We start from the raw sequence: 115,343 nt of genomic DNA on the forward strand, positions 1-115,343 counted from the left end.
GGCCCAGGGCTTCATGCTCAACTTCGAGTCTGGCTACACCGATGGCACCGTGGGTTTCGGCCTGGATGCGCTGGGCATGCTCGGCATCAAGCTCGACTCCAGCCCCGACCGCACCGACACCGGCCTGCTGCCGACGCACGATGACGGCAAGGCCGCCGACGAGTACTCCAAACTCGGCCTGACCGGCAAGGTGAAGGTGTCGCAGACCGAACTGAAGATCGGCACTCTGATCCCCGAACTGCCGACCCTGCAGCCCAACGATGGGCGCATCCTGCCGCAAACCTTCGAAGGCGGCCTGCTGACTTCGAAGGAGGTCAAGGGCCTGACCTTCACCGGAGGCCGACTGGACAAGGCCAAGGACCGCAACGACACCAACTGGGAAGACCTGGCCCTGAACAACAAGAACGGCCGCTTCGGTGGCTCGTTCAACGCCGACAACCTGGACCTGGCCGGCCTCGACTACCAGTTCACCGATCGCATCACCGGCAGCTACCACTTTGCCCAGCTCGACGATATCTACCGCCAGCACTTCATCGGCATGGTCGCCACCCAGCCATGGGGCCCCGGCACCTTGGGCGCCGACCTGCGCCTGGCTGTGAGTGACGACGCCGGCGCCGCCAAGGCCGGCAACATCGACAACACCACCGTCAATGGCATGCTCAGCTACGCCCTGGGCGGGCACAAGGTCAGCGCCGCCTGGCAGCAATTGTCAGGCGACAGCGCCTTCCCGTACGTCGATGGTGCCGACCCGTACCTGGTCAACTTCGTCCAGATCAACGACTTCGCAGGCGCCGACGAGCGCTCCTGGCAGGCACGCTACGACTACAACTTCGCCGCGCTCGGCGTGCCCGGCCTGACCTTCATGACCCGCTACATCAGCGGCGACAACGTCAGCCGCGCCGCCGGTGGCGAGGGCAAGGAGTGGGAACGCGATACCGAAATGAAGTACGTGGTACAAAGCGGCCCGTTGAAGAACGTCGCCGTGCGCCTGCGCAACGCCACCTTCCGCTCCAACTTCGCCCGCGACGCGGACGAGGTGCGGCTGCTGGTGAGCTACAGCGTGGCGCTGTGGTAACCCCATAGCGATAACTTGATAACAACAACGCTCACGGAGAAAGACGATGACCTACTCACTGCGCCGCCTCGTCCTCGCTACCGGCTGCCTGCTGTTGGCCGGCAACGCCCTCGCTGCCGAACCGAAACGCCCCGAATGCATTGCCCCCGCCTCGCCCGGCGGCGGCTTCGACCTGACCTGCAAACTGGTGCAGAGCGCCCTGGTGCAGGAAAAAATCCTCACCAAGCCGATGCGCGTCACCTACATGCCCGGCGGTGTTGGTGCGGTGGCCTACAACGCCGTGGTCGCCCAGCGCCCGGCCGATGCCGGCACCCTGGTGGCCTGGTCCAGCGGTTCGCTGCTGAACCTGGCCCAGGGCAAGTTCGGCCGCTTCGACGAGAACGCGGTGAAATGGCTGGCCGCCGTCGGCACCAGCTACGGCGCCATCGCAGTGAAAAGCGACTCGCCCTACAAAACCCTCGACGACTTGGTCGCGGCGTTGAAGAAAGACCCGAGCAAGGTGGTGATCGGCTCCGGCGGTACCGTCGGCAGCCAGGACTGGATGCAGACCGCCCTGATTGCCAAGGCCGCCGGCATCAACCCGCGTGACCTGCGCTACGTCGCCCTGGAAGGTGGCGGCGAGATCGCCACGGCGTTGCTGGGCGGGCATATCCAGGTAGGCTCGACCGACATCTCCGACTCCATGCCGCACATTCAGAGCGGCAACATGCGCATCCTCGCGGTGTTCTCGGAAAAGCGCCTGGACGAGCCCGAGATGAAAGACATCCCCACCGCCAAGGAACAGGGTTACGACATCGTCTGGCCAGTGGTACGCGGCTTCTACCTGGGGCCAAAGGTGAGCGACGAGGAATACGCCTGGTGGAAGCAGTCATTCGACAAGATGCTGGCTTCGGAAGACTTCGCCAAGTTGCGTGACCAGCGCGAACTGTTCCCGTTCGCCATGACCGGTGCAGAGCTGGACGGCTATGTGAAGAAGCAAGTGGCTGATTACAAGACACTGGCCAGGGAGTTTGGCCTGATCCAGTAACACTGGCCGGAGTTACCACAATCCCTGCGGGAGCGGCCTTGTGTCGCGATAGGCCGCACAGCGGCCCCTGTCTCAGCCGATGCGATGCTTCAGACAGATCGCAGTGGCAGGTTTTGCGGCCGCTTCGCGCCCGATCGCGACGCAAGGCCGCTCCCACAGGATTTGCATCTCGCTTGCGTGATCCCAACGAGGATTCCTTCATGATCCTGCAACGCATCTTCGCCCTGGCCCTGCTGGCGGTGTGCTCCGCCCTGGCCGTGATGGCCTGGCCTTACCAGGCGGCGTTTTCCTATGAACCGGTGGGCCCGCGCGCCTACCCGCTGTTGACGCTCGGCCTGCTCGGCCTGGGCCTGCTGTACCTGGTGTTCCGCCCCACCCCCATCGTGCGCAAGGACGATGAACCGGAACTGGACCGCGAGACCCTGATCAAGATCGCCGCCTGCGTCGGCCTGCTGATCGTGTTCGCCAGCACCTTCGAAGCCCTGGGCTTCATCCTCAGCGCCATCCTGGTCGGCGTGCCCATGGCCCGCCTGTACGGCGGCCGCTGGCTGCACAGCGCCATCGTGGTGGCGGGCATGAGCCTGTTTCTCTACTGGCTGTTCGACCGCGTGATGGACGTGCCCCTGCCCCTTGGCCTGCTGAGCGTACTGGAGAACTGACACATGGATACCTTGAGCTACCTGGGCCAGGGCTTCGGCGTCGCCCTGTCCCCCTACAACCTGGTCACCGCCCTCACCGGCACGCTGATCGGTACCGTGGTCGGCCTGCTGCCGGGCCTGGGCCCGATCAACGGCGTGGCCTTGCTGATCCCCATCGCCTTCGCCCTCGGCCTGCCGCCGGAATCGGCGCTGATCCTGCTGGCAGCGGTGTACCTGGGCTGCGAGTACGGCGGACGTATCAGTTCGATCCTGCTGAACATCCCCGGCGAAGCCTCGACCGTGATGACCACTCTCGATGGCTACCCGATGGCCCGCAATGGTCTGGCTGGCGTAGCGCTGTCGCTGTCGGCCTGGAGTTCGTTCATCGGTGCGCTGATCGCCACCTGCGGCATGGTGCTGTTCGCACCGCTGCTGGCGAAATGGGCAATCGCCTTCGGCCCGGCGGAGTACTTCGTGCTGATGGTGTTCGCCATCGTCGCCCTCGGCGGCATGGCCGGCGACAAGCCGCTGAAAACCTTCATTGCCGCTTTGATCGGCCTGTTCCTGTCGGCAGTCGGCATCGATGCCAACAGTGGCGTGTACCGCTTCACCGGCGACAGCGTGCACCTGGCCGACGGCATCCAGTTCGTGGTACTGGTGCTGGGCCTGTTCTCCATCAGCGAAATCCTCCTGCTGCTGGAAAAGACCCACCATGGCCACCAGGCAGTCAAAGCCACCGGCCGCATGCTGTTCAACTTCAAGGAAGCGGCCTCGGTGTTCGTGGTCAACATCCGCTGCGGCCTGCTTGGCTTCATCATGGGTGTGCTGCCTGGTGCCGGTGCAACACTGGCGAGCGCCGTGGCCTACATGACCGAAAAACGCCTGGCGGGCGACAAGGGCAAGTTCGGCAAGGGCGACGCCCGCGGCCTGGCCGCACCGGAAACCGCCATCGGCGCCTCCTGCTGTGGCGCCCTGGTACCGATGCTGACCCTGGGCGTACCTGGCTCGGGCACCACCGCGGTGATGATCGGCGCGCTGACCTTGTACAACATCACCCCAGGCCCGCTGTTGTTCGAACAGCAGCCAGACATCGTCTGGGGCCTGATCGCCTCGCTGTTCGTCGCCAACATCATGCTGGTGATCCTCAACATCCCGATGATCCGCATCTTCACCCGCATCCTCGCCGTGCCAAACTGGGCGCTGGTACCGGTGATCGCCATCATCACCGCGATCGGCGTTTACGCCGTGCATGCCACTACCTTCGACCTGTTCCTGATGGTCGGTATCGGCATCATGGGCTATATCCTGCGCAAGCTGGACTTCCCGCTGTCGCCGATCCTGCTCGGTTTCATCCTCGGTGGGTTGATGGAGCAGAACCTGCGCCGGGCGCTGTCGATCTCCAACGGCGAACTGGGCATCCTCTGGTCGAGCCCGATCAGCATGTCGGTATGGGTACTGACCATTTGCATGCTGACCCTGCCGCTTCTGCGCATCTGGCGCAAACGCAGCCTGCAGCGCCGGGCGATGGCCGATGCCTGATCGCTCGTTGCCGTTGTTTGTCGCGACCGGGCTGGTCGGCCTTGCTGGCGGTTTTGCCGCCAGCAAGGTCGGCTGGCCTTTGCCGTGGATGGTCGGCTCGTTGCTGGCGATCATCCTGGTGCGCTGCCTGACACCCTGGCAGCTGCCGGAAATCCCCAATGGCCGCAAATGCGGGCAATGCATCATCGGTGTCGGCATTGGCCTGCACTTCACCCCGGCGGTGATCGAGCAGGTGGCCAGCCATTTCGCACTGATCTTCTTCGGCGCGCTGTTCACCACCTTGTCCAGCGTGATCAGCGTATGGCTGCTGCGGCGCACCGGTGAAGACCGTGCCACGGCGTTCTTCGCCAGCATGCCGGGCGGTTCGGGGGAGATGGTCAACCTTGGCGCCCGCAATGGCGCAGTGCTCAGCCAGGTGGCGGCGGCGCAAAGCCTGCGCGTACTGGCGGTGGTACTGTGCGTGCCGGCGCTGTTCAAGTTCCTGCTGGGCGACGGGGTACCGCTGAATCACACCGGCAGTGTGAGCTGGGGCTGGCTGGCGCTGATTGCACCGCTGGGCGTTGCCGTCGCCCTGCTGTGGCAGCGCTTGCGCCAGCCCAACCCGTGGTTGTTCGGGCCATTGTTGGTCGCAGCCACCGTGAGCCTGGCCGGCGACCTGCAGATAACCCTGCCCAATGGCGCCAGCCAGATCGGCCAGTGGTTGATCGGCAGCGGCCTGGCCTGCCACTTCAACCGCGCGTTCTTCCGCCGCGCACCGTCGTTCCTGGGCCGCACCCTGGTGGCCACGGCGTTGTGCATGGCGATTGCCGGCAGTGCCGCATGGGTGCTGAGCATGATGACCGCGCTGGATCTGCGTTCGCTGACATTGGGGATGATGCCGGGCGGAATTGCCGAGATGAGCCTGACGGCGGAGACCCTGCAGCTGTCGGTGCCGCTGGTGACGGCGCTGCAGGTGATGCGCTTGTTGTTTGTGCTGTTTCTGGCAGAGCCGTTGTTCCGGGTGTGGAACGCAACCCCGGAATGACTGTGACGGCCTCTTCGCGGGTAAACCCGCTCCCACAGGGACCACACAAGCCCTGAGGGGAGTGCAGTACCTGTGGGAGCGGGTTCACCCGCGAAGAAGGCAACGCGACATTTCAGGCCTTTACAAGGGTGGCAATGCCCAGTTGATCGGCGCCAGCCCGCGCTGCTCGAGGAAACTGTTGGCCCGGCTGAAATGCCCGCACCCCAGGAACCCACGGTAAGCCGACAATGGTGATGGATGCACCGATTTCAGCACCAGGTGCTTGGTCCCGTCTATCAGCTTCTGCTTGCTTTGCGCATGCGAGCCCCACAGCAGGAACACCACGTTCGGGCACTGCTCGCTAACCACCTGGATGACCCGGTCGGTAAAGAACTCCCAGCCCTTCTTGGCATGCGACGCGGCATTGGCGCGCTCCACGGTCATGGTCGTGTTGAGCAACAGCACGCCCTGCTCGGCCCAGCTCTGCAGGTAGCCATGACTGGCAATCGGGATGTTCAGGTCGCGCTGCAGCTCCTTGTAGATGTTGACCAGCGACGGTGGCGTGGCCACGCCCGGCTGCACCGAGAAGCACAGACCATGCGCCTGGCCCGGCCCGTGGTAAGGGTCCTGGCCAAGGATGACCACCTTCACCTGGTCCAGCGGCGTCGAGTTGAGTGCGTTGAAGATCAACGGCCCTGGCGGGTAGATCTCTTTGCCGGCGGCGTACTCGCTGCGCAGGAACTCGCGCAACTGATGCATGTAGGGCTGGTCGAATTCCGCGCGCAAGGCGGCCTTCCAGCTGGGTTCGAGTTTGATGCGATCGTCGTCAGTCATGGGGCCTTCCATAAACAATGGCGCGACACTAGGTAAGCCCTTCCCGCTTGTCAAACGATCCGACCGACGACCGGCATGTTCGGCCAGGCAAGCCATACTTGGGCGATGACTTGCGCGAGGTAGTCCATGGCCATTCATTGCGAGGTACTCACCGGCGCCGATGGCGCCCGCATCGGCATCGCCACCCTGGATGCGCCCAAGGCGCTCAATGCGCTGAGCCTGCCGATGATCGAAGTATTGGGCGAACAGTTGCACGCCTGGGCCCGCGACCCGGGAATCGTCTGCGTGCTGCTGCGCGGCAACGGTGCCAAGGCCTTCTGTGCCGGCGGTGATGTGCGTGCGCTGGTACAAGCCTGCCGCGACCACCCTGGTAGCGTGCCCCCGCTGGCCGCCACCTTCTTCGCCGCCGAATATCGTCTGGACTTTGCCCTGCACACCTATCCCAAGCCGCTGCTGTGCTGGGGGCACGGGCATGTGCTGGGCGGCGGCATGGGCCTGCTGCAGGGCGCCAATGTGCGTATTGTCACCCCCAGCAGTCGGCTGGCCATGCCGGAAATCAGCATCGGCCTGTATCCGGATGTGGGCGCCAGCTGGTTCCTTGCCCGCCTGCCGGGCAAGCTGGGATTGTTCCTCGGCCTGACGGGTGCGCCGATCAATGCCCACGACGCCCTGGACCTGGGCCTGGCCGACCGATTTCTGGGCGAGTACCAGCAAGAGGCGCTGATCGAGGAACTGCTGCAACTGAACTGGCAGGAACAGACCGCCCTGCAACTGAACAGCCTGCTCAAGGCCGAACAGCACCGCGTCTGCGCCGAGTTGCCCGAGGCCCAGTGGCTACCAAGGCGACAGGTGATCGATCAGTTGCTCGACGTGGCCGACGCAGCTGCCGCCTGGCGTGCGCTGGAGGGGCTCAAGCATCACGGCGACCCGCTGCTGGCAGATGCCGGCCAACGGTTGCATGAAGGTTGCCCGCTGACCGCACACCTGGTGTGGGAACAGATCCGTCGGGCACGGCACCTGTCGTTGGCGCAGGTGTTCCAGATGGAATACAACATGAGCCTGAACTGCTGCCGCCACCCGGAATTCAGCGAAGGCGTGCGTGCGCGCCTGCTGGACAAGGACAACCAGCCGCACTGGCACTGGCCCGATGTGGCGCAAGTGCCGGCGGCGGTGGTGGAGGCGCATTTTGCCAAGGTGTGGGAGGGGCGGCATCCGCTGGCGGATCTCGGGTAGCTTCGAGAAGTTGGGGCTGCATTGCAGCCCATCGCGACACAAGGCCGCGCCACAGGTACAGCGATGGTTTCCAATGCTGCGCCGTACCTGTGGGAGCGGCCTTGCGTCGCGAAAGGGGCGCAACGCGCCCCCGGTTTTCAATTCACCTACCGCTGCCAGTTCCCCCCTTGCCCGTGCCCACGCCGCCCATCCCCGCGTCGGTCACCATCCCCCCGCCCGCTGGAGTGCCAACGGTCATTCTGCTGATAGCGCTGGCTGCCATCGCGATAATCATGACGATCCCGGTCGCGCCCATAGTCATACCGCTGGCGGTTGCCATAGTCGTTGCGTGGGTTGCCATACCATTGCTTCATCCCCGGCTGTGGATGAGACCGGTAGTGAGGCGCGGGCGCCGAGCGGTAGTAGTAGCGTGGCGCAGGCTGATAATAATAACGGGGCTGCGGCGCTACGTAATAGCGGTCATAACGGTAATAATCCGGTGACACATAACGGTCGGAGTAGTAGTGGTCCGATCGGTAATAGCCCCCGCTCTCGTAGTACGGAACGCAGGCGGAAGTCATCAGCCCCAGCAGGGCGATCAACAGGATTCGATAGGACATGGCGGCCTCCTGGACCGCTGGAGTGCCCGAACAGCGGCGCTGGCGAGCGTCGATGCGAAATGCGATCATCGACACTGAATAAGACAGTGCCGCCAAGGTGCAGTGCCATTTCTGCAACAATTTGATACAGGTGAATGGCAGCCATGCCCGACAACCAGCACTGCCCCGCTTGTGGCGCCCTCAACCAGTGCAGCTTGGCAGATCCGCGCCGAGCCACCCAGGCCTGCTGGTGTTACAGCGTGACCATCGACCCTGCCGTGCTCGAAGCCCTGCCCGCCGAGCTGCGCGACAAAGCCTGCCTGTGCCCGCGCTGCGCCGCCGTCGAAGAACAACTTCGCTCCCCCGCTTCCGACTGACCGTTTGCCATGCGCCTCGACCGTTTCCTCGCCAACCTGCCCAGCCACAACCGCCAGCAAGTCCGTCTGATGCTGGCGCAACGCCGTGTGCGGGTGGATGGCCAAGTGGTCAGCGACCCACTGGCCGAAGTGCGCGAATTCAGCCGCGTGGAGCTGGACGACCAGCTGCTGCAGGCTGGCCGCCCGGCACGCTACCTGATGTTGCACAAGCCGGCAGGCTGCGTCAGCGCCACCCAGGACCCGCAACACCGCACCGTGCTCGACCTGCTGCCAGCCGGTTTGCGTGAGGACCTGCACATTGCCGGGCGGCTGGACTTCAACACTACGGGCTTGATGATCCTGACCAACGATGGCCAATGGTCACGCCGGCTTACCCAGCCCGCGACCAAGCTGCCCAAGCACTACCTGGTGCAAACCGAGGACGAGATTGGCGAGCACTATGTGGCCAAGTTCCTCGAGGGCTTCTACTTCGCTTTCGAAGACCTCACCACCCTGCCCGCCCAGCTGAACATCCTCGGGCCGCGCCAGGCACGGCTGTCGATCATCGAAGGGCGCTATCACCAGGTGAAGCGCATGTTCGGCCATTTCGACAACAAGGTGGTGGGGTTGCATCGGGAGAGCATGGGGGCGATCCGGCTTGACCCGGGGTTAGCGCCTGGGGCGTTTCGTGAGCTGACGGCGGATGAAATAGCGACGGTCTAATCAGCCTGTACCGGCCTCTTCGCGGGCACGCCCGCTCCCACAGGTACACCACAGGCCTCCGGGCTGGTGTGATCCCTGTGGGAGCGGGCGAGCCCGCGAAGAGGCCGGACCAGACAGATCAGGGGTCGTCATACGACCGCTCAGCGACAAAAGTCACATTTTCCCCCGAACGGCACTTGCGGGATTCCCGACCCACTGCTTGAATCCAAATCGTCAGTCTGCATGTGACTACCAAGTCACGACCGCAGTCGAAGACACTTTTTGCCGGCCACCCAGGGCCTCGATGCCTTGGGGCACGGCGAATTGCCCGCCAAAAACAATACCGTCGACGCACGTGCCAAGGATCGACACAGGGCCCCCCGGTTTCTCTTCAGGCAAATGCCTACCTGTCATAAAGAACGTGCACCCTAGGTGACGCGAATACCCTTTTTGCGCCAGGAGTCGATGACATGAGGCCAGAAATCGCTGTACTTGATATCCAAGGTCAGTATCGGGTTTACACGGAGTTCTATCGCGCGGATGCGGCCGAGAATACGATCATCCTGATCAATGGCTCGCTTGCCACCACGGCCTCGTTCGCCCAGACGGTACGTAACCTGCACCCGCAGTTCAACGTTGTACTGTTCGACCAGCCATACGCTGGCAAATCCAAGCCGCACAATCGCCAGGAACGCTTTATCAGCAAGGAGACCGAAGCGCATATTCTCCTCGAGCTGATCGAGCACTTCCAGGCAGACCACGTGATGTCGTTCTCGTGGGGTGGCGCAAGTACGCTGCTGGCGCTGGCGCACCAGCCGCGGGGCGTGAAGAAGGCAGTGGTGAGTTCGTTCTCACCGGTGATCAACGAACCGATGCGCGACTACCTGGACCGTGGTTGCCAGTACCTGGCCGCCTGCGACCGTTATCAGGTCGGCAATTTGATCAACGACACCATCGGCAAACACCTGCCGTCACTGTTCAAGCGCTTCAACTACCGCCATGTCAGCAGCCTGGACAGCCACGAGTATGCGCAGATGCACTTCCACATCAACGAGGTGCTGCAACATGACCTGGGGCGGGCGCTGGATGGTGCACGCAATATCGACATCCCGGTACTTTTCATCAATGGTGACCGCGACGAGTACACCACGGTCGAAGATGCGCGGCAGTTCAGCAAGCACGTGGGCCGAAGCCACTTCAGCGTGATCCGCGATGCAGGCCACTTCCTGGATATGGAACACAAGGCCGCTTGCGAGGACACTCGCAGTGTCATGCTGGGGTTCCTGAAGCCAACCGTGCGTGAACCTCGTCAACGTTACCAGCCTATAAAACAGGGGCAGCATGCATTGGCCATCTGAGCAACTCGGCGTCCTGTGGCTCAAACCCGCAAACCATGGGGCGCCGACAAGCTTTTTAATAACTTGGGCTTCTAATTCGTTGAGGGTTCTGGTAAAAAGTGCTGCGCAAACGCGGGTATAGTTTAGTGGTAAAACGAAAGCTTCCCAAGCTTTAGTTGAGGGTTCGATTCCCTCTACCCGCTCCACATCGCATTCCCGCATGGCGTTCCAGCAACGTCATCGCTGTCAAAAGGAGCCCAGGCTCCTTTTTTCGTTTCTCCCCCCTCCCTTTGACCTGCCCCATGGCCATTTGCCTGCCGATCCGCTTCAATGCGTGGATGGATTCGTGAAGCATTTCGAAAGGACGACGCATGTTTCTCTCCCGCTGGCTACCGGGCCTTGCCAACCTGCTGCACTACCGCCGCGAGTGGTTCCACGCCGACCTGCAGGCCGGCCTCTCGGTGGCGGCGATCCAGATTCCCATTGCCATCGCCTACGCGCAGATCGTCGGCCTGCCGCCGCAGTACGGCCTGTATGCCTGTGTGCTGCCGATGATGGTCTATGCCCTGATCGGAAGCTCGCGCCAGCTGATGGTCGGCCCAGACGCCGCTACCTGCGCGATGATCGCCGGCGCCGTGGCGCCGTTGGCCATGGGCGAGCCGCACCGGATTGCTGAGCTGTCGGTGATCGTCACCTTGCTGGTCGGGGTAATGCTGATCGCGGCTGGGGTAGCCCGGGCCGGGTTCATCGCCAGCTTCTTCTCGCGGCCGATCCTGATCGGTTATCTCAACGGTATCGGCCTGAGCCTGATCGCCGGGCAGTTGTCCAAGGTGGTGGGGTTCAAGATCGAGGGCGACGGTTTCATCCTCAGCCTGATCAACTTCTTCCAGCGCCTGGGCGAAATCCACTGGGTGACGCTGCTCATCGGCATCGCCGCACTGGGCCTGCTGATCTGGCTGCCACGACGCTACCCCAAGCTGCCTGCGGCGCTAACTGTAGTGGCGCTGTTCATGCTGCTGGTCGGCCTGCTCGGCCTTGACCGCTTTGGCGTCGCCATTCTCGGCCCGGTACCTGCCGGCATCCCGCAGCTGGCCTGGCCACACAGTAACCTGGCAGAAATGAAAAGCCTGCTGCGCGACGCCCTGGGTATCGCCACCGTCAGCTTCTGCAGCGCCATGCTCACCGCACGCAGCTTTGCCGCCCGGCACGGCTACGCGATCAACGCCAACCACGAATTCGTCGCCCTGGGCGTAAGCAACCTGGCTGCCGGGGTTTCCCAGGGCTTTGCCATCAGCGGCGCAGACTCGCGCACTGCGGTCAACGACATGGTCGGTGGCAAGAGCCAACTGGTGGGCATCATCGCAGCACTGGTCATCGCCCTGATCCTGTTGTTCTTCACCGCGCCGATGGCGTGGATCCCGCAGGCCGCGCTGGGTGCCGTGCTGCTGATGGCAGGCTGGGGGCTGATCGACATCAAGTCGCTGAAGCATATCCGCCGCCTGAGCCGCTTCGAGTTCTGGCTTTGCCTGCTGACCACGGTCGGTGTGCTGAGCCTGGGCGTGCTGCCCGGCATCGTGTTTGCCGTGACCCTGGCGATCCTGCGCCTGCTGTACAGCATCTATCAGCCCACCGACGCAGTGCTGGGCTGGCTGCCGGGCACCGAAGGCCAGGTGGACATCCGCAAACACAAGGATGCCCGCACCGTGCCAGGCCTGGTGGTGTACCGCTTCGACGACGCGATCCTGTTCTTCAACGCCGACTACTTCAAGATGCGCCTGCTCGAAGCGGTGCAGAGCCAGGAACGGCCCAGGGCCGTGCTGTTCGATGCCGAGGCGGTGACCAGCATCGACGTCAGCGGCATCGCCGCCCTGCGCGAAGTGCGCGACACCCTGGCCGCCCAGGGCATCTTCTTCGCCATCGCCCGTGCCCGCGGCACCTTCCTGCGCATGCTGGTGCGCTCGGGGATGGCCCGGGAGATGGAAGACAAACTGCTGTTCGGCTCGGTGCGGGCGGGCATTCGCGCCTATCGGGTTTGGCGTAACAGGAGTCGCGTTGGGCAACAGGCTGAACAAGGTTGAAGCGTTGCGTCGCTGCTACTGGCCATATCGCAGGCAAGCGGGCTCCCATAGGTACTGCACTGCTCTCAATGCCTGTGACGAACATGTGGGAGATTCTATGGTTTTAGGGAAGTTTTTTAAGCGGCTTTTGACCGATACTCATCTCCGCTTTTCAGTAGGGCAAATACTACTCGCGCCAATTTGCGTGCGAGCATGACAAGCGATGCTGTCGTGCTAAAACCACGTGCCAGGCGCTCTTCGTAGTACGATTTCCATACTGCCGTGCGGCATGCCGACATGGCTGCGTTGTGAAGGAGGCGTCGAGCTTCGGGGTCTCCTCGCTTCGTGAGCTTGGATTGCCCTTTTTTCTGCCCCGACTGCGCAATCCTCAGATCCATACCCAAAAAGGCGATAAACGCATCACCCCCGCTGAAGTTGCCACGCTGAAACGTCGCAGTCAGGCGTGCAGCCGTTAGAAAACCAATCCCCTCGACCTTCATGCAGCGCTTTACCTGAGGCATCAGTCCGGCCTTTTCCAGCAGACCCTTGATCATCTTCTCCACCAGCAGCTCAAGCCGCTGCATCGCACGCAGATGTGTCTTGAAGGCGGCTCTAAGTAGCGGTTCATTAGCCCATCCCTGAGACAGGCTGGTTCGTGCCTGGACCAGTCCCGCACGTCGCCGAAACAGGCTCAGAAGTTGTCGATAGATAGCCGGTGGCGGCGCCCAAGGCGTAAGGTCCTGTCCTTCGTTCTTCAGATAGCGGGCCAACAGCTGGGCATCAATTGCATCTGTCTTAGCGCGTACGTTGACGCCTTTGCGGTAATGGCTCAGGGCGTAACCATCTACCACGTAGATCGTATGCCCAAACTCAAAGGCCAGATCCGTAAACAGAACGTGATAGATGTTGGTCGCCTCGATGGCCACGGACATCGCACCCGAGAGGCCTTTGAGCCATTTCTTAATAGCTGCTTTGGTATTGGGGATTGCTATGAGCTCTGCTGATTCATCGTCCCAGATGACCAGTTCCGCTTTGGCCACATCCACGCCAATCAGCCGCTTTGAATCAGCAACCACCATTGCCATGAGCAACTCTCCTCGATAGTGTTGAAGCACTTGAAGGGTCACCCAGAGGCGCTGGCTTGTGTCTTTCGTCGGTCTGAGCCCGGAAGCATTCTTTATCGGCGCTTGGGTGAAAAGGGAGGAGGGGCGAGATCTCCCACGGTCTGTACTGCGCTAACAGTCAGAAGCTGGCTTTGTCCCTCCTCCTCCCTTCAAGTCTAACCATACAAGCTGGCTTGCCGGCGATAGGGCCAGTGCAGCCTGCACAAAGCAGTTGTCTGGACACCAACCCTCGCACGCCTTGCATGACATGCTAAAGTCGCCCCCGTTCCCGCTCCACCCAACGGACCCCAGCATGCCCGCACTAGACGCCACTCTCACCCCCTGGCCGGAACTCGCCGCCCGCCACCCTTGCGACGCCCTGCTGCTGGGCAACGGCGCCAGCCGCGTGCTGTGGAAGCCGTTCGGCTACTTCTCGCTGTTCGAGGAAGCGCAACGTGCCGGGCGCAAGAAAGGCCTGGCCGTCAGCGACCAGGCACTGTTCAAGTCACTGGGTACGGAACTGTTCGAGCCGGTGCTCAGCGCCCTCAACACCACCGTGCGCACCAACGCCGCGCTGGCCATCAACTCCACCGCGCCGCTGAACCGCTACTACTCGATCAAGGAAGCGCTGATCCACGCCGTACGCACGGTGCACCTGCCGTGGCCACTCATGCCGGCCACGACCCTGGCAACCCTCAACCAGGCCCTGCGCGGCTACCGCAGCGTCTACACCAGCAACTACGACCTGCTGCTACCGTGGGCCGTGCAACACGCCCCGCAGGGTTTCGCCGAACTGTTCGACGAGCAAGGCTTCTTCGACGTGCGCCGCACCAACGGCGAAGGCACGCGGGTGCTGCACCTGCATGGCGGCCTGCACCTGCTCAAGCTGCCCGACGGTACCACCCGCCAACGCAGTGCCGACAGCGCCGAACTGCTTGATGGTTTTGCCGTGAACATCCCGGGCGAAGTGCCGCTGTTCGTCAACGAAGACCGCAGCGACGAGAAGCTGCGCGCCATCCGCAACTCTGACTACCTGGGCTGGTGCCTGGGGCAACTGGCGCGGGAAAGCCAGGGGCTATGCCTGTTCGGGCTGCACCTGGACAGCAGTGACCAGCATCTGCTCGAAGCCATCCGACAGGCCCGACCGACGCATCTGTCGATTGCCATAAGGCCGTTGAGCGAGGCATCGGTGATCAACCAGAAGCAGCATTTTGTCGACAGGTTCGGGGATATGCCGGGGACAATGCTGCACTTCTTTGATGCCAGTACGCATCCGTTGGGACAGGCAGAACTGGCTATCGAGGCGCCAGCTCGCACCTGATCGCTCAACGCAGTCAGTTGCAGGAGCTGCCTGGCGTCGTAACGTCAGAGCAACCCATCCGCACGCAACAACGTCTCCAGGCAATGCTCCTGCACCCCGTAAAAGGCCTTGAGCTGCCCGATCTTCTCCAGCAACGCGCCGTTGTCCCCTGCCTGGCGCCGCTTCACCGCAAGAATCATCTTGTTCTTGTTGGTGTGCTCCAGCGAGATGAACTCGAACACCTTGGTCTCGTACCCGCAGGCTTCGAGGTACAGCGCGCGCAGGCTGTCGGTCAGCATTTCGGCCTGCTGGCCCATGTGCAGGCCGTACTGCAGCATCGGTTGCAACAACCCCGGGCTGTGCAGTTGCGGGCGGATCTGCTTGTGGCAACACGGCGAGCACATGATGATCGCGGCGTTGCAGCGAATGCCGGTGTGGATGGCGTAGTCGGTGGCGATGTCGCAGGCATGCAGGGCAATCATCACTTCGATGGCCTCGGGCACCACGCTACGCACGTCACCACACTGGAACTCCAGGCCCGGGTGCTCCAGGCGCAAGGCGGCGGCGTTGCACAGGTCGACCATGTCCTGGCGCAGCTCGACGCCGGTTACCTGCGCTTCGCGGCCCAGGCTATTGCGCAGGTAGTCGTGCATGGCAAAGGTCAGGTAGCCCTTGCCTGAGCCGAAGTCGGCCACCCGTAGCGCCTGCTCCGCCGGCACCGGTGCACTGGCCAGGGCGTGGTCGAAGACTTCGATGAACTTGTTGATCTGCTTCCACTTGCGCGACATCGACGGTATCAGCGCGCCTTGTGCGTCAGTAACCCCGAGGTCACGCAGGAACGGCCGTGAAAGCTCCAGATAGCGCTTCTTCTCGCGGTCATGGCCGCTGCTGCTGGCAGCTTCGCGTGGCGCCTGTGCGCCGTGGCGCTGGAGCATGGGCTTGCCCTTCTTGCTGAAGGTCAACTGCACTTCACCGTCGGCATCGAACAGGTGCGCGTTGCGGAAGCTGTCCGGTAGCAGCTCGGCGACCAGCGCCTGGGCCTGCTCCAGCGCCAGATTGCGGGTGATGTCACGGGTCTGGTGGCGATAGACCAGCGACAGGCACGGCTGGCCCTTGACCTGCAGCGGCTTAGCAATGATCCGTTGCAAGGTCTGGTCGGCACCGACATGGCGCGCCAATACCAGTTTGACCAGGGTATTGCCATGCAGGGCGGCGTTCAGCAGGTCGAGAAACTGGGTGCGCGCATCCGGCGCGGATGGGGCAGAAGAACTGGCGGACATGGAAAAACGGTGCCTCGGGTAGCGGGGAGCGCATGGCGCAATGCACGCATTCTACAGGGTGGCTAACTTCCTGTGGGAGATCGCCCAGTCCTTTGGGCTGCGCTGTCGCGTAGGGAACCGAATTCGCAAGCGGTACGCGTACCCTGTGGGAGCGGCTTTAGCCGCGAAGAATCCAACGCGGTGCATGGCCCCGGCTGCGCCGGTGTTCGCGGCTAAAGCCGCTCCTACAGGGGGGCGCGTCAAGCCATCGGGGTTCGGCTCAATCGAGAATCACCAACCGGTTGGGCAACTCGTTACGTGCATGGGTAGGCGGCACATGTTCGCTGAGCAGTTCGCCGCATGCCTCGATGCACTCGACAAACCCCTGCAAGGTGCGGCCCTGGCGTACCTGTTCGGCAAGGCGGGCGACGATGGCCGCGCGGGCGGTGGCATCGAGATGGCGCTCAATACCGCGGTCGACCAGGATCTCCACATGCCGCTCTGCCTCGCTGACGAAGATCAGTACGCCCGTGGCACCAGCAGTGCGCTGCAGGTTCTGTTCGCGAAACTGCTGGCGGGCCAGGCGCGAAGCACGCCAGCGGCGCAGGGCCCGGGGGATCAGCCAGCCGGCCAGGCGCGGGCTGCGCAGCAGCAGGCACAAGCCTACGAACAGCAGCACATTGGCCACCAGCAAGCCACGCACTCCGGGCCAACCCAGCAGCCAGTGCAACAGGGCCGGCACGGCCAGCGCCAGCACGGCGGCCCAGAACAACGGCCAGTAGGCATAATCGTCGGCCCGGCGGGCCAGCACCGTCACCAGTTCGGCATCGGTGCGCCGTTCGGCACGGGCAATGGCTTCGGCGATCTGGCGCTGATGGTATTCGTCGAGGGGGGTCATGCCGTCGGTCTCTTGAGCGTTCTTATAGTTGTTGTCCCGGCATTCGGGGCTTCGTCCGCAGGCGACATATTCAGGCATAATCCGCCGCTGGAAGAAATGCCTGCGAATCGTACAACAATAGCCGCCTGAAAACTTCGGCCGCGCGCGTATCACCGTGGATACGGCACAGGCCTCACAACGGAATTGATGATGAAACTGTCTTTGCTGGGCCTGGCCATGGGCCTTGCCAGTCAGGCGGCACTCGCCGCCCCCTCCGCCCCGCCCCTGCAGGACAAGCAGGCGTTCATCGACCATCTGATCAGCCAGATGACCGAAGCCGAGAAGATCGGCCAACTGCGCCTGATCAGTATCGGGCCGGAAATGCCCAAGGATAAGATCCGCGAGGAAATTGCCGCCGGGCGCATCGGCGGTACCTTCAACTCACGCACGGCCCCCGAGAACCGCCCCATGCAGGACGCGGCGATGCGTAGCCGGCTGAAGATTCCGATGTTCTTCGCCTACGACACCGTCCACGGCGAACGCACCATTTTCCCGATCGGCCTGGGCATGGCCGCGACCTGGGACATGGACGCCGTCGCCAAGGTCGGCCGCACCGCCGCCATCGAAGCCGCGGCCGACGCCCTGGACATGACCTTCGCACCGATGGTCGACATCGCCCGCGACCCGCGCTGGGGCCGCACCAGTGAGGGCTTCGGCGAAGACACCTACCTGACCTCTAAGATCGGCCAGGTGATGGTCCGCTCGTTCCAGGGCAGCAGCCCGGCCAACCCCGACAGCATCATGGCCATCGTCAAGCACTTCGCCCTGTATGGCGCGGTGGAAGGCGGGCGCGACTACAACACGGTCGATATGAGCCTGCCGAAAATGTACAACGACTACCTGCCACCCTACCGCGCCGCGCTCGACGCTGGTGCCGGCGGGGTGATGGTGGCGCTGAACTCGATCAACGGCGTGCCGGCCACCTCCAATACCTGGCTGATGAACGACCTGCTACGCAAGGAGTGGAGCTTCAAGGGCGTGACCATCAGCGACCACGGTGCCATCCAGGAACTGATCCGCCATGGCGTCGCCCGCGACGGGCGCGAAGCCGCCAAACTGGCGATCAAGGCCGGCATCGACATGAGCATGAACGACACCCTGTACGGCGAAGAGCTGCCAGGCCTGCTGAAGTCTGGCGAAGTGACCCAGGCCGAACTGGACCAGGCAGTGCGCGAAGTGCTGGGTGCCAAGTACGACATGGGCCTGTTCAAGGACCCGTACGTGCGCATCGGCAAGGCCGAAACCGACCTGAAGGACTACTACGGCAACGACCGCCTACACCGCGATGCCGCGCGTGACGTGGCGCGCCGCAGCCTGGTACTGCTGGAAAACCACAACCAGACCCTGCCGCTGAAAAAGGCCGGCACCATCGCCCTGGTCGGCCCGCTGGCCGATGCGCCGATCGACATGATGGGCAGCTGGGCTGCCGACGGCAAACCGGTGCACTCGGTGACCGTGCGCGAAGGCCTGCGCCGCGCCGTGGAGGGCAAGGCCAAGCTGGTCTACGCCAAAGGCTCCAATGTCACCGGCGACAAGGCGATGTTCGATTACCTGAACTTCCTCAACTTCGATGCTCCGGAAATCGTCGACGACCCGCGCCCGCCCGCGGTGCTGATCGACGAGGCGGTGAAGGCGGCGAAGCAGTCCGATGTGGTGGTGGCAGTGGTCGGCGAATCCCGCGGCATGTCCCACGAGTCGTCGAGCCGTACCACCCTGGAAATCCCGGCCAGCCAGCGGGAGCTGATCAAGGCCCTGAAGGCCACCGGCAAGCCGCTGGTGCTGGTGCTGATGAACGGCCGCCCACTGTCGATTGCCTGGGAACGCGAGCAGGCCGACGCCATTCTGGAAACCTGGTTCGCCGGTACCGAAGGCGGCAACGCGATTGCCGACGTACTGTTCGGCGATTACAACCCGTCCGGCAAGCTGGCCATCACCTTCCCGCGTTCGGTCGGGCAAATCCCGATGTACTACAACCACACCCGTATTGGCCGGCCGTTCACACCGGGCAAGCCGGGCAACTACACCTCGCAGTACTTCGAGGAGCCGAATGGCCCGCTGTACCCGTTCGGCTATGGCCTGAGCTACAGCAGCTTCGAGCTGTCGGGGCTGAAGCTGTCGAACAAGGACCTCAAGCGTGGCGACACGCTGGAAGCCAAGGTGACGGTGAAGAACACCGGCAAGGTGGCAGGCGAGACCGTGGTGCAGTTGTACCTGCAGGATGTATCGGCATCGATGAGCCGCCCGGTGAAGGAACTGAAGAACTTCCAGAAGCTGATGCTCAAGCCTGGCGAGTCGCGCACGTTGAGCTTCCGCATCAGCGAAGAAGACCTGAAGTTCTACAATGGCCAACTGCAGCGGGTTGCCGAGCCAGGGGAATTCAATGTCCAGGTCGGGCTGGATTCCCAGGCGGTGCAGCAACAGAGCTTTGAACTGCTGTAACTGACAGGTTATGCCTGTACCGGCCCATTCGCGGGCTTGCCCGCTCCCACAGGTACTCCGCAAGCAGATGGCCTGCGCGATACCTGTGGGAGCGGGCAAGCCCGCGAAGAGGCCGGCCCTGATCTCCCATTCAATCCGGATCCGCCCCATGCCCTTTTCCGTTCGCGCCCTGCGTCTGGGGCTGATCTCCCTGCTGATCGTGCTGGGCACCGCCCTCAGCGCCGGCTGGGCCATGCACCAGGCCAAGCGCCAGGCCATGGAAGCCGACGCCCAGCGTGCCAGCCAGCAGTTGGGCCTGTATGCCAATGCCCTGCACACGCTGATCGACCGCTACCGCGCCCTGCCCGCCGTGCTGGCGCTGGACCCGGAACTGATCGCCGCCCTGCGCGGCCCGGTCAGCGAACCGATGCAGGACGCCCTGAACCGCAAGCTCGAACGCATCAACGGCGCTGCCAACTCCTCCACCCTCGAACTGCTCGACCGCACCGGCCTGGCCATCGCCGCCAGCAACTGGCGGCTGCCCAGCAGCTATGTGGGCTCCAACTACGGTTTCCGCCCCTACTTCAAGCAAACCCGCAGCCAAGGCAGTGGCCGCTTCTACGCAGTCGGTGTGACCAGTGGCGTGCCGGGCTACTTCCTCGCCAGCGCGGTGAACGACGAGCATGGCCGCTTCCTCGGCGCCATGGTGGTGAAGCTGGAGTTCCCCGAGCTGGAACGCGAGTGGCGCCAGGGCAGCGACATCCTGCTGGTCAGCGATGCCCGTGGCATCACCTTCATCGCCAACCAGGACGGCTGGCGCTACCGCGAGCTGCAGCCGCTCAATGGTGCCGACCGTGCCGAACTGGCCGAAACCCGTCAGTACGACAAGCAACCGCTGGTGCCGCTGCAGCACCAGGTGCTGACCCGCTTTGCCGCCAACAGCACCCTCAGCCGCGTGCAAGGCCCGGAGGGTAGCGCCGAGTACCTGTGGGAAAGCCTGCCGCTGGAAAGTGAAAACTGGACCTTGCATCTGCTGCGCAAGCCGCAGGTGGCCGCCGACGGTCGCAATGCCGCCCTCGGCGCCGCCGCCGTATGGCTGAGCCTGGTGTTCGCTGCGCTGTTCGTCAGCCAGCGCCTGCGCCTTGCCCGCCTGCGCCAGCGTAGCCGGGAGGAGCTCAAGCGCCAGGTCGAGGAACGCACCCGTGAGCTGCGCACCGCCCAGGAGGGGCTGGTGCAATCGGCCAAGCTGGCGGCGCTTGGGCAGATGTCGGCGGCCATGGCCCATGAAATCAACCAGCCGCTGACCACCCAGCGCATGCAACTGGAAACCCTGCGTCTGCTGCTCGACCATGGCCGATATGACGAAGCACGCCAGGCACTGGAGCCGCTGGAGCAGATGCTCACGCGCATGGCCGCGCTCACCAGTCACCTGAAAACCTTCGCCCGCAACAGCCCGGTCGGCCTGCGCGAACGCCTCGACCTGGCCACCGTGGTCGACCAGGCACTGCACCTGCTGGAGGCGCGTATTCGCAGCGAAGAAGTGGAGGTAGCCCTGTACCTGGCGCGCCCGGCCTGGGTGCGCGGCGATGCCATTCGCCTGGAGCAGGTGCTGATCAACCTGCTGCGCAATGCCCTCGACGCCATGGCCGACAAGCGCTACAAACGCCTGGAGATCCGCATCGAGCCCGACGGCGAGCTATGGCGCCTGAGCGTGCTGGATTCGGGTGGCGGCATTGCCGAGGCCAACCTGGCCAAGGTCTTCGATCCATTCTTCACCACCAAGCCGGTGGGTGAAGGCCTTGGGCTGGGGCTAGCCATTTCCTACGGCATCGTCCACGAGGCCGGCGGCAAGCTGCAGGCCGAAAACCTGCCTGGCGGCGCGCGCCTGAGCCTTACCCTGCCCCGTGACCTGGAGCCTGCATGTTGAATTCAGTGATCGTCGTCGATGATGAAGCCAGTATCCGCACGGCGGTCGAACAATGGCTGAGCCTGTCGGGCTTCAGCGTGCAACTGTTCGCCCGCGCCGAAGAATGCCTGGCACACCTGCCACGGCACTTTCCCGGGGTGATCATCAGCGATGTACGCATGCCGGGCATGGATGGCCTGCAGTTGCTCGAACGCCTGCAGGCGGACGACCCCGACTTGCCGGTGATCCTGCTGACCGGCCACGGCGATGTGCCCATGGCAGTGGAAGCCATGCGCAGCGGGGCCTACGACTTCCTGGAAAAGCCCTTTACCCCGCAGCACCTGCTGGGCAGCCTGCGCAGGGCCCTGGAAAAGCGCCAGCTGGTCTTGGAAAACCGCCGGCTGCACGAGCAGGCCGATCTCAAGTCACGCCTGGAAGGCACACTGCTGGGTATGTCCCAGGGCCTGCAACAGCTGCGTCGGCAAGTGCTGGACCTGGCCAGCCTGCCGGTCAATGTGCTGATCCGAGGCGAAACCGGCAGTGGCAAAGAGCGCGTGGCCCGCTGCCTGCACGATTTTGGCCCACGCGCCGGCAAGCCGTTCGTCGCCCTCAACTGTGCAGCCATCCCCGAGTCGCTGTTCGAGGCCGAGCTGTTCGGCCATGAAAGCGGCGCTTTTACCGGTGCCCAAGGCAAGCGCATCGGCAAGCTGGAGTACGCCAACGGTGGCACGGTGTTCCTCGACGAAATCGAAAGCATGCCACTGGCCCAACAGGCCAAGCTGCTGCGGGTGATCCAGGAACAGAAGCTGGAACGCCTGGGGGCCAACCAGAGCATCAGCGTCGACCTGCGCATCATTGCCGCGACCAAGCCCGACCTGCTCGAAGAAGCCCGCGCCGGGCGCTTCCGCGAAGACCTTGCCTATCGCCTGAACGTGGCCGAGTTGCGCCTGGCGCCGTTGCGTGAACGGCGTGAGGACATTCCACTGCTGTTCGAGCACTTTGCCCGTGCCGCCGGCGAAAAGCTTGGTCGCGCAGCCCCGCCACTGTCGGGCGCGCAACTGGCGCAGCTGCTGTCGCATGACTGGCCGGGCAACGTGCGTGAACTGGCCAATGCGGCGGAACGCCATGCGTTGGGGCTGGGCTCACCGAACATCGAGGTGGCGCCTGCCGGGCAGTCGCTGAGCGAACAGATGGAAGCGTTTGAGGCGCAATGCCTGCGCGCGGCGCTGCGCCAGCACGGGGGCGAAATCAAGGCGGTGATGGAGGCCTTGCAGCTGCCGCGGCGCACGCTGAACGAAAAGATGCAGCGGCATGGGTTGGTGCGCGAGGACTTCATCGAGCGGGAATGAGCGGAAATCCGCCTATCGTGCGCGCTCACTAAGCAAATAACCGCTCATTAGCAGGATTCTTTTGGGACTGCGTTGCAGCCCTTCGCGGGCACGCCCGCTCCCACAGGTACAGCACAGATTCCAAGACCTGTGCTTTACCTGTGGGAGCGGGCGTGCCCGCGAAGCAGGCGACTCAATAGCCGACAGTGAAACGCTGCCGCGAATGCGCCGGCTTTTCCAGTTCGTCGAGCATGGCAATCGCGTAATCGGCAAAGGTGATCCAGCTCTTGCCCTCCGCGCCGATCAACAGATGATCCTTGCCCAGCTTGTAATGCCCGCTGCGCTCACCTTCAACGAACTCCGCCGACGGCGACAGGAAGGTCCAGTCCAGGTTCGGCTCCCGTTGTAACGCTTCCAGGAAACGCACTCCGGCAGTGGCCTCGGCCTTGTATGCCTCGGGGAAGTCCGGGCTGTCGATCACCCGATGCCCAGACGGCAGCAAAAGGCTACCGGCCCCACCCACCACCAGCAGGCGCCTGACCCCGGCCCGTTTGACTGGCTCGATGATGGCGTGTGGCTCGATGGTCGAGAAATGCGCCGCACTCAGCACCGCATCCACACCCGCGACCGCCGCTTGCAGGGCTGCGCTGTCCTTGGCATCCAGCGCCTTGACGGTCACCCCCTCCCGCCCCTGCAACCGCGACGGGTCGCGGGCGATGGCCAGCACACTGTGGCCACGGCGCAGGGCCTCTTCCAGCAACTGGCTGCCAGCGCGGCCGGTGGCACCGATGATTGCAATCTTGCTCATGGGATACTCTCCATCAGTTGAACGGAACTACCACTTCATCTCGCCCTTGGCGACCTTGGCCCCCAGCTCCAGCGAGCTTTCATCGGCCAGGCTCGGGTAACGTCGCTTCATCGCCGCGATCAACGCACCGGCGTCTTTCGCCTGGGCGGTCTCGGCATCGAAATCACGAATGTAGTTCGCCGTGAAACGCACGGCCTGCAGCGAGCGGCTGCTGTCCCCCAGGTAATGCCCGGGTATGACCGTGCGCGGCGCCAGCGCTTCGATGTGCGCCAGGGTGCCGAGCCAGTCGGCGTGGGACTTGGCCGTTTGCGTGTCGGCCATCCATACATGAATGTTCTCCGACACCACCACGCCACCGACCACCGCCTTGATCGACGGGATCCACACAAAACTGCGGTCAGGTTGCGGGCCGTCCAGGCCGACCACCTCAAGGTCCTGCCCTTCCACCGTCAGGCGGTTGCCTTCGAGCACCTGTGGCAGCACCAGCCGCGCCGGCTTGTCCGCGCCCATCTGCGGGCCCCAGTAGGCCAGCTTGGCATCCTTGGTCTGGCGGATATGGGCAACCGTGGCGGCCGACGCCAGCACCTTGGCGTCCGGGAAGGCCTGGGTCAGGGTATCCAGGCCGAAATAGTAGTCCGGGTCGCCATGGCTGATGTAGATAGTGGTCAGCTGCTTGCCGCCTGCCCGCAGGCGCTGCACCAGTTGCTCGGCCTGGGCCTTGCCGAACTGGGCATCGACGAGGATGGCGTCGTGCTCGCCGCTGACGATCACCGAACTGACCGGGAAGATCGCCTCATGCCCGGGGTTGTAAACCTCCAGCCGCAAGGGGTCGGCAGCCAGCGCCGGGCCGGCCAGGGTCACACAGGCCAGCAGCAGGCCACGCAAGGGAGTGAAAAGAGACATCGCAAACGCCCGTCAAATGAACAATGCCCAACAGCTTAGTTGCCCAATCCGTGACAAAAAATGCGATGCTCGAACATAGTTTGTTTCTGAAACCGGGCAAATCATGGACCGTCTCAACGCCATGCGCGTTTTCGTCACCGTCGTCGACCTGGGCAGCCAGTCGGCGGCGGCGGATCATCTGCAACTGTCGCGGCCGGTGGTATCGCGCTACCTGGCAGAGCTGGAAGACTGGGTTGGCGCACGGCTGATGCAGCGCACCACACGCAAGCTCAGCCTCACCGCCGCCGGACAGGAAACCCTGCCCCGCTGCCGGCAATTGCTGGAATTGGCTGGCGACCTGCAGGCCGCGGTGCAGCAGCCGGATGACGCGCCCAAGGGCGCGCTGCGCATCAGCGTCAGCACCTCATTCGGCCAGGCCCAACTGGTGGATGCTGTGGCCGATTACGTCCGACGCTACCCTGGGGTGAAGGTGGAACTGCAGATGCTCGATCGCACGGTCAACCTGGTAGACGAGCGCATCGACCTGGCCATCCGCACCAGCAATGACCTGGACCCCAACCTTATTGCCCGGCGCCTGAGCGTATGCCGCTCGGCAGTGTGTGCGGCACCGGCCTACCTGCGCGAGCACGGCACGCCGCAACGGGTCGAGGAACTGAGCCGGCACAACTGCCTGACACATGCCTACTTCGGCCACAGCCTGTGGCATTTCGAGGTAGCCGGCCAGCAAGTCGCCGTGCCAGTGGCGGGGAACATCAGTGCCAACGAGGCGATGACACTGCAGAAGGCGGCGCTGGCCGGCGCAGGTATCGCCATGCTGCCGACCTACCAGGCAGCGCAGGCCCTGCGCCGGGGTGAACTGGTGCGCCTGCTGCCCGAAGCCAGCCCGCGCGAACTGAACCTGAATGCGGTGTACACCTCACGCAAGCACATGCCGGCGACCTTGCGCAGCATGCTGGATTTTCTTGTGCAGCGGTTCAAGGACGAACCGGAGTGGGATCAGGACTTGTAAAGCCGCTCCTACAGGAATGGCATTGTCACTCCTCGACGCTCATGTACTCCTTGGCCCAGCGGATGTAGTCCTCGGGCTGGGTGTAGGTGTGCGAGAGTTCGGTGGCGCTGAGGTTTTCCGACTTGTTCTGCTGGCCGCGCTGCAGCCGCAGGCAATCGTAGGTGGCCTTGATCGCGGCAAAGTAGGCCGCGTGACCATCGACCACGATGCGCACGCCCAGGCGTGCCAGGCGCTCGTCGTCACGCAGGTTCGGGTTGCCGTAGGTCACCAGCATCAGTGGCACCGTCAGGTGCTCGGCAATCTGCTCGAGTTGCTCGAAGTCCTTCACCCCCACCATGCAGATGCCATCGGCTCCGGCCTTCTGGTAGCTCTGGGTACGCACGATGATTTCTTCGGTGGTGAGCACGCCAGCGTTGGTCCGGGCAATGATCGACAGCGACGAATCGACCCGTGCCTCCAGCGCCGCACGGATCTTGCCGACGCCCTCTTCAACCGGGATCAGGTCGGTGGACTTGCGCCCGAACTGGGCAGGTAGCAGGGTGTCCTCGATGGTCAGGGCAGCCACGCCGGCGCGCTCCAGTTCGATGACCGTACGCATGACGTTCAGCGCGTTGCCATAGCCGTGGTCGGCGTCAGCCAGCACCGGCAGTTGTGCCACGCGACCAATACGGGTGGCCTGCTCGACGAACTCGCTGAGGGTGATCAGGGCGAAGTCCGGTGCAGCCAGTACCTGCAGCGAAGCGACGGAGCCACCGAGGATGCCGACCTCGAAGCCCAGGTCTGCGGCAATGCGTGCCGACATCGGGTCGAACACCGATGCGGTGTGATAACAGGAACCTGAAGCGAGCAGCTCGCGGAAGGCAAAACGCAGATCTTGATGGGAAGCCTTGGGCATGATCACTCCGCAAAATAAGTTGAAATTCGAACGGTAACTACCGACCCCTGTAATCGGGTCTACCTGGCCTGTTCCAACCGTCGCCATCTGGGCGGTCATGCTCGACATGCAGGCAGAGGAATAAAAGGTGTGGGAGACAGCGGCGCAAAAACCTGCGGCATAATGTTGCACCAAGCTGGTGCAAACCCCCGATTTTCGGCCTCTGTGGCATACCAACGATATCACGCAGCCATGCAGCACTGAATGAATGCGCCAATGCCGATCTTGCATAGGGGATGCAGATAGTGGATAGGAAGCTACCTAACTCAGGTTACAATTCGGGGACTTCATGCTGGCCTCTTCGCGGGTAAACCCGCTCCCACAGGGACCGCGCCGTCCTCAGGAGCGACACCGGACCTGTGGGAGCGGGTTTACCCGCGAAGAAGGCCGCCACCGTCATACAAGGTATCCCCGTGACCGCCGCCCTGCCCCCCACCACCCTGCGCAACGTGCTCACCGCCCTGATGCTGGCGATCTTCCTCGGCGCCCTGGACCAGACCATCGTTGCCGTCTCGCTGCCGGCGATCTCGGCGCAGTTCAACGATGTCGGCCTGCTGGCCTGGGTCATCTCCGGCTACATGGTGGCGATGACTGTCGCCGTGCCGATCTACGGCAAGCTGGGCGACCTGTACGGAAGGCGCCGGATGATCCTCACCGGCATCAGCCTGTTCACCCTGGCCTCGATCGCCTGCGCCCTGGCCCAGGACATGCAACAGCTGGTGCTGGCCCGGGTACTGCAGGGCATTGGTGCCGGTGGCATGGTCTCGGTGAGCCAGGCGATCATCGGCGACTTCGTCCCCCCACGGGAGCGCGGCCGCTACCAGGGATACTTCAGCAGCATGTACGCGGTGGCCAGTGTCGCCGGCCCGGTGCTGGGCGGTTGGTTGACCGAATACCTGTCATGGCGCTGGGTGTTCTGGATCAACCTGCCACTGGGGCTGGTTGCACTGTGGGCGATCCGCCGCGCCCTCGGCGGCATGCCGGTGCAGCGCCGCGAGGCGCAGGTGGATTACCTGGGTGCCGTTTTGCTGATTCTCGGCCTGGGTAGCCTGTTGCTGGGCATTACCCTGGTCGGCCAGGGCCACGCCTGGGTCGACCCGGCTGTGCTGGCCTTGTTCGCCTGCGCCGCGCTGGGCTTGATGCTGTTCATTGCCCATGAGCGCCGCTGCCCGGAGCCGCTGCTGCCGCTCGGCCTGTTCGGCAATCGCGTGGCGGTGCTGTGCTGGGGCGTGATCTTCTTCGCAAGCTTCCAGTCGATCTCCCTGACCATGCTCATGCCGTTGCGCTACCAGGGCATCACCGGTGCCGGCGCCGACAGTGCTGCCCTGCACCTCCTGCCGCTGGTGATGGGGCTGCCCATGGGTGCCTTCACCGGCGGGCGCATGACCAGCCTGACCGGGCGCTACAAGCCGCAGATCCTGGCCGGCGCACTGCTGATGCCACTGGCCATTTTCGCCATGGCGCTGACCCCGCCGCAGTCGGTCTTGCTCAGTGCACTGTTCATGCTGCTGACCGGCATCGCTTGCGGGCTGCAGTTCCCGACCTCGCTGGTAGGCACGCAAAGCGCGGTGGACAGCAAGGACATCGGCGTGGCCACCAGCACCACCAACCTGTTCCGCTCGCTGGGTGGGGCCATGGGAGTGGCGTGCATGTCCAGCCTGCTGCTGGCGCTGCTGCACCAGGGCGGGTTCGAGTCGCTGGGTAATCCGTTGCTGGGGAGCCTGAAGGCCGGAGAAGTGGACCTGGTGACACAGGGGCGGTTGCTGGAGACGTTCCAGCATTTGCTGCTGGGGAGTGCCGGGGTAGCTGTGCTGGGACTGTTTGCAGCGCTTGCATTGCCCGACCGGCAACTGCGTGGACGCTGAAGTCGGCCGCACCGTTGTGTGGGCTGCTGCCTTGCTGCAAACCTGCATCTTGTGCGATCCCTGTGGGAGCGGGTTCACCCGCGAAGAAGGCAGCGCGGTGAATGGCACCGGCTTCGCCGGTGTTCGCGGGTAAACCCGCTCCCACAGAGATCTCGGCGCGCCGGCAGAACCTGCACAGCTGAGCATTCCGAGAGCATTAATCCCCCCTTAACACAAAGGGGTAACACTCCCTCACAATCCTTAACAAAGTGTCATTTGCGCAGAGCCGGGCTCAAGCGCAGCATATCCAGCCCGGTGTCGACCCATTTTTCGACATCCTTCAACAAATCGACACTGTCAGGCAGCAACAGCCAGCGCCCGATCAGGCCATCGACATAGGCGAACATGGCCACCGCCGCGCGCTCGACATCAAGCTCGCCTGGCAACTGGCCCCGGCGCACGGCATTGGCCAACGCCAGGGTGATGCCCTTGTGGCAATCCAGCACAGCAGCCTGGCGCTGCTGGCGAATTTCACACATGTCATCGGTGAACTCGCACTTGTGATGCAGGATTTCGTTGATACGCCTGGTTCGGGCATCGAGCACCAGCTCGTTGAACACTTGCAGCAACAGCTTGCGCATGCAGCCAAGCGGGTCCACTTCGTCCTCGCTTTCGCTCGCCCGCGCCAGGTGGTCATGGGTTTCATGCAGGCTGTCGAGCAACGCCTGCACCAACTCGGCCTTGTTGTTGAAGTGCCAGTAGATCGCTCCTCGCGTCACACCCGCCAGTTCGGCGATGTCGGCCAGGGTGGTTCGCGCAACCCCGCGTTTGTAGAAGGCCTTTTCCGCCGCCTCGATGATCTGGGCGCGGGTTTCCTGGGCTTCTTCTTTGGTTCGACGGACCATGGCAGTACAAACCTCATCTGCCCCGAACGCGCGGCGCGTGCGGGTAACACTCCGGGGGCACCTCTGCAGGGTGCCTCGCGGGGGAGCTAATCAAGAGCTGTGGCAGTACCCGAGTACAACCCAGCGGTATTTACAAACAACCATGAATGTAAGTATATTCCTTAGCAAGCTATTTATCCACCGGATAGCAATTTTTCCAGATCAAGACTCTTCCATTACTCTTGAGCGTCTCCCAGCTCCAGCGACCCGAGGATCCTCATGCAATTCAAGCCAGCCGTTACCGCTCTGGTTTCCGCCGTCGCCCTGGCAACCCTGCTCAGTGGCTGTAAGAAAGAAGAAGCAGCGCCAGCGGCGCAGGCTCCTCAGGTCGGCGTCGTGACCATCCAGCCCCAAGCCTTCACCCTGACCTCGGAATTGCCGGGGCGTACCACTGCCTACCGCGTCGCCGAAGTGCGCCCGCAGGTCAACGGCATCATCCTCAAGCGCCTGTTCAAGGAAGGCAGTGAGGTCAAGGAAGGCCAGCAGCTGTACCAGATCGACCCTGCCGTGTACGAAGCCAACCTGGCCAATGCCCAGGCCAACCTGCAGGCCACCCGCTCGCTGGCCGAGCGCTACAAGCAGCTGATCGACGAACAGGCTGTCTCCAAGCAGGAATACGACGACGCCAATGCCAAACGATTGCAGGCCGAGGCTTCGCTCAAAAGCGCGCAGATCGACCTGCGCTACACCAAGGTCCTGGCACCGATCAGCGGCCGTATCGGCCGTTCTTCGTTCACCGAAGGTGCACTGGTGAGCAATGGCCAGGCCAACGCCATGGCCACCATCCAGCAACTCGACCCGATCTACGTCGACGTCACCCAGTCCACCGCCGAACTCCTCAAGCTGCGCCGTGACCTGGAAAGCGGCCAGCTGCAGAAGGCCGGCGACAACGCCGCCTCGGTGCAGCTGGTGCTGGAAGACGGCAGCCTGTTCAAGCAGGAAGGCCGCCTGGAGTTCTCCGAAGTCGCGGTCGACGAGACCACCGGCTCGGTCACCCTGCGCGCCCTCTTCCCCAACCCCGACCACACCCTGCTGCCAGGCATGTTCGTGCATGCGCGGCTCAAGGCCGGGGTCAACGCCAACGCCATCCTGGCCCCGCAACAGGGCGTGACCCGCGACCTGAAAGGCGCACCGACCGCGCTGGTGGTCAACCAGGAGAACAAGGTCGAACTGCGCCAGCTCAAGGCCAACCGTACCCTGGGCAGCGATTGGCTGATCGAGGAAGGCCTGAACCCGGGTGACCGCCTGATCACCGAAGGGCTGCAGTACGTGCGCCCGGGCGTCGAGGTCAAGGTCAGCGAAGCCACCAACGTCAAGAAGCCGGCCAGCCCTGTTCAGGCCAACGCGGCGAAAGCAGACGCCAAAGCGGAGTAAACCATGTCGAAGTTCTTTATCGATCGCCCGATCTTCGCCTGGGTGATCGCCTTGGTGATCATGCTGGTCGGCGCCTTGTCGATCCTGAAGCTGCCGATCAACCAGTACCCCAGCATCGCGCCGCCGGCCATCGCCATCGCCGTGACCTACCCGGGCGCCTCGGCGCAAACCGTGCAGGACACCGTGGTACAGGTGATCGAGCAGCAGCTCAACGGTATCGACAACCTGCGTTATGTGTCGTCGGAAAGTAACTCCGACGGCAGCATGACCATTACCGCCACCTTCGAGCAGGGCACCAACCCAGACACCGCGCAGGTGCAGGTGCAGAACAAGCTGAACCTGGCCACCCCGCTGCTGCCGCAGGAAGTGCAGCAGCAAGGTATCCGCGTCACCAAGGCAGTGAAGAACTTCCTGCTGGTGATCGGCCTGGTGTCCGAAGACGGCAGCATGACCAAGGACGACCTGGCCAACTACATCGTCTCCAACATGCAGGACCCGATCTCGCGTACCGCGGGTGTGGGTGACTTCCAGGTGTTCGGTGCGCAGTACGCCATGCGTATCTGGCTCGATCCGGCCAAGCTGAACAAGTTCCAGCTGACCCCGGTCGACGTCAAGACCGCCGTGGCCGCGCAGAACGTGCAGGTATCCTCCGGCCAGCTCGGTGGCCTGCCGGCCATGCCGGGTACCCAGCTGAACGCCACCATCATCGGCAAGACCCGCCTGCAGACTGCCGAGCAGTTCGAGAAGATCCTGCTCAAGGTCAACAGCGACGGTTCGCAGGTGCGTCTGGGTGATGTCGCCCAGGTTGGCCTGGGTGGTGAAAACTATGCCGTCAGCGCCCAGTTCAACGGCAAGCCGGCCTCCGGCCTGGCAGTTAAACTGGCTACCGGTGCCAACGCCCTGGACACCGCCAAGGCCCTGCGCCAGACCATCGCCGACCTGGAACCGTTCTTCCCGCCTGGGGTGAAAGCGGTATTCCCGTATGACACCACCCCGGTGGTCACCGAATCGATCAGTGGCGTTATCCACACCCTGATCGAAGCCGTGGTCCTGGTGTTCCTGGTGATGTACCTGTTCCTGCAGAACTTCCGCGCCACCATCATCACCACCATGACCGTACCGGTTGTGTTGCTGGGTACCTTCGGCATCCTTGCCGCTGCCGGCTTCAGCATCAACACCCTGACCATGTTCGCCATGGTCCTGGCCATCGGCTTGCTGGTGGACGACGCCATCGTCGTGGTGGAGAACGTCGAGCGGGTGATGTCCGAGGAAGGCTTGCCGCCCAAGGAAGCGACCAAGCGCTCGATGGAGCAGATCCAGGGTGCCCTGGTGGGTATCGCCCTGGTGCTGTCGGCAGTACTGCTGCCCATGGCGTTCTTCGGCGGCTCCACGGGTGTGATCTATCGGCAGTTCTCCATCACCATCGTCTCGGCCATGGGCCTGTCGGTGCTGGTGGCGCTCATCTTCACCCCGGCCCTGTGCGCCACCATGCTCAAGCCGCTGAAGAAGGGCGAGCACCATGTGGCCAAGCGTGGCTTCTTTGGCTGGTTCAACCGCAACTTCGACCGCAGCGTAACCGGCTACGAGCGCAGCGTGGGCACCATCCTGCGCAACAAGGTACCGTTCCTGCTGGCCTACGCGCTGATCGTGGTCGGCATGATCTGGCTGTTCGCCCGCATCCCTACCGCGTTCCTGCCGGAAGAAGACCAGGGCGTATTGTTTGCCCAGGTACAGACCCCGGCCGGCTCCAGTGCCGAGCGCACCCAAGTGGTGGTCGACCAGATGCGTGAGTACCTGCTCAGCGAAGAGGCCGACACCGTGGCTTCGGTTTTCACCGTCAACGGCTTCAACTTCGCCGGCCGTGGCCAGAGCTCGGGTATGGCATTCATCATGCTCAAGCCGTGGGATGAACGCTCCAAGGAAAACAGCGTGTTCGCCCTTGCCCAGCGTGCCCAGCAGCACTTCTTCACCTTCCGCGATGCGATGGTGTTCGCCTTTGCCCCGCCTGCGGTGCTCGAACTGGGTAACGCCACCGGCTTCGACGTGTTCCTGCAGGACCGCGGCGGTGTCGGCCATGCCAAGCTGATGGAAGCGCGCAACCAGTTCCTGGCCAAGGCCGCGCAGAGCAAGATCCTCAGCGCCGTGCGCCCGAACGGCCTGAACGACGAGCCGCAGTACCAGCTGACCATTGATGACGAGCGTGCCAGCGCCCTGGGCGTGACCATCGCTGACATCAACAACACCCTGTCGATTGCCTTGGGTGCCAGCTACGTCAACGACTTCATCGACCGTGGCCGGGTCAAGAAGGTGTACATCCAGGGCGAGCCGAACGCGCGGATGAGCCCGGAAGACCTGCAGAAGTGGTACGTGCGCAATGGCGCCGGCGAAATGGTGCCGTTCTCCTCCTTCGCCAAGGGCGAATGGACCTACGGTTCGCCGAAGCTGTCGCGTTACAACGGCGTCGAGGCAATGGAAATCCTCGGTGCTCCGGCCCCGGGCTACAGTACCGGTGAAGCCATGGCCGAGGTCGAGCGCATTGCTGGCGAATTGCCAAGCGGCATCGGCTTCTCCTGGACCGGCATGTCCTACGAGGAAAAACTCTCCGGTTCGCAGATGCCGGCACTGTTCGCCCTCTCGGTACTGTTCGTGTTCCTGTGCCTGGCAGCCCTGTACGAAAGCTGGTCGATCCCGATCGCCGTGGTACTGGTAGTACCGCTGGGTATCATCGGTGCCCTGATCGCCACCAGCATGCGCGGGTTGTCCAACGACGTATACTTCCTGGTCGGCCTGTTGACCACCATCGGCCTGGCGGCGAAAAACGCCATTCTGATCGTCGAGTTCGCCAAGGAACTGCACGAACAAGGCCGCAGCCTGTACGACGCGGCGATCGAGGCGTGCCGCATGCGTCTGCGCCCGATCATCATGACCTCGCTGGCGTTCATCCTCGGCGTGGTACCGTTGACTATCGCCAGCGGCGCCGGCGCCGGCAGCCAGCACGCCATCGGTACTGGTGTGATCGGCGGCATGATCAGTGCGACCGTGCTGGCTATCTTCTGGGTACCACTGTTCTTCGTCGCAGTGTCGTCACTGTTCGGCAGCAAAGAGCCGGAAAAAGACGTCACCCCTGAAACTCCACGTTATGAGGCTGGGCAATGACCAAGTCTTTGTTGTCCCTGGCAGTAACCGCTTTCATTCTTGGCGGCTGCTCGCTGATCCCTGACTACCAGACCCCGGAATCGCCGGTGGCTGCGCAGTGGCCGCAAGGCCCGGCTTACTCGCCGACGCAGTCGGCGGAGGTTGCCGCCGCCGAACAGGGCTGGCGTCAGTTCTTCCACGACCCGGCCCTGCAGCAGCTGATCCAGACCGCGCTGGTGAACAACCGCGACCTGCGCGTTGCCGCGTTGAACATCGACGCCTACCGTGCGCAGTACCGCATCCAGCGTGCCGACCTGTTCCCTGCGGTTTCGGCCAACGGTAGCGGCAGCCGCCAGCGCGTACCGGCGAACATGTCGCAGACGGGCGAAGCGGGCATCACCAGCCAGTACTCGGCCACCCTGGGCGTCAGCGCCTATGAGCTGGACCTGTTCGGCCGCGTGCGCAGCCTGACCGAGCAGGCCCTGGAAACCTACTTGTCCAGCGAGCAGGCGCGTCGCTCCACGCAGATCAGCCTGGTGGCCAGCGTGGCCAACGCCTACTACACCTGGCAGGCCGACCAGGCGCTGTTCAAGCTGACCGAAGAAACGCTGAAGACCTACGAGGAAAGCTACAACCTCACCCGCCGCAGCAACGAAGTCGGCGTAGCCTCGGCGCTGGACGTCAGCCAGGCGCGTACCGCCGTGGAAGGCGCCCGGGTCAAGTACTCGCAGTACCAGCGCCTGGTCGCCCAGGACGTCAACAGCCTGACCGTGCTGCTGGGCACCGGCATTCCCGCCGACCTGGCCAAGCCGCTGGAGCTCAATGCCGACCAACTGGCCGAAGTACCGGCCGGCCTGCCGTCGGACATCCTCCAGCGTCGCCCGGACATCCAGGAAGCCGAGCATCTGCTCAAGGCCGCCAATGCCAACATTGGCGCGGCCCGCGCAGCGTTCTTCCCGAGCATCAGCCTGACCGCCAATGCCGGCAGTCTGAGCCCCGACATGGGCCACCTGTTCTCGGGCGGCCAGGGCACCTGGCTGTTCCAGCCGCAGATAAACCTGCCGATCTTCAACGCCGGCAGCCTGAAGGCCAGCCTGGACTACTCGAAGATTCAGAAGGACATCAACGTCGCCAAGTACGAAAAGACCATCCAGACCGCTTTCCAGGAAGTCTCCGATGGCCTGGCGGCGCGCAAGACCTTCGAAGAGCAGCTGCAGGCGCAACGCGACCTGGTGCAGGCGAACCAGGACTACTACCGCCTGGCCGAACGCCGCTATCGCATCGGTATCGACAGCAACCTGACCTTCCTCGACGCCCAGCGCAACCTGTTCAGCGCCCAGCAGGCACTGATCGGCGACCGCTTGTCGCAGCTGACCAGCGAGGTCAACCTGTACAAGGCGCTTGGCGGTGGCTGGTACGAGCAGACCGGGCAGGCCAACAACCAGCAGGCAGCTGTGGAAGCACCGAAGAGCTGATCAGCCCTGTTACAGCAAAGAGCCCACCTTTAACGGTGGGCTTTTTGTTTGTCGGTTGCCTGTACAGGCCTCTTCGCGGGTAAACCCGCTCCCACAATGTTTTGCATAAATGCTGAAGGCTGTGCAGTACCTGTGGGTGCGGGTTTACCCGCGAAGAGGCCAGTGCAGGAGAACAATTAACCAACCAGAACATTCCGTTCGATTATCGCCCGCTTCCGCTTGTGGCGAATTGCCTCACCCCCGCCACACCCCGCAACATCCTCCCACGCAACGTTGCCCCGGTTCATCCCAAAAGACCCGCACCTGCAGGCCGCATCCTGCAGCGTACCGGCTCGCCCATAAAAACAAGAGATCCACGACAGATTGCAACCCGCACGCCAGCTGCTGCCCGGCCTGTTGGCCATGTCCTGCGCACTCCCAGTGTTCGCCGCCGACCAAGGTGGTTTCCTGGAGGACGCGAAGGCCACCCTCAACCTGCGAAACTTCTACATCAACCGCAACTTCGTCGACCCGGCCCATCCGCAGGCCAAGGCCGAAGAGTGGACGCAGAGCTTCATCCTCGACGCCCGCTCCGGCTTTACCCAGGGCACCGTCGGTTTCGGCGTGGACGTACTGGGCCTATATTCGGTCAAGCTCGATGGCGGCAAAGGCACCACCAATACCCACCTGCTGCCGGTGCACGACGATGGCCGCCCCGCCGATGACTTCGGCCGCCTGGGCGTGGCACTGAAAGCCAAGCTGTCCGAAACCGAGCTGAAAGTGGGCGAGTGGATGCCGGTACTGCCGATCCTGCGCTCGGACGATGGCCGCTCGCTGCCGCAGACCTTCCGCGGCGGCCAGCTGACCTCGAAGGAAATCGCCGGCCTGACCCTGTACGCCGGCCAGTTCCGCGGCAACAGCCCGCGCAACGACGCCAGCATGGAAGACATGTCGATGAACGGCAAGGCAGCGTTCACCTCCGACCGTTTCAACTTTGGCGGCGGCGAATACACCTTCAACGACAAGCGCACCATGATCGGCCTGTGGAATGCCCAGCTCAAGGATATCTACCGCCAGCAGTACCTCAACCTGGTGCACAGCCAACCCTTGGGCGACTGGACCCTGGGCGCCAACCTGGGCTACTTCATCGGCAAGGAAGACGGCGCCGAACGCGCCGGCGAACTGGACAACCGCACGGCCTCGGCCATGCTCTCCGCGCGCTACCAGGGCCACACCTTCTACGTCGGCCTGCAGAAAGTCAGCGGCGACGACGCCTGGATGCGGGTGAACGGCACCAGTGGCGGCACCCTGGCAAACGACAGCTACAACTCCAGCTTCGACAACGCCAAGGAGCGCTCCTGGCAGGTGCGCCATGACTTCAACTTCGCCACCGTCGGCGTGCCAGGCCTGACCCTGATGAACCGCTACATCAAGGGTGACAACGTCACCGCAGGCGGCGTGGACGATGGCAAGGAATGGGCGCGGGAAACCGAATTGGCCTATGTGGTGCAGTCGGGCAGCTTCAAGGACCTGTCGGTGAAGTGGCGCAACTCCACCATGCGCCGGGACTTCAGCACCAACTCGTTCGATGAGAACCGGTTGATCGTGAGTTACCCGCTGAATCTGCTTTGAATTCTTCGCGGCTGCCCCCTGGTCGACCGCGCCAGCAAAGCCCTGCCGCCCACCCCAGAAGGCCTGGTGGTGCTGCAACATGCCCGGCGCCTGGATATACCAGTGCGGGCTGCTGCCATTCGCTGAGCTGATGATGGTGGCGGGGGCGGGCTATCCTGAGCTATATCGGTCGCCTGTACCGGCCCTTTCGCGGGTAAACCCGCTCCCACAGGTCCAGCGCAGCCCTCAGGAGTTGTGGTGACCCTGTGGGAGCGGGTTTACCCGCGAAGAGGCCGGAACAGGCAATACACCTCGATCAGGCAACCAGGGAGGCAAAACAATGAAAACCCTCGTCGACCACCTGAGCCAATACGCCAGCTACCACCGCGACCCACGCAACATCGCCACCCACTTCGTCGGCATCCCGATGATCGTGCTGGCGGTCACTATCCTGCTGTCGCGCCCTGGCTGGGAGGTAGCCGGCATGTGGCTGTCCCCTGCCCTGCCGGCGGCGGCGGCCTCGGTCTGGTTCTACCTGCGCCTGGATCTGCGCTTCGGCCTGGTGATGGGGTTGTTGCTTGGGCTATGCCTGTGGGTCGGCCAGGTGCTGGCGATGCAGACGACAGCGCTGTGGCTCGGCACCGGGCTGGGGGCGTTCGTGGTGGGCTGGATCATCCAGTTCGTCGGCCATTACTACGAAGGCCGCAAGCCGGCGTTTGTCGACGATGTCAGCGGGTTGATCATCGGGCCGTTGTTCGTGGTGGCAGAAGCGGCATTCATGCTCGGCCTGTGCCCGGCCCTGAAACGCGCCGTCGAGGCCAACGCCGGGCCCGTGGTGGCGCGCTCTATGTAGGAGCGGCCTTGTGTCGCGATAGGGCTGCGAAGCGGCCCCGGCAATATTGGCTGCGAAGCTGAAGCCTAGGGGCCGCTGCGCGGCCCATCGCGACGCAAGGCCGCTCCTACAAGGGACCGCGTAGTGGTCAGGTACGCGACTCCACACCCAGCTCATCCCACACCGACTCAGCCATGTGGAAGGTGGCATTGGCCGCCGGAATGCCGCAATAGATCGCGCTCTGCATCAGCACTTCCTTGATTTCGTCGCGGGTCACGCCGTTGTTGGCCGCCGCGCGCAGGTGCAGCTTCAGCTCGTCGTTGCGGTTCATGCCAATCAGCATGGCGATGGTGATCAGGCTACGGGTATGGCGCGGCAGGCCAGGGCGAGTCCAGATGTCACCCCAGGCGTGGCGGGTGATCATCTCCTGGAACTCGCCGTTGAAGTCGTTGAGCTTCTCCAGGCTGCGGTCCACGTGGGCATCGCCAAGCACTGCGCGGCGTACTTGCATGCCGGCGTCGTAACGTTGTTTCTCGTCCATGGCGGTATCCTCAGTGAGCCTGCAGGAAGGCGAGCACTCGGCGGCTGAACGCCTCGCCGATCTCGACGTTGGACAGGTGCGCCGCCGGGAAGTCGACGTACTCGGCACCCGCGATACCGGCCTGCATGAAGCGGCCGTGCTCCGGAGTGGTCACCACGTCCTCGGTACCAGCAACGATCAGCGCCGGCACCTGGATACGGCCCAGTTGCTCGCGGTAATCGGCATCACGCACCGCCGCGCAGTTGCCGGCATAACCTTGCGGGCTGGTTTGCGCCAGCATCTGGCAGATGCGCTGGGCCTGCGCTGGCTGGGCCTGGGCGAAGCCCGGGGTGAACCAGCGGGCGATGGAGGCATCGCGCAGGTCGACCATGGCCTGCTGGCCGCCCTTGAGCACGGTGTCGATACGTGTGTTCCACACCTCGTCGTTGGCGATCTTGGCGGCGGTATTGCACAGGGTCAGGCTGTGCAGGCGCTCGCCTGCGTTGATGCCCAGCCACTGGCCGATCAAGCCGCCCATCGACAGGCCGACGAAGTGCGCCTTGGCGATATCCAGGCCATCGAGCAGGGCCAGCACGTCACGGCCCAGCTGATCGATGCTGTAGGGGCCTTCAGTGACCAGCGACCCACCGTGGCCACGGGTGTCGTAGCGCAGCACGCGCAAGTGCTGGCTCCACAGTGGTATCTGTGTGTCCCACATGCCCAGGTCGGTGCCCAGCGAGTTGGACAGGACCAGCACCGGGGCGTTTTCCGGGCCATCGATCTGGTAATTCAAAACGCCATCGGCCAGTTGCAAGTGCGCCACAGCGGTCTCCTTCAGGCAGTGAAACGTTGATGTTCGGACACGGCGCGCGCCACCCAGACGCGGGCCTGGCCCAGGTAATGGGCAGGGTCGAGCAAGCGATCGAGTTCTTCGGCGGACAGTTCGGCACTGACCTGCGGCTCTTCACCCAGCACGGTGCGCAGGTGGCGCTGTTCGGCCACAGCGCGCTGGCAGCACTGTTCCAGCAGGTGATGGGCGTGGTCGCGGCCCAGGCGCTGGGCGAGGACGATGCTCACCGCTTCGGCCAGCACCAGGCCCTGGGTCAGGTCGAGGTTACGGCGCATGCGCGCGGCATCCACTTCCATGCCCTCGGCAATCACCTGGGCCTGGCGCAGCGCACCAGAGACCAGGCAGCAGATGTCCGGTAGGGTTTCCCATTCGGCATGCCACAGGCCGAGGCTGCGCTCATGCTCCTGGGGCATGGCGGCGAACAGCGTCGAAACCAGCCCCGGCACGCGGGTCGCGGCGCCGATCAGCACCGCGGCGCCGACAGGGTTGCGCTTGTGCGGCATGGTCGAAGACCCACCCTTGCCCGGCGCGGAAGGCTCGAACAGTTCCCCCGCCTCGGTCTGCATCAGCAAGCTGACATCGCGGCCGAACTTGCCCAGGCTACCAGCGACCAGGCCTAGTACCGAGGCAAACTCCACCAGGCGGTCGCGCTGGGTGTGCCAGGGCTGCTCGGGCAGGGTCAGCTTGAGCTGCTCGGCCAGGGCTTCGGCCACCGGCATCGCCTTGCTGCCCAACGCCGCCAGGCTACCCGAGGCGCCGCCGAACTGCAGCACCAGCAAGCGTGGGCGCAGCTCCTGCAAGCGCTGGCGATGACGGGTCAAGGCGCCCAGCACACCGGCCAGTTTCATGCCCAGGGTCACGGGGGTGGCGTGCTGCAGCCAGGTGCGCCCCACCAGCGGCGTGTCGGCGTGCTGCAAGGCCTGACGCGACAGGGTATCGGCCAGCTTGCCGAGGTCGGCTTCGATCAGGTCGAGGGCAGCACGCAGCTGCAGGACCAGGCCAGTGTCCATCGCGTCCTGGCTGGTGGCGCCCAGGTGCACATAGCGCTCGGCTTCGGGCACGCCACTGGCAATCACCTTGCCCAACGCCTTCACCAGCGGGATCGCCGAGTTGCCAGCAGTGGCGATGGCATTGGCCAGCGCGCCAACGTCATAGCGCTCGGCGTGGCACGCCGCCTCGATGGCCGCTACCGCGCTATGCGGGACCAGCCCGGCAGCCGCCTCGGCCCGCGCCAGCGCCGCTTCGAAATCGAGCATGCCCTGCAGGCGGCCACGGTCGGAGAAGATCTCGCGCATGGCCGGTGCGGTGAAGTAGGCGTCGAACAGTAGGTTGGTCATGCCACGTCCTTAATTATCGTGGTGCAGGTACGCGGCCTGCTTCGGCAGGCGCAGGCTGAACAGGAAGGCAATCGCCATCATCGCCGTCACGTACCAGTAGAAAGTGTTTTCCATGCCCAAGGTCTTCAGGCCCAGGGCCACGTACTCGGCCGAACCGCCGAACGCCGCGTTTGCCACTGCATAGGCCAGGCCCACACCCAGTGCGCGCACCTGCGGCGGGAACATCTCGGCCTTCACCAGGCCGCTGATCGAGGTGTAGAAACTGACGATACACAACGCCAGGGAAATCAGCACGAAGGCCATGAAAGGGCTGCTCACGGTCTTCAGCGCCATCAGCAACGGCACGGTGAACAGCGTACCCAGGGCACCGAACAGCATCATCGAGTTACGCCGGCCGATGCGGTCGGAGAGCATGCCGAAGAACGGCTGCAGCACCATGAACAGGAACAGCGCGCCGGTCATCACGTAGCTGGCATTTTTCGCGGTCATGCCAGCGGTGTTGACCAGGTACTTCTGCATGTAGGTGGTGAAGGTGTAGAAGATCAGCGAACCGCCCGCGGTATAGCCAAGCACGGTGATGAAGGCCGCCGCGTGGTCGCGGAACAGGCCCTTGATGGTGCCGGCGTCCTTGTCCTGGCGGGTTTCGGCGCTGCTGGTCTCATGCAGCGAGCGGCGCAGCATCAGCGAGATCAGTGCGGCAATGGCACCGACCACGAACGGAATGCGCCAGCCCCAGGCGCGCAGCTCTTCTTCGGTGAGCAGCTGCTGCAGGATCACCACCACCAGCACCGCCAGCAACTGGCCGCCGATCAGGGTCACGTACTGGAACGAGGCGAAGAAACCGCGCTGGCCGCGCAGGGCTACTTCACTCATGTAAGTGGCAGTGGTGCCGTACTCGCCGCCTACCGACAGGCCCTGGATCAACCGGGCCAGCAATAGCAGCGCCGGGGCCCAGGTGCCGATGCTGGCATAGGTGGGCAGGCAGGCGATCATCAGCGAGCCGAAGCACATCATCAGCACCGAGATCATCAGGGAATTCTTGCGACCATGGCGGTCAGCGAGGCGGCCGAAGATCCAGCCACCGATGGGGCGCATCAGAAAGCCCGCGGCGAACACGCCTGCCGTGTTCAACAACTGCACGGTGGGGTCGTCGGAGGGGAAGAAAGCCGGGGCAAAGTAGATCGCGCAGAAGGCATAGACGTAGAAGTCGAACCATTCCACCAGGTTGCCCGAAGAGGCACCAACGATAGCGAAGATGCGTTTGCTGCGTTCTTCGCCGGTGTAATAGGTTGAGGTCATGGTGAGTTTACTCCTGGAGGGTCGCAGGTAATTCTAGACACACCTGGTAACACACTCGTTCCGCTATCTGGCTGGCAACTGGCCTTGAGTCGCATGTGCCGGCCTCTTCGCGGGTAAACCCGCTCCCACAGGGGATGCGTGGTTCCCTGTGGGAGCGGGTTCACCCGCGAAGAGGCCGGTACAAGTCAAACCCGCTCGATGGCCAGCGCCAAACCTTGGCCTACGCCCACACACATGGTCGCCAGGCCTTTACGCCCACCGCTCTTCTCCAGCTGGTGAAGCGCAGTCAGCACCAGCCGCGCACCGCTCATGCCCAGCGGGTGGCCCAGGGCGATGGCACCGCCGTTGGGGTTCACCTGCGGTGCATCGTCGGCCACACCCAGCTCACGCAGCACCGCCAGACCTTGGCTGGCAAAGGCTTCGTTGAGCTCGATCACATCGAAATCATTCACCGCCACACCCAGGCGCTCGGTCAGCTTGCGCACTGCCGGCACCGGACCAATGCCCATCACTCGCGGTGCAACACCGGCGCTGGCCATGCCCAGTACGCGGGCACGTGGGGTCAGGCCGTGTTTCTTCACAGCCTCGGCCGAAGCCAGGATCAACGCCGCGGCACCGTCGTTCACGCCCGAGGCATTGCCGGCGGTGACGGTCTTGTCCGGGCCGTTGACCGGCTTGAGCTTGGTCAAGGCTTCCAGCGTGGTTTCCGGGCGCAGGTGTTCATCACGCTCGACGATGGTCTCGCCCTTCTTGTGCGCGATTCGCACCGGCACGATCTCTTCGGCGAAGAAGCCGGCGGCCTGGGCCGCAGCTGCCTTCTGCTGGCTGCGCAGGGCGAAGGCGTCCTGGTCGGCACGCGAAACCTGGTAATCGTCAGCCACGTTGTCGGCGGTTTCCGGCATGGAGTCCACACCGTACTGGCTCTTCATCAGCGGGTTGATGAAACGCCAGCCGATGGTGGTGTCTTCGAGCTTCATGTTGCGCGAATAGCCGCTTTCGGCCTTGCCCATGACGAACGGGGCACGCGACATCGACTCGACGCCGCCGGCAATCGCCAGCTCCATTTCGCCGCTGGCAATGGCGCGGAAGGCAGTGCCAATGGCATCCATGCCCGACGCGCACAGGCGGTTCAAGGTGACACCCGGAATGCTCTCCGGCAGGCCGGCCAGCAGCAGCGCCATGCGTGCCACGTTGCGGTTGTCTTCACCAGCCTGGTTGGCGCAGCCGAAGAACACTTCGTCAACCTGATCCCACTGCACGGTCGGGTTGCGCTCGATCAGCGCCTTCAGTGGCACGGCGGCCAGGTCGTCGGCCCGCACGCCGGCCAGGGCGCCACCGAAGCGGCCGATCGGGGTGCGAATGGCGTCACAGATGAATACGTCGCGCATCAGGCTTCTCCTGCGACCTGGCCATGGGCCGCGGCGGTACGGGCTTCGAGGTCACGCAGGGCGGACAGCTCGACTTCGGTCGGTTCGGCGGTGGTCTGCACATCGTCGGCAAAGCGGATCGCCCAGCCAGTGGCGGCGATGATCTGTTCGCGGGTCACACCCGGGTGGATCGCAGTGACGACGAATTCGTGGGTCCCGGCTTCCGGCTCCATGATGCACAGGTCGGTGATAATGCCGACCGGGCCGTCGCCTGGCAGGCCCAGGCGTTTGCGCGAGTCGCCGCCTTCACCGTGGCCAACCGAGGTGATGAAGTCCAGCTTGTCGACAAAGGCACGCGGCGACTGCTTAAGGATGATCAGTACCTGCTTGGCGGAACCAGCGATTTCCGGTGCGCCACCAGCACCTGGCAGGCGGGTTTTCGGGGCGTGGTAATCACCGACGACGGTAGTGTTGATGTTGCCGAAGCGGTCGACCTGGGCGGCGCCGAGGAAGCCGACGTCGATGCGCCCACCTTGCAGCCAGTAGCGGAAGATCTCGCCGGTCGGCACCACGGTGTCAGCGGTTTCGGCCAGCTCGCCGTCGCCGATAGACAGCGGCAGCACGCTTGGCTTGGCGCCGATCGGGCCGGATTCGTAGATCAGCACCACGTCTGGCGAAGATGTCAGGCGCGCCAGGTTGGCAGCCTTGGACGGCAGGCCGATGCCGACGAAGCACACAGCACCGTTGCGCAGGCGACGGGCTGCAGCGACGGTCATCATTTCGGAAGTGGAGTAGCTCATTGTGCGGCCTCCGCAGTGCTGGCCAGCTTGGCCTTGAATTCGTTGAAATCGGCAGTGCCACGGATGTAGGTGTCGATCCAGGCGGTGAACGATTCGCGGCTACGCGCGATCGGGTCCCAGGCCTGGTAGAAGCGGTTGTCACGCTCGTAGTAGCCGTGGGCATAGGACGGGTGCGCACCGCCAGGTACCAGGCATACCGCGCTCAGGGCCCAGGTCGGCAGCACACAGGCGTTCATCGGGGCCTGCAGGTCGTCGACGATTTCCTCGACGGTGACGATGCAGCGCTTGGCGGCCAGGGCGGCTTCCTTCTGCACGCCGAGGATGCCCCACAGCAGCACATTGCCTTTGCGGTCGGCCTTTTGCGCGTGGATCACGGTCACATCCGGGCGCACCGACGGCACAGCTGCCAGCACTTCCCCGGTGAACGGGCAGGTGACGCTCTTGATCAGCGGGTTGACCTTCGGCAGGTCGGAGCCGGCGTAGGCACGCAGCACGGCGAACGGCAGGCCAGAAGCACCGGCGACATAGGCGTTTGCCAGGTCAGCATGGCTGTGTTCTTCGATTTCGATGGCGTGTGGCCACTGCTTCTCGACAGCATCACGCAGGCGGTGCAGCGAACCGACACCTGGGTTACCACCCCAGGAGAAGATCAGCTTGCTGGCGCAGCCGGCGCCGATCAGCTGGTCGTAGATCAGGTCCGGAGTCATGCGCACCAGGGTCAGGTCGCGCTTGCCCTGACGGATGATCTCGTGGCCGGCGGCAGTCGGGATCAGGTGGGTGAAACCTTCGAGGGCGACGGTATCGCCATCCTGGATGAACTGCTTCACGGCTTCGTGAAGCGGGAGAATTGCAGCCATTTGGAGACTCCTGGTCAGGGTGCTTCGGTGAGCTCAGATTAAGGAGACTGGTGGGTGGCTTACAATCCGATAATCGACTATTTGTGCGATTATCGAACCAATTATTGCATCCCTACCTATCTCCCCTCACTGCCTGTACTGGCCTCATTGCGTCAGGTAGCGTCAGCGTGGCTCACCAGCCCTTTCACGATCACACCCACGGTCGCCAGCCCCGCCGGCACCAGCAACGCCGTCAGCACCTGTTCGAAGTTCCAGCCCAGCCCCAGCAGCGTCGCACCACTCCAGGCCCCGAGAATCGCACCGAAGCGGCCGATACCCAGCATCCACGATACCCCTGTGGCGCGGCCCTGTGTCGGATAGAAGCGCGCCGCCAGCGAAGGCATCGCCGATTGGGCGCCGTTCACGCACATGCCGGCAACCAGCACCAGCGTGGCCAATACGGTGATGTTGCCCAGGCTCTGCCCCACGGCGTAGGCGAACACCCCGGCCAGCAGGTAGAAAATGCCGATCACCTTGTGCGGATTGAAGCGGTCCATGGCCCAACCCACACCGACGGCGCTCAGCACGCCACCGAACTGGAACAGTGCGCCGATGAAGGCAGCCTGTTCCATGCTCGCGCCGCTGTCGCGCATCAAGGTTGGCAACCAGCTGGTCAGCAGATAGACGATCACAAGGCCCATGAAATAGGTCAGCCACAACAGCATGGTGCCCATGCCGTAGGTACCGGAGAAGATCAGCGCAAACACGTTGCGCGCAGCCACTGCCTTTTGCTCCGGCACGCTGAAGCTGCCCGCCTCGGCCACCACCTGTGGCGCGATGGGCGACAAGGTCTTGCGCACCTTGTCAGTCCCCCGGTTGCGCACCACCAGGAACCGCGCTGACTCCGGCAGCCACACCATCAGCACCAGCGCCAGCAGCAACGGCAGCACGCCACCGATCACCAGCAGACTGTGCCAGCCGTAGGCCGGGATCATCTTGGCGGAAATGAAACCACCGCCGGCCATGCCCAGGTTGAAGCCGCAGAACATGCTGGTCACCAACAGCGACTTGAGGCGCTCGGGGGTATATTCAGACAATAGCGTGGTGGCGTTGGGCATGCCTGCACCAAGGCCCAGGCCAGTCAGGAAGCGCAACACCAGCAACTGATCGACGTTGGTGGCGTAGGCCGAGGCCAGGCTGAAGCCACCGAATACCAGCACTGCGCCCACCAGCACGCCCTTGCGGCCAAAACGGTCCGCCAGCGGGCCGGAGCCGAGGGCACCGAAAACCATACCGATCAATGCAGCACTCATGACCGGGCCGAGGCTGGCGCGGTCTATCCCCCACTCCTGCGAAAGGGCCGGGGCGATGAAGCCCATGGCGGCGGTGTCCAGGCCATCGAGGAAGACGATCAGGAAGCACAGCAACACCACCCGCCATTGGTAGCGGGACAGCGGCTGCTGATTGATGAACGACTGGACGTCGAGGCTATTGCCGACGTTGGTTTGCGCTTGATTCATTATTGTTTTCCAGAATGAGGGGCACAGCCAGCCCACTGCACGCGATCAAACGGTACAGAGGACGATGATTTGGGGGAATGCGGCCGGCGTCAGCCTGGATATAACGGTACTGCGCGCGGGTGCGGCCGCGGCAGCGAGGGGACAGTATTCATGTTAAGTGCCTCTTATGTTTTTCTTGTTCGGTCGGCACAGCCGACCGTTGCGAGAGACATTAATCAGCGGGCGGAGGCGGCGCAATTCACCGCGAACGACACTGTGCGTTTATCGCACAGGAAAGGGTTTTTCCTGTTCTAAATTTGAAAGTGGCGCGCTGTGCGCCCTGCGGGGCTCAGCCAAACAACTGATGGCAAAGGTCCCGGCTGGCTGCGAGCAGGATCGGCAAGAACCGCTGCTCCAGCTCACTGCGCGTCACCCGCCCGACATGGGTACTCACATTCAATGCCGCCAGCACCTGCCCCGAGGCGTCATACACCGGCACCGCAATCGAGCGCAGCCCCTGCTCCAGCTCCTGGTCTACCACGCACCAGCCCTGGGCACGCACCTGCTGGATACAGGCGAACAGCGACTCGGGGTCGTGCAAGGTACGGCTGGTACGCGCCTTCAGGTCGGCACGCTCCAGGTATTCACGCAGGCTGGTGTCGTCCATGGCCGCCAACAGGATGCGCCCCATCGATGTGCAATAGGCCGGCAGGCGCCCGCCCACCGACAGGTCGACCGAAATCAACCGCTCCACGGTCGCCGAACGGGCTATATAAAGGATGTCGTCACCTTCGAGCGTGGCCATGTTGGCCGCCTCGTGCAGCTGGTCGCTGATGCGGTCCAGGTAAGGCTGGGCGGAAATCGCCAGCGGCGTCGACGACAGGTACGCATGCCCCAGCGTCAGCACTTTGGGCAACAGCGAATAGGTGCGCCCGTCGGTGGTGGCGTAACCCAGCTTCATCAACGTGTGCAGGCAACGGCGTACCGCAGCACGGGGGATTTCGGTGCGGTGGCTGATCTGGGCGATGGTCAGGTGACGCTTGCGTTCCTGAAAGGCCTGGATGACTGCCAGGCCTCGCGCCAGGGAGGTCATGAAGTCCGGGTCGCCGGTAAAGGCCTGGATGCGCTTGGCCGGTGACGCCACGATCGGCGGTGCCAGGGCTGCCGAGGCAGGTCGCCCCTGCTCCAGGTTGACCGACTCTGGATTGACGGAATCGCTGGCCAAGGTTTCGTCACTCATCGCACACCTCAAAAAAAACGCCCACTCGTGCGATTATCGAACAAACGGCCGATAATCGCAATTGACCGCTGACACTTTTACTTATACCTTTCTCATGCCACTTGTGGCTTCTTTGGAGAGACTGGTCAGGTACCCACCGTAGAAGTCCCCAGGCAACGGCCTCGCCTTTTGGCGAGGCCGTTTTTCATTACCCTCCCGCTCGACGGTCCCGCTGCTGCACTGCAACGAACTTTTGTCCGTATTGCCTTTCAAACTTGTACGAAAGGCCCAAACTGTCATCGAATGCATTCCATTACTTGCGTCTTGTGATGTCAGGGTTGGGTAAATTACGATGTTCGGCGAATATCGATTGCTATAATCGATTGCGCAGGCCTCGACGATGCCGTGGCAATGGAACCTTCCGCTGTATCAAACCGTTGCTGCCAGCAAGGCATGTGCACGCTGCACAACGCATAACAACTGTCATCAAACTTAATTCAGGTACTACTGTGACGAAAGATGAACTGCGCGCGGAACTCGAGCGCCAGGCTGAACGTTACAAGGATGTTTATGGTGGCGAAGTCACCACTTACGCCGCACAACCGGATCCGGAACGCAAACCTTGGCGCAAGCGCGCCAGCGTGCGCGACCAGGCCTTCAGCCAGGAACTGGAACGTATGGAAAAGGAACTGCGCAGCGACACTCCCTGACCCGGGACCACGCCAGCGCGTCGTCGCCCGGCCAGCCCGGGCGCGGTCGATCTTTACTGTCCGGCCGAAGGTGAAATGGAATTACACAAATTTCATACGCCCGTTTGAAAAGAAGCGAAGCGGCTTTTTATCCAGCTTTTTGCCGGTTTTCGCCAGCTTTTACGCGCTTTAGCGGATATTTCCCTGCCGGCACGTTGCACCGTGCACATCACGCTCGCGTAAGGAAGATTGCCGTCGGTCTGTCGCAAATGCATCGATTGCCAACGTTTTCTGGCATAATCCCGCCCCCCTAAGATCGCCAGACAACCTTCATGATCGAATTATTCAGCGGACTGGATGCCTGGGTGTTGGTGAGCCTGCTGCTCGCCTTGACCTTCGTGCTCGCCTTCGAGTTCATCAATGGCTTTCATGACACCGCCAACGCGGTAGCTACCGTCATCTATACCAAAGCCATGCCGCCGCACCTCGCCGTGTTCTTCTCCGGCGTGTTCAACTTCCTTGGCGTTCTGCTCGGCGGTGTCGGGGTGGCCTATGCCATCGTGCACCTGCTGCCAGTAGAGTTGCTGATCAATGTGAACACCGGACACGGCCTGGCCATGGTCTTCTCGCTGCTGGCTGCGGCCATCACCTGGAACCTGGGCACCTGGTACTTCGGTATCCCCGCCTCCAGCTCGCACACGCTGATCGGCTCCATCCTCGGCGTCGGCCTGGCCAACGCCCTGATCAACGACATCCCGCTGGGCGACGGTGTCAACTGGCAGAAGGCAATCGACATCGCCATGTCGCTGGTGGTCTCGCCGATGGCCGGCTTCGCCGTTGCCGCTATGGTGCTGATCGGCCTCAAGTGGTGGCGTCCGCTGTCGAAGATGCACAAGACCCCCGAGCAGCGCCGCAAGCTCGACGACAAAAAGCACCCACCGTTCTGGAACCGCCTGGTACTGGTGGTTTCGGCCATGGGCGTGAGCTTCGTGCATGGTTCCAACGACGGCCAGAAAGGCATCGGCCTGATCATGCTGGTGCTGATCGGTATCGTCCCGGCCAAATTCGTCCTCGACCTGAACAGCACCACCTACCAGATCGAGCGTACCCGCGACGCCACCTTGCACATGAGCCAGTTCTACCAGCGCAACGCCGCCACCCTGGGCGAGTTCCTGGCCCTGGGCAAGGCCAAGTCCAGCGACCTGCCGGAGCAGTTCAGCTGCAACCCGCAGCAGACCGAGCCGACCATTGCCGCGCTGCAGTCCTCGCTGCAGGGCGTGACCGACTACCACAGCCTGAGTGCCGACAAGCGTGTCGAAGTGCGCCGCTACCTGCTGTGCCTGGACGACACGGCGAAGAAGGTCGGCAAGCTGCCGGGTCTGGAAGCCCGTGAAAAGGCCGATCTGGAAAAACTGCGCAAAGACCTGACTGCCACTACCGAGTACGCCCCGTTCTGGGTGATCGTGGCCGTCGCCCTGGCCCTGGGCCTGGGTACCATGGTCGGCTGGAAGCGCGTGGTACTGACCGTTGGCGAGAAGATCGGCAAGCAGGGTATGACCTATGCCCAGGGCATGTCGGCACAGATCACCGCGGCTTGTGCCATCGGCATGGCCAACCTCTTCGCCCTGCCGGTATCGACCACCCACGTGCTGTCGTCCGGTGTGGCCGGCACCATGGTCGCCAACAAGAGCGGCCTGCAAGGCGGCACCGTGAAGACCATCCTGCTGGCCTGGGTACTGACCCTGCCTGCGTCGATGGGCCTGGCGGCCGGCCTGTTCTGGCTGGCGTCCAAAGCCATTGGCTGAGTGATACGGTTCTGAAAGAGGCGGCCTTCGGGTCGCCTTTTTTCTGTACCGGCCTCTTCGCGGGTAAACCCGCTCCCACAGGTAATGCACAGCTCTTGATATCTGTGATGAACCTGTGGGAGCGGGTTTACCCGCGAAGGGGCCGGTACAGGCAACCTACCTTTTCTTGCCCCCCAGCAACGACCCCATCAACCCTCGCACCAACTGCCGCCCCAACTGGTTGGCCGCCTGGCGCACCGCCGACTTGATGGCCTGCCCTGCCGCACTTTGCAAGAACTCACCAGCCTTGTCGGCAAAGCTTTCTTCATCCGCCTTGGGTTGCGGCGCGGGCTCCACCGGCTCGCCCTTGCGCTGGGTCAGCATCTCATACGCCGACTCACGGTCCACCGGCTTGTCGTAACGCCCTGCCAGCGGCGAATTGGCAATCAGCACACTGCGCTCAGCCGCGCTCAACGGCCCGATACGCGACTGCGGCGGTGCAATCAGCACACGCTGCACCATCGCTGGCGTGCCCTTCTCTTCCAGTGTCCCCACCAGCGCCTCGCCAATACCCAGTTCGGTCAGCACCGCCAAGGTGTCGAACGCCGGGTTGGGGCGGAAGCCATCAGCCACCGCCCGCAGCGACTTCTGCTCCTTGGCAGTGAACGCCCGCAAGCCATGCTGAATGCGCAAGCCCAACTGGGCCAGCACCGCATCTGGCAAGTCTCCCGGCGACTGGGTGACGAAGTACACACCCACGCCCTTGGAACGAATCAGCCGCACCACCTGCTCCAGACGATCCTGCAATGCCTTGGGTGTATCGTTGAACAACAAGTGCGCTTCATCGAAGAACAACGCCAGCACCGGCTTGTCGGCATCACCACGCTCGGGCAACTGTTCGAACAACTCGGCCAGTAGCCACAACAGGAAGGTCGCGTACACCTTGGGGGCATCGTGAACCAACCGGCTGGCGTCCAGCAGGTGGATACGCCCACGGCCATCCGGGTCTGGCCGCAGGAGGTCCTCAAGCTGCAACCCCGGTTCACCGAACAACGCCTCGGCGCCCTGCTGCTCCAGGGTCGCCAACCGGCGCAACAGCGCCTGAGTGGAGGCCGTGGTCATCAGCGCGCTGTCTTCGCCCAGCAGTTGCGGGTTGTCCTTCAGGTGCGCGAGCAGCGCCTTGAGGTCCTTGAGGTCGAGCAGCAGCAGGCCTTCACGGTCGGCCACCTTGAACGCCGCGTAAAGCGCCGCCTGTTGGCTGTCGGTCAGTTCCAGCAGGTTGCCCAGTAGCAGCGGCCCCATTTCACTGAGGGTGGTACGCAGCGGGTGGCCGGACTGCCCGGCAATGTCCCACAGGCTCACCGGGTAAGCCTGGGGCCTGTGCCCCAGCCAGGGCATGCCGGCGATACGCTCGGCCACCTTCCCCTGCGGCGCACCAGCAGCGCCCAGGCCGCACAGGTCGCCTTTGACATCGGCGGCGAACACCGCAACCCCGGCGTCACTGAACGCTTCCGCCAGATGCTGCAGGGTGACGGTCTTGCCAGTACCCGTAGCGCCCGCAACCAGGCCATGGCGGTTGGCCAACCTCATGGCTTGCCCAACCGGCTGGCCATCCGGACCAGCACCTACAACGATGGTCGAAAATTCCGACATCTCTTAAATCCTCTGCTCAAGCTTTACCGTAATTCGGCCGATACCTGTGGGTGATATTCGCCTTAATAGAGAGGAACAACCGAAAAGGGACTTTTTCGGGATATTGCACTGCTTTGCGACCCCACGCGTGCAAACGCCTGATATGAAACCTTAGCGGAACCGATTACGCCATGAACAAAAGCCTTCGTTTCAGCCACAAGATTCTTTTGGCAGCATCACTGATCGTGATACTCGCCTTCAGCCTTTTCACGCTCTACAACGATTACCTCCAACGTAATGCGATCCGCGAGGACCTCGAGAACTATCTGGCTGAGATGGGCGCTTCCACTTCGACCAATATCCGCAACCTGTTCGAAGGCCGTATCAAGCTGGTGGAAAACCTGGCGCAGAATATTGCCCAGAACCCGGCCAGCGCAGAAACCCTGATGAGCCAGAATGCACTGATCTCGAGCTTTCTCACAGTTTACGTGGGCAAGGTCGACGGTGGCTTCAGCGTGCGTCCTGACACGAAGATGCCAGACGGCTACGACCCACGCATCCGCCCCTGGTACAAGGACGGCATGAACGCCGCAGGCCCGATCCTGACCGAGCCATACATCGACATGGCCACCAACAGGATGGTCATCGGCATCATCAACAAAGTGTCCGGCAGTGTCGGTGTCGTCGGTGGCGACCTGGCCCTGGACGGCCTGGTGCAGATCATCAACTCGCTGAACTTCGGCGGCATGGGCTATGCCTTCCTGGTCAACGATCAAGGCAAGATCCTGGTGCACCCGGACAAAGACCTGGTGATGAAGTCGCTGTCGGACCTGTTCCCGCAGCACACGCCGAAACTGAGCGGTGAGTTGACCGAAGTGCAGAGCGACGGCCAGGCCCGCCTGCTGACCTTCACCCCGATCACCGGCCTGCCGTCGGCCAACTGGTACATCGGCCTGTCGGTGGACAAGGACAAAGCCTTCTCGATGCTGAGCACCTTCCGCACCTCGGCGGTAATCGCCACTCTGGTGGCGGTGGTGATCATCATCGGCCTGCTCGGCCTGCTGATCCGTGTGCTGATGCAGCCGCTGCACACCATGACCCGCGCCATGGAAGACATCGCCGAAGGTGAAGGCGACCTGACCAAGCGCCTGCGTATCCACAACCATGACGAATTCGGCATTTTGGGCAGCGCCTTCAACCGTTTCGTCGAGCGTATTCACAGCTCAATCCGCGAAGTGTCCTCGGCCACCGAGCAGGTCAACGAAGTAGCCCTGCGGGTCATCAGTGCCTCGAACTCGTCGATGACCAACTCCGACGAACAGTCCAACCGCACCAACAGCGTGGCCGCCGCCATCAACGAACTGGGCGCCGCCGCCCAGGAAATTGCCGGCAACGCCGCCCAGGCCTCGCAGCACGCCAGTTCGGCGCGGTTGCTGGCCGAAGAAGGACAGCAGGTGGTGGAACGCAACATTGCAGCAATGAACCGCCTGTCCGACCTGATCGTCACTTCCAGCGCGCACATCGAGACGCTGAACAGCAAGACCGTCAACATCGGTCAGATCCTTGAGGTGATCACCAGCATTTCCCAGCAGACCAACCTGCTGGCGCTGAACGCGGCCATCGAGGCGGCACGCGCCGGTGAAGCCGGGCGTGGTTTTGCGGTTGTCGCCGATGAAGTACGCAACCTGGCGCACCGCACCCAGGAGTCGGCGCAACAGGTGCAGACCATGATCGAGGAACTGCAGGTCGGCGCGCGCGAATCGGTCGAGACCATGGACCAGAGCCAGCGCCACAGCCAGGACAGCATGCAGATTGCCAACCAGGCCGGTGAACGGCTGGACAGCGTTACCGTGCGCATCGGAGAGATCGACGGCATGAACCAGTCGGTAGCCACCGCCACCGAAGAGCAGACCGCCGTGGTCGAAGCGATCAACATGGACATCAACGAAATCAACATGCTCAACCAGGAGGGCGTGGAAAACCTGCAGGCCACCCTGCGCGCCTGCTCCGACCTGGAGCAGCAGGCCGGCCGCCTGAAGCACCTGGTGGGCAGCTTCCGCATCTGATCTCAATCCGCGTCGCCTGCTTCGCAGGCTTGCCCGTTACCACAGGAACTGCACAGACCCTGAAGCCTGTGTAATCCCTGTGGGAACGGGCAAGCCCGCGAAGAAGCCCACACCGATCCCCCGCCCCACCCAACCCCGATCGAACAAACTATCCTTCTGATAGGTCAACCTTTAGGCGCGTCATCGCCGGCCCGTTAACGCCGGATGACAGACCCGAAGACGATCCCGGAGGGATGCTGATCGTGCACATCGCCGACATCACCATGTTCTACGCCCCCGCCAGTGGTGGCGTACGTACCTATCTTGATGCCAAACACCACCGCCTCGACGCCATCCAGGGCGTCCGCCACAGCTTGCTGATACCCGGTGCCAGCGCCCAGCACGCCGATGGCATATACCAGGTGCCCGCACCGCCGCTGCCGTTCGGCAATGGCTACCGCTTCCCGGTACGCCTGGCCCCTTGGTGCAATGTGCTGCGCAGGCTCAAGCCCGACCTGATCGAAGTCGGCGACCCCTACCTGACCGCCTGGGCTGCGCTGGAAGCGCGGCGCAAGCTCGATGTGCCGGTAATCGGCTTCTACCATTCCGACCTGCCGCTGCTGGTCAGCAACCGCATGGGCAACTGGTTCACCCCCAATGTAGAGGCCTATGTCAGCAAGCTGTACGGCAATTTCGACCGGGTCCTGGCCCCCAGCCAGGTCATGGCCGACAAGTTGCGCCGCCTGGGCGTGCGCGATGTGCACGTGCAGCGCCTGGGCGTCGACCTGGCCACCTTCCACCCCAACCAGCGCGACCCGCAGCTGCGTGCCGAACTGGGTATTGCCGAAACCAGTCGCCTGCTGATCTACGCCGGCCGTGGCTCGCGAGAAAAGAACCTGCCGGTGCTGCTCGACTGCATGCAGCACCTGGCCCCCCCCTACCACTTGCTGTTGGTGGGTTCGAACATGCCGGCCAACGTACCGCGGAACGTCAGTGTGATCGATCACTTCTGCCCGGCACCGGAAGTCGCCCGGCTGATGGCCAGCGCCGACCTGCTGGTGCATGCCGGTGACCAGGAAACCTTCGGCCTGGTCATTCTCGAAGCGATGGCCAGCGCCACGCCGGTAGTGGCCGTGCGCGCAGGTGCTTTCGGCGAAATCGTCAACGAACAGTGCGGGCGCTTGTGCCGCCCCAACGATAGCCAAGCCATGGCGACGGCCGTACAAGAGGCGTTCGAAGCCGGTGTGTGCACGCTTGGGGTACAGGCCCGTCGCCATGCCGAGCAGCACTATTCGTGGGACAACGTGGTCACCGGCCTGCTGCAGCACTACCAGGCTGTGCTCGGTCACCAGCCACAGGTACGTGCCCATGGCTGAGCCGCTACCGGCATCGCGCAGCCTGATGCTGGTGCTGCACGATGTCGCGCCCGAGACCTGGCCCGACTACCAGCCTTTCGTCCAGGCCGTCGACGCCATCGGCGGCATCCCAATGACCTGGCTGGTGGTGCCGGACTTTCACCACCGCAACCCGCTGCAACGCTCGCCTACCTTCTGCCGCTTGCTCGAACGGCGCCTGGCCCAGGGCGACGAGCTTGCCCTGCACGGCTTCTACCATGCCGACAGCGGGCCACCACCGCGCACACCCGGCGAATACTTCATGCGCCGCATCTATACCCACGAAGGGGAATTCTACGCCCTTGACCAGCAGCAGGCCCTGCAACGACTGGAGCACGGCCTGGCACTGTTCGCCCGGCAGGGCTGGCCAGTGGCAGGCTTCGTCGCGCCTGCCTGGCTGATGAGCGAAGGCACCCGCCAGGCACTGCGCCGTCTGCCGCTGCGCTACACCAGCACGCCACAGCACCTGTATCGTTTACCGGACTTCACCGCGATCAAGGCCCCAGGGCTTGTCTGGAGTGCACGCAGCGCCTGGCGCCGTGGCCTGTCACGGGTGCTGTGCGACTGGCAATGCCGGCGCTGGCGCGACGCCCAGACCCTGCGCCTGGGCCTGCACCCGGTGGACATGCGCCATCGCGTGTCCCGCGACTATTGGCTGAACACCTTGCACACGCTACTGGCACAGGGCCGCGAGCCGCTGACCAAGTCCACCTGGCTCGACCGCCAGGCCAGCGTATGAACCGCCTGGCCTGGCTGGCCCTGGCACTGCTGAGTGCCGTGCTGGTGCCAGCCCTGCTCGGTGGCAGCGAGCTGTTACCGAGGCTGCAGCGCTTCGCCCCCAGCCTGATGCTGACTCTACTGGGCATGATCCTGCTGTGCTGGGTCATCAACGCCATTCGCCTGCGCCTGCTGCTCGGCCAGCAAGGAGCAAGGCTTGGGCGCCTGCGCAGCCTGGGTGTGGTGATGGCTACCGAGTTCGCCATCTGTACCACCCCCGGCGGCAGCGGCGGCCCCTTGACCCTGATGGCCCTGCTGGCACGCGACCGGATCGGCCCAGCGCGCAGCGGCGCGGTGTTTGCCATGGATCAGCTGAACGATCTGGTGTTCTTTTTCTGCGCGATGCTGGCGATTGCCGGCTATGCACTGTTCCATAGCCTGGGCCGCAGCCAGGAAAGCATGTTGCTGGGCAGCGCGTTGCTGCTGTGCACGGCACTGGCCGGGGTGATCGGCCTGCTGCGCTACCGGCGCACGGTGATGCGCGTGAACGGCAGGTTGCTGCGCCGCCTGGGCATGAGCCGCCAGCGCAAGCGGCGCTGGGCACGCAAACTGCTACGCTTCATCGATGCACTGGCGCAGACCTGGCGCCTGCCCAAGCGTACGCTGACCTTGGTGTTCACCCTGACCTGCGCCCACTGGGGCCTGCGCTACAGCGTGTTGTATCTGGTATTGAGGGGGTTGGGGGTAGACCTGGCGTGGATCCCCAGCTTCCTGGTGCAGATGCTGTCGCTCAGTGCTGGCCAGTTCAGCCTGTTGCCGGGTGGTGCCGGCGCCGCCGAGCTGACTTCGGCCAGCCTGCTGACGCCACTGGTAGGCAGTTCGACCGCTGCTGCGGCGATCCTGATATGGCGGGCGGTCACTTACTACTTTTATCTGCTGGCGGGTGGGCCGGTGTTTGTGTGCCTGCTGGCGCGCCCGCTGCTGGAGCGTTGGCGGCGTCAGGCGGGTTGAGCTGCTGCCAGAGTTCGGCGGCGCCGGGGAAATCGGTGCCATCGGTGTCGGCCAGGGCTTCGGGGTCGTAGCGGGCCAGGCAGCCTTCACCGAGGGTGGGTGGGGGTGAGGCGGTGGGGTTATTGCGGGTCTTGGCCATTGCGTATGCCTCAGGATTGCCGGGGGCGCCTTGCGCCCCTTTCGCGACACAAGGCCGCTCCCACATGGAACGGGGTACACCATACCCTTGTGGGAGCGGCCTTGCGTCGCGAAAGGGCTGCGCAGCAGCCCCAAGATCTCACCGCCAACCCGACTCTGTCAGTCAAACACCACAGTCTTGTTGCCATGCACCAGCACCCGGTCTTCCAGGTGATAACGCAGGCCACGGGCCAGCACCATCTTCTCCACATCACGGCCAAAGCGGACCATGTCGTCGATGCTGTCGGCATGGCTGACACGCACCACGTCCTGCTCGATGATCGGGCCGGCGTCCAGCTCTTCGGTTACGTAGTGGCAAGTCGCTCCGATCAGTTTCACACCACGAAGGGCGGCCTGGTGATACGGCTTGGCGCCGACGAACGACGGCAGGAAGCTGTGGTGGATGTTGATCACCTTTTCAGCATAGTCCTGGCACAGCTGCGGCGGCAGGATCTGCATGTAGCGGGCCAGCACCACCACGTCGGCGGCGTGCTCCTGCACCAGGCGCGAAACTTCGGCAAAGGCCGGTGCCTTGTCTTTGGGGTCGACCGGTACATGGAAGAACGGAATACCGTGCCACTCGACCATGCTGCGCAGGTCGTTGTGGTTGGAGATCACGCAAGGGATCTCGCAGTCCAGTTCATCGGTGTGCCAGCGGTGCAGCAGGTCGGCCAGGCAGTGCGACTCGCGGCTGGCCATCAGCACCACGCGCTTTTTCTGCGCCGAGTCGGTAATGCGCCAGGTCATGGAGAACTCTTCGGCGATCGGCGCGAACGCTTCACGGAAGGCTTCGATACCGAACGGCAGCGATTCGGCGCGGATTTCATGGCGCATGAAGAACCAACCGCTCTGCTCATCAGAGTGGTGGCTGGCTTCGTTGATCCAGCCATTGTACAAGGCCAGGAAATTACTGACTTTCGCCACGATGCCAACACGGTCGGGGCAGGCGATCACCAGACGATAGGTGCGCATGAATGAGACTCCAGAACTTCGCAAAGGCGCTCATTCTAGCGGCCCGCCAGGAAAAACGCAGTAATGATCGTAGCGGCCGTGGCCTGTGTTCCTGACCAGATGCACAGCCGAGATTCTATGACAGACGTGACGAAATGCAGGGTTAATTGTAAATTTTTGTTCACCTAGAGAAATGGTTGTCACAGCTTAGTTAACAGTTAATTGCCCAACAATATGTTTACTTGCGAGTATTGCCTGTCTATTATTGCCCCACACATTTCTGAACACGCATTAAGGAACACTCCATGTCCCTGATCAACGAGTACCGCGCTACCGAAGAAGCCATCAAGGAACTTCAGGCCCGCTTGGCCAACCTGTCGCAGGATGACAAGCTGAAGAAAGAACTGGAGTTCGAAGGCAAACTGCGCACACTGATGGGCGAATACTCCAAGTCGCTGCGCGACGTGATTGCCCTGCTCGACCCAGAGTCGAAACTGAGCAAGGCACCTCGTGGTGCGGTCAAGACTACCGCCACCAAGCGTGCACGCAAGGTCAAGCAATACAAGAACCCGCACAACAATGAAGTGATCGAAACCAAAGGCGGCAACCACAAGACCCTGAAAGAATGGAAAGCCAAGTGGGGTGGCGATGTGGTTGAAAGCTGGGCGACCCTGCTGGACTGATTGTCCGCACACGCCTGCTGCTTATCGCAACAAGAACGCCGGCATATTGCCGGCGTTTTTGTTTGTCCGCGTTTTGTGCCAGCGCTCAGCCAACTGCATACTGTGCCTGCAATTGCCGGGCATGTACCTGCCAGGCATCCAGCACACGCCGCCCGGCATCGTCAGCGCCCTCCCAGGCTTGCTGCCGCGCCTGTTCGAAGTCGCCCAGCGTATTCGGCGCGCCCCACTGCGGGTCGCTCAGGCGTTGCTGGCAGAAGCTGAACCAGCGTTGCCGCTCTTCGCCGCTCAGGGTCTCGGGGAAGTTGCGCGCCCGATAGCGGAACAACAGTTCAGGCAGGCGCGGGTCATCGAACATCCACTGCCCACGGCTCAACTGCGCCGGCTCCAGTGCACGAACTTGCTCGCATAAGCGGCGGTCACGGTCCCCCAGAAAACCGTCATACAATTGTTGTTCCGGGTCTTCACTCGGGGCAAAGTCTTCCTTGCCGTAGATGTGTTCCAGCTTGTCTTGCCATTGCGCCTGTTGCTCGGCCAATTCTTCGCCGCGCAATTGTAACAACGTCAAGTCCAGGCCCAACCGTTGTTGATCGGCCGGGCGCAATACCGAAAGTGGCGCCAGTACCGGGCAGCGATTGATCTGCACCAATTTGAGCGGCACGGGTAATTCGCCTTCGGCCAGTTCTTCATGGCGGGTATACAAACGCTGGCGTAGAACTTCAGCACTTTCCCGTAGTAACGGTAGGGTTTCCTGATGCAGGTCGCACACAATCAGTGCATTGCGATTACGCGGGTGCCAGGCCAGTGGCAATACGACACCAAGGTAATTGCGTGCCGCCGAGAAGCGCCCGGATATATGCACCAGTGGCTGCAACAAACTGATCTGCTCCATCACTTTATGCTTGCTGCGCAACTGAAACAGCCAGTCATACAACTTGGGCTGTTTCTGTCGGATCAGGCGGGCCAGGGCGATGGTTGCCCGCACGTCGGAAAGCGCTTCGTGGGCATGCCCGTGGTCGATGCCATTGGCCTTGCTCAGCAGTTCAAGACGCAGGCTGGTGCGCCCGTCCTGTTGCGGCCACTCGATGCCGTCCGGGCGCAGTGCATAGGCCGTGCGCACGATGTCGATCAGGTCCCAGCGGCTGTTGCCGCCCTGCCACTCTCGGGCATAAGGGTCGAAAAAGTTGCGGTACAGGCTGTAACGGGTCACTTCGTCGTCGAAGCGCAGGGTGTTGTAGCCGGCACCGCAGGTACCAGGGTGCGCGAGTTGCGCATGCACCCGGGTCATGAACTCCGCTTCGCACAAACCCTGCTCGGCCAGCAGGTGCGGGGTGATGCCGGTCACCAGGCAAGCCGCCGGGTGCGGCAGGATATCGTCGGAGGGCCGACAATAAAGGCTTATCGGCTCGTCGATTTCGTTGAGGTCGAAGTCGGTGCGCACGCCGGCCACCTGCAGCGGCCGGTCGCAACGCGGGTTGATGCCGGTGGTTTCGTAGTCGTGCCAGAAAATGCTGGAGGTCACGGGGTCGTCCTGTATCGAGGTCGACCCGATTCTAGCGCGATTCCAGTAGCTGGGCCCGGGGCTCAGCAGGTTCAGGCAGATGCGTTGGCGGGGCGGAAACTGAAATAGTCGCGCAACGAACGGACGAATTCATCGTACTCGCGGGGGGCCTGCAGCAGCATGAAACCGGAATCGTAGTGCCCGGGCGTCTGGTCTTCACGACACCACAGGCAGCTGGCGGTAAGGTTGACGAATTGATGCCCGCCACCAAGCAGCGGCAGGCGTAATTGCAGATCGTAGTCGGGCCCGACCAGCACAGGTAGCTGGCTTATCAGCATCAGCCCGTCTTCAGAGGCGTTACCCAGCTGGCCGATGGCCTGGCCGGTAATGCGATTGAACACCTTGAGAACACAAGGCAGCTGATGGCGTTCGATGTGGCGCTTGTTGAACATGATCGCAAGTGCAGTCCGTATCCGATGCCAGGAATACGTGGAACTGGCGGTTGTTGTAACAACTGAGTTACAGATTAGCGCAGCGCGCGCGGCAAATCCCGTGAAATAAATCACACCTTGGTGTTAACGCCAAGGTGCGGCGGTCACCGGGTTCGCCACGGCGGCTTCGGTGCCGCGCAAATGGCCGAGTTTCTCCAGGGTCTGCAGGCGTGCCTGGGCACGATACGCGTATTCATTGCCCGGGTACTGCTGGATCAGGTACTGGTAGGTCTGCGCCGCATCCACGTACAAGGCCTGGCGCTCCAGGCACTGGCCGCGCAGCAGCGACACCTCGGGGTGGATGAACGGTCGTGCACGGCTGGTGCGGTCGACCTGCGACAGCTCGAGCATGACCCGCGCGCAATCGCCACGGTCGTAGGCACGGTAGGCATTGTTCAGGTGGTGGTCCATGGACCAGCGGGTGCAGCCGACGGCGCTGGCCGCCAGGGCTAAAACGATCAGGGCTCGCATGGGGGTCTCCTTTGATGCCAGTGTATCGGCCTTTGCCGGCAAATCTTCACACCCTTTTGCAAGGATGCCCTGCCCGTTCAAATGCCACCCTGCCTCGGTCGCAGGTAGTGCAACGGAACAATGACTACAGCGAGATTCAGGAGTAGCCTTTCGCTGCGCTTCACTATAGGAGTCTGTGCATGAGCATCCGCCGTACCAAAATCGTCGCCACCCTTGGCCCCGCCAGCAACTCGCCGGAAGTGATCGAACAGCTGATCCTCGCCGGCCTGGACGTGGCACGCCTGAACTTCTCCCACGGCACTCCGGACGAGCACAAGGCCCGCGCGCGCCTGATCCGTGACATCGCCGCCAAGAACGGCCGCCATGTTGCACTGCTGGGCGACCTGCAGGGTCCGAAGATCCGCATCGCCAAGTTCGCCAACAAGCGTATCGAATTGAAGATCGGTGACAAGTTCACCTTCTCCACCGCCCACCCGCTGACCGAAGGCAACCAGGACATCGTCGGTATCGACTACCCCGACCTGGTCAAGGACTGCGGCGTTGGTGACGAACTGCTGCTCGACGATGGCCGCGTGGTGATGCGCGTCGAGACCGCCACCGCAGATGCCCTGCACTGCGTGGTGATCATCGGTGGCCCGCTGTCCGACCACAAAGGCATCAACCGTAAAGGTGGCGGCCTCACCGCACCGGCCCTGACCGAGAAAGACAAGGCCGACATCAAGCTGGCCGCGGAAATGGACCTGGACTACCTGGCCGTGTCCTTCCCGCGTGACGCCAGCGACATGGAATACGCACGCAAGCTGCGTGACGAAGCTGGCGGCAGCGCCTGGCTGGTGGCCAAGATCGAACGCGCCGAAGCGGTGGCCGACGACGAGACCCTCGACAAGCTGATCCTCGCATCCGACGCCGTCATGGTCGCCCGTGGCGACCTGGGCGTGGAAATCGGCGACGCCGAGCTGATCGCTATCCAGAAGAAGATCATCCAGCACGCCCGCCGCAACAACAAGGCGGTGATCGTGGCGACCCAGATGATGGAGTCGATGATCCAGAACCCGATGCCGACCCGTGCCGAAGTGTCCGACGTAGCCAACGCCGTGCTGGACAACACCGACGCGGTGATGCTGTCGGCCGAGAGCGCCGCCGGTGCCTACCCGATCGAAGCTGTCCAGGCCATGGCCCGCATCTGCCTGGGTGCCGAAAAGCACCCGACCAGCCAGAAGTCCAGCCACCGCCTGCACACTACCTTCGAGCGCTGCGACGAGAGCATCGCCCTGGCGGCCATGTACACCGCCAACCACTTCCCAGGCGTGAAGGCGATCATCGCCCTGACCGAGAGTGGCTACACCCCGCTGATCATGTCGCGCCTGCGTTCGCACGTGCCGATCTTCGCCCTGTCGCCGCACCGCGCTACCCAAGCCCGTGCCAACATGTTCCGCGGCGTGTACCCGATCGCCTTCGATCCGGCCTCGCTGCCGGCCGACAAGGTGAGTCAGGCAGCGGTCGACGAACTGCTCAAGCGTGGCCTGGTGGAGCAAGGTGACTGGGTAATCCTGACCAAGGGTGACAGCTACCACACCATCGGTGGCACCAATGGCATGAAGATCCTGCATGTCGGTGATCCGCTGGTCGGTTGATCCCGCCAAGGGGCCGCGCCATGGCCCCGTTCGCGGGCACGCCCGCTCCCACAGGGTTAGCAACAAGCCTGAGGCTAGCGCTGTACCTGTGGGAGCGGGCGTGCCCGCGAATGGGCCGGCACGATCAACACAAATGCCTCAGGCATGCTCGACAAACACATCGGCCAACACCTGCCCCCGTGGCACCCCGGCAATGAACAGCCGCCGGGCAAACCGCTCGACACTCCCCGGCGCCCCGCACACCAGCGCCACCGTCTGCCGCGATGACGGCCGCAACCCGGCCAACGCTTCATCCAGCCGCTCTGCCAGTACCAACTCGACATTCACATCCGCCATCTGGCGCAACGGCTCGACCAGATAATGCCCAACGCCCTCGCGCGCCACATGCATGACCCTGATTTCCCCTTGGTGCCCCTGCCGCAGAGCCTCGCGCAAGATGCCCCACAACGGCGCCAGCCCGGTCCCCGCCGCCAGCAACCACAGCGGCCGCTGCTGCCAGTCCGGGTCGTAGTGCAAGGCCCCACCCCTGAGCTCGCCCAGGCGCAGCACATCACCCAGCTGCAAGCCACGGGCCTTGTCACAAAAGGCGCCGGGGTGCTGGCAGTCGATATGAAACTCGAGGAAATCATCTTCGCCCGGCAGGCTGGCCAAGGAGTAAGGCCGCGCCACCGCGCCATTCCACAGCACCACATGCTGCCCCGCCTGGTAACGCATTGCCCGTTCGGGCCGCAGCCGCACGCGCAGCACATCGCCGAACCAGTCCAGGGCACAGACCTGCGCCGGCAGGCCATCTTGCTGCGGGTCGAACAGCGCCACGCGCAGATCTTCGACTACCCGACACTGACAGGCCAGCCGCCAGCCCTGGGCATGCTTGTCCGGCGCCAGGGCCTCGGGCATGGCATCCAGCGGTTGCCCGCCCAGGCAGTGCACCAGGCAGGCATGGCAACTGCCGGCGCGGCAACTGTAGGGTACGTTCAGCCCGGCCTCGTTCAAGGCATCGAGCAGGTTGCTGCCGGTCGGCACCGCCCAGCGGCGCTCGCCCACGCAAAGTTCGGGCATGGTCGGTCTTTCTCCACATATCACAGTGCACTTTAAGCCAAGCACGCAACGGCAGCAAAAAGGATGCCCAACCACTGCCGACCATGGTCCAGACCGACCGCAGGTGTGCCCGGCACGGATGCGCGCTATACTGCCGCGCCTTTTTCCGTCGGCCTGACCTGCCGGCGCCTTGCAAGGCGCTTCGACACGCTGGTCGGCACCGTCGAGCGCCGTAATGAATGTTCCCGTCTTTAAGAGGAGCGCGCTGCATGACCGTGATCAAGCAAGACGACCTGATTCAGAGCGTCGCCGACGCCCTGCAATTCATCTCGTACTACCACCCCGTCGATTTCATCCAGGCCATGCACGAGGCCTATCTGCGTGAAGAATCGCCTGCTGCGCGCGATTCCATCGCCCAGATCCTGATCAACTCGCGCATGTGCGCCACTGGCCATCGCCCGATCTGCCAAGACACCGGTATCGTCACCGTGTTCATCCGCGTGGGCATGGACGTGCGCTGGGACGGCGCCACCATGAGCGTCGACGACATGATCAACGAAGGTGTGCGTCGCGCCTACAATCTGCCTGAAAACGTCCTGCGCGCTTCGATCCTGGCCGACCCGGCCGGTGCCCGCAAGAACACCAAGGACAACACCCCGGCAGTGATCCACTACTCCATCGTCCCCGGCGACAAGGTCGAGGTCGATGTCGCAGCCAAAGGCGGCGGCTCGGAGAACAAGTCGAAGATGGCCATGCTCAACCCGTCCGACTCGATCGTCGACTGGGTACTGAAGACTGTCCCGACCATGGGCGCTGGCTGGTGCCCGCCTGGCATGCTCGGCATCGGCATCGGCGGTACCGCCGAGAAGGCCGCCGTCATGGCCAAGGAAGTGTTGATGGAGTCCATCGACATCCACGAACTGAAAGCCCGTGGGCCGCAGAACCGTCTGGAAGAAATCCGCCTGGAACTGTTCGAGAAGGTCAACCAGCTGGGCATCGGCGCCCAGGGCCTGGGTGGCCTGACCACCGTGCTCGACGTCAAGATCATGGACTACCCGACCCACGCCGCTTCGCTGCCGGTGTGCATGATCCCCAACTGCGCCGCCACCCGCCACGCCCACTTCGTGCTCGATGGCTCCGGCCCGGCCGAGCTGGAAGCGCCGTCGCTGGACGCCTACCCGGAAATCGTCTGGGAAGCTGGCCCGAGCGCCCGTCGCGTCAACCTCGACGCCATCACCCCGGAAGAAGTCGCGAGCTGGAAGCCGGGCGAAACCATCCTGCTCAACGGCAAGATGCTGACCGGCCGCGATGCCGCGCACAAGCGCATGGTCGAAATGCTCAACCGTGGCGAAGAACTGCCGGTGGACCTGAAAGGCCGCTTCATCTACTACGTTGGCCCGGTCGACCCGGTCGGTGACGAAGTGGTAGGCCCAGCCGGCCCGACCACCGCTACCCGCATGGACAAGTTCACCCGCCAGATCCTCGAGCAGACCGGCCTGCTCGGCATGATCGGCAAGTCCGAGCGCGGCCCTGCCGCCATCGAAGCGATCAAGGACAACAAGGCCGTGTACCTGATGGCCGTCGGCGGTGCTGCCTACCTGGTGGCCCAGGCCATCCGCAAGTCGAAGGTCCTGGCCTTCGCCGAGCTGGGCATGGAAGCGATCTACGAGTTCGAGGTCAAGGACATGCCGGTGACCGTCGCCGTGGACAGCAACGGTGAGTCGGTACACATCACTGGCCCTGCCCTGTGGCAGAGCAAGATTGCCCAGAGCCTGGCAGTCGAAGTGAAGTAAACCTGATGTAACGGCGGCGGCCTCTTCGCGGGCTTGCCCGCTCCCACAGGTAACGCGTAGCCCTCGGGCTTGCGCTGTACCTGAGGGAGCGGGCAAGTCCGCGAAGAGGCCGCCGCTGTTTTCACAGGACTCTGTCAAACTGCTCCGGCCAATCCCTTCGGGTAAACACCTGCCCTTCCCGCCTCACCCGCCGTACTTCCTCAAGGTCCACCTCACAGACCAGCCACTGACTGGTTGCAGGGCTCGATTCTTCACTCAAGGCCACCACCCCATCCCCCGGCATCCCATGATCCGGCGGCACGAACAGCCCTGCCCGGCCGATATTCTCGTCCAGCGCCGGCGACCAGGGCGCCAGCCCGACCGTGGGGCTCTGCAACACCGCAATCTGGTTCTCCAGCGCCCGCGCCTGGGCACCGATACGCACCCGGTGGTAACCCGCCTCGGTGTCGGTACAGCTCGGGGCGAGGATCAGGTCGGCACCACCCTCCGCCAGGCGCCGCGCCAGCATCGGGAATTCGTTGTCGTAGCAGATCAGGATCCCCAGGCGCCCCAGTTCGGTGTCGAACACCTGCAACCCCTGGCCTGCGGCTATATCCCATTGCTCGCGCTCGAAGCGGGTCATCATCAGCTTGTCCTGGTAACCCAGTACACCCTTGGGGCCGAACAGCCAGGCACGGTTGCGGTAGCGCCCATCGCTGTCCAGCACCGGTACGCTACCCGGTTGCAGGTAGATACCCCAGCGCCGGGCAAGGCTCTCGCACAAGGCCCTCCAGGGTTCGATCAGCGGCTGGATACCGGCGATGGAGGCCTTCAGGTCACCCCGCTGCTCGGCACTCAGTTGCCCGCTGAGCACCAGGCCGGCGTACTCCGGCAACAGCAGCAGGAGGGCCCCCGCGTCCACCGCCTCGGCGCACAGGGCTTGCAGATGATCGGCGTAGGCCTCCCAGGTTTCATGCAGCTCGATGGCGTACTGGCAGGCCGCCAGGCGGATCATATCGGCAGTTCCTTGAGCCAGAACGACATCAGCTTGTCGGAGCTTTCCTGTTCGTCCAGGTCGCGCCAGGCGTAGCTGGTGCGCAGCGACGGGTCGTGCAGGAAGCCGCGGTTACGCCAGAAGCCATGCAACGGTTTGTAGTCCGCAGGCCGCCGCGGATGCACACCTGGCCGCTCGACCGCACAGAACGCGCAATAGTCGAACTCGGCCAGCTTGTGTGCGTAGGACTCGCGCTCGATGAAAAAGCGCACCCCCAGGCCCTGGCCACGGTACTCGGGCAGTACCACAGATTCACCGAAGTAATACACGCTGGCCGGGTCGCGCCCCTGGGCCAGGAACGGCTGCTGGAACTCGGGGGCGACGTCCACCAGCGGCAGGCCGGTGGAGGCGCCGACCACCTTGCCGTCGTCCAGCGCCAGCACCACCAGGCTGCGCCCGGAGCGGGCATAAGTGGCCAGGTAGTCGGCCTCGTACTCCGGGGTGCCGTCATAAAGGTAGGGAAACTCGCGAAACACGGTAAGGCGCAGGCGAGCGAGGTCATCGATGTAAGGCGCGATAGCGGCGCCGTGCAACAGGCGTATTTCCATGCTTGGCGGTCGTTTTGTCGATGTGGATGACGCGCTCGGCTAAGCCGGGCTTGAGGGGAAACCCTATCATCCGGAGCGACGACCCGCCTTTTCCCTCCACGACAGGTATTGTTCCATGACCGCTACCGAACTGATAAATGCTTACTACGCCGCCTTCAATGCGGGCGACATGCCGGCCTTTCTCGCCCTGCTCAGCGAGGATGTGATCCACGACATCAACCAGGGCGAGCGGCAGATGGGCAAGGCCCGGTTTGCAGCGTTCATGGACAAGATGAACCGCTGCTACCGCGAGCGCCTGGCCGATATCGTGGTGATGCAGAACGCCGACGGCAGCCGCGCGGCGGCGGAGTTCACCGTGCATGGGGAATATCTGGTCGATGACGAAGGGTTGCCGGCGGCCAACGGGCAGACCTATGTGCTGCCGGCAGGGGCGTTCTTCTATATCCACTGCGGAAAGATTGCCCGGGTGACCAACTACTACAACCTCAATGACTGGGTCGAGCAGGTGGCCTGATCAGGGTGTATTGCTTGTGCTGGCCTATTCGCGGGCTCGCCCGCTCCCACAGGGATCCCGCACGACTTGAGAGCAGTGAGGTACAGGTGGGAGCGGGCATACCCGCGAAGAGGCCCTGTCAGGCAATACGGGTACCAAGCAACTTGAGAAAAGCCGCAAGCCACGCTGGATGCGCCGGCCATGCCGGTGCCGTCACCAGGTTGCCCTCCACATGCGCCTGGTCCACCGCGATATCGATGAACGTCCCGCCCGCCAAGCGCACATCCGGGGCACACGCCGGGTACGCACTGCATTCGCGCCCTTCCAGCACGCCAGCCGCCGCCAGCAACTGGGCGCCATGGCATACCGCCGCGATCGGCTTGCCCGCCTGGTTGAATGCGCGTACCAGCTCCAGCACCTTTTCATCCAGGCGCAGGTACTCTGGCGCACGACCACCAGGGATCAGCAGCGCGTCGTAACTCTCGGGCCGTACACGCACGAAGTCATAATTCAAGGCAAAGTTGTGCCCCGGCTTTTCGCTGTAGGTCTGTTCGCCCTCGAAATCATGAATCGCGGTACGCACCGTCTGCCCCGCGACTTTTTCCGGGCATACCGCATGCACCGTGTGCCCGACCATGCTCAGCGCCTGGAACGGCACCATGACTTCGTAATCTTCGACGTAGTCGCCGACCAACATGAGAATTTTCTTTGCCGTCATCGCACCCACTCCTTCGATTGCCTTGAGCCAATCACTGCACGATAGCTGGTCTCAGTCGCGACGGTCGAGCAAGTTGACCACCAACCGGTCCAGCCACCCCCACAACCGCTGCTTCACCCGGCGCCACAGCGGCCGGGCATTCCAGTGGCCCAGGTCGACCACCTCGCTCAAGGCGAAATCACGCTCGAAACTGGCCTGCACGGCAGCCGTCAGCGGCGGGTCGAGTGCCTCGATATTGGCCTCGAGGTTGAAGCGCAGGTTCCAGTGATCGAAGTTGCATGAGCCGATACTGACCCAGTCGTCGATCAGCACCATCTTCAGGTGCAGGAAACACGGCTGGTACTCATAGATGCGCACCCCGGCGCGCAGCAGACGCGGGTAATAGCGGTGCCCGGCGTAACGTACCGAGGGGTGATCGGTGCGCGGCCCGGTCAGCAGCAGCCGCACATCGACCCCCTTGCCGGCAGCCCGGCGCAGCGACCGGCGCACGCTCCAGGTCGGCAGGAAGTAAGGCGTGGCCAGCCACACTCGCTGCTTGCCGCTGTTGATCGCGCGCACCAGCGAATGCAGGATGTCCTGGTGCTGGCGGGCGTCGGCATAGGCCACCCGGCCCATGCCCTGCCCCTGTGCAGGCACCTTGGGCAGGCGCGGCAGGCCAAAGCCTTCGGCGGGGCGCCAGGCGGTGCGACGGTTGTTGGCGTGCCACTGGCGGTCGAACAGCAACTGCCAGTCGCTTACCACCGGCCCCTGCATCTGCACCATCACCTCGTGCCATTCACTGGTCGCCTCGCCCGGCGTCCAGAACTCGTCGGTGACGCCCGTGCCGCCCACCACTGCCCAGCGTTCGTCCACCAGCAGCAACTTGCGGTGATCGCGGTACAGGTTGCGCAAGCCACGCTTCCAGCGCAGGCGGTTGTACCAGCGCAGGTACACACCTGCGTCCAGCAGGCGCTGACGCAACTTGCTGTTGAAGGCCAGCGAGCCATAGTCGTCGAACAGGCAGCGCACCCGCACGCCACGTCGGGCAGCGTGCTCCAGCGCTTCAACCACCGCATCCGCGCAGTCACCGGCCTCGACCAGATACAGTTCCAGGTCGACCTGGAATTCGGCGCGCATGATCGCCAGGAGCATGCGCGGAAAAAACTCGGGGCCGTCGATCAGCAGTTCGAACTGGTTGCCATCCCGCCAGGGAAAGACCGGCCCCGGCATGTCAGCGGGCGGTGAAGATCAGCACCGCGCTAACCGGCACCGACGGGTTGATGGACTTGAGCCCGGCGAACTTGCGCAGGCGTTGCAGCCCCGGCAGCAGGCCGAAATCCTCGGCGCGCAGCACCAGGGGCTCCAGGGTCACCACCTGGAAGCGTCGCTCGTCCAGGCGGGTGGCCAGCAGCAGGGCGTTGTAGCTGTGGGACTGGCCATGCAGCGTCACGGTCAATGGCAGGCGCAGTTCGATCTGGGCACCGTTGGCCAGGTCGTTGATCGGCCGTAGGTCCAGTTGCGCCTGCACCTTGGCTTCGGCAAAGCGTTCGACCTCGAACAGGTCCTCGCGCATGCGTTCATCACGCAGCGGAATACCGCTGCTCACCGAGTCCATCTCGATGCTCAACCCGGCCACTCCCTTGCGGTCGACCGTGCCATGCAGCACCAGGAAGCGGTGCACTTCGGCGGTGTTACCGTTCTTGCCGGTAATGAACGAAAGGCGCGAAGACTCGCCATCGAGGTGCCAGTTGGCGTGGGCGGGCAGGCAAAAAGCCAGCAACAAGGCGGGCAGCAGGCGGGGCAGCTTGAACATGACAGATCTCGTGAAACCAGGCCGCCAACCTTACCCGCCCGCCTTCACGGCAGCAAGCGGCAGCCCTCGCGCGGGCCTTGCCAAGCAGCCTGATTGCGACGGCCCAGGCCTTCGGCGGTGACCTGCCGCTGTTGGCTGTCTTCCTCCAGCAGGCTCAGCGGCAGCCATTGCTTCACGTAGCCTTGGCAATACGCCGGCTCGAACCCCATGACGAAGCGGCACGAGCAATATTCCTTGGCCGAGTAGGCCGAAAGGATACCAGGGAAGTCCGCCAGGGCCTGGCGCTCATGCCAGGCCCAGTACACCACCCCCAGCAACACCACCAGCAGCACCCGCTTCATGCTCCCTCCCCAGCCAGCGCCGCGAGTATCCGCTTTAGCAGTTCATCGTGCTGGTAGCTGCCGTCGCGGTCATCGGCGTAACGCACGATCACCAGCTTTTGCGCGGGCAGCACGTACAGCGCCTGGCCCCAGTGGCCAAGGGCGGCATAGGTGTCTGCGGGAGCACTCGGCCAAGGCCGGGCAGCGCCGGGCAGCGGCTGGTTGAGCCACCAGTGGCCACCGGGGTTGGCCTCGCCGGGCAGCGCTTCGGCCTCAGCAAACGGCGTGCGGTTGAAGGTCACCCAGGGCTTGGGCAGCAATTGCCGATCCTGCCAACGCCCGTCGCGCTGCATCAGCAGGCCGATGCGCGCCAGGTCGCGAGCGCTGAGGTACAGGTAGGACGAACCCACATAGGTACCCGCGCGGTCCCGCTCCCATACCGCGCTGTCGATCCCCAACGGAATGAACAGCGCATGCCAGGGGTAGTCGTGGTACTGACCGGCATCGAGCATGCCGCGCAACGCGGCGGCCAGCAGGTTGCTGTCGCCACTGGAATAGAGAAACCGCTGGCCCGGGCTGGCCACCGCTTCCCGCGCCGCCGTGTAGGCCGCCATGTCCTCGCGGCCACGGGTATACAGCATGGCCACCACCGAGGACTTGAGCGGGGCGTATTCGTAGTCTTCCTGCCAGTCCAGGCCGCTGGCCCAATGCAGCAGATCGGCCATGCGCACGCCGGGATGGGCGTGCATGGCCGGGTAGAAACGGGTCACCGGGTCCTGCAGCTGGAAGCGGCCTTCGCCCTGGGCTACGCCCAATAGCGTGGCGAGTACGCTCTTGCTGATCGACCAGGTGAGGTGGGCGGTGGCGGCAGTGCTGGGGGCGGCGTAGCGTTCGTGGAGGATGCGGCCGTCGCGGATGATCAGCAGGGCGTCGGTGCGGATGCCGCTGCGTTCGGGGGTGGTGCGTGCGGGGAAGGCGTAGGCGTCGACGGCTTGCCAGTCGAGGGAGGCAGGGTCGTTGTGCCAGTCAGGGTCAGGCCAGACCTCAGCCTTGGCAGGGGCCATGGCCATGCAAAAAAGCAGCAGCAGACCTTTCAGCATCCCAGTAGAGGCTCGCGTTTTATGGGGCTGCCTTGCAGCCCTTCGCGGGCCCGCCCGCTCCCACAGGGATCGCACCATTCATGGGCTAAGCGATATACCTGTGGGAGCGGGCAAGCCCGCGAAGGGCCGCACAGCGGCCCCAGGATTCATCGGATCACACAAACCTATCAGCCATTCATGACAATCCCGCAGCAGCCCAAGCCTTGTTCAGCCGCTTCTCCCGCGCCGCCGCCGCCAGCGCCATCACCCCCTGGTCACGCTGCCAGATCTGCGCCCACTGCGCCGGCCCCGCCGCCAACGCGGCATCGATCTCCCCTCGCAGCGCCTGGAACTGTGCAAACAATCCTCCCAGCAACAAATGGCAACCAACGCTATCGGCGCACTGCCGGCTACCTTCGGCACACCCGGCCAGCAGCCCAAGCAGCTGCAGGCGCAGGGCCTGCGGCCAGGCGCACTCCTGCCCCACGCCATATAACCAGGCCGTCAACGCCGTAAGCACATACAAGTCCTCCAGCGAACGGAACGGCTTCACATAGGCATCCCAACCATCACCGGCCAACAACTCGCACGCCGCGTGCTCCAGCACCAGTCGCCCATGGCCTACTTCCGGCATCAGCGGCAGCGTCGGCAGCGCTTCCAGCGTCACGCCTGGCTCCCCGGGGTAGACCACCGCCAGGTTCAACTGCGGTGCCGCGCCCGTCGCCTCGCAGCGCGCCGCCACCAGCAGCCATTCCGCCTCCAGGCCGGCAGTGACGAAGTCCTTGCTACCGGTCAGCCGCAAGCCGTCCAGGCGCGTGCGCATGTCCGCCGGCCGCACGCTGCGCCGTTCGGTGGCGCACAGGGCGCCGAGGCTGGGTGGAGCACTGGGCCACAGCATGCGCAAGGCGGCCTGGTAGCCGACCAGGAAGGCCAGGCCGGGGGTGGCCATCGCGCGCCCGCCGAGCACCGCCAGTTCGAACGGGGCAACCGGGCCAAGGCGCTCGAGCAGCGCAGCATAGGTTTCGCCCAGAGTGCCCGCCAGCGCTTGGCGAAGCGGGTCGTTGAGTCGTTGCAACCAGGCCATCGGTCGGCTCCTTGCTGAAGGGCTTTCAGTTGTGGCTCAGGGGGTGTCACGCAAGCATCACCAAAGATTCACAGGGGTGACACCCCATCTACCTAGGCTGACTTTGCACAACAAAGCCGACCGGCCGCAACCCTTCATGGCTGGCTTATGGAGACTCGTAATGACTCGGATCGCTCACGCTGGCGACAACAGCACCGAACGCCGTCTGCAAGCCGAACGCCTGGTTGGCGCCACGGCCCTGCAGGAAGCCCAGGCCCTGCGCTACAAAGTGTTCAGCGCCGAATTCAAGGCCAAGCTCAAAGGAGCCGAGCAAGGCCTGGACATGGACGACTACGACGTGCACTGCCGCCACATTGGCGTACGCGACCTGAGCACCGGCGAGCTGGTTGCCACCACCCGCCTGCTCGACCATCAGGCCGCCAGCAGCCTGGGCCGCTTCTATAGCGAAGAAGAATTCAGCCTGCATGGCCTGTTGCAGCTGCAGGGCCCGATCCTGGAGCTGGGCCGAACCTGCGTAGCTCCCGACTACCGCAACGGCGGCACCATCGCCGTGCTCTGGGGCGAACTGGCCGAAGTGCTCAACGAAGGCCGCTACAGCTACCTGATGGGCTGCGCCAGCATCCCCATGCAGGATGGCGGGGTACAGGCCCATGCGGTGATGCAGCGCCTGCGTGACCGCTACCTGTGCACCGAGCACCTGCGCGCCGAGCCGAAGAACCCATTGCCCAACCTGGCACTGCCGAACAACGTCATCGCCGAGATGCCACCGCTGCTCAAGGCGTACATGCGCCTGGGCGCGAAGATCTGCGGCGAGCCGTGCTGGGACGAAGACTTTCAGGTGGCCGACGTGTTCATCCTGCTCAAACGCGACGAACTGTGCCCACGCTACGCCCGCCACTTCAAGGCAGCGGTCTGATGCCGAAGCTGCGGGTAATGGCCCGCCTGACTCGACTGCTGCTGGTACTGCTGCTGGGCATGCTGATGGCTAGCGTGATCGCCCTGGGCGAACGCCTGGGGTTCAAGACGCCCATCGAGCGCCGCCAGCGCTGGACCTGCCTTTTCATGAAGCGCCTGGTCGCGGCCCTGCCCTTCGATGTGCGGGTGATCGGAGAGCTGCCCCAACGGCCAATGCTGTGGGTCAGCAACCACGTGTCCTGGACCGATATCCCGTTGCTTGGCATGCTGCTGCCGCTGTCGTTCCTGTCCAAGGCCGAAGTGCGGCACTGGCCGGTGGCCGGCTGGCTGGCGGAAAAGGCCGGCACCTTGTTCATCCGCCGTGGCGGGGGCGACAGCCAGCGCCTGCGTGAGCAGATCGCCAGGCAACTGGGTCTTTCCCGGCCGCTACTGATCTTCCCGGAGGGCACCACCACCAGTGGCCGTACCCTGCGCACCTTCCATGGTCGCCTGCTGGCAGGTGCCATCGACCGTGGCGTGGCGGTGCAGCCGGTCGCCATCCAGTACCTGCGCGATGGCCAGATCGACCCGATTGCACCGTTTATTGGTGACGATGACCTGGTGTCGCACCTGATGCGCCTGTTTGCCCTGCCGCGGGGCGAGGTATGCATTCACCTGCTGCAGCCGATCGGCAGCGTGGGCAAGGAGCGAGCGGTGCTGGCGTTGCAGGCGCAGCAGGCGATTCACCTGGCGTTGTTCGGGGTTGAAGAGGTTGAGCTGGCGCCACGGCGGCAGGCGCGGGCTGCCTGAGTTTTATGCACTGCCTGTTCTGGCCCTTTCGCGGGTGAACCCGCTCCCACAGGGATGGCGCTCATCCTGAGTTCTGTGGTGTACCTGTGGGAGCGGGTTTACCCGCGAAGAGGCCGGCAATGCCAACCCAGCACTAACTGTCAGACATCCGCCCCGCTGCAGCAAACGCCTGCAACTGTGGATAAAACTCCCTGAAGTCCGCCAGCAATGGCTCATACAGCCGCTCCAGCTCCCCCATCACCCCAACCATGCCCTCCGGCCGCGATAGGCGCCGGGCAATGCCGTTGAACACCTGCTCCAGCGTGGCAAAGTCGCCATACGCACCCAGCCAGTCATCCGCCGCCATGAACGGCGCTATCCGCGCCAGCCGCCCCGGCAACTCGGGCTCCGCAAGCAATACCCGATAAAAATCCCCGGTGAACTGCTCCAGCGGCTGCTCGGCATAATCCTGCCAATGCCGGGCCAGGCAATGGTCGAAAAACACATCCAGAACGATGCCGGCAAAGCGCCGCCGCTCCCGCGGAAAGCGCGCCAGTGCCGCCAGCACCAACGGGTGCTGGTCGGTATAGCTATCGATATGCCGGTGCAACCGGATGGCCGCCTCCAGCGCTGGCGGGAAGCGCCCTTCCAGCGAGCCTTTGACGAAGTCGCCATACAGGCTGCCAAGCAGTTGTTGCGGCGCCGGGCCGCCAAGGTGCAGGTGTGCGAGGTAGTTCATGAGCGCAGTCTAGCACCGCCGGCCCATATATCGTTATAACGCGATATAGCGATTCGTGCTCAGCTCAGAACCTCTTCATATTTGTATATCGGGAAACCACGATTTACATTTCGTCCTATCGCGATATACCGCTACAACGAGCCTCAACCCATGCCTCTCGATCTCGACGAAATCATAAAAGCGCTGGCCCACCCGGTCAGGCGAGAAATCCTCAGCTGGCTGAAGGACCCGGCTACGCAATTCCCCGACCAGTACCACAGCACCGAGAACGGTGTGTGTGCCGGGCAGATCGACCAACGCTGCGGCCTGTCGCAGTCGACCGTCTCCGCCCACCTGGCCACCTTGCAGCGCGCCGGGCTGATCAGCAGCCAGAAGATCGGCCAATGGCATTTCTTCAAACGCAACGAAGCCACCATCCAGGCGTTTCTCGAACAACTGCGCCAAGCACTCTGAACAGGCAGGTAACCGTCATGACCACGCTTTTCGATCCGATCACCCTGGGCGACCTGCAACTGCCCAACCGCATCATCATGGCCCCGCTCACCCGCTGCCGGGCCGACGAAGGCCGCGTGCCCAACGCGCTGATGGCCGAGTATTACGTGCAGCGCGCCAGCGCCGGGCTGATCCTCAGCGAGGCGACCTCGGTCAGCGCCATGGGCGTCGGCTACCCGGATACCCCCGGTATCTGGAACGACGAACAGGTGCGTGGCTGGAACAACGTGACCAAGGCCGTGCATGCCGCCGGCGGGCGCATCTTCCTGCAGCTGTGGCATGTTGGCCGCATCTCCCACCCCAGCTACCTGAACGGCGAGCTGCCGGTGGCCCCCAGCGCGATCCAGCCCAAGGGCCATGTAAGCCTGGTGCGCCCGCTCAGTGACTACCCCACCCCACGTGCGCTGGAAACCGAAGAAATCATCGACATCGTCGAGGCCTACCGCAGCGGTGCCGAGAATGCCAAGGCTGCCGGTTTCGATGGTGTGGAAATCCACGGCGCCAACGGCTACCTGCTCGACCAGTTCCTGCAGAGCAGCACCAACCAGCGCACCGACCGCTACGGTGGTTCGCTGGAAAACCGTGCACGGCTGCTGCTGGAAGTGACCGATGCGGCCATCGAGGTATGGGGCGCAAACCGCGTGGGCGTGCACCTGGCGCCGCGGGCCGATGCCCATGACATGGGCGATGCCGACCGTGCCGAAACATTTACCTACGTGGCCCGTGAGCTGGGCAAGCGTGGTATTGCCTTCATCTGCTCGCGGGAAAAGGAAGCCGATGACAGTATCGGCCCGCTGATCAAGGAAGCGTTCGGGGGCCCGTACATCGTCAATGAGCGCTTTGACAAGGCCAGTGCCAATGCAGCCCTGGCCAATGGCAAGGCCGACGCCGTGGCGTTTGGCGTGCCGTTCATCGCCAACCCTGATCTGCCGGCGCGGCTGGCGGCGGATGCGCCGTTGAACGAGGCGCGGCCGGAGACTTTCTATGGCAAGGGGCCGGTGGGGTACATCGACTATCCGCGGTTGTGATTCAAGGCCATTCGCGGGCACGCCCGCTCTCATCAAACAAAATGCAACCCGCTGTTTTTTAAGCACCTTAGGCTGCCACCAATTGATATCCCAGCTTTCGGGCTTTGCGAAGCAAAGCCCGAAGCTGTCGGTCTTGGCTTTTGGCTTCGAATGCTTCGAGCCCCTGTTCAACATAAGTCTGTTTTTTTGTCAGCAGTGTGTAGACCAGTCGAGCCAGTTGGTGTGCAGTGGCTTTGATGGCGCAACTGGTGTCCATGCGAGTCAATCTGGCTCGATGCGATGCCCCGATGAAACCCTTGTCGTTGCGTGCATTTGAAGCGGCCTGCTTGAGCGCCTGTGCCGCTCGGTTAATGACCTTAGGACCGCCCCCTGATAGCTGGCGGCCGCCTGAGATACGAGTCGGCGGGGCCAACCCTAGCCAGGAGCAAAAGTGCTGGGATGATGGAAATCGTGAGAGATCAGAGCCGATCTCTCCCGCCAGCACCAGGGCGGTGTCCACGCCAATTGTTGGAATAGCGGTCAAATCGACCCCTAGCACCTGCCAGAGGGCTTGGTGTAGCGCTGCCTGTTGAGCGCTCGTCCGGTGTGGGCTTCGCAGCGCTTTCCTGGGTGGTTGTGGTTCATGCTCTAGTACGGGTAGTTGTTCCAATGCCTTTCCGATGACGGCATCGCATTCAGCGATCTGTTGCTCAAGAAAGTCATAGGCTGCGAGCTCCTGCGCCAATGCATGCAGGTGCTCTCGTCGCCAATTGCCATGCAGGCTACGCGCAATGGTGTCTTTACCTGCCTTGATGCGGCCATCGGTCAGCTCAGCCAATCGAACAGGATCTCGCTCACCCGCGATGATTGCTCGCAAAATTCTCATGCCCGTCACGCCTGAAATATCACTGATGACATTGGCCAACTGGATGTTCATTTGGCTCAGTGCCTTCTGTATCCGGTTCAAGGTTTGAGCCTGGTCTTTCACTTTGAAAGCCCGTTGCCTGACCAGTGAGCGAACGCAGCATGTTGGGTCGCTTGGGCGAAAAGCGCCTCGCAAGAGACCATGAGTCATCAGTTGCCAGATCCATTGGCAATCCAGCACGTCAGACTTGCGTCCAGTTATTTGCCGGGTAGCTCGGGCATTAACAAGATAGACCTCGAATCCCCGTTCGCTGAGGATTTCGTAAATCGGAATCCAGTAAACGCCTGTGGACTCCATGGCTACGACCTTGATGGCCAAGCTATCGAGCCAATCGGCCAGCTTGTACAAGTCGTCGGTAAAGGACGTGAATGACTGAACGGCGTTCTCGTACTGGGGATCAACCGCGACAAAGTGTTCTCGACTACCTACATCAATCGCAGCGCAGTCGGGATGAACGATGGTGAAGCGTTGCTTGGAAGGCTTGCGCGCCATGGTGAATACTCGCAGGATAAAGGGCGCGCGGGGCACACGGTGGCGAAAGGGTTCACTCTCTCATACGTGGTCACAGCTGATTCAGCTGATGCCTACAGGGACTTCACGCCGATACCGTGCGGATCACTCTCCCACGCGGGTGTGCTGACACACACCAGTGCTGGCTACGATCTCTGTCCCGCGCGCTCAAACCCTAACAAAGCGAAAGGCGGCTGGCCCTAATAGGCCAGCCGCCTTTTCTTTTTCAAAATGTCAGCGCTGCCACAGATCTGAAGTCATGCGCCTCATGTTTGCTGCGCGACAGCGCAGCCCGGAAGGGCTGGGTGATCTCCCACAAGTACAGCGACAAGCTTGAAGATTGTGCTGACCCTGTGGGAGCGGGCGTGCCCGCGAAGAAGGCTCAGGTGACCTCAGGGCCGGGCATTGATCTGCTGCTGCAGGTTCTGGATCTGGCTCTGCAAGGTATTCAGGTTGCGTGTCGTCTGCGCCCGGAAGGCGTCGAATTCCTGCACCGAAGCACCACTGGACGCCGCCGCGGCCGGGCGGTTGTCGATCTGGCTCTTGAGCACCAGGATGTCCTGCTCCAGGTCCTGGATGGCCGCGCTCGGGTTACCCTGCTTCTTCAGCGCAGCAACCTCGCTGCCCAGGCTCTTGAGCTGCGCATCCAGCTTGGCGCCATCCACCTGTGCGGCCTTCAGCGCAGCAACCTGTTCGTTCAGGCCCTTGAACTGGGTATCCAGCTTGCCACCATCGACCTGGCCCGAGCGCAACGCGGCCAGCTCGCCATTCACCGCCTTCAACTGCGCCTGCAACTGGGTTTGCAGTTGGGTCACGACCTTCTGCTGTTCACGGGTATCAGCCAGTACCTGCTCCAGGCGCTTGCCCAGGTCGCCGGTCTGCCCGGCCACACCCTTCTGCAACTGGCGCAACTGCAGCTTCAACTCCTCGCTGTTGGTAGTCGCGCCGGATTCGCTGGCAGCCACCTTGCCGCTGATCGCTTGCAGGCGCCCGGCAGCCTCTTCGCTGATGCGAGCGAAGCTTTCCTGGGTCGCCACCAGTTGCTGCTCCATCAACGAGATCTGCTGGAAGCTCCACCAGCCAAGGCCCGCCAAGGCGATGAACGAGGCCCCGAGCAATGCCCACAGCGGCGCCGTGCTGGCACCGCGAGCGGCCTTCTGGCGGCTGCGCACCACGTGCGCCGGCATCAGTTCGTCATCGTCATGGGTGCCCGCCCGCAGGCTAGGCACGTCATCGTAGTCATCGTGAGCATGGTTACGCATGGATACATTCAACCGCGGTAGTCGCAAAGAGGCACGAGTATAAACCGCCAGCGCGGCGCGTTGATGACCATTGTCGGCCGGCCGGCTTTACTGCCCCGGCGGCTGGTGCTTCCACCAGGCACAGAATTCATCCAATGCCGTCCACAGGCTGACCTTGGGCTGGTAGTCCAGGTACTGTCGGGCGCGGCTGATATCCAGGGTGAAATCGCGGCTCATCACCTGCATCCCCAGGCGCGACAGGGTCGGTTGCGGGCGTCCCGGCCACAACATGCAGGCCGCCTCGTTCAGCGCGGCCAGGCTGTAGGCCAGGCCGTAGGAACGGTAACGGGTAACCTGCGGCAGCTGCATCTGGCGCATCACGTAGTTGACCACGTCCCACAGCGGCAGCGGCTGGCCGTTGCTGATGTTATAGGCTTGGCCCAGCGCCCGGTCATCGGCGAACAGAGCACTGAGCAGCGCTTCGTTAAGATTGTGCACGCTGGTGAAATCGACTTTGTTCAGGCCGTTGCCGATGATCGCCACGCGCCCCTTGCGCTGCATCTGCATCAGCCGCGGGAAGATACTGGCATCGCCAGCGCCGGTGACGAAGCGTGGGCGCAGCGCCAGCACCTCGAGGCCGAATTCCTGGGCACCGAACACTTTCTGCTCGGCCATGTACTTGGTCTGCCCGTAGTGGTCGTGGAAGCGGCGCGGCACCTGGTCTTCACGGATTTCCAGGCGCGAGCGGCCATTGAAGTAGATCGACGGCGACGACAGGTGTACCAGCCGCCGTACGTGCTCCTTCAAGCAGCCCTCGACCACGTTTTCGGTGACCACCACATTGCCTTGATAGAAGTCCTGGTAGCGCCCCCAGTTGCCCACTGCGCCGGCGCAGTGCACTACCGCCTCGACGCCCTGGCACAGGCGGCGGGCCAGCTCGGCATCCCCCAGGTCGCCGGGGATGAACTGGGCGCCGCGCTTGACCAGGTGCTCGACCCCTTCGGCTCGACGGCCGCTGACCCGCACGTCCAGGCCCTGCTCCAGGGCAAAGCGTGCAAAGCGCCCGCCAATGAAGCCACTCGCGCCGGTGACCAGAATTCGCATGTAAGACTCCGTCTAGATTTCAGATGCAACTGACGCCAGCCGTGGCTACAAGGGCACCAGCCATTGCCTTGCGGTGTGCCGCAGGTGGTCGGTCAGTTGCGCGAGCAGTTGCCCGCCATTGCGCCAATGATGCCAGTACAGCGGCACATCGATGGGGGTATCACTGCAGATTTCCACCAGCTGGCCGCTGGCCAGTTGCTCGCGGGCCTGCAGTTCGGGCACCAGGCCCCACCCCAGGCCGGCTTCGGTCATGCGCAGGAAGCCTTCGGACGACGGGCACAAGTGGTGCAGGAAGCCATCCTCGATGCCCAGCGATGCCAGGTAGCGGTGTTGCAGGAAGTCGTCCGGGCCGTAAACGATCGCCGGGGTACGGGCCAGGCGGCTGGCAGCGAAGCCCTGCGGAAAATGCCGCGCCATGAACCCGGGGCTGGCCAGCGCCCGGTAGCGCATGGCGCCCAGCGGCAGGCTGCGCGCGCCGGCCACCGGCCGCTCGCTGCCACACAGGCAGGCCGCAACTTCGCCCGCACGCATGCGTTTCAGACCCACTTCCTGGTCTTCCACCACCAGGTCGGTCAGCACATTCTGCTGCGCGCAGAAAGTGCCCACTGCCCCGGCCCACCAGGTGGCCAGGCTGTCGGCATTGAGAGCAATGCGCAGGCGCTCCGGCATGCCCTCCTCGTCCAGTGCCGGCACCTGGCGCTGCAGGTCGCGTTCGAGCAGGCGCACCTGCTGCACATGGTTGAGCAACTGGCGGCCGACTTCGGTCGGGCTTGGCGGTGTGGCACGCACCAGCACCGGCTGGCCGACCCGCGCCTCGAGCAGCTTGATGCGCTGGGAAATGGCCGACTGCGACAAGCCCAGCACCTGCGCCGCGCGTTCGAAACCACCCTGCTCGATCACGGCGGCGAGGGCGGCCAGCAGCTTGTAGTCGAACATCGTTTTTCCTAATGACGGATCAGCTCTATTTGTTTTTCTTATACAGCGGGGTTCATCACAATGGCCAGCATCTTTTAGACGCTTTGGAGAGCGCGCCATGTGGCAAAGCTATCTCAACGGCATGCTCGTGGCCTTCGGCCTGATCATGGCCATCGGTGCACAGAACGCTTTCGTCCTCGCCCAGAGCTTGCGCCGCGAGCATCATTTGCCGGTGGCGGCACTGTGCATCGTCTGTGACGCCATCCTGGTGGCGGCCGGAGTGTTCGGCCTGGCCACCGTGCTGGCGCACAACCCGACCTTGCTGGCGATCGCCCGCTGGGGCGGCGCGGTGTTTCTGATCTGGTACGGCGCCAAGGCGTTGCGCAGCGCCTGCTCCAGGCAGAGCCTGCAGCACCAGCAGGGCCAGGGTGCGCGCTCACGCCGCGCGGTGTTGCTCAGTGCACTGGCGGTGACCCTGCTGAACCCGCACGTGTACCTCGACACGGTGCTGCTGATCGGCTCGCTGGGCGCCCAGCAGGCTGCGCCTGGCGCCTACGTGGCCGGCGCTGCCAGTGCCTCGCTGCTGTGGTTCTCGACCCTGGCGATCGGTGCGGCCTGGCTGGCACCGTGGCTGGCCCGGCCGGCGACCTGGCGCATGCTCGACCTGATGGTGGCGGTGATGATGTTCGCGGTGGCGGCGCAGTTGATCTTCAACTGACATCAAGGGCCCTATCGCCGGCAAGCCAGCTCCCACAGAGATGTCACCAGGCCTGAGGGCGGTGATATCCCTGTGGGAGCTGGCTTGCCGGCGATGAGGCCCTTGCAGGCAACAGCTGACGCCACTGGTCGGCACAGCCCAACCGCTCTGGAACCTCTATTCCCTATCTTTGTTGCGTGGTTATGCGCCGGGCCCGGTGCTATGATCCAGCCCTTGCGTCGCAAAGAGTACAAACTCGTCGACGCACATCGGGCCGCCCGTGATCGGCCTTGCGCAAACCGCAAACAGACCTGAATCAGGAGATCCACCATGGCTTTTGAATTGCCGCCGCTGCCGTACGCCCACGATGCCCTGCAGCCGCACATCTCCAAGGAAACCCTGGAGTATCACCACGACAAACACCACAACACCTATGTCGTGAACCTGAACAACCTGGTCCCAGGCACCGAATTCGAAGGCAAGACCCTGGAAGAGATCGTCAAGAGCTCTTCGGGCGGCATCTTCAACAACGCCGCTCAAGTCTGGAACCACACCTTCTACTGGAACTGCCTGGCACCAAACGCCGGTGGCCAGCCGACCGGTGCCCTGGCTGACGCCATCAACGCCGCTTTCGGTTCCTTCGACAAGTTCAAGGAAGAGTTCACCAAGACTTCGGTTGGCACCTTCGGTTCCGGCTGGGGCTGGCTGGTGAAGAAGGCTGACGGTTCCCTGGCCCTGGCCAGCACCATCGGCGCCGGCTGCCCGCTGACCAGCGGCGACACCCCGCTGCTGACCTGCGACGTCTGGGAACACGCCTACTACATCGACTACCGCAACCTGCGTCCGAAGTACGTCGAGGCGTTCTGGAACCTGGTCAACTGGGCCTTCGTCGCCGAACAGTTCGAAGGCAAGACCTTCAAGGCCTGAGTCATCCAGCCTTGAGACACAACCCCGGCGCCACGCCGGGGCTCTTCGAAAATCCGATGCCAGTCCCCTGGTATCGGATTTTTCGGGGCATGCGAGGGGCCAGAACGCCCTGTTTTCAGGAAGCGTACCGATCAAGCCAGCCAAGGCTATCTACGGTGGCACCCGTAGGCCGATACTCACATCCAACCCACCCCGCATACCCGCGCTGCTCCAGCGCCGCCAACAACCCCGCAACATCCATCTGTCCCGTTCCCGGCTGATGCCGCCCCGGACAGTCGGCCACCTGCACATGCACCGTCCGTTCAAAGAACTGCGCCAACACATCGGCAGCATTTCCAGTCAGCAACTGTGCATGATAAAGATCAAGGATCAGCCCAATACCGGGATGCGCCTCCAGTACCTGCTGCGCCTTGCCGAAATCGGACATGTAATACCCCGGCATTGCCTGCGTGCAGATCACCTCGATCAATGGCCGCAGCCCCTGGTCCTCAAAATACTTCACGGCATAGTCCAGGTTGCTCGCATACACCTTGTCGGCGCCATCCTCGTGGGTTACCCCAGACATCAGGTGCACATCCGCACACGCCAGTGCGCGGGCATAGCTGACGGCCTGGCTTAACCCGTCACGGAATTCGAGCTCCTTGCCCGCCACAGCAGCAATGCCCTTGGAAACGCCGGCCGGCGCGGCAAACTGGACCAATGGCAACGCATATTGCGCCAGTTGATCAGCCAACAAACTCGCGTCGAATTCATAGGGTGACGGGAATTCCACCGCGCGAAATCCGGCGGCGGCAGCGGCTTCGATACGCTGCAGAAAAGGCAGTTCAGTGAACTGGAAGCCGAGATGAGCATTGAATTTGAGCATACGTATAGATCCATCCGTGTGTGGTATTTTCCTGTCCCCAGTCCGACCCGAATCTGCTGGATCGACTGAAGTTAACCATTCGGAATACAGCCTGTGATAAAGAAAGATCTCGCCCTGCAGTTGGCCCCTCGCGTCATCGAGATGATCCGCGCCCGGTCGATGAAGGCCGGCGAGCCATTGCGCGAGCAGACCTTCGCCCAAGCCTTCGATGTCTCCCGCTCCCCCATTCGCAGGGTATTTGCCCTGCTCGCCGAGTGGAACATCGCGGTGCAGGAGCCCAATCGCGGCTACTTTCTGAAACAGGACGCCGGGCAGATCCAGGAAACCACTGTACCGCCCACCTGCGACCCATTCGAAGACTTCTACCTGCGCGTGGTGGACGACATCCTCAGCGGGGAAATCCCTGCCGAATTCTTTGAGGCCCAATTACTGCGACGCTACTCCGTGCCCCGCGGGCAAATGCTCAAGGTCCTCAACCGGCTGGCAAGCGAAGCCATGGTCGAGCGCAAGCCCGGGCAAGGCTGGAGCCTTAACGAATTCGTACACAACGCCCAGACCCACATCCAGAGCTACCGCTTCCGCATGGCCATCGAGCCGGCCGCACTGCGCGAACCAGGCTACAAGGTCAACCAGGCCGCATTTGCCAAAGCCCGGGAGCAACAGCAGGCCATGCTCGACGGCGAAATTCACCAGCTCTCACGTGCCCAACTGTTCGAAATTGGCGCCCAGTTTCACGAAATGATCGTGCAGTGCTCGGGCAATCTCTTCTTCATAGATGCCATACGTCGGCAAAACCAGCTCAGACGCTTCATGAGCTACAAAGCCAACGTCGACCGCAGTCCCCTGATGACGCAATGCCTGGAGCACCTGCACCTGCTCGACTTGATCGAGTCCGGTCGGCGTGAAGAAGCCGCTCAGTTTCTCTGGAAACATCTGGACGAAGTCGGCCGGCTCAAGACCCGTCAGGATGCCTTGCTGGAAAGCCAGCAGGCGTAAACCCCTTCCCCCGCCTACCTTTCATTACCCGCGCGTTCAGATCAGGGAAGGCAGCTTAGACATTGCCTTCTTTTAACGCAAGATACAAAACAACCCTGAGATCCAGCGCCAGGATTGAATTTCGCGCCACTTATTGTATTTCATTGCAAGAATAAGCAATTATGCGCGCCGCTCGGACGCACTGTGGCACCGAATCACACAGGGATGATTGCAATGAAACAAGGAACGTTGGCTAACGGGACGGGGGTCTCCAGCCTGCTGTTCGGGGTGTACACGATTCTGCTGGCCCTGCTTGGCCTGACGCTGGCCTGTCAGGGAAGCACGCTGGTCAGTGCCGGCGGCTCGCCTTACTACGCAATGATGGGTACCGCATTGCTGCTGTCAGCCGCACTCATGGGCCTGAAGAAGTCGCTCGGCATCTATCTCTACGGTGCAGCATCCCTGGCCACCTACGGCTGGGCAATCTGGGAATCCGGCTACAACGGCTGGGCCTATATCCCACGTCTGGCATGGCTGGTACTTCTCAGTGTGATCTTTCTGGCCTTCTGGCCTCTTGTCCGGCGGACTTTGCCAAAGTCAACAAGGCACTGTATTTCAGCATCATGGGGGGGATGCCGCTGCTGATGGCGGCCACCATCCTGACACCGCTGTTCTTCCCCAACACCGTTCACCTGGCCGACTCGCCCGCTATCACCGCGCATACACAGCAACCCTTCAGCCGCAGTAGGTGACCTCACCGGACGCCAATGTCGCCGCGTCCCACGACAAGACCAACTGGACCGCCTATGCCGGCTCCAACCTCGGCAACCACTATTCCGCTGCGGCGCAGATTACCCCAAGCAACGTTTCCGGCCTGGTCAAGGCCTGGGAGTATCATCATGGCGATGTGAAACAGCCTGGCGAAAAAACCAAGTATCTGAACGAGGCCACGCCAATCAAGGTTGGCGACTCGCTGTATACCTGCACGCCCAAGCAAATCATCATTTCGTTGAGCGCCACTACCGGCAAAGAGAACTGGCGCTACGACTCGAAAGTCGACCCGGACTATTTCGCCAACGGTGGTGCCTATTGCCGTGGTGTCTCGTACTACGAAGTATCCAATGCCAGTGGCCTATGCGCCAAACGCATCATCTGGGGCACCAACGACATCCGCCTGGGTGCAGTTGATGCGCTCACCGGGCAGGCCTGCCCAGATTTCGGCACGGCAGGCTTTGCCGACCTCAAGGACGGCCTGGGCACGTTCCGCAAAGGCTCCACCGGCATCACTTCTGCACCACTGGTAATCCGCGGTGTGGTCATTACCGGTGGCCGCGTGCTTGATTCGGATGTGCGCCCAGCGCCATCAGGTGTGGTTCGCGCCTACGACGCAGTCAGCGGCAAACAGAAGTGGGCCTGGGACCTCGGTCGCCCCGACAGCACTGCGCCTGCCGACGCCGATGAAACCTATACGCTCAGCACGCCCAACTCATGGGCGCCGATTTCCGCCGACGACGAACTGGGGCTGGTCTACATCACCACCGGCAATGCTGCAGGCGACTTCTATGGCGGTACCCGTACCGAACAGGAAGACAAGTTCAGCTCTTCACTGGTGGCCCTGGATGCGCTCACCGGCAAGGTCAAATGGCATTTCCAGACCGTCCATCACGACCTCTGGGACTACATGAGCGAAGGGCGGCAGTACGTTGTTGCCGTGGTCGGCGGGCATGACCGGATTCCGACCAAGCTGGGTGACAGCATCATTGCCTGGGCGCTGCCGGAAAAATAGCGCGCCCGCTGCGTAAAGGCGCTGTTCGGCACTGAAAGCCAGGCGCTGACATACCCGCTATCAACCAATCATCGACAGCCGATGGCGCGCCGTGCGCCGTCGGGTGGTAGTTGCCGTTCATCGCAGGGACCCGTCCGCTTCTCCAGCGGCGTGCAAATCAGACCCGCCCCACAGGCGCTACTCCATTTGGAGGAATGTGCCATGCCTGAGGGGGCGGGCTTGCCCGCGAAGCGGTCGACACGGTTTTCATCCACGCCCCACCCGCAAAACGCTTGCTCAGCCCGCATACCACGCTAACATCAAACCTCTGGAAGATTGTCACGGCGCATTCAAGTTGCGGGGTCAGGCAACCGATACACTTCTGATGGTCGGCCGATAGTGTATCGTCATCGTTGATGGCAAAATGATGCCATGCGCATGGATTAAGGAAACCCCCATTGAAGCTGGAATTGCGGAACAGCTTGTCGGTCAAGTTGCTCAGGGTCGTGCTGCTGTCGGCGCTAGCGGTCGGTGTCGTGCTCAGCTGTGCGCAAATCGTCTACGACACCTACAAGACCCGCCAAGCCGTGAACAGCGATGCCCAACGCATCCTCGACATGTTCCGCGACCCCTCGACCCAGGCGGTATATAGCCTCGACCGCGAAATGGGCATGCAGGTGATTGAAGGCCTGTTCCAGGACGAATCGGTACGCATGGCCTCCATTGGCCACCCCAACGAAACCATGCTCGCAGAAAAGTCCCGCCCGCTGCAGGACATGTCCATGCGCTGGCTGACCGACCTGATCCTCGGCCAGGAACGTACCTACAGCACGCAACTGGTCGGCCGCGGCCCCTACAGCGAATATTACGGCGACCTGAGCATCACCCTCGACACCTCGTCCTACGGCGAAGATTTCCTGATCAACGCCGTGATCATCTTCATTTCCGGCGTGCTGCGGGCCCTGGCCATGGGCCTGGTGCTGTATCTGGTCTACCACTGGCTGCTGACCAAACCGCTGTCGAAGATCATCGAGCACCTCACCCAGATCAACCCCGACCGCCCAAGCCAGCACCAGCTGCCGCTGCTCAAGGGCCACGAGAAGAACGAGCTGGGCCTGTGGGTAAATACCGCCAACCAGCTGCTGGCCTCGATCGAGCGCAACACCCACCTGCGTCACGAGGCGGAAAACAGCCTGCAACGCATGGCCCAGTATGACTTCCTCACCGGCCTGCCCAACCGTCAGCAACTGCAGCAGCAACTGGACAAGATCCTCGTCGACGGTGGCCGCCTGCAACACCGCGTGGCGGTGCTATGCGTAGGCCTGGACGACTTCAAGGGCATCAACGAGCAGTTCAGCTACCAGGTCGGCGACCAGTTGCTGCTGGCCCTGGCCGACCGCCTGCGCGCCCACAGCGGCCGACTGGGCGCCCTGGCACGCCTGGGTGGTGACCAGTTCGCCCTGGTGCAGGCCAATATCGAGCAGCCCTACGAGGCCGCCGAACTGGCGCAGAGTATCCTCGACGACCTGGAAGTGCCGTTCGACCTCGACCACCACCAGCAGATCCGCCTGCGCGCCACCATCGGCATCACCCTGTTCCCGGAAGACGGCGACAGCACCGAGAAGCTGCTGCAGAAAGCCGAACAGACCATGACCTTGGCCAAGGCCCGTTCGCGCAACCGCTACCAGTTCTACATCGCCAGCGTCGACAGCGAGATGCGCCGCCGTCGCGAACTGGAAAAGGACCTGCGCGAAGCCCTGCCACGCAACCAGCTGTACCTGGTGTATCAGCCACAGATCAGCTACCGCGACCACCGCGTGGTCGGTGTCGAAGCACTGCTGCGCTGGCAACATCCGGAGCTGGGCATGGTGCCCCCGGACCAGTTCATCCCCCTGGCCGAACAGAACGGCAGCATCATCGGCATCGGCGAATGGGTGCTCGACCAGGCCTGCCGGCAATTGCGCGAATGGCACGACATGGGCTTCAGCGACCTGCGCATGGCGGTCAACCTGTCCACCGTGCAGCTGCACCACAACGAGCTGCCGCGGGTGGTCAACAACCTGCTGCAGGCTTACCGCCTGCCACCACGCAGCCTGGAGCTGGAAGTCACCGAGACCGGCCTGATGGAAGACATCAGCACCGCTGCCCAGCACCTGCTGAGCCTGCGCCGCTCCGGAGCACTGATTGCCATCGACGACTTCGGCACCGGCTACTCGTCGCTCAGCTACCTGAAATCGCTGCCTCTGGACAAGATCAAGATCGACAAGAGCTTCGTCCAGGACCTGCTGGACGACGATGACGACGCCACCATCGTCCGCGCCATCATCCAGCTGGGCAAGAGCCTGGGGATGCAGGTAATCGCCGAAGGCGTGGAAACCGCCGAACAGGAAACCTACATCGTCGCCCAGGGCTGCCACGAGGGCCAGGGCTACCACTACAGCAAGCCGCTGTCGGCCCGTGAGCTGACCAACTTCCTCAAGCAGGCACAGCGAAACCAGGTTTCGATGTTCTGAGCCGCCTGCCCGATTACAGCCCGTGACCGGCATTTACACGAATTGCATGCCCGCCCCTTTACAGCAAATGCAAATCTTTCGCATGATGTTGTCGTTTCGCGTGCCACGGCGCACCGTCCACCCCTTGGTCCAACCACACGACGCAGGAAACCAATAATGATTCGAATGCCTCTGGCCTCCGCCAGTCTGCTGGCCATTGCCATCGCTCTCGCCGGTTGCGGTGAAGGCAAGGACGACAAGGCCGCCGCGCCGCAAGCCCAGGCACCTGCTGCCGCCAGCACCACCGCTGCAGCGCCCGGGGCTGTCGACGAAGCCGCCGGCAAAGCCGTGGTCAAGCATTACGCCGAGCTGGTCTACGCCGTGTACAGCGACTCGCTGAGCACCGCCAAGACCCTGCAGACCGCAGTCGACGCGTTCCTGGCCAAGCCGAACGACGAAACTCTGAAAGCAGCCAGGGAAGCATGGGTCGCCTCGCGCGTACCGTACCTGCAGAGCGAAGTATTCCGCTTCGGCAACACCATCATCGACGACTGGGAAGGACAGGTGAACGCCTGGCCGCTGGACGAAGGCCTGATCGACTACGTCGACAAGAGCTATGAGCACGCCCTGGGCAACCCGGCGGCCAACGCCAACATCATCGCCAACACCGAGATCCAGGTGGGCGAAGAGAAGATCGACGTCAAGGACATCACCCCCGAGAAGCTGGCCAGCCTGAACGAACTGGGCGGCTCTGAAGCCAACGTCGCCACCGGCTATCACGCCATCGAGTTCCTGCTCTGGGGCCAGGACCTGAACGGCACCGGCCCGGGCGCGGGCAACCGTCCGGCGTCGGACTACCTGGAAGGCAAAGGCGCCACCGGTGGCCACAACGACCGCCGCCGTGCCTACCTGAAAGCGGTCACCGACCTGCTGGTCAAGGACCTCGAAGAGATGGTCGGCAACTGGGCCCAGAACGTTGCCGACAACTACCGCGCCAAGCTGGAAGCCGAGTCGGTCAACGACGGCCTGCGCAAGATGCTGTTCGGCATGGGCAGCCTGTCGCTGGGCGAACTGGCTGGCGAGCGCATGAAGGTTTCGCTGGAGGCCAACTCGCCGGAAGACGAGCACGACTGCTTCAGCGACAACACCCACTACTCGCACTTCTACGATGCCAAGGGCATCCGTAACGTCTATCTGGGCGAGTACACCCGCCCGGACGGCAGCAAGGTGACCGGCCCGAGCCTGTCGTCGCTGGTGGCCAAGGTAGACCCGGCTGCCGACGCCACCCTCAAGGCCGACCTGGAAGCCACCGAAGCCAAGATCCAGGTGATCGTCGACCACGCGCTCAAGGGCGAGCACTACGACCAGCTGATCGCTGCCGACAACGCAGCCGGCAACCAGATCGTGCGTGACGCCATCGCCTCCCTGGTCAAGCAGACCGGTGCGATCGAGCAGGCCGCGGGCAAGCTGGGCATTGCCAACCTGAACCCGGATACCGCGGATCACGAGTTCTGATCCTGCTGTAGCGGTTCTGAAAGAGGCGGCCTTCGGGTCGCCTTTTTCGTTCAGGCAACACACCCCCTTGTAGGAGCGGCCTTGTGTCGCGAAAGGGCCGCAAAGCGGCCCCCCCGGCATTGTTTGCATCGGTGCCGAAATCCTGGGGCTGCTTTGCAGCCCTTTCGCGACACAAGGCCGCTCCCACAAGAGACCGAGCATGCCGACATGGCCAACTGACACCGATTTCATCCAGCAATTGCAAATTGCTCTTATTCAAACTCACTCACCCTGCTAAGCTTGCACGCCGGTTTTTCGCTCACGCCCAGGATTTTCGATGTCCTTGTCGCTGTCCCGACTCTCCCCCCTGCTGCTGGCCTTAGCCCTTGCCGCCTGCGACGACGCCGCGCGTTTCACCCAGGCCGAGCCCGGCGAAGCGTTGTCGGGCGGCAAAGCCACCGTGCAGCGTACTGACCGCAATGCCTATTCCCTGCCCTCGGCCAACCTCTCGCCCGAGCGGCGCCTGGACTTCGCCGTAGGCAACAGCTTCTTCCGCAACCCCTGGGTGATCGCCCCATCCACTACCACCGCACGTGACGGCCTGGGGCCGCTGTTCAATACCAATGCCTGCCAGAACTGCCACGTGCGCGACGGCCGCGGCCACCCGCCAGAGCCGGGCGACAGCAACGCCGTATCGATGCTGGTACGCCTGTCGATCCCCGACCAGCCCTACCTGGCCAAGGTGGTCGAACGCCTCGGCGTGGTGCCGGAGCCGGTCTATGGCACCCAGCTGCAGGACATGGCCATCCCCGGCGTGACGCCGGAAGGCAAGGTGCGGGTGAGCTACACCAGCGAAACGGTGTCGTTCGAGGATGGCCACCAGGTCGAGCTGCGCAAGCCGGCCCTGCAGATCACCCAGCTCGGCTATGGCGTGATGCACCCCGACACGCGCTTTTCGGCGCGAGTGGCGCCGCCGATGATCGGCTTGGGCCTGCTCGAAGCCATCCCCGAAGCCGACCTGCTGGCCAACGAGGATCCCGACGACCGCAACCGCGACGGCATCCGCGGCCGGGCCAACCGGGTGTGGGATGACGCCCAGGGCAAAACCGTGGTCGGCCGCTTCGGCTGGAAGGCCGGGCAGCCCAACGTCAACCAGCAGAACGTGCATGCCTTTGCCGGCGACATGGGCCTGACCACCACCCTGCAGCCCAACGACGACTGTACCCCGGCGCAGGCCGACTGCCTGGCCGCGCCCAACGGCGACGGTGCCGATGGCGAGAAGGAAGTCAGCGATAATATCCTGCGCCTGGTCACTTTCTACACCCGCAACCTGGCCGTGCCGGCCCGCCGCGATGTTGGCTCGCCGCAGGTGCTGGCGGGCAAGAACCTGTTCTACCAGGCCGGCTGCCAGGGCTGCCATACACCGCAGTTCACCACAGCCGCCAATGCCGCCGAGCCGGAGCTGGCCAACCAGTTGATCCGCCCTTACAGCGACCTGCTGTTGCATGACATGGGCCCGGGCCTGGCCGACGAGCGCACCGAATTCGCCGCCAACGGCCAGGACTGGCGCACCCCGCCATTGTGGGGCATCGGCCTGAGCGAAACGGTCAGTGGCCACAGCCAGTTCCTGCACGACGGCCGCGCCCGCAACCTGCTCGAGGCCGTGCTCTGGCACGGTGGCGAAGCCGAGTCGGCACGCAATTTCGTACTCACTTTCAATGCCGAGCAGCGTGCCGCGTTGCTGGCTTTCCTGAACTCACTTTAAAAAGCGCAAAGGAGCCGGGCATGTTCCGACCCAAACTGTTGTTCACCAGCCTCGCCGCACTCGCCCTCGGCGCCTGCTCGCCGCAGGACCCGCAAGCAGTCACCTCCGCTGCCATCGCCAAGCAGGTGATCCTGCCCACCTACAGCCGCTGGGTCGAAGCCGACCGCACGCTGGCCGCCAGCGCCCTGGCCTACTGCGAAGGCAAGGAAACCCTGGACAAGGCCCGTGCCGACTTCCTCAACGCGCAAAAGGCCTGGGCCGAGCTGCAACCGCTGCTGGTCGGCCCGCTGGCCGAAGGCAACCGCGCCTGGCAAGTACAGTTCTGGCCCGACAAGAAGAACCTGGTCGGCCGCCAGGTCGAGCAGCTGGTCAACGCAGACCAGCCGGTCGATGCCGCGGCCTTGGGCAAGGCCAGCGTGGTGGTACGTGGCCTGTCGGCCTACGAGTACATCCTGTTCGACAGCAAGCCGGACATCGCCACTGCCGAGCAGAAAGCCCGCTACTGCCCGTTGCTGGTGGCCATCGGTGAACACCAGAAAACCCTGGCCGAAGAGATCCTCAAGGGCTGGAACAGCACCGACGGCATGCTCTCGCAGATGACCAAGTTCCCCAACCAGCGCTACGCCGACTCCCACGAGGCCATCGCCGACCTGCTGCGCGCCCAGGTCACCGCTCTGGACAGCCTGAAGAAAAAGCTCGGTGCGTCGATGGGCCGCCAGAGCAAGGGCATTCCACAGCCACTGCAGGCCGAAGCCTGGCGCAGCCACAGCTCGCTCAAGAGCCTGGAGGCCAGCCTCAAGGCCGCCGAAGCGGTCTGGGTCGGGGTCGACAACCAAGGCCTGCGCGGCTTGCTGTCCAGCGATCAGAAAGCCCTGGCAGACAAGATCGACGCCGCCTACGCTGCCTCGCTCAAGCTGCTGGCCGACAACCAGAAAACCTTGGGCGAGCTGCTGGCCGACGACGCTGGCCAGCAAACCCTGAACCAGATCTACGACAGCCTCAACGCCGTCCACCGCCTGCACGAAGGCGAGCTGGCCAAGGCGTTGAACATCCAGCTGGGCTTCAATGCCAACGACGGTGACTGATCATGCTGCGACGCCAGGCCCTCAAACTCGGTAGCGTATTGCTCAGCGCCCTCACCCTGGGCGGCTGGAGCCTGTTCCGCAACAAAGGCAGCGAGCCCCTGCTGCTGTCGGCGCGTGACGACGGCGACGGCAAGCACTATGCGGTCGGGTTCCGCTTGGACGGCACCCAGGTGTTCAGCACCCAGGTCGCCCAACGTTGCCATGCCATCATCCATCACCCGGACCTGCCGATCGCCCTGTTCGTCGCCCGCCGTCCCGGCACCGAAAGCTACCTGGTCGACCTGCGCGACGGGCGCCTGCTGCAAACCGTCACCTCGCAGCCGAACCGGCACTTCTACGGCCACGCGGTCATTCACAAAGGTGGCGAATGGCTGTATGCCACCGAGAACGACACCACCGACCCGGGGCGTGGCGTACTCGGCGTGTACCGCTTCGAAGGCGAGCGCCTGGTGCACAGCGGGGAGATTCCGACCCACGGCATCGGCCCGCACGAAGTGGCCTGGCTGCCGGACGGCGAAACGCTGATCGTGGCCAACGGCGGTATCCGCACCGAAGCCGAAAGCCGGGTGGAGATGAACCTCGACGCCATGGAACCGAGCCTGGTGCTGATGCAGCGCGACGGTACCCTGCTGAGCAAGGAAACCCTGGCCCAGCAGATGAATAGCGTGCGCCACCTGGCGGTGGGCAGCGATGGCACCATCGCCGCCTGCCAACAGTTCATGGGCGATGCCGATGAAACCGCCGAACTGCTGGCGATCAAGCGCCCGGGCGAGCCGTTCAAGGCCTTCCCGGTGCCGGAGCGACAGTTGCAGGCCATGGCCCAGTACACCGCCAGCGTGGCTATCCACAGCGAGCTGCGGCTGGTCGCGCTGACCGCGCCACGAGCCAACCGCCTGTTCGTCTGGGACCTGGACAGCGGCGCGGTGCGGCTGGATGCGCCAATGCCCGATTGCGCGGGGGTGGGCGCGGTACAGGACGGCTTTGTCGTCACCTCCGGGCAGGGCCGTTGCCGGTTCTATGATTGCCGCAAGGCCGAGCTGGTCGGGCAACCGATGAACCTGCCGTCCGGTTTCTGGGACAACCACCTGCATCTCGTCTGATTTTCGGGTTGGCTGTACTGGCCCCTTCGCGGCTAAAGCCGCTCCCACAGGAATAGCGCAACCCGCTGACTGCGCGGTCCCTGTGGGAGCGGCTTCAGCCGCGAAGGGGCCGGCCCAGGCATTCCACTCCCTTTCCCCCAAAAAACAGTCAATACTTCCCCCATCCACACGTGGGCAGGATCGCCCGTTGTCGTGTCTAAGCGAATAACAACCGCATCCAAGGAACCGGACCTATGCTGCGCCGCCGCATGCTCATCATGTTGGCCGTGGTTCTGCTGATCGTGCTGGCCCTGGGGGGCTACAAAGCCTTTTCGATCTACCAGCAGATCCAGATGTTCACTGCCCCCAAGCCGCCCATCACCGTGGCGGCCGCCTTGGCCGAACAGCGCCCGTGGCAAGAGCGCCTGCCCGCTGTCGGCAGCCTCAAGGCGCTACAGGGCGTTGAGCTGAGCCTGGAAGTGGAAGGCATCGTCAAGGCCCTGCATTTCGACTCAGGCCAGCAGGTCAAGGCCGGGCAACTGTTGCTGCAACTCAACGACGACCAGGAAACCGCCCTGCTCGGCACCGCCCAGGCCGACCTGGGCCTGGCCAAGGTAGATTTCGGCCGTGGCAGCCAGCTGGTCGGCGACTCAGCCATCTCCCGCGGCGAATTCGACCGCCTCACCGCCCAGTACCGGCGCAATCAGGCGGTGGTCGACCAGCTCAAGGCATCGAAGACCAAGAAGAGCATCAGCGCTCCGTTCAGTGGCACCATCGGCATTCGCCAAGTGGACGTCGGCGACTATCTGGCCGCCGGCACGGTGATCGCCACCCTGCAGGACACATCCAGCCTCTACGTCGACTTCAACGTACCGGAACAGGCCCTGCCGCACCTCAGCCTGGGCCAGCAGGTGCTGGTGCAGGTGGCCGCCTACCCGGGCCAGACCTTCCCCGCCAGCCTCAGCGCCATCAACCCCAAGGTCGAGGAAACCACGCGCAACCTGCTGGTGCGCGCAACCATGGCCAACCCGGACAGCAAGCTGCTGCCGGGCATGTTCGCCAGCCTGCTGATCCTGCTACCCAACCCGCAGCCACAAGTGGTGGTGCCGGAAAGCGCCATCACCTACACCCTGTATGGCAACTCGGTGTATGTCGCAACGCCGAAAAAGGACAAGGACGGCAAGCCACTAAACGACGACAAGGGCCAGCCGCAGCTCACCGCCGAGCAGCGCACGGTGCAAACCGGCGAGCGCCGTGACGGCGTGGTGGTGGTCAGCAAGGGCCTGCAGGCCGGGGAACAGGCCTTTCCGCGGCCGGCGAGGTGAAGGGTGAATACGTGGTCACCAGCATCAACGCCAGCACCGAGCTGAAGTCGGCCGAGGCGTTCGCCGCCCTGCCGGTCAAGACCAGTGGCGACAGCCGCGTGCTGCTTGGCGATGTGGCGCGGGTCGAGATGGGGGCTGAAAACTACGATACGGTCAGCTCGTTCGACGGCACCCCATCGGTGTACATCGGCATCAAGGCCACACCAGCCGCCAACCCGCTGGACGTCATCAAGGAAGTGCGGCGCATCATGCCCGAGCTGGAAAGCCAGCTGCCCTCGGCGCTGAAGGTATCGATCGCCTATGACGCCACGCTGTTCATCCAGGCCTCCATCGACGAAGTGATCAAGACCCTCGGCGAAGCGGTACTGATCGTCATCGTGGTGGTGTTCCTGTTCCTCGGTGCCCTGCGTTCGGTGCTGATTCCGGTGGTGACCATTCCGCTGTCGATGATCGGCGTGCTGTTCTTCATGCAGATGATGGGCTATTCGCTCAATCTGCTGACCCTGCTGGCAATGGTGCTGGCCATCGGGCTGGTGGTGGACGACGCGATCGTCGTGGTGGAAAACATCCACCGGCACATGGAAGAAGGCAAGTCACCGTTCGACGCCGCCCTCGAGGGCGCCCGCGAAATCGCCATGCCGGTGGTGTCGATGACCATCACCCTGGCAGCGGTGTATGCACCGATCGGCTTCCTTACCGGGCTCACCGGCGCGCTGTTCAAGGAGTTTGCCCTGACCCTGGCCGGTGCGGTGATCATCTCCGGCATCGTTGCCCTCACCCTGTCACCGATGATGTGCGCGCTGCTGCTGCGCCAGGAACAGAACCCCAGCGGCCTGGCCCACCGCCTGGACGTGCTGTTCGAACGCCTGAAGGTGCGCTACCAGCGCCTGCTGCACACCACCCTCGACAGCCGGCCTGTCGTGCTGGTGTTTGCCGTGATCATCCTGTGCCTGATTCCGGTACTGCTGAAGTTCACCCAGAACGAACTGGCGCCGAACGAGGACCAGGGGGTGATTTTCATGATGAGCAGTTCGCCGCAGCCGGCCAACCTTGATTACCTCAACGCCTATACCGACGAATTCACTCCGCTGTTCAAGGCTTTCCCGGAGTATTACTCGTCGTTCCAGATCAACGGTTTCAATGGCGTGCAGACCGGCATCGGCGGCTTCCTGCTCAAGCCCTGGAACGAGCGCGAGCGCACGCAGATGGAGCTGCTGCCGCTGGTGCAGAGCAAGCTCGAAGAAATCAGTGGCCTGCAGATCTTCGGCTTCAACCTGCCGTCGCTGCCCGGCACCGGCGAGGGCCTGTCATTCCAGTTCGTGATCAACAGCGCTGGCGACTACCCAGCACTGCTGGATGTGGCCCAGCGCATCAAGGCCCGCGTCCAGGAATCAGGCAAGTTCGCCTTCCTCGACATCGACCTGGCCTTCGACAAGCCCGAGGTGGTGGTGGATATCGACCGGGCCAAGGCGGCGCAGATGGGGGTGTCGATGGACACCTTGGGCAGCACCCTGGCGACCTTGCTGGGCGAGGCGGAAATCAACCGCTTCACCCTCGAAGGCCGCAGCTACAAGGTGATTGCCCAGGTCGAGCGGCCTTACCGCGACAACCCCGGCTGGCTGAACAACTACTACGTGAAGAACGACCAGGGCCAACTGCTGCCGCTATCCACCCTGATCACCCTTACCGACCGCGCCCGCCCGCGCCAGCTCAACCAGTTCCAGCAGCTGAACTCGGCGATCATCCAGGGCGTGCCCATGGTCAGCCTGGGCGAGGCGCTGCAGACCGTACAGGGCATCGCCCGCGAGGAGGCTCCGGAAGGTTTCGCCTTCGACTATGCCGGCGTGGCGCGCCAGTACGTCCAGGAAGGCAGCGCGCTGTGGGTGACCTTCGGCCTGGCATTGGCGATCATCTTCCTGGTGCTGGCGGCGCAGTTCGAAAGCTTCCGCGACCCACTGGTAATACTGGTGACGGTGCCGTTGTCGATCTGTGGCGCGCTGCTGCCACTGTTCCTTGGCGTATCGAGCATGAACATCTACACCCAGGTCGGGCTGGTGACACTGATTGGGCTGATCAGCAAGCACGGCATCCTGATTGTCGAGTTCGCCAACCAGTTACGTGAGGAGCGCGGCATGAGTGTGCACGAAGCGATCGAGGAAGCCGCGGCGATTCGCCTGCGGCCGGTGCTGATGACCACGGCGGCGATGGTATTTGGCATGGTACCGCTGATCCTGGCGACTGGTGCGGGGGCAGTCAGCCGCTTCGACATCGGTACGGTGATTGCCACCGGGATGTCGATCGGCACGCTGTTTACCCTGTTCGTGTTGCCTTGTATCTACACCCTGCTGGCGCACAAGGCGGTTGCCAGGGAAACATCGGTTGCCTGAACCGGCCTCTTCGCGGATGAACCCGCTCCCACAGGTACGGCACCGGATCCGGAATGGGTGCAGTACCTGTGGGAGCGGGTTCACCCGCGAAGAGGCCGGCGAGGCAAATGCAAAAATGCCAAAGGCCCCGCAATCGCGAGGCCTCTGGCATTTCCATCTACACCGGATTCAACCGAACGGCCGCAACCCCTGGCGCATGCCGAACAGGAACAGCAACAGATCCTGATCCGGCGCGGCCTCGGCTTGTTGCTGCAGTTTCATTTCCCGCGGCAACGCGCACTGGTCGGCCAGTTCGGCCTTGCTGAACACTGTCGGCTTCGGCTCCTCCCAGGCAGCCACCGCCACGGTGGTCACCGCCCGGCCAGCTACCAGGAACAAAGCTCGAGCTATTTCTAGTTTCATTGCCCTAACCCTTTGACAGCGCTGCCAAACGCCATCTGGTAAAAGTAGAGCAGTGTTTGCCATTCCGCGTCATTCATCGACGAATGGCGGCGCAGCTGGCGCAGGTCATTGCCCGCCGCACGCTGGCAGCTGATGCGCCGACGGCATTTTTCCAGGTCCAGCAGCGCGACTTCGACCCGGGCCTGCTCGCCCTCGCCAATCACCTTGACGAACACATGCTTGCCATACAGACAACCGTGCTGCCAGTGCCCCAGGTGCATGCGCGCCAGGTTGTCCGCCAGGTCCTTGAGCATGCGCTCATGCACCACCTGCGGGTAACGCTCGCGGGCACCTTCGGCATGCCAGGTATCGAGTTCGACGAAACCGTCGAGTGCTTCGCTCACCAATAGCGCACGCCACTGCTTGTCGGCACCACGTTCGGCGCCACAGAAGACGATGCGCGGTACACGCACGCCCAGTTGCTCGAAGCTGTTCAACGCATCGAGCTCACGCAATACGGTCGGCCGGCCGAAAGGGTGCAGCAGGCTACGGTAGATATGCCCGACCTGGCGCTTGGCATACAGCAGCTTGCCATTGCCATCGTCGAGGCGTTGCACACCGCTCTCGCCACCACGGCGCTGGTTAGGCTCCTCGACCCACTCGCCCTGCTGGCGCCAGTAAAAATCGAACCGCGACTCCCCGCTCTGGGCTACAGCCATCAAACACTACCCCTTACGCAATACATATACCCGCCACATGGCATAGAACGGCAGGAAGTCGAGGCGTTCCTGGATTCTGAAGCCGGCGGCTCGGAATTCTTCTTCGACCGTGTCGGCCGGTAACACAAACCGGTTCTGGTAATTGTCCTGGTCGCCCTTCCTGGACCTGCGGCGCTGTTCCAGTTTTTTCCGGCGCCATGCTTTGAAATTACCATCCACCCACAATGACAGGATCACACTATCACGGCTAACCCGTTGAAATTCCGAAAGAATGGTCTTTCTGTGCGCCGCTTCGCCGATGTGGTGGAACAAGCGCATGCAGAAGATGCTGTCCACCGAATTGTCCGGCAAGTCGATGGCAAATGCCGAAGTCTGCAAAGGGCGTACCCGTGCCACCACCTCTGGCGCTTGCGCGGTACAGGCTGTCTCGATCATCGCTTCTGAGTTGTCGGCGCCGATGATCACCCGGTTGGGCTTTTCTGCCAGCAACGGCCAGAAGCGGCCAGCACCGCATGGCAGGTCGAGGACCAGCCCAGGCTCACCAGCCAATGCCAAGGCACGACGCGCCAGTTGCTCATCACGCTTGTGGGAAAGGCGTCGCGCAAGGCCATCCTGGTGCTTGAGAAAGTACTCGCGGGCATGTTCTTTGTCGTACTTCTCGGAAAATTCAAGCTTGATGGGGCTACGCATTGGGCATCTCCTGACTCCATTCCGCCCACATTAGGTAAGTAAGCGTAGGAATCAGGTCATGCTGATGTGAAAAATATGTTGAGCGCCGAATGGCCTGTAACAACAGATTACTCGACCAAAGCCTCTGGATCGCCCTTCACTGCGGTTTTGCTCAGGTCGACCACGAAACGGCAGCCGTGTGGCAAGGTTGATGTCAGGGTGACATGCCAACCTTGGTCATCGCAGATGCGCTGTACCAACGACAGGCCCAGGCCCAGGCCCTCACCGCGCCGCTCATCGCCGCGCACGAACGGCCGGAACATCGCCTCGCGCTGTTCCTCCGGGATACCCACGCCACTGTCCTCCACGCTGAAGCCGGTGGCTTCCAGGCTCAGGCGGATGTAGCCGCTGTCGGTGTAGTGCGCGGCATTACGCAGCAGGTTGCCCATTACCGACTGCAGGAAGGTGGCGTTGTACAGTACCGGGCTGGCACTGACGCGGCCATCGTAATACAAGGCCAGGCCCTTCTGTTCGATGGTGTCGCGCCAAACCCCGACCAGTTCGTCAGCCACCTCCCGCAGGGTGGCCCGCGATGCCACCGCACCCTCGTCGCGCTGTGCCCGGGCCAGCATCAGGAAGGTCTTGACCAGCTCGCGCATTTCTTCCGTGGCCCGCGCCACACGCTCCACCTGGCTGCGCGAGCGGGCGTCCAGCGTCGGGTTTTCCATCAGCAGCTCACACGAGGTGGCCAGCACCATCAAGGGTGTGCGCAATTCATGGCTGACGTCGCTGGTGAACAACCGTTCGCGGGTCAGGGCATCGCGCAGGCGGCCCAGGGTATCGTCGAAGGCTACCGCCAGCTGGCCGACTTCGTCTGCGGCATAGTCCGGTGCCAGCGGCGGGGCCAGCCCCAGCAACTGGTCACGGTGGCGTACCTGGCGCGCCAGGCGGATCACCGGCGCCATCACCCGGCGCGCCACCAGCCAGCCGAGGATCACCGCCAGTACCAGGCTGAGCACGAAGCCCACCACCACCACCGCGAACAGCAAGCGCTCGCGCTCTTCGAAGTCGCTCTGGTCCTGCAACAGCACATAGCGACGGCCATCAACGATCTCGACCATGGCGTGGTACGACAGTTGATCGCGGAATACCTCGTGGAAGCCGCGGTCAAGGTGGCGCAGGTCCTTGGGCAGCTCGAAGTCGTCGCGCCCGCCGCTGAAATAGAACAGCTGGTCGGGGCGGGGGCGGTGGCTCCAGTCGCTGACGCTGTCCATGCGCAGCAGGCGCTGCAGGTCACCGCCCAGCACCGACGAAATCAGCCGCTCCTCGACCAGGTGCACGGTGCCGACGATGCCAAAGGCGAAGGCCCCGGCCACCAGCGCGCTCATCAGGGCAAAGGCGATGATGATGCGCTGGGCAAGGCTTTGCTTAAACTCCATCACGGCCCTCGGCGAGGCGATAGCCGACGCCATGGACGGTATGCAGCAGCGGTTTTTCAAACGGCTTGTCGATCACCTGGCGCAGCTGGTGCACGTGGCTGCGCAGGCTGTCGCTGTCAGGGCAATCATCTCCCCAAAGGGCTTCTTCCAGCACTTCGCGACGCAATACGTGCGGGCTTTTCTGCATCAGCACCGCCAGCAGCTTGAGGCCGACAGGGTTGAGCTTGAGCAGGCGGCCCTGGCGGGTGACTTCGAGGGTGTCCAGGTCATAACTGAGGTCGGCCACCTGCAAGGTGCGGCGCCCGCCGCCCTGGGCCCGGCGCAGCACCGCTTCGATGCGGGCAGCCAGCTCCGACAGGGCGAAGGGCTTGAGCAGGTAATCGTCGGCACCGGAGCGGAAGCCCTGCAGGCGGTCGTCCAGTTGGTCGCGGGCGGTGAGCATGATCACCGGCGTATCGCGGCGGGCGTCTTCGCGCAGGCGCTTGCACAGGGTGTAGCCGTCGATGCCCGGCAACATGATGTCGAGCACGATCAGGTCGTAGTGCTCGGTGGCAGCCAGGTGCAGGCCGGACAGGCCATCCTGGGCACAGTCGACGGTGTAGCCCTTCATGCCCAGGTAATCGGCCAGGTTGGCCAGGATATCGCGGTTGTCTTCAACCAAAAGAATGCGCATCGGTTTCTCCTGTGCGGCGCTTCTCGCTGTGGTGCGCGGCAGGCGCAGCTTAAGGCCTATGCCTGCAGGGTGCCAGCCCCAGGGAAAATTCAGCGCACTTGACGGTTTTTTCACTGATCCTTCACGGACACAGGATAGCGGGCGGCCGACAATGCCCGATCTTTTTCGCGCCCTGGAGCCGTCATGCAGCAACCAACCCGCCCTCGCCCGATCAATTTCTGGCTGTACCTGGGGCTACCCCTGGCGACCGCGCTTGGCCTGATCCTGCTGGAACTGACCTCGGTCGACATGGACATTGCCAACCTGTTCTTCGACCCTGCTGCCGGGCAGTTCATCGGCCGCCACAGCTATTTGCTGGAGAACATCCTGCATGACAGGGTCAAGCAGGGGGTGATCCTGCTGGGAGTGATGTCACTGGTGACCTTTGCTGCCAGCTTCTTCTGGAAGCGCCTGTTCGGCTGGCGCCGTGAGCTGGGCTGCCTGGTACTGGCACTGGGCCTGTCCACGGCGTTTGTCACACCGCTGAAGAAAGTGACCCAGGTGCAATGCCCGTGGAGCCTGACCCAGTTTGGCGGGAAGGAAACCTACAGCAAGCTGCTGGAACCGCGGCCGGCGACCGACAAGCCCGGGCTGTGCTGGCCGGGCGGGCATGCCGCCACCGGGTTCTGCCTGTTCGGGCTGTTCTTCATGTTGCGTGATCGCAAGCCGAGGCTGGCACGGGTGGCGTTGACGGTGGCCTTCGTCGCCGGGTCAGTGCTGTCGCTGGGGCGGATGATGCAGGGGGCGCACTTCCTGTCGCACAACGTGTGGACGGCGGTGTTCTGCTGGCTGATCGGCTTGGGGTCGTATTACCTGGTTCTGTATCGTCGGGGAATGGCTGAGGTACCCGCCGCTGAGCGTAGCGTCGCCTGAACCCGGGGCCGCTTTGCGGCCCTTTCGCCGGCAAGCCAGCTCCTACAGGTAAAACGCCTGTCACAAGGTTGGCGCAAACCTGTGGCTGCACAGCAGCCCCAATGGTCCCAACAGGAAAACAAAAAAGCCCCGGTTCTCGCGAACCGGGGCTTTTCATGGTGCAGGGGGTAAGGCTGGCTTACATCATGCCGCCCATGCCACCCATGCCGCCCATGTCAGGCATGCCAGCAGCTGGCTTGTCTTCCGGCAGGTCGGCAACCATGGCTTCAGTGGTGATCATCAGACCGCCGATCGAAGCAGCAGCTTGCAGCGCCGAGCGGGTGACCTTGGCTGGGTCCAGGATACCCATCTCGATCATGTCGCCGTATTCGCCGGTAGCAGCGTTGTAACCGAAGTTACCCGAACCTTGCTTGACCTTGTCAGCGACAACGCTTGGCTCGTCGCCGGCGTTGGCAGTGATCTGGCGCAGCGGCGCTTCAACAGCGCGACGCAGCAGGGCGATACCGACGTTCTGGTCTTCGTTGTCGCCTTTGAGGTTGGCAATGGCAGCCAGGGAGCGAACCAGGGCTACACCACCGCCAGGTACCACGCCTTCTTCAACGGCTGCACGGGTAGCGTGCAGGGCGTCTTCAACGCGGGCTTTCTTCTCTTTCATTTCAACTTCGGTGCCGGCACCGACCTTGATCACGGCAACACCGCCAGCCAGTTTGGCCAGACGCTCTTGCAGCTTCTCACGGTCGTAGTCCGAGGAAGTCTCTTCGATCTGGGCACGGATCTGCTTGACGCGTGCTTCGATCTCGGTATCGGCGCCAGCGCCGTCGATGATGGTGGTGTTTTCCTTGGACAGGATGACGCGCTTGGCGTTACCCAGGTGCTCCAGGGTAGCGGTTTCCAGCGACAGGCCGATTTCTTCGGAGATGACCTGGCCGCCAGTCAGGACGGCGATGTCCTGCAGCATGGCCTTGCGGCGGTCGCCGAAGCCCGGAGCCTTGACCGCAGCAACCTTGACGATGCCGCGCATGTTGTTGACTACCAGGGTAGCCAGGGCTTCGCCTTCAACGTCTTCGGCAACGATCAGCAGTGGGCGGCCGGCCTTGGCAACGGCTTCCAGAACTGGCAGCAGCTCACGGATGTTGGAGATCTTCTTGTCGACCAGCAGCAGCAGCGGGCCTTCCAGCTCGGCAACCATGGTGTCCGGCTTGTTGACGAAGTACGGGGACAGGTAGCCGCGGTCGAACTGCATGCCTTCAACGACCGACAGTTCGTTTTCCAGGCCCGAGCCTTCTTCAACGGTGATCACGCCTTCTTTACCGACTTTTTCCATGGCTTCGGCGATGATTTCACCGATGGAGTTGTCGGAGTTGGCGGAGATGGTACCTACCTGGGCGATGGCCTTGGAGTCGGCGCATGGCTTGGACAGGTTCTTCAGCTCGGCGACGACGGCAGCGGTGGCCTTGTCGATGCCGCGCTTCAGGTCCATCGGGTTCATGCCGGCAGCGACGGCTTTCAGGCCTTCGTTGACGATGGCCTGAGCCAGGACGGTAGCGGTGGTGGTGCCGTCACCGGCAGCGTCGTTGGCCTTGGAAGCAACTTCCTTGACCAGTTGGGCGCCCATGTTCTCGAAGGCGTCTTTCAGCTCGATTTCCTTGGCGACGGAAACGCCGTCCTTGGTGATGGTCGGAGCGCCGAAGCTCTTGGCCAGCACCACGTTACGGCCTTTCGGGCCCAGGGTCGCTTTTACCGCGTCAGCCAGAACGTTGACACCAACCAGCATTTTCTTACGAGCGGAATCGCCGAATTTTACGTCTTTAGCAGCCATGATCGTTTAATCCTTGGAATTCTTTGGAGTAACGGGAAGTCGGGGAAATCAGCCTTCGATAACGGCGAGGATTTCGTTCTCGGCCATGACCAGCAGGTCTTCGCCATCGACTTTCACGGTGTTGCTGCCCGAGTAAGGGCCGAAAACCACTTTGTCACCCACTTTCACGGCCAGTGCGCGAACTTCGCCGTTGTCCAGGATGCGACCGGTGCCGACGGCGACGACTTCGCCGCGGTTTGGTTTTTCAGCGGCCGAACCCGGCAGGACGATACCGCCAGCGGTTTTCGATTCTTCTTCGCTGCGACGGATAACGACGCGGTCATGCAGAGGACGAAGCTTCATTGTCGATCTCTCCCAAATTGTGGTTTTCATCGGCCGGTGTCGACACCGGCGGGTTGTTGCTGTCCGGCGTTGCCGGGGTGGCCCGCAATGGGCGAACCACCTGAGTTATGCCTGGTGTTGCCACCAGAAACCTTGCGGTGACCACATACATGAGGCCGCCATATTCAATTACAAGGCTTGCTTCAGAAAATTTTTCATTAGCGCCTTGGCCCCGCAAAAAGCTGGGGCCGCGTTGCGCCCCTTTCGCGACACAAGGCCGCTCCCACAGAAGGTATGCATTGCCTGTGGGAGCGGCCTTGTGTCGCGAAAGGGCCGCAAAGCGGCCCCCGGTTATTACTTGTCGCGGCGCTCGTACTCGCCTTCGATCACATTCGGCCTATGCCCGCCATCACGCGGCCGGGCCTGGAACGGGTCGTCCTGGAAGGCGCGCTGTCGCATGGCTTGGGCCTCGGCACGCTCGCGCATCTTGCGCGCGGCCAGATGACGGGTGAATGGCAGCAGGCACAGCAGGCCCAGCACGTCGCTGATGAAACCTGGCAGCAACAGCAGGCCACCACCAACGGTCAGCATCATGCCCTGGAACATGTCCTCGGCGGGCAGTTCGCCACGCTGCAGGCTTTCACGGGCGCGCAGTGCGGTTGCCAGCCCGGCCACGCGCATCACCAGCACACCCAGGGCGGAGCCGGCGATGATCAGCAGCAGTGCCGGGAAGAAACCGATGGCGGCACTGACCTTCACGAAGACGAACAGCTCCAGCACGGGAAACAGGAGAAACAGCAGTAGAAAAGCACGCATCAAAGCATTCCTCGTCGGAAGAGAACCTTCCTGTAAGACCAACAGATGGATGCGTGCGCTCGGCTTTTCAACCCTCGACTTCCGTCGCAACCGGCCACTGGTCGGCGCGAGCCAGCAAAACCAGGGCTTCGCGGACTTGTGTCGGCGTGTTGCAAGTACTTGGGAAGGGCAACCAGTAAACCGCCTGGCCAATACGCAGGTGCATGCCTTCACTGTCCACCCCGACCATCTGTACTGGCGCATGGCGTGGAAAATCGGTCAGTTCCACATAATGGGCGATGGCGTTGGCGTGGTCGTTGTTCATGTGCTCGACCATGCTCGTCTCGGCCTTGCCGGCGAACGGGTTGGCCAGGGTCACCTGATCGAGCCAGTGGATCGCGCCGAAGCCGCCGATGTAGCGGTGGCGCACCGGCTGCAGCACCCAGAAGTCGAAGTCGTGGGCCTTGTGGTAGTTGGCCGCGTCCGGGAAATAGCGGTAGTAACGCTCGGCGGCAGCCTCGATGGCGGCCTCTTCCACCAGCTTGTGCGCCTCGGCCATCACCGTCAGGCGCCCCACGGCCTGCACGTCCTCGGCTTCGCGCTCACCTACCAGCAGCGAGCACTTGGGATCCTTCTGCAGGTTGTGCGTGTGCTGGGCGATGCGGCTGATGAGGATCAACGGGTTGCCCTGGGCGTCCAGGCAGTACGGCACGACCGAGCCGAAGGGGTAGCCGGGCATCGACTTGGAATGGGTCGAGAGCACGCCGCGGTATTCCTTGAGCAGCAGCTCCCGGGCGGGACGGATGGCATTGGTACTCACTTGGGGGCGGCTCCTGATATCGGGCTGGATAGGACAAGATAAGCATTATCAGATCCAGTGCCAATGGGGCTGCTTTGCAGCCCATCGCGATACAAGGCCGCTCCCACATGGACCGACGTATATCTTGCCTTTGTGGGAGCGGCCTTGTGTCGCGATAGGGGCGCAACGCGCCCCCGGCGGTTTACCAGGTGACGCCGAAGCCTGCGGTATAGCGGGTCTTGTCCAGGTCACTCTCACGGGTACCGGTGATGATGTCCTTCTCCGCCTTGAGGTTGAGCGAGGCCCATTCAGTGACCTTGTAGCGCAGGCCAACCTCGGCATCAAGCGCATAGTCGGCCACGCCACCCAGCGGCTTGGCGAACTCGCCGTTGGTGAACAGTTGCACATTCTTGCCAATCAGGTAGCGGGTGTAGTCCCACTTCACCGCCGCAGAATAGAAGTTGTCCTTGGCGCCATCCTGGTATTCGAAGTCGGTGCGGTTGATCAGCGACCCCAGCGAAAACGCGCCCAGTTCGTTGTCCCAGAACTGGTAACCCGGGCCGGTACCCACGGTGCGCTGGCGGGCTAGGTCTTCGATGCGGTCGCGCTTGTACTCCATGCGCCCCTGCCAGAACCACTTCTCGGTGAGGAAGCGGTCCAGGGCGTACTCGGCACTCCAGTTGTCGGTGGTGGTGACGTCGTCCTTGGTCTCGCGGTTGTATTCGCCTTCAGCGTTGTGCCGCCAGCGGCCATGGCGGGCGCTGGTCTTGAAGCCGACGTCGTAGTCGTCGGTGTCGTTCTCGGCGCGCTTGTAGTCCAGCGCCACGTCGACGTTGCCCTTCCACACGAAGTCCTCGACCAGGGGCTTGGGCTTCATGATCTGCTCGATGCTGGCCAGCTCCACGGTCTTTGGCGCCTCGCCATTGGCCAAGGTCACCTTGCCGGGCTCGGCGGCCTTCAGCGACTTGGCGCGCTCACCGCTGTAGGCGTCCTGCTTGACCAGCATCTCCTGGTCGCTCTCCAGGGTCTGGACCTCTTTCCAGTCCAGGGCGATGGAACCGCCATAAGGGGTTTCCAGCAGCAGCTTGCCGCCGTCGAAGACTTTGATCTTGCCGCTGAGACGGTCACCGTTCTTCATCCATACGGTGTCGGCGAACACCGGGGAGGCGCAGAGGGAAACAGCAAGCAGGCACAACAAGGATCTAGAATACATAAGCGGGCTATGATTTGCGGACTACGGGTTCGATTTGGCGAAAAAAGCCGGGCATTATCCGGATAACGACGACCAGAGCAAGAAAAGACCGGGAGCATGCCGTTGAGTTCAACTCTCATTTGCCAGACCGCCGGTCCGGTTTCATCTGCAGCCCAGAGGGGGCCTGATGTCTGACGGATATGAGCACGCCCTCGACTCCGCCGAGGGCCGACGGACGGTGCTGTATTCGGTACTTGGCCAAGTTCCGGCCGGCAAGGTGGTCAGCTATGGCCAACTGGCCGAACTGGCAGGGCTTGGTCGGGCGGCACGCTGGGTCGGGCGTACCCTCGGGCAACTGCCCGCGGACACTCGCCTGCCCTGGCACCGGGTGCTCGGTGCAGGCGGCCGCCTGAGCCTGGCACTGGGTACCCCGTCTGGGGATGAACAACGGGCGCGCCTGCGTGCGGAGGGTGTAAATGTAACCAACAATCGTGTGGATATGACGCGCCATGGCTGGCGCCCGATGGAGCACAGCGGTTAGAGTGCGCGCTTTGTTTTCGCAAACTTGAGGCAGATGTTGGCCCATGCCCCGTAAAACCTGGCGCGCTGCGCTTGCTGCCTATGCCAGCCCGTCAACCTTGGTACTTTTGCTGCTCGGCTTCGCCGCAGGTCTGCCCTACATGCTGGTGTTCTCCACCCTTTCGGTGTGGTTGCGCGAAGCTGGCGTGGCCCGCGAGACCATTGGTTACGCCAGCCTGATCGGCCTGGCGTACGCCTTCAAGTGGGTGTGGTCGCCACTGCTCGACCAATGGCGCCTGCCGCTGCTCGGCAGCCTGGGGCGCCGGCGTTCGTGGTTGCTGCTGTCGCAAGCGCTGGTGGTGATCGGGCTGGTCGGCATGAGCCTGTGCGACCCGCAGCAGCACCTGTCATGGCTGATCGCCCTGGCGGTGCTGGTGGCCTTCGCTTCGGCCACCCAGGACATCGCGGTCGATGCCTACCGCCTGGAAATCGCCGACGACCAGCGCCAGGCTGCACTCGCCGCCAGCTACATGGCCGGCTACCGCGTGGCGGCCCTGCTGGCCACGGCTGGTGCCCTGTTCTTCGCCGAGTGGTTCGGCTCCACCGGTTTCAGCTACCTGCACAAGGCTTGGGCCGGCACCTACGTCATGTTCGCGGTGATGATGCTGCCCACCGTGTTCACCACCCTGATCATGCGCGAACCGCCCGTACCCATGCGTACCCAGCTGTCGGCAGCGCGCTATGGGCTGGTGCACCAGCTGGCCTCGGTGTTCGTGCTGATAATCCTGCTGGTATCGGTACCGGCCAGCTTCACCCAGATGTTCAATACCGGCTGGTCCAGCGTCATCTCCGGTGATGCAACGCCACTGGACCTGCTGCTGGAAGACCGCGCCTTCCTGCGCCTGATCCTCTATGTGCTGCTGACCTGGGCGTGCCTGTCGAGCCTGGGCCGTCGCGGCCTCGCGCCGGTGCTGACCCCGGTCAACGACTTCATCGCCCGCTACCGCTGGCAGGCCCTGCTGCTGCTCGGCCTGATCGCCACCTATCGCATGTCGGACACGGTAATGGGCGTGATGGCCAACGTGTTCTACATCGACATGGGCTTCACCAAGGACCAGATCGCCAGCGTCAGCAAGATCTTCGGCCTGATCATGACCCTGGTCGGCGCCGGTGTTGGCGGCCTGCTGATCGTGCGCTTCGGCATCATGCCGATCCTGTTCATCGGCGGTGCGGCCTCCGCGGGCACCAACATTCTGTTCCTGATGCTGGCCGACATGGGCCCGAACTTGCAAATGCTGGTGGTGACCATCTCGCTGGACAACTTCAGCTCCGGCCTGGCCACCTCGGCCTTCGTTGCCTACCTGTCGAGCCTGACCAACCTGAAGTTCTCGGCTACCCAGTACGCGTTGCTCAGCTCGATCATGCTGCTGTTGCCAAGGCTGATCGGGGGTTATTCGGGGGTCATGGTGGAGAAGTTCGGTTACCACGACTTCTTCCTGATCACTGCCCTCCTTGGCGTGCCGACCCTGATCCTGATTGCCCTGCAGTGGCGCCAGGAAGCCGGGCCGGGCAAACCGGTTGCAGAGGAAGGTTCGGCGGCCGAGCGGCCCTGACAGGTTTGTATTGCCTGTACCGGCCTCTTCGCGGGTAAACCCGCTCCCACAGGGACTGCACTGCCCTCGAGAGCTGTGCAGTCCCTGTGGGAGCGGGTTTACCCGCGAAGAGGCCAGTTCAGGCAATAAAGTTTACCGAGCAACAGCCCCCTCACCAGGCCGTCCACCCACCACAAACCACAGCGGCCACAGCGCCAAGGCCCCCGCCACACCCGCCGCCAGGGCAAAGTGCAGCAAGCTGGCCCCGGCCCCAATCATCGCCAGCAGCGCCCCACCCAACCCCAGCAAGGCAATGGTGATCATCCCCAGCATGGCCGAGACCAGGCCCTTGCTCTGCTCGCTGGCGAACAGCGTCATGCGATACAGCACCGCGTTGGCCACGCCCAACCCCAGCGCGTACAGCGACATGCCCGCCACCACGCTGGTCACACTCGGCCAGTACCATGTCGCCAGTCCCATCAGGCACAGGCCGGCCAGGTATGGCCACAATGCACCGCGCACCAGCGCCGCCAACGGATAGCGATCGGCAATGCGGTTGATGATCAGGTTGCCCAGGATCAGCCCGCCAAACACCGGCAACTGCCACAAGGCGTACTCCATGGTGCTCAGCCCCTCGTCGTGGATCAGCAGCACCGGCGACAGGCCGATCCAGCCAATCAGCGGCAGACCGACCAGGCCCAGGGCCGCGCTGCCAGCGACAAAGCGGCGGTTGCCCAGCAACTGGCCGTAGCCGGCCAGCAGTGGCAGCAGGTGGATCGGCGTGAATGCCAGGCGCGAGCCGTCACGGCGCTCCACGCCCAAGGTCTCCGGCATCAGCCGGTACAGCAGCAGCCAGGCCACAACCGCGCCAATGGCGAAGGCCACGAACAGCCAACGCCAGTCCAGCCACTGCAGCAGCAAGGTGCCCACCAGCGGCCCGAGCAGTGGCGAGAGCAAGGCGATGTTGGCCAGCAGGGCCATCATGCGCACGGCGTCGGCTTCGCTGAAGGCTTCGTTCAGGGCCGGGTAGCTGACCGTGACCACAAAGCCCAGGCCGATGCCTTGCAGCAGGCGCAGCAAGTTGAACAGGCCGATGTCGTGGACCCAGAAGGTGGCCAGACAGGCCAGGCCGAAGAACGCGCAGCCGATCAGCAGCAACGGGCGCCTGCCATAGCGGTCGGCCAGCGGACCGATCAGCCATTGCAGCACCACGCCCCCCAGCAGGTACAAGTTGAGGGCGTGGGGAATGTATTCGGGGCTGGCATTCAGGTCGCCGACCACCACCGGCATGGCCGGCATGACGGCGTCGCTGGCCAGGTAGGTGAGCAGCTCGAACAGGGCCAGGGTCAGACCGAACAGCAAGGCGCGCAGGGGGGTGATGTACAGCAGTGGTTTCATGATGGCGTATCGGGTGTGGCAGGTGGGGTCAGGCTATATGCCAGAAATGGCGGGGTATTGCTGTGAACAAGTGTAAAAAGCCGAGGCCGCTTCGCGCCCCATCGCGACACAAGGCCGCTCCTACAAGGGTTACGCGATTCCCTGTAGGAGCGGCCTTGTGTCGCGATGGGGCGCGAAGCGGCCCCAATCAATGACAACGCGGTATTACTGCGCTGCAGTCTCCTGCACCACGCGAATCACCCGCTGCGGGAACGGAATGTCGATCCCTTCGGCCTTCAACCGGTCACGCGCATGCTCGTTGAGCATGAACATCACATCCCAGTAATCGGCAGTCTTGGTCCACAAGCGCAAGGACACTGTGATCGAGCTGTCGCCCAGGGTCGCGACCACCGCCTGCGGCGCCGGGTCGGGCAGCACGCGCGGGTCCTGCGCCAGCTCCAGCAGCACGTTGCGGGCCTTCTGCAGGTCGGCCTCGTAGTCCACGCCCACATCGAACACCACCTTGCGCGTCGGCTGGCGGTTGGTGTTGGTGATGATGCCGTTGGACAGGCTGCCGTTGGGCATGATCACCGTCTTGTTGTCACCAGTGCGCAGCACGGTGTGGAAGATCTGGATGCTGTCGACGGTGCCGGCCACGCCTTGCGCCTCGATCCAGTCACCGATGCGGAACGGGCGAAACATCAGGATCAGCACACCGCCGGCGAAGTTCGCCAGGCTGCCCTGCAAGGCCAGGCCGATGGCCAGGCCCGCGGCACCGATGGCGGCAACGAACGAGGTGGTCTCGATACCGATCATCGACGCCACGCTGACGAACAGCAGCACCTTCAGCACGATATTCGACAAGGTGCTGATGAAGCCCTGCAGCGCCAGGTCGGCGTTGCGCAGGCCAACCAGCTTGCCCAGGCGAGCGCTGACCTTGTTGATGATCCACCAGCCGACCGCCAGGGTCAGCAGCGCCAGCAGCACACGGCTGCCATATTCCATGATCAAGGGGATCCAGGTCTGGGATTGGCGGACCAGCTGATCGACTTCAGCGTTCAAATCCATATTCATCTCCTGATGCCGAGCGGCAAGTACACGGTAGAACTGGCCACGCGCGATGGCGCAGCCCCGGCCCCCATGGACATCATTTGGCCATCGGGGTTCCGGGCGATGCCCACATCAGTCGCGGAAGTTATTGAACTGCAGTGGCATATCGAATTCCTTGGTACGCAGCAGCGCAATGGCTTCCTGCAGGTCGTCGCGCTTTTTGCCGGTAACGCGTACCTGCTCGCCCTGGATGGCGGCCTGCACTTTCAGCTTGGCATCCTTGATGGTGGCGACGATCTTCTTCGCCAGATCCTTGTCGATACCTTCGCGGAACTTGGCTTCCTGTTTCTTTTCCTTGCCCGAGGCATACGGGTCCTTGGTTTCCAGGCACTTCACGTCGATCTTGCGCTTGACCAGCGCCAGGCGCAGGATTTCCAGCATCGCTTCGAGCTGGAACTCTTCCTCGGCGGTGAGCATCACGGTCTGCTCTTTGTCCTTGAACTCGAAGGTGCCCTTGCCCTTGAGGTCGTAGCGACGGTCCAGGTCCTTGATGGCGTTGTCGACCGCGTTCTGCACTTCGTGCTTGTCCAGTTCCGATACCACGTCGAACGAAGGCATGGTTGTTCTCCCAAAATAAAAGCGCGCTCAGGCTGAAGATGGAGCGCGCTGGGTTTGACGGTTAAAATGCGGGCTCATTATAACGGGTTGCGAAACGCATATGAGCAGCACCTGGCATATTCTCGGCGCCGGTAGCCTGGGCAGCCTGTGGGCTTGCCGCCTGGCGCGCGCGGGCAAGGCAGTGCGCCTGATCCTGCGTGACGGGCAGCGGCTGCAGGCCTACCAGCAGGCCGGCGGCCTGACCCTGGTCGAACAGGACCAGTCCCGCCACTACGCCATCCCCGCCGAAACCGCGCAGGCACACGGCCCGATCCATCGCCTGCTGGTGGCCTGCAAGGCCTACGACGCCGCCCCGGCCATCGCCGGCGTGGCACCTCGCCTGGCCGAAGACGCCGAGGTGGTTCTGCTGCAGAACGGCCTGGGCAGCCAGGACGAGGTCGCCGACCTGGTGCCCCATGCACGCTGCATCTTCGCCTCCAGTACCGAAGGCGCATTCCGCGAGGGAGATTGGCAGGTACGCTTTGCCGGCCACGGCTTCAACTGGCTGGGTGACCCACGCAACCCGACGATCCCGGCCTGGTTCGATGACCTGCATCAGGCTGGCATCCCTGCCGAGTGGACGGTGGATATCCTTACCCGTCTGTGGCGCAAGCTGGCACTCAATTGCGCCATCAACCCGCTGACCGTGCTGCACGACTGCCAGAACGGCGGGCTGCTGGGGCACCTGGGCGAAGTGGATGCGCTGTGCGCCGAGCTGGCCCAACTGCTGCGCCGCTGTGGCCAGCCAGAAGCGGCAGACGGGCTGAACGAGGAAGTGCAGCGGGTGATCCTCGCCACTGCGGCCAACTACTCTTCCATGTACCAGGATGTACGCGCAGGCCGCCGCACCGAGGTGCACTACCTGCTTGGCCATGCCTGCCGCACCGCCGGCCGTCATGGCCTGCAACTGCCAGAGCTGGAACGCCTGCTGCAGCACCTGGTCGATAACCTGCGTGTGCGTGGTTTGCCCTGCGACTGACGCAGCCCTTTCAACCGGATACGGACATTGCCTAGCCCATGACCTTGCGCCAACGCCTGGAAAACCTCCCGGTCGGGCAGAAGCTGCTGGCAGCCCTGCTGGTGTTGCTGGTGACCATCCTGTTGGTGGCCAACCTCACCTTCATCAGCGCCGCCTACTGGATCACCCAGGAAAGCATGGCGCCACAGGCGCTGCACACCATCGGCCGGCTGGTGGCCAACCCGCAACTGGCGGCGCGCGCCGGCGATACACCGGACACCGCCAGCGCCCTGCTGAAAGAGCTGGACAGCTACACGCCGCTGCGCGCCGCTGCCGTCTACGGTGGCGATGGCCGCATGTTGGCGCAGCTGCAGCACGGCGAGCCGCTGGCACTGCCCAAGCGTTTTCGCAACATCGACGGCTGGCGCCTGATGGAGTTTCGCAGCACCCAGCTGATCCGCATGCCACGTGACGCCAACCCGCCCGCACACCTGCTGCTGGTGGCCAGCAGTGAACTGCCCACGGCTTTCTATACCGGCACCCTCAGCGCCAGCCTGGGCATCCTGGTGTTCAGCATCCTGCTGTGGATCGTCATCGCCCGACAGATAAAACGCCTGATCACCCAGCCGATCAACCAGCTCGAAGAGCTCAGCCGCCAGGTCACCCGCGAAGAGAGCTATGCCTTGCGCGCGCAGCGCGGTAACGACGACGAAATCGGCAGCCTGGCCGAAGCGTTCAACACCATGCTCTCGCGCATCGAAGCCCGCGAACAGCAACTCAAGCGCACCCGCGACGAGTTTCAGGAGGCCTACGACCAGGCCCAGGGCCTGGCCGAGGAAACCCGCCACACCAACCGCAAGCTGGAACTGGAAGTCCAGGTGCGCAGCAAGATCGAGAAAAAACTCACCGGCTTCCAGAACTACCTCAACAGCATCATCGACTCGATGCCCTCGGCGCTGATCGCCCTGGATGAACAGCTCTACGTGACCCAGTGGAACCACGAAGCCACGGTACTTTCCGGCACGCCTCTGGACGAGGCGCTGAACCAGCCGATCTTCATTGCCTTCGAACCGCTCAAGCCGTTCCTGCCGCAACTGAAGGAAACAGTGGAAAAGCACCGGGTGGCAAAGATCGAGCGGGTCACCTGGCCCAAGGGTGACGACCTGCGCCACTACGCCCTGACCTTCTACCCGCTGACCGGTGGCGGCGGCCGTGGCGTTGTCATCCGTATCGACGACATCACCCAGCGCCTGTCGCTGGAAGAAATGATGGTGCAATCGGAAAAGATGCTTTCGGTCGGCGGCCTGGCCGCCGGCATGGCCCACGAGATCAACAACCCGCTGGGCGCGATCCTGCATAACGTGCAGAACATCCGCCGGCGCCTGTCACCAGAACTGCCGCGCAATCAGGAACAGGCAGAGGAACTGGGCATCGACCTGCCCACGGTCAACCGCTACCTGGAGAGCCGCGAAGTGCCGCAATTGCTCGACGGCATCCAGCAGGCCGGTGCCCGGGCAGCGAAGATCGTCACCCACATGCTCAGCTTCAGCCGCCGCAGCAACCGTCAGCTGGCGCCGTGCGACCTGCCGGCGCTGATCGATCAGGCGGTGGAAATTGCCAGCAACGACTTCGACCTGGCCATAGGCTTCGATTTCAAGGGCCAGGCCATCGTGCGTCAGTTCGACCCCGACCTGGGGCCGGTGCCGTGCACCGCCAACG

Annotated in this window: 101 protein-coding genes, 1 tRNA gene and 3 pseudogenes (2 of these 105 running past the window's edge); 54 read left to right on the forward strand and 51 right to left on the reverse strand. The window is 63.3% G+C overall.

From position 1 onward, the window contains the following. From KDB76_RS23085 to KDB76_RS23105, 5 genes are all read left to right on the forward strand, one after another. Positions 1-1,075 carry the 3' portion of an OprD family porin gene (locus KDB76_RS23085; RefSeq protein WP_013974006.1) on the forward strand. It extends 215 nt beyond the left edge of the window, so the window shows 1,075 of its 1,290 coding nt (coding positions 216-1,290); the start codon falls outside the window, past its left edge; it ends in the stop codon at positions 1,073-1,075. Positions 1,076-1,121: 46 nt separating this feature from the next. Continuing rightward, complete coding sequence (locus tag KDB76_RS23090; RefSeq protein ID WP_013974007.1) at positions 1,122-2,102, forward strand: tripartite tricarboxylate transporter substrate binding protein; 981 nt, start codon at positions 1,122-1,124, stop codon at positions 2,100-2,102. Positions 2,103-2,302: 200 nt separating this feature from the next. Further along, positions 2,303-2,761, forward strand: coding sequence for a tripartite tricarboxylate transporter TctB family protein (locus KDB76_RS23095; RefSeq protein ID WP_013974008.1), 459 nt, complete (start codon positions 2,303-2,305; stop codon positions 2,759-2,761). A 3-nt stretch (positions 2,762-2,764) separates the two neighbouring features. Continuing rightward, positions 2,765-4,279, forward strand: a complete 1,515-nt coding sequence (locus KDB76_RS23100; RefSeq protein ID WP_013974009.1) for a tripartite tricarboxylate transporter permease — start codon at positions 2,765-2,767, stop codon at positions 4,277-4,279. Next, positions 4,272-5,303, forward strand: a complete 1,032-nt coding sequence (locus KDB76_RS23105) for an AbrB family transcriptional regulator (protein WP_013974010.1) — start codon at positions 4,272-4,274, stop codon at positions 5,301-5,303. Before KDB76_RS23100 ends, KDB76_RS23105 begins: the two co-directional genes overlap by 8 nt. Positions 5,304-5,423: 120 nt before the next feature. Here KDB76_RS23105 and ung read toward each other — a convergent pair whose 3' ends face one another. Next, positions 5,424-6,116 (reverse strand): uracil-DNA glycosylase, encoded by a 693-nt coding sequence (ung, locus tag KDB76_RS23110; RefSeq protein ID WP_024087682.1) that lies wholly within the window; start codon positions 6,114-6,116, stop codon positions 5,424-5,426. A 126-nt stretch (positions 6,117-6,242) separates the two neighbouring features. Here ung and KDB76_RS23115 point away from each other — a divergent pair, with 126 nt between their 5' ends. After that, the gene (locus KDB76_RS23115) at positions 6,243-7,349 is read left to right on the forward strand and encodes an enoyl-CoA hydratase/isomerase family protein (RefSeq protein WP_013974012.1); all 1,107 of its coding nucleotides are present in this window, start codon (positions 6,243-6,245) and stop codon (positions 7,347-7,349) included. Positions 7,350-7,495: 146 nt separating this feature from the next. Here the strand turns inward: KDB76_RS23115 and KDB76_RS23120 are convergent, their stop codons facing one another. Further along, positions 7,496-7,948 carry a hypothetical protein gene (locus KDB76_RS23120; protein WP_024087683.1) on the reverse strand — a complete coding sequence of 151 codons (453 nt, stop codon included), beginning with the start codon at positions 7,946-7,948 and terminating at the stop codon, positions 7,496-7,498. Positions 7,949-8,091: 143 nt separating this feature from the next. Here KDB76_RS23120 and KDB76_RS23125 point away from each other — a divergent pair, with 143 nt between their 5' ends. From KDB76_RS23125 to KDB76_RS23145, 5 genes are all read left to right on the forward strand, one after another. After that, complete coding sequence (locus tag KDB76_RS23125) at positions 8,092-8,304, forward strand: cysteine-rich CWC family protein (RefSeq protein WP_015271611.1); 213 nt, start codon at positions 8,092-8,094, stop codon at positions 8,302-8,304. Positions 8,305-8,313: 9 nt separating this feature from the next. Continuing rightward, positions 8,314-9,006 (forward strand): pseudouridine synthase, encoded by a 693-nt coding sequence (locus KDB76_RS23130; protein ID WP_013974015.1) that lies wholly within the window; start codon positions 8,314-8,316, stop codon positions 9,004-9,006. Between the two features lie 449 nt (positions 9,007-9,455). Beyond that, the gene (locus KDB76_RS23135; RefSeq protein ID WP_038410114.1) at positions 9,456-10,343 is read left to right on the forward strand and encodes an alpha/beta hydrolase; all 888 of its coding nucleotides are present in this window, start codon (positions 9,456-9,458) and stop codon (positions 10,341-10,343) included. Between the two features lie 111 nt (positions 10,344-10,454). Beyond that, a tRNA-Gly gene (locus KDB76_RS23140) sits at positions 10,455-10,528 on the forward strand. A 165-nt stretch (positions 10,529-10,693) separates the two neighbouring features. Further along, the gene (locus tag KDB76_RS23145) at positions 10,694-12,400 is read left to right on the forward strand and encodes a SulP family inorganic anion transporter (RefSeq protein WP_013974017.1); all 1,707 of its coding nucleotides are present in this window, start codon (positions 10,694-10,696) and stop codon (positions 12,398-12,400) included. Positions 12,401-12,516: 116 nt separating this feature from the next. On the opposite strand, the gene KDB76_RS23150 is transcribed toward KDB76_RS23145, so the two are convergent. After that, positions 12,517-13,464: an IS110 family transposase gene (locus KDB76_RS23150; RefSeq protein ID WP_038408539.1), complete on the reverse strand. Its 948-nt coding sequence runs from the start codon at positions 13,462-13,464 to the stop codon at positions 12,517-12,519. A 331-nt stretch (positions 13,465-13,795) separates the two neighbouring features. On the opposite strand from KDB76_RS23150, the gene KDB76_RS23155 reads away from it, so the two are divergent. After that, entirely contained in the window at positions 13,796-14,803 is a 1,008-nt protein-coding gene (locus KDB76_RS23155) for a DUF4917 family protein (RefSeq protein ID WP_013974018.1), read from the forward strand. 44 nt (positions 14,804-14,847) lie between these two features. On the opposite strand, the gene KDB76_RS23160 is transcribed toward KDB76_RS23155, so the two are convergent. Further along, positions 14,848-16,062 carry an SAM-dependent methyltransferase gene (locus KDB76_RS23160; RefSeq protein ID WP_013974019.1) on the reverse strand — a complete coding sequence of 405 codons (1,215 nt, stop codon included), beginning with the start codon at positions 16,060-16,062 and terminating at the stop codon, positions 14,848-14,850. 259 nt (positions 16,063-16,321) lie between these two features. Next, complete coding sequence (locus KDB76_RS23165; RefSeq protein ID WP_013974020.1) at positions 16,322-16,939, reverse strand: TPM domain-containing protein; 618 nt, start codon at positions 16,937-16,939, stop codon at positions 16,322-16,324. Positions 16,940-17,125: 186 nt separating this feature from the next. Between KDB76_RS23165 and bglX the strand changes: the two genes are divergently transcribed. The 3 genes from bglX (at position 17,126) to KDB76_RS23180 (ending at position 22,651) form a co-directional block, all read left to right on the forward strand. After that, entirely contained in the window at positions 17,126-19,417 is a 2,292-nt protein-coding gene (gene bglX, locus KDB76_RS23170; protein WP_024087685.1) for a beta-glucosidase BglX, read from the forward strand. Between the two features lie 148 nt (positions 19,418-19,565). Continuing rightward, complete coding sequence (locus tag KDB76_RS23175) at positions 19,566-21,323, forward strand: ATP-binding protein (protein ID WP_024087686.1); 1,758 nt, start codon at positions 19,566-19,568, stop codon at positions 21,321-21,323. After that, the gene (locus KDB76_RS23180) at positions 21,317-22,651 is read left to right on the forward strand and encodes a sigma-54 dependent transcriptional regulator (protein ID WP_024087687.1); all 1,335 of its coding nucleotides are present in this window, start codon (positions 21,317-21,319) and stop codon (positions 22,649-22,651) included. Before KDB76_RS23175 ends, KDB76_RS23180 begins: the two co-directional genes overlap by 7 nt. 172 nt (positions 22,652-22,823) lie before the next feature. On the opposite strand, the gene KDB76_RS23185 is transcribed toward KDB76_RS23180, so the two are convergent. Together KDB76_RS23185 and KDB76_RS23190 are read right to left on the reverse strand one after the other, a co-directional pair. Then, entirely contained in the window at positions 22,824-23,438 is a 615-nt protein-coding gene (locus KDB76_RS23185) for an NAD(P)-dependent oxidoreductase (protein ID WP_013974029.1), read from the reverse strand. A 27-nt stretch (positions 23,439-23,465) separates the two neighbouring features. Beyond that, positions 23,466-24,341 (reverse strand): MBL fold metallo-hydrolase, encoded by an 876-nt coding sequence (locus KDB76_RS23190; protein ID WP_024087688.1) that lies wholly within the window; start codon positions 24,339-24,341, stop codon positions 23,466-23,468. A 103-nt stretch (positions 24,342-24,444) separates the two neighbouring features. Between KDB76_RS23190 and KDB76_RS23195 the strand changes: the two genes are divergently transcribed. Beyond that, positions 24,445-25,350, forward strand: a complete 906-nt coding sequence (locus KDB76_RS23195; protein ID WP_013974031.1) for a LysR family transcriptional regulator — start codon at positions 24,445-24,447, stop codon at positions 25,348-25,350. A gap of 25 nt (positions 25,351-25,375) precedes the next feature. On the opposite strand, the gene KDB76_RS23200 is transcribed toward KDB76_RS23195, so the two are convergent. Next, entirely contained in the window at positions 25,376-26,245 is an 870-nt protein-coding gene (locus KDB76_RS23200; RefSeq protein WP_003259571.1) for an oxaloacetate decarboxylase, read from the reverse strand. Positions 26,246-26,697: 452 nt separating this feature from the next. Between KDB76_RS23200 and KDB76_RS23205 the strand changes: the two genes are divergently transcribed. Beyond that, positions 26,698-28,149, forward strand: coding sequence for an MDR family MFS transporter (locus KDB76_RS23205; protein ID WP_038410116.1), 1,452 nt, complete (start codon positions 26,698-26,700; stop codon positions 28,147-28,149). Positions 28,150-28,400: 251 nt separating this feature from the next. On the opposite strand, the gene ttgR is transcribed toward KDB76_RS23205, so the two are convergent. Continuing rightward, entirely contained in the window at positions 28,401-29,033 is a 633-nt protein-coding gene (gene ttgR / locus KDB76_RS23210) for an efflux transport transcriptional regulator TtgR (RefSeq protein ID WP_013974034.1), read from the reverse strand. Between the two features lie 258 nt (positions 29,034-29,291). On the opposite strand from ttgR, the gene ttgA reads away from it, so the two are divergent. The 6 genes and pseudogenes from ttgA (at position 29,292) to KDB76_RS23235 (ending at position 37,499) form a co-directional block, all read left to right on the forward strand. Further along, positions 29,292-30,446: a toluene efflux RND transporter periplasmic adaptor subunit TtgA gene (ttgA, locus tag KDB76_RS23215; RefSeq protein WP_013974035.1), complete on the forward strand. Its 1,155-nt coding sequence runs from the start codon at positions 29,292-29,294 to the stop codon at positions 30,444-30,446. Between the two features lie 3 nt (positions 30,447-30,449). After that, entirely contained in the window at positions 30,450-33,602 is a 3,153-nt protein-coding gene (gene ttgB, locus KDB76_RS23220) for a multidrug efflux RND transporter permease subunit TtgB (RefSeq protein WP_013974036.1), read from the forward strand. Then, the gene (locus tag KDB76_RS23225; protein ID WP_013974037.1) at positions 33,599-35,056 is read left to right on the forward strand and encodes an AdeC/AdeK/OprM family multidrug efflux complex outer membrane factor; all 1,458 of its coding nucleotides are present in this window, start codon (positions 33,599-33,601) and stop codon (positions 35,054-35,056) included. Before ttgB ends, KDB76_RS23225 begins: the two co-directional genes overlap by 4 nt. Positions 35,057-35,458: 402 nt before the next feature. After that, on the forward strand, positions 35,459-36,667 hold the full coding sequence (locus KDB76_RS23230) for an OprD family porin (protein ID WP_049870856.1): 1,209 nt from the start codon (positions 35,459-35,461) through the stop codon (positions 36,665-36,667). A 9-nt stretch (positions 36,668-36,676) separates the two neighbouring features. Beyond that, positions 36,677-36,751: pseudogene (locus KDB76_RS29955) on the forward strand (hypothetical protein); the annotation flags it as partial. A gap of 235 nt (positions 36,752-36,986) precedes the next feature. Beyond that, entirely contained in the window at positions 36,987-37,499 is a 513-nt protein-coding gene (locus KDB76_RS23235) for an Mpo1-like protein (RefSeq protein WP_013974039.1), read from the forward strand. Between the two features lie 127 nt (positions 37,500-37,626). Here KDB76_RS23235 and pcaC read toward each other — a convergent pair whose 3' ends face one another. The 9 genes from pcaC to pcaR form a co-directional block, all read right to left on the reverse strand. Beyond that, on the reverse strand, positions 37,627-38,019 hold the full coding sequence (gene pcaC / locus KDB76_RS23240) for a 4-carboxymuconolactone decarboxylase (protein WP_013974040.1): 393 nt from the start codon (positions 38,017-38,019) through the stop codon (positions 37,627-37,629). 10 nt (positions 38,020-38,029) lie between these two features. After that, positions 38,030-38,821, reverse strand: coding sequence for a 3-oxoadipate enol-lactonase (gene pcaD / locus KDB76_RS23245; protein ID WP_013974041.1), 792 nt, complete (start codon positions 38,819-38,821; stop codon positions 38,030-38,032). 11 nt (positions 38,822-38,832) lie between these two features. Next, positions 38,833-40,185 (reverse strand): 3-carboxy-cis,cis-muconate cycloisomerase, encoded by a 1,353-nt coding sequence (locus tag KDB76_RS23250; RefSeq protein WP_024087692.1) that lies wholly within the window; start codon positions 40,183-40,185, stop codon positions 38,833-38,835. Between the two features lie 9 nt (positions 40,186-40,194). After that, positions 40,195-41,484 (reverse strand): MFS family transporter, encoded by a 1,290-nt coding sequence (locus tag KDB76_RS23255; protein ID WP_013974043.1) that lies wholly within the window; start codon positions 41,482-41,484, stop codon positions 40,195-40,197. A 185-nt stretch (positions 41,485-41,669) separates the two neighbouring features. Next, positions 41,670-42,875 carry a 3-oxoadipyl-CoA thiolase gene (gene pcaF / locus KDB76_RS23260; protein WP_169774743.1) on the reverse strand — a complete coding sequence of 402 codons (1,206 nt, stop codon included), beginning with the start codon at positions 42,873-42,875 and terminating at the stop codon, positions 41,670-41,672. Next, positions 42,872-43,651: a CoA-transferase subunit beta gene (locus KDB76_RS23265; protein ID WP_015271653.1), complete on the reverse strand. Its 780-nt coding sequence runs from the start codon at positions 43,649-43,651 to the stop codon at positions 42,872-42,874. The genes pcaF and KDB76_RS23265 overlap by 4 nt, the downstream gene beginning before the upstream one ends. Further along, positions 43,648-44,508 (reverse strand): CoA transferase subunit A, encoded by an 861-nt coding sequence (locus KDB76_RS23270; protein WP_015271654.1) that lies wholly within the window; start codon positions 44,506-44,508, stop codon positions 43,648-43,650. The genes KDB76_RS23265 and KDB76_RS23270 overlap by 4 nt, the downstream gene beginning before the upstream one ends. Positions 44,509-44,660: 152 nt before the next feature. Continuing rightward, positions 44,661-46,007 carry an MFS transporter gene (locus tag KDB76_RS23275; RefSeq protein WP_023660978.1) on the reverse strand — a complete coding sequence of 449 codons (1,347 nt, stop codon included), beginning with the start codon at positions 46,005-46,007 and terminating at the stop codon, positions 44,661-44,663. Positions 46,008-46,335: 328 nt separating this feature from the next. After that, positions 46,336-47,226, reverse strand: a complete 891-nt coding sequence (pcaR, locus tag KDB76_RS23280) for a pca regulon transcriptional regulator PcaR (protein ID WP_024087693.1) — start codon at positions 47,224-47,226, stop codon at positions 46,336-46,338. Positions 47,227-47,714: 488 nt separating this feature from the next. Here pcaR and KDB76_RS23285 point away from each other — a divergent pair, with 488 nt between their 5' ends. Both KDB76_RS23285 and KDB76_RS23290 read left to right on the forward strand, forming a co-directional pair. Further along, a complete protein-coding gene (locus tag KDB76_RS23285) occupies positions 47,715-47,915 on the forward strand; it encodes a hypothetical protein (protein ID WP_003259583.1) in 201 nt (66 codons plus the stop codon). A 311-nt stretch (positions 47,916-48,226) separates the two neighbouring features. Next, positions 48,227-49,699 (forward strand): inorganic phosphate transporter, encoded by a 1,473-nt coding sequence (locus KDB76_RS23290; RefSeq protein WP_038410118.1) that lies wholly within the window; start codon positions 48,227-48,229, stop codon positions 49,697-49,699. Between the two features lie 156 nt (positions 49,700-49,855). On the opposite strand, the gene KDB76_RS23295 is transcribed toward KDB76_RS23290, so the two are convergent. Further along, positions 49,856-51,331, reverse strand: a complete 1,476-nt coding sequence (locus KDB76_RS23295; RefSeq protein ID WP_013974050.1) for a helicase HerA-like domain-containing protein — start codon at positions 51,329-51,331, stop codon at positions 49,856-49,858. A 170-nt stretch (positions 51,332-51,501) separates the two neighbouring features. On the opposite strand from KDB76_RS23295, the gene KDB76_RS23300 reads away from it, so the two are divergent. From KDB76_RS23300 to KDB76_RS23315, 4 genes are all read left to right on the forward strand, one after another. Next, positions 51,502-53,376 (forward strand): methyl-accepting chemotaxis protein, encoded by a 1,875-nt coding sequence (locus tag KDB76_RS23300; RefSeq protein WP_013974051.1) that lies wholly within the window; start codon positions 51,502-51,504, stop codon positions 53,374-53,376. 233 nt (positions 53,377-53,609) lie between these two features. Beyond that, positions 53,610-54,731: a glycosyltransferase family 1 protein gene (locus tag KDB76_RS23305; RefSeq protein ID WP_038410119.1), complete on the forward strand. Its 1,122-nt coding sequence runs from the start codon at positions 53,610-53,612 to the stop codon at positions 54,729-54,731. Continuing rightward, positions 54,724-55,488: a DUF2334 domain-containing protein gene (locus tag KDB76_RS23310; RefSeq protein ID WP_013974053.1), complete on the forward strand. Its 765-nt coding sequence runs from the start codon at positions 54,724-54,726 to the stop codon at positions 55,486-55,488. Before KDB76_RS23305 ends, KDB76_RS23310 begins: the two co-directional genes overlap by 8 nt. After that, complete coding sequence (locus KDB76_RS23315; protein ID WP_013974054.1) at positions 55,485-56,477, forward strand: lysylphosphatidylglycerol synthase transmembrane domain-containing protein; 993 nt, start codon at positions 55,485-55,487, stop codon at positions 56,475-56,477. Before KDB76_RS23310 ends, KDB76_RS23315 begins: the two co-directional genes overlap by 4 nt. 297 nt (positions 56,478-56,774) lie before the next feature. Here KDB76_RS23315 and purU read toward each other — a convergent pair whose 3' ends face one another. Beyond that, entirely contained in the window at positions 56,775-57,626 is an 852-nt protein-coding gene (gene purU, locus KDB76_RS23320; RefSeq protein WP_023662871.1) for a formyltetrahydrofolate deformylase, read from the reverse strand. A gap of 284 nt (positions 57,627-57,910) precedes the next feature. On the opposite strand from purU, the gene mvaT reads away from it, so the two are divergent. After that, positions 57,911-58,288 carry a histone-like nucleoid-structuring protein MvaT gene (gene mvaT / locus KDB76_RS23325; protein WP_003259590.1) on the forward strand — a complete coding sequence of 126 codons (378 nt, stop codon included), beginning with the start codon at positions 57,911-57,913 and terminating at the stop codon, positions 58,286-58,288. A gap of 85 nt (positions 58,289-58,373) precedes the next feature. On the opposite strand, the gene sbcB is transcribed toward mvaT, so the two are convergent. The 3 genes from sbcB to KDB76_RS23340 all read right to left on the reverse strand — a co-directional run bounded on the left by sbcB (position 58,374) and on the right by KDB76_RS23340 (position 60,748). After that, positions 58,374-59,807: an exodeoxyribonuclease I gene (gene sbcB / locus KDB76_RS23330; protein WP_013974056.1), complete on the reverse strand. Its 1,434-nt coding sequence runs from the start codon at positions 59,805-59,807 to the stop codon at positions 58,374-58,376. Positions 59,808-59,878: 71 nt separating this feature from the next. Next, positions 59,879-60,238 carry a PilZ domain-containing protein gene (locus KDB76_RS23335; RefSeq protein WP_003259592.1) on the reverse strand — a complete coding sequence of 120 codons (360 nt, stop codon included), beginning with the start codon at positions 60,236-60,238 and terminating at the stop codon, positions 59,879-59,881. 123 nt (positions 60,239-60,361) lie between these two features. Next, on the reverse strand, positions 60,362-60,748 hold the full coding sequence (locus KDB76_RS23340; RefSeq protein ID WP_003259593.1) for a hypothetical protein: 387 nt from the start codon (positions 60,746-60,748) through the stop codon (positions 60,362-60,364). A gap of 179 nt (positions 60,749-60,927) precedes the next feature. On the opposite strand from KDB76_RS23340, the gene pyk reads away from it, so the two are divergent. Continuing rightward, complete coding sequence (pyk, locus tag KDB76_RS23345) at positions 60,928-62,382, forward strand: pyruvate kinase (RefSeq protein WP_013974057.1); 1,455 nt, start codon at positions 60,928-60,930, stop codon at positions 62,380-62,382. Positions 62,383-62,520: 138 nt separating this feature from the next. Here the strand turns inward: pyk and KDB76_RS23350 are convergent, their stop codons facing one another. Next, positions 62,521-63,441 (reverse strand): iron-sulfur-binding ferredoxin reductase, encoded by a 921-nt coding sequence (locus tag KDB76_RS23350; RefSeq protein WP_024087696.1) that lies wholly within the window; start codon positions 63,439-63,441, stop codon positions 62,521-62,523. 248 nt (positions 63,442-63,689) lie between these two features. Between KDB76_RS23350 and KDB76_RS23355 the strand changes: the two genes are divergently transcribed. Then, positions 63,690-65,213 carry a fumarate hydratase gene (locus tag KDB76_RS23355; protein ID WP_013974059.1) on the forward strand — a complete coding sequence of 508 codons (1,524 nt, stop codon included), beginning with the start codon at positions 63,690-63,692 and terminating at the stop codon, positions 65,211-65,213. Positions 65,214-65,334: 121 nt separating this feature from the next. Here KDB76_RS23355 and KDB76_RS23360 read toward each other — a convergent pair whose 3' ends face one another. Beyond that, positions 65,335-66,207, reverse strand: a complete 873-nt coding sequence (locus KDB76_RS23360; RefSeq protein WP_024087697.1) for a carbon-nitrogen hydrolase family protein — start codon at positions 66,205-66,207, stop codon at positions 65,335-65,337. Then, a complete protein-coding gene (locus tag KDB76_RS23365) occupies positions 66,204-66,794 on the reverse strand; it encodes a GNAT family N-acetyltransferase (RefSeq protein ID WP_013974061.1) in 591 nt (196 codons plus the stop codon). Before KDB76_RS23365 ends, KDB76_RS23360 begins: the two co-directional genes overlap by 4 nt. 115 nt (positions 66,795-66,909) lie before the next feature. Here KDB76_RS23365 and KDB76_RS23370 point away from each other — a divergent pair, with 115 nt between their 5' ends. Next, the gene (locus KDB76_RS23370; RefSeq protein ID WP_013974062.1) at positions 66,910-67,308 is read left to right on the forward strand and encodes a nuclear transport factor 2 family protein; all 399 of its coding nucleotides are present in this window, start codon (positions 66,910-66,912) and stop codon (positions 67,306-67,308) included. Positions 67,309-67,426: 118 nt separating this feature from the next. Here KDB76_RS23370 and KDB76_RS23375 read toward each other — a convergent pair whose 3' ends face one another. The 6 genes from KDB76_RS23375 to KDB76_RS23400 form a co-directional block, all read right to left on the reverse strand. Beyond that, complete coding sequence (locus KDB76_RS23375; protein ID WP_024087698.1) at positions 67,427-68,005, reverse strand: DJ-1/PfpI family protein; 579 nt, start codon at positions 68,003-68,005, stop codon at positions 67,427-67,429. A 51-nt stretch (positions 68,006-68,056) separates the two neighbouring features. Then, complete coding sequence (locus KDB76_RS23380; protein WP_013974064.1) at positions 68,057-69,214, reverse strand: phosphatidylserine/phosphatidylglycerophosphate/cardiolipin synthase family protein; 1,158 nt, start codon at positions 69,212-69,214, stop codon at positions 68,057-68,059. 1 nt (position 69,215) lies between these two features. After that, positions 69,216-69,797 (reverse strand): YceI family protein, encoded by a 582-nt coding sequence (locus KDB76_RS23385; protein WP_013974065.1) that lies wholly within the window; start codon positions 69,795-69,797, stop codon positions 69,216-69,218. A 44-nt stretch (positions 69,798-69,841) separates the two neighbouring features. Continuing rightward, complete coding sequence (locus KDB76_RS23390) at positions 69,842-70,138, reverse strand: hypothetical protein (RefSeq protein ID WP_013974066.1); 297 nt, start codon at positions 70,136-70,138, stop codon at positions 69,842-69,844. Then, the gene (locus KDB76_RS23395) at positions 70,135-71,217 is read right to left on the reverse strand and encodes a serine hydrolase (RefSeq protein ID WP_013974067.1); all 1,083 of its coding nucleotides are present in this window, start codon (positions 71,215-71,217) and stop codon (positions 70,135-70,137) included. Before KDB76_RS23395 ends, KDB76_RS23390 begins: the two co-directional genes overlap by 4 nt. A gap of 175 nt (positions 71,218-71,392) precedes the next feature. Then, a complete protein-coding gene (locus KDB76_RS23400) occupies positions 71,393-72,280 on the reverse strand; it encodes a hypothetical protein (protein ID WP_013974068.1) in 888 nt (295 codons plus the stop codon). A gap of 160 nt (positions 72,281-72,440) precedes the next feature. On the opposite strand from KDB76_RS23400, the gene olsB reads away from it, so the two are divergent. Both olsB and KDB76_RS23410 read left to right on the forward strand, forming a co-directional pair. Then, positions 72,441-73,196 (forward strand): L-ornithine N(alpha)-acyltransferase, encoded by a 756-nt coding sequence (gene olsB, locus KDB76_RS23405; protein WP_013974069.1) that lies wholly within the window; start codon positions 72,441-72,443, stop codon positions 73,194-73,196. Continuing rightward, positions 73,196-73,984: a lysophospholipid acyltransferase family protein gene (locus KDB76_RS23410; protein ID WP_013974070.1), complete on the forward strand. Its 789-nt coding sequence runs from the start codon at positions 73,196-73,198 to the stop codon at positions 73,982-73,984. The genes olsB and KDB76_RS23410 overlap by 1 nt, the downstream gene beginning before the upstream one ends. Positions 73,985-74,117: 133 nt before the next feature. On the opposite strand, the gene KDB76_RS23415 is transcribed toward KDB76_RS23410, so the two are convergent. Continuing rightward, positions 74,118-74,702 (reverse strand): ACP phosphodiesterase, encoded by a 585-nt coding sequence (locus KDB76_RS23415; RefSeq protein ID WP_013974071.1) that lies wholly within the window; start codon positions 74,700-74,702, stop codon positions 74,118-74,120. Positions 74,703-74,852: 150 nt separating this feature from the next. On the opposite strand from KDB76_RS23415, the gene KDB76_RS23420 reads away from it, so the two are divergent. Further along, positions 74,853-75,155, forward strand: a complete 303-nt coding sequence (locus tag KDB76_RS23420; protein ID WP_003258229.1) for a helix-turn-helix transcriptional regulator — start codon at positions 74,853-74,855, stop codon at positions 75,153-75,155. Between the two features lie 17 nt (positions 75,156-75,172). Further along, positions 75,173-76,222, forward strand: a complete 1,050-nt coding sequence (locus KDB76_RS23425) for an alkene reductase (RefSeq protein ID WP_013974072.1) — start codon at positions 75,173-75,175, stop codon at positions 76,220-76,222. A gap of 67 nt (positions 76,223-76,289) precedes the next feature. On the opposite strand, the gene KDB76_RS23430 is transcribed toward KDB76_RS23425, so the two are convergent. The 4 genes from KDB76_RS23430 to KDB76_RS23445 form a co-directional block, all read right to left on the reverse strand. Then, complete coding sequence (locus KDB76_RS23430) at positions 76,290-77,618, reverse strand: IS110 family transposase (protein ID WP_038410380.1); 1,329 nt, start codon at positions 77,616-77,618, stop codon at positions 76,290-76,292. 410 nt (positions 77,619-78,028) lie between these two features. Beyond that, positions 78,029-78,898 (reverse strand): hypothetical protein, encoded by an 870-nt coding sequence (locus KDB76_RS23435; protein ID WP_013974073.1) that lies wholly within the window; start codon positions 78,896-78,898, stop codon positions 78,029-78,031. Positions 78,899-78,985: 87 nt separating this feature from the next. Then, positions 78,986-79,981 carry an NAD(P)-dependent oxidoreductase gene (locus KDB76_RS23440; protein WP_013974074.1) on the reverse strand — a complete coding sequence of 332 codons (996 nt, stop codon included), beginning with the start codon at positions 79,979-79,981 and terminating at the stop codon, positions 78,986-78,988. Between the two features lie 45 nt (positions 79,982-80,026). Next, positions 80,027-80,917 (reverse strand): LysR family transcriptional regulator ArgP, encoded by an 891-nt coding sequence (locus tag KDB76_RS23445; protein WP_013974075.1) that lies wholly within the window; start codon positions 80,915-80,917, stop codon positions 80,027-80,029. Between the two features lie 97 nt (positions 80,918-81,014). On the opposite strand from KDB76_RS23445, the gene KDB76_RS23450 reads away from it, so the two are divergent. Together KDB76_RS23450 and KDB76_RS23455 are read left to right on the forward strand one after the other, a co-directional pair. After that, positions 81,015-81,614: a LysE/ArgO family amino acid transporter gene (locus KDB76_RS23450; RefSeq protein WP_003258234.1), complete on the forward strand. Its 600-nt coding sequence runs from the start codon at positions 81,015-81,017 to the stop codon at positions 81,612-81,614. Between the two features lie 309 nt (positions 81,615-81,923). Then, entirely contained in the window at positions 81,924-82,520 is a 597-nt protein-coding gene (locus KDB76_RS23455; protein WP_013974076.1) for a Fe-Mn family superoxide dismutase, read from the forward strand. Positions 82,521-82,635: 115 nt separating this feature from the next. On the opposite strand, the gene KDB76_RS23460 is transcribed toward KDB76_RS23455, so the two are convergent. After that, entirely contained in the window at positions 82,636-83,385 is a 750-nt protein-coding gene (locus KDB76_RS23460; RefSeq protein ID WP_013974077.1) for a TIM barrel protein, read from the reverse strand. A gap of 93 nt (positions 83,386-83,478) precedes the next feature. On the opposite strand from KDB76_RS23460, the gene KDB76_RS23465 reads away from it, so the two are divergent. The 10 genes and pseudogenes from KDB76_RS23465 to KDB76_RS23505 all read left to right on the forward strand — a co-directional run. Continuing rightward, the gene (locus KDB76_RS23465; protein WP_038410120.1) at positions 83,479-84,381 is read left to right on the forward strand and encodes a GntR family transcriptional regulator; all 903 of its coding nucleotides are present in this window, start codon (positions 83,479-83,481) and stop codon (positions 84,379-84,381) included. Positions 84,382-84,594: 213 nt separating this feature from the next. Continuing rightward, positions 84,595-85,005 (forward strand): glucose dehydrogenase, encoded by a 411-nt coding sequence (locus tag KDB76_RS29965; RefSeq protein WP_235208015.1) that lies wholly within the window; start codon positions 84,595-84,597, stop codon positions 85,003-85,005. A gap of 103 nt (positions 85,006-85,108) precedes the next feature. Then, positions 85,109-86,146 carry a hypothetical protein gene (locus KDB76_RS29970; RefSeq protein WP_230397017.1) on the forward strand — a complete coding sequence of 346 codons (1,038 nt, stop codon included), beginning with the start codon at positions 85,109-85,111 and terminating at the stop codon, positions 86,144-86,146. Between the two features lie 437 nt (positions 86,147-86,583). Beyond that, entirely contained in the window at positions 86,584-88,638 is a 2,055-nt protein-coding gene (locus KDB76_RS23475) for a GGDEF domain-containing phosphodiesterase (protein ID WP_015271685.1), read from the forward strand. A gap of 156 nt (positions 88,639-88,794) precedes the next feature. Then, entirely contained in the window at positions 88,795-90,132 is a 1,338-nt protein-coding gene (locus tag KDB76_RS23480) for an imelysin family protein (RefSeq protein WP_038410121.1), read from the forward strand. Positions 90,133-90,448: 316 nt separating this feature from the next. Continuing rightward, entirely contained in the window at positions 90,449-91,876 is a 1,428-nt protein-coding gene (locus KDB76_RS23485; RefSeq protein WP_038410122.1) for a di-heme oxidoredictase family protein, read from the forward strand. A 20-nt stretch (positions 91,877-91,896) separates the two neighbouring features. Beyond that, entirely contained in the window at positions 91,897-92,961 is a 1,065-nt protein-coding gene (locus tag KDB76_RS23490) for an imelysin family protein (protein ID WP_038410123.1), read from the forward strand. 2 nt (positions 92,962-92,963) lie between these two features. Continuing rightward, positions 92,964-94,061 (forward strand): DUF1513 domain-containing protein, encoded by a 1,098-nt coding sequence (locus KDB76_RS23495; protein WP_013974083.1) that lies wholly within the window; start codon positions 92,964-92,966, stop codon positions 94,059-94,061. A gap of 233 nt (positions 94,062-94,294) precedes the next feature. Then, positions 94,295-95,341 (forward strand): annotated as a pseudogene (locus KDB76_RS23500) (efflux RND transporter periplasmic adaptor subunit); the annotation flags it as partial. Between the two features lie 2 nt (positions 95,342-95,343). Next, positions 95,344-97,752, forward strand: a pseudogene (locus tag KDB76_RS23505) (MexW/MexI family multidrug efflux RND transporter permease subunit); the annotation flags it as partial. A gap of 168 nt (positions 97,753-97,920) precedes the next feature. Here KDB76_RS23505 and KDB76_RS23510 read toward each other — a convergent pair. The 5 genes from KDB76_RS23510 to colR all read right to left on the reverse strand — a co-directional run bounded on the left by KDB76_RS23510 (position 97,921) and on the right by colR (position 101,633). Continuing rightward, the gene (locus KDB76_RS23510) at positions 97,921-98,154 is read right to left on the reverse strand and encodes a hypothetical protein (protein WP_038410124.1); all 234 of its coding nucleotides are present in this window, start codon (positions 98,152-98,154) and stop codon (positions 97,921-97,923) included. Next, positions 98,151-98,852 carry a lipopolysaccharide kinase InaA family protein gene (locus tag KDB76_RS23515; RefSeq protein ID WP_013974087.1) on the reverse strand — a complete coding sequence of 234 codons (702 nt, stop codon included), beginning with the start codon at positions 98,850-98,852 and terminating at the stop codon, positions 98,151-98,153. Before KDB76_RS23515 ends, KDB76_RS23510 begins: the two co-directional genes overlap by 4 nt. Positions 98,853-98,858: 6 nt before the next feature. Further along, positions 98,859-99,542, reverse strand: a complete 684-nt coding sequence (locus tag KDB76_RS23520; RefSeq protein ID WP_013974088.1) for a class I SAM-dependent methyltransferase — start codon at positions 99,540-99,542, stop codon at positions 98,859-98,861. A gap of 107 nt (positions 99,543-99,649) precedes the next feature. Next, a complete protein-coding gene (locus KDB76_RS23525; RefSeq protein ID WP_013974089.1) occupies positions 99,650-100,960 on the reverse strand; it encodes a HAMP domain-containing sensor histidine kinase in 1,311 nt (436 codons plus the stop codon). Next, entirely contained in the window at positions 100,950-101,633 is a 684-nt protein-coding gene (gene colR, locus KDB76_RS23530) for a two-component system response regulator ColR (RefSeq protein WP_003255215.1), read from the reverse strand. The genes KDB76_RS23525 and colR overlap by 11 nt, the downstream gene beginning before the upstream one ends. Before the next feature lie 183 nt (positions 101,634-101,816). On the opposite strand from colR, the gene KDB76_RS23535 reads away from it, so the two are divergent. Next, positions 101,817-102,545, forward strand: coding sequence for a phosphatase PAP2 family protein (locus KDB76_RS23535; protein ID WP_013974090.1), 729 nt, complete (start codon positions 101,817-101,819; stop codon positions 102,543-102,545). A gap of 178 nt (positions 102,546-102,723) precedes the next feature. Here KDB76_RS23535 and groL read toward each other — a convergent pair whose 3' ends face one another. The 5 genes from groL to KDB76_RS23560 form a co-directional block, all read right to left on the reverse strand. Continuing rightward, entirely contained in the window at positions 102,724-104,364 is a 1,641-nt protein-coding gene (groL, locus tag KDB76_RS23540; RefSeq protein ID WP_013974091.1) for a chaperonin GroEL, read from the reverse strand. A gap of 48 nt (positions 104,365-104,412) precedes the next feature. Then, the gene (locus KDB76_RS23545; RefSeq protein ID WP_003260750.1) at positions 104,413-104,706 is read right to left on the reverse strand and encodes a co-chaperone GroES; all 294 of its coding nucleotides are present in this window, start codon (positions 104,704-104,706) and stop codon (positions 104,413-104,415) included. Positions 104,707-105,039: 333 nt separating this feature from the next. Next, entirely contained in the window at positions 105,040-105,501 is a 462-nt protein-coding gene (locus KDB76_RS23550) for an FxsA family protein (protein WP_023662441.1), read from the reverse strand. A 67-nt stretch (positions 105,502-105,568) separates the two neighbouring features. Further along, entirely contained in the window at positions 105,569-106,300 is a 732-nt protein-coding gene (locus tag KDB76_RS23555) for a DUF2470 domain-containing protein (RefSeq protein WP_038410125.1), read from the reverse strand. A 181-nt stretch (positions 106,301-106,481) separates the two neighbouring features. Further along, positions 106,482-107,492 (reverse strand): DUF481 domain-containing protein, encoded by a 1,011-nt coding sequence (locus KDB76_RS23560; protein WP_023662443.1) that lies wholly within the window; start codon positions 107,490-107,492, stop codon positions 106,482-106,484. A 166-nt stretch (positions 107,493-107,658) separates the two neighbouring features. Here KDB76_RS23560 and KDB76_RS23565 point away from each other — a divergent pair, with 166 nt between their 5' ends. Both KDB76_RS23565 and KDB76_RS23570 read left to right on the forward strand, forming a co-directional pair. Next, on the forward strand, positions 107,659-108,012 hold the full coding sequence (locus KDB76_RS23565; RefSeq protein WP_003260756.1) for an MGMT family protein: 354 nt from the start codon (positions 107,659-107,661) through the stop codon (positions 108,010-108,012). A 43-nt stretch (positions 108,013-108,055) separates the two neighbouring features. Next, positions 108,056-109,603: an AmpG family muropeptide MFS transporter gene (locus KDB76_RS23570; RefSeq protein WP_038410126.1), complete on the forward strand. Its 1,548-nt coding sequence runs from the start codon at positions 108,056-108,058 to the stop codon at positions 109,601-109,603. A 132-nt stretch (positions 109,604-109,735) separates the two neighbouring features. Here the strand turns inward: KDB76_RS23570 and KDB76_RS23575 are convergent, their stop codons facing one another. The 3 genes from KDB76_RS23575 to KDB76_RS23585 form a co-directional block, all read right to left on the reverse strand. Beyond that, entirely contained in the window at positions 109,736-110,980 is a 1,245-nt protein-coding gene (locus KDB76_RS23575) for an MFS transporter (RefSeq protein WP_013974097.1), read from the reverse strand. A 204-nt stretch (positions 110,981-111,184) separates the two neighbouring features. Next, complete coding sequence (locus tag KDB76_RS23580; RefSeq protein WP_015271698.1) at positions 111,185-112,027, reverse strand: mechanosensitive ion channel family protein; 843 nt, start codon at positions 112,025-112,027, stop codon at positions 111,185-111,187. Positions 112,028-112,141: 114 nt separating this feature from the next. Further along, entirely contained in the window at positions 112,142-112,627 is a 486-nt protein-coding gene (locus KDB76_RS23585; protein ID WP_013974099.1) for a YajQ family cyclic di-GMP-binding protein, read from the reverse strand. A 100-nt stretch (positions 112,628-112,727) separates the two neighbouring features. Between KDB76_RS23585 and KDB76_RS23590 the strand changes: the two genes are divergently transcribed. Continuing rightward, positions 112,728-113,645 (forward strand): putative 2-dehydropantoate 2-reductase, encoded by a 918-nt coding sequence (locus KDB76_RS23590; RefSeq protein ID WP_013974100.1) that lies wholly within the window; start codon positions 112,728-112,730, stop codon positions 113,643-113,645. 38 nt (positions 113,646-113,683) lie between these two features. Then, on the forward strand, positions 113,684-115,343 hold the 5' portion of the coding sequence (locus tag KDB76_RS23595; protein WP_013974101.1) for an ATP-binding protein. It continues 371 nt past the right edge of the window; 1,660 of the gene's 2,031 nt are visible here — the first part of the coding sequence; the start codon lies at positions 113,684-113,686; its stop codon lies off the right edge, out of view.

Source organism: Pseudomonas sp. JS425 (assembly GCF_018223845.1).
Classification (GTDB): Bacteria; Pseudomonadota; Gammaproteobacteria; order Pseudomonadales; family Pseudomonadaceae; genus Aquipseudomonas; species Aquipseudomonas asiatica.

Coding starts and splice junctions, on each gene's coding strand:
- KDB76_RS23090 (WP_013974007.1), top strand. CDS start 1,122: ATGACCTACTCACTGCGCCGCCTCGTCCTCGCTACCGGCTGCCTGCTG.
- KDB76_RS23095 (WP_013974008.1), top strand. CDS start 2,303: ATGATCCTGCAACGCATCTTCGCCCTGGCCCTGCTGGCGGTGTGCTCC.
- KDB76_RS23100 (WP_013974009.1), top strand. CDS start 2,765: ATGGATACCTTGAGCTACCTGGGCCAGGGCTTCGGCGTCGCCCTGTCC.
- KDB76_RS23105 (WP_013974010.1), top strand. CDS start 4,272: ATGCCTGATCGCTCGTTGCCGTTGTTTGTCGCGACCGGGCTGGTCGGC.
- ung (WP_024087682.1), bottom strand. CDS start 6,116: ATGACTGACGACGATCGCATCAAACTCGAACCCAGCTGGAAGGCCGCC.
- KDB76_RS23115 (WP_013974012.1), top strand. CDS start 6,243: ATGGCCATTCATTGCGAGGTACTCACCGGCGCCGATGGCGCCCGCATC.
- KDB76_RS23120 (WP_024087683.1), bottom strand. CDS start 7,948: ATGTCCTATCGAATCCTGTTGATCGCCCTGCTGGGGCTGATGACTTCC.
- KDB76_RS23125 (WP_015271611.1), top strand. CDS start 8,092: ATGCCCGACAACCAGCACTGCCCCGCTTGTGGCGCCCTCAACCAGTGC.
- KDB76_RS23130 (WP_013974015.1), top strand. CDS start 8,314: ATGCGCCTCGACCGTTTCCTCGCCAACCTGCCCAGCCACAACCGCCAG.
- KDB76_RS23135 (WP_038410114.1), top strand. CDS start 9,456: ATGAGGCCAGAAATCGCTGTACTTGATATCCAAGGTCAGTATCGGGTT.
- KDB76_RS23145 (WP_013974017.1), top strand. CDS start 10,694: ATGTTTCTCTCCCGCTGGCTACCGGGCCTTGCCAACCTGCTGCACTAC.
- KDB76_RS23150 (WP_038408539.1), bottom strand. CDS start 13,464: ATGGCAATGGTGGTTGCTGATTCAAAGCGGCTGATTGGCGTGGATGTG.
- KDB76_RS23155 (WP_013974018.1), top strand. CDS start 13,796: ATGCCCGCACTAGACGCCACTCTCACCCCCTGGCCGGAACTCGCCGCC.
- KDB76_RS23160 (WP_013974019.1), bottom strand. CDS start 16,062: ATGTCCGCCAGTTCTTCTGCCCCATCCGCGCCGGATGCGCGCACCCAG.
- KDB76_RS23165 (WP_013974020.1), bottom strand. CDS start 16,939: ATGACCCCCCTCGACGAATACCATCAGCGCCAGATCGCCGAAGCCATT.
- bglX (WP_024087685.1), top strand. CDS start 17,126: ATGATGAAACTGTCTTTGCTGGGCCTGGCCATGGGCCTTGCCAGTCAG.
- KDB76_RS23175 (WP_024087686.1), top strand. CDS start 19,566: ATGCCCTTTTCCGTTCGCGCCCTGCGTCTGGGGCTGATCTCCCTGCTG.
- KDB76_RS23180 (WP_024087687.1), top strand. CDS start 21,317: ATGTTGAATTCAGTGATCGTCGTCGATGATGAAGCCAGTATCCGCACG.
- KDB76_RS23185 (WP_013974029.1), bottom strand. CDS start 23,438: ATGAGCAAGATTGCAATCATCGGTGCCACCGGCCGCGCTGGCAGCCAG.
- KDB76_RS23190 (WP_024087688.1), bottom strand. CDS start 24,341: ATGTCTCTTTTCACTCCCTTGCGTGGCCTGCTGCTGGCCTGTGTGACC.
- KDB76_RS23195 (WP_013974031.1), top strand. CDS start 24,445: ATGGACCGTCTCAACGCCATGCGCGTTTTCGTCACCGTCGTCGACCTG.
- KDB76_RS23200 (WP_003259571.1), bottom strand. CDS start 26,245: ATGCCCAAGGCTTCCCATCAAGATCTGCGTTTTGCCTTCCGCGAGCTG.
- ttgR (WP_013974034.1), bottom strand. CDS start 29,033: ATGGTCCGTCGAACCAAAGAAGAAGCCCAGGAAACCCGCGCCCAGATC.
- ttgA (WP_013974035.1), top strand. CDS start 29,292: ATGCAATTCAAGCCAGCCGTTACCGCTCTGGTTTCCGCCGTCGCCCTG.
- ttgB (WP_013974036.1), top strand. CDS start 30,450: ATGTCGAAGTTCTTTATCGATCGCCCGATCTTCGCCTGGGTGATCGCC.
- KDB76_RS23225 (WP_013974037.1), top strand. CDS start 33,599: ATGACCAAGTCTTTGTTGTCCCTGGCAGTAACCGCTTTCATTCTTGGC.
- KDB76_RS23230 (WP_049870856.1), top strand. CDS start 35,459: ATGTCCTGCGCACTCCCAGTGTTCGCCGCCGACCAAGGTGGTTTCCTG.
- KDB76_RS23235 (WP_013974039.1), top strand. CDS start 36,987: ATGAAAACCCTCGTCGACCACCTGAGCCAATACGCCAGCTACCACCGC.
- pcaC (WP_013974040.1), bottom strand. CDS start 38,019: ATGGACGAGAAACAACGTTACGACGCCGGCATGCAAGTACGCCGCGCA.
- KDB76_RS23250 (WP_024087692.1), bottom strand. CDS start 40,185: ATGACCAACCTACTGTTCGACGCCTACTTCACCGCACCGGCCATGCGC.
- KDB76_RS23255 (WP_013974043.1), bottom strand. CDS start 41,484: ATGACCTCAACCTATTACACCGGCGAAGAACGCAGCAAACGCATCTTC.
- KDB76_RS23265 (WP_015271653.1), bottom strand. CDS start 43,651: ATGAGCTACTCCACTTCCGAAATGATGACCGTCGCTGCAGCCCGTCGC.
- KDB76_RS23270 (WP_015271654.1), bottom strand. CDS start 44,508: ATGGCTGCAATTCTCCCGCTTCACGAAGCCGTGAAGCAGTTCATCCAG.
- KDB76_RS23275 (WP_023660978.1), bottom strand. CDS start 46,007: ATGAATCAAGCGCAAACCAACGTCGGCAATAGCCTCGACGTCCAGTCG.
- pcaR (WP_024087693.1), bottom strand. CDS start 47,226: ATGAGTGACGAAACCTTGGCCAGCGATTCCGTCAATCCAGAGTCGGTC.
- KDB76_RS23290 (WP_038410118.1), top strand. CDS start 48,227: ATGATCGAATTATTCAGCGGACTGGATGCCTGGGTGTTGGTGAGCCTG.
- KDB76_RS23295 (WP_013974050.1), bottom strand. CDS start 51,331: ATGTCGGAATTTTCGACCATCGTTGTAGGTGCTGGTCCGGATGGCCAG.
- KDB76_RS23300 (WP_013974051.1), top strand. CDS start 51,502: ATGAACAAAAGCCTTCGTTTCAGCCACAAGATTCTTTTGGCAGCATCA.
- KDB76_RS23305 (WP_038410119.1), top strand. CDS start 53,610: ATGCTGATCGTGCACATCGCCGACATCACCATGTTCTACGCCCCCGCC.
- KDB76_RS23310 (WP_013974053.1), top strand. CDS start 54,724: ATGGCTGAGCCGCTACCGGCATCGCGCAGCCTGATGCTGGTGCTGCAC.
- KDB76_RS23315 (WP_013974054.1), top strand. CDS start 55,485: ATGAACCGCCTGGCCTGGCTGGCCCTGGCACTGCTGAGTGCCGTGCTG.
- purU (WP_023662871.1), bottom strand. CDS start 57,626: ATGCGCACCTATCGTCTGGTGATCGCCTGCCCCGACCGTGTTGGCATC.
- mvaT (WP_003259590.1), top strand. CDS start 57,911: ATGTCCCTGATCAACGAGTACCGCGCTACCGAAGAAGCCATCAAGGAA.
- KDB76_RS23335 (WP_003259592.1), bottom strand. CDS start 60,238: ATGTTCAACAAGCGCCACATCGAACGCCATCAGCTGCCTTGTGTTCTC.
- KDB76_RS23340 (WP_003259593.1), bottom strand. CDS start 60,748: ATGCGAGCCCTGATCGTTTTAGCCCTGGCGGCCAGCGCCGTCGGCTGC.
- pyk (WP_013974057.1), top strand. CDS start 60,928: ATGAGCATCCGCCGTACCAAAATCGTCGCCACCCTTGGCCCCGCCAGC.
- KDB76_RS23350 (WP_024087696.1), bottom strand. CDS start 63,441: ATGCCCGAACTTTGCGTGGGCGAGCGCCGCTGGGCGGTGCCGACCGGC.
- KDB76_RS23355 (WP_013974059.1), top strand. CDS start 63,690: ATGACCGTGATCAAGCAAGACGACCTGATTCAGAGCGTCGCCGACGCC.
- KDB76_RS23360 (WP_024087697.1), bottom strand. CDS start 66,207: ATGATCCGCCTGGCGGCCTGCCAGTACGCCATCGAGCTGCATGAAACC.
- KDB76_RS23365 (WP_013974061.1), bottom strand. CDS start 66,794: ATGGAAATACGCCTGTTGCACGGCGCCGCTATCGCGCCTTACATCGAT.
- KDB76_RS23370 (WP_013974062.1), top strand. CDS start 66,910: ATGACCGCTACCGAACTGATAAATGCTTACTACGCCGCCTTCAATGCG.
- KDB76_RS23375 (WP_024087698.1), bottom strand. CDS start 68,005: ATGACGGCAAAGAAAATTCTCATGTTGGTCGGCGACTACGTCGAAGAT.
- KDB76_RS23380 (WP_013974064.1), bottom strand. CDS start 69,214: ATGCCGGGGCCGGTCTTTCCCTGGCGGGATGGCAACCAGTTCGAACTG.
- KDB76_RS23385 (WP_013974065.1), bottom strand. CDS start 69,797: ATGTTCAAGCTGCCCCGCCTGCTGCCCGCCTTGTTGCTGGCTTTTTGC.
- KDB76_RS23390 (WP_013974066.1), bottom strand. CDS start 70,138: ATGAAGCGGGTGCTGCTGGTGGTGTTGCTGGGGGTGGTGTACTGGGCC.
- KDB76_RS23395 (WP_013974067.1), bottom strand. CDS start 71,217: ATGCTGAAAGGTCTGCTGCTGCTTTTTTGCATGGCCATGGCCCCTGCC.
- KDB76_RS23400 (WP_013974068.1), bottom strand. CDS start 72,280: ATGGCCTGGTTGCAACGACTCAACGACCCGCTTCGCCAAGCGCTGGCG.
- olsB (WP_013974069.1), top strand. CDS start 72,441: ATGACTCGGATCGCTCACGCTGGCGACAACAGCACCGAACGCCGTCTG.
- KDB76_RS23410 (WP_013974070.1), top strand. CDS start 73,196: ATGCCGAAGCTGCGGGTAATGGCCCGCCTGACTCGACTGCTGCTGGTA.
- KDB76_RS23415 (WP_013974071.1), bottom strand. CDS start 74,702: ATGAACTACCTCGCACACCTGCACCTTGGCGGCCCGGCGCCGCAACAA.
- KDB76_RS23420 (WP_003258229.1), top strand. CDS start 74,853: ATGCCTCTCGATCTCGACGAAATCATAAAAGCGCTGGCCCACCCGGTC.
- KDB76_RS23425 (WP_013974072.1), top strand. CDS start 75,173: ATGACCACGCTTTTCGATCCGATCACCCTGGGCGACCTGCAACTGCCC.
- KDB76_RS23430 (WP_038410380.1), bottom strand. CDS start 77,618: ATGGCGCGCAAGCCTTCCAAGCAACGCTTCACCATCGTTCATCCCGAC.
- KDB76_RS23435 (WP_013974073.1), bottom strand. CDS start 78,898: ATGCGTAACCATGCTCACGATGACTACGATGACGTGCCTAGCCTGCGG.
- KDB76_RS23440 (WP_013974074.1), bottom strand. CDS start 79,981: ATGCGAATTCTGGTCACCGGCGCGAGTGGCTTCATTGGCGGGCGCTTT.
- KDB76_RS23445 (WP_013974075.1), bottom strand. CDS start 80,917: ATGTTCGACTACAAGCTGCTGGCCGCCCTCGCCGCCGTGATCGAGCAG.
- KDB76_RS23450 (WP_003258234.1), top strand. CDS start 81,015: ATGTGGCAAAGCTATCTCAACGGCATGCTCGTGGCCTTCGGCCTGATC.
- KDB76_RS23455 (WP_013974076.1), top strand. CDS start 81,924: ATGGCTTTTGAATTGCCGCCGCTGCCGTACGCCCACGATGCCCTGCAG.
- KDB76_RS23460 (WP_013974077.1), bottom strand. CDS start 83,385: ATGCTCAAATTCAATGCTCATCTCGGCTTCCAGTTCACTGAACTGCCT.
- KDB76_RS29965 (WP_235208015.1), top strand. CDS start 84,595: ATGAAACAAGGAACGTTGGCTAACGGGACGGGGGTCTCCAGCCTGCTG.
- KDB76_RS23480 (WP_038410121.1), top strand. CDS start 88,795: ATGATTCGAATGCCTCTGGCCTCCGCCAGTCTGCTGGCCATTGCCATC.
- KDB76_RS23485 (WP_038410122.1), top strand. CDS start 90,449: ATGTCCTTGTCGCTGTCCCGACTCTCCCCCCTGCTGCTGGCCTTAGCC.
- KDB76_RS23490 (WP_038410123.1), top strand. CDS start 91,897: ATGTTCCGACCCAAACTGTTGTTCACCAGCCTCGCCGCACTCGCCCTC.
- KDB76_RS23495 (WP_013974083.1), top strand. CDS start 92,964: ATGCTGCGACGCCAGGCCCTCAAACTCGGTAGCGTATTGCTCAGCGCC.
- KDB76_RS23510 (WP_038410124.1), bottom strand. CDS start 98,154: ATGAAACTAGAAATAGCTCGAGCTTTGTTCCTGGTAGCTGGCCGGGCG.
- KDB76_RS23515 (WP_013974087.1), bottom strand. CDS start 98,852: ATGGCTGTAGCCCAGAGCGGGGAGTCGCGGTTCGATTTTTACTGGCGC.
- KDB76_RS23520 (WP_013974088.1), bottom strand. CDS start 99,542: ATGCGTAGCCCCATCAAGCTTGAATTTTCCGAGAAGTACGACAAAGAA.
- KDB76_RS23525 (WP_013974089.1), bottom strand. CDS start 100,960: ATGGAGTTTAAGCAAAGCCTTGCCCAGCGCATCATCATCGCCTTTGCC.
- colR (WP_003255215.1), bottom strand. CDS start 101,633: ATGCGCATTCTTTTGGTTGAAGACAACCGCGATATCCTGGCCAACCTG.
- KDB76_RS23535 (WP_013974090.1), top strand. CDS start 101,817: ATGCAGCAACCAACCCGCCCTCGCCCGATCAATTTCTGGCTGTACCTG.
- groL (WP_013974091.1), bottom strand. CDS start 104,364: ATGGCTGCTAAAGACGTAAAATTCGGCGATTCCGCTCGTAAGAAAATG.
- KDB76_RS23545 (WP_003260750.1), bottom strand. CDS start 104,706: ATGAAGCTTCGTCCTCTGCATGACCGCGTCGTTATCCGTCGCAGCGAA.
- KDB76_RS23550 (WP_023662441.1), bottom strand. CDS start 105,501: ATGCGTGCTTTTCTACTGCTGTTTCTCCTGTTTCCCGTGCTGGAGCTG.
- KDB76_RS23560 (WP_023662443.1), bottom strand. CDS start 107,492: ATGTATTCTAGATCCTTGTTGTGCCTGCTTGCTGTTTCCCTCTGCGCC.
- KDB76_RS23565 (WP_003260756.1), top strand. CDS start 107,659: ATGTCTGACGGATATGAGCACGCCCTCGACTCCGCCGAGGGCCGACGG.
- KDB76_RS23570 (WP_038410126.1), top strand. CDS start 108,056: ATGCCCCGTAAAACCTGGCGCGCTGCGCTTGCTGCCTATGCCAGCCCG.
- KDB76_RS23575 (WP_013974097.1), bottom strand. CDS start 110,980: ATGAAACCACTGCTGTACATCACCCCCCTGCGCGCCTTGCTGTTCGGT.
- KDB76_RS23580 (WP_015271698.1), bottom strand. CDS start 112,027: ATGGATTTGAACGCTGAAGTCGATCAGCTGGTCCGCCAATCCCAGACC.
- KDB76_RS23585 (WP_013974099.1), bottom strand. CDS start 112,627: ATGCCTTCGTTCGACGTGGTATCGGAACTGGACAAGCACGAAGTGCAG.
- KDB76_RS23590 (WP_013974100.1), top strand. CDS start 112,728: ATGAGCAGCACCTGGCATATTCTCGGCGCCGGTAGCCTGGGCAGCCTG.